The sequence below is a fragment of the Mycobacterium nebraskense genome (assembly GCF_002102255.1).
Classification (GTDB): domain Bacteria; phylum Actinomycetota; class Actinomycetes; order Mycobacteriales; family Mycobacteriaceae; genus Mycobacterium; species Mycobacterium nebraskense.
On sequence record NZ_LQPH01000164.1, the window covers coordinates 57,672 to 173,014 of the forward strand.

Below are 115,343 nucleotides of genomic sequence, written 5' to 3' on the forward strand. Positions count from 1 at the left end.
TGCCGCACCGCCTGCACCGCCGGCGCAGCCGTCCTAACTGATCGGCGGGCGCGATGTCCACTCTTGACGGGTTTGTGCGGGCTGCGGGTGCGGCGATGGGCATGGCTCGGGAGAGTTTCGGCACCGGTGGCGGGGTTGCGTTGGCGCCGCCGCCGGGGCTGGGTCCGTCGCCGGATGGCACTGGGGATGGCTCGGGTGCGGCCGCTGACGGGTTCTCTGGTGATTCGTCGCGGGTGACGAATCATGTTGGGGCGCTGGCTGATCACGACGCGGTCGGGCATTCGGGGTTGGCGGCGGCGGTCGCGTCGTCGACCGCTTCGCGCGGTCGGATGGACGCGGTGATCGCTGCGGCGATCGCCGATGTGCAGGCCAGCGGGGTCGCGGTCAACACCCCGGCGGGCCAGCAGGCGTTGGTGGCGGCGATCAAACGTCATCTTGAAGATACGAAGTCGACGCTGGATCAGGGCAGCGGAGATGCGGCCACGCATGCCGCCTCGGCGAACGTGACCGCGGCGGGATACCAGGGGATCGGCAACCCGCAGGGCGGGCCGGCCCCGATGATGCCGATGATGCCGCAAATGCCGTCATTGCCGATGGGTGGCGGCATGCCCCTGGGTGGGGCCATGCTGGCTCCGCTGAGCAGCCTGGGCAGCCTACTAGGCGGGGGAGGGCAGGGGTTCTCCCCTCAATCCGCGAGGCTGGCCGGTGCGACCGGCGCCAGCACGACAGGAGAGGCGAACGCGACACCCGCGGCGGCCATTTCGACTGATGAGGTGAATCTGAAGAAGGAAGGCTTTCCCGGTGGCCCGGATGCCTACCGCCAATATCTCGGGAAAACCTTTGACCTGATGGGTATTACGGACCCGGTTGCGCGGGCGAACTGGACGCGCGGGTTGATGACGGGCATCGGCCGTGAGTCAGGGTTTCGTCCAGACGCGGTCAATCTGAGTGACTCCAATGCCCGCGGGGCCAGGATGGTCGATGGTGCGCCGGCGGGGGCGTCGCGCGGCGGTATGCAGACGATTCCGGCGACGTTTGCGGCTAATCACCAGCCGGGGACCTCGCGCGCTATCTACGATCCGATCGCCAACCTGGCCGCCGGGATGAATTACCTGATGCGGCGCTATCACGTGGCGCGCGACGGGTCGAATCTGTCGGCGGTTGGGCAGTTCAATCCGCAGCACGCCCCGGGCGGCTACTGATGGAGGTGTGGCGGTGAGTCTTGACGGGTTTGTGCGGGCTGCGGGTGCGGCGATGGGCATGGCTCGGGAGAGTTTCGGCACCGGTGGCGGGGTTGCGTTGGCGCCGCCGCCGGGGCCGGGTCCGTCGCCGGATGGCACTGGGGATGGCTCGGGTGCGGCCGCTGACGGGTTCTCTGGTGATTCGTCGCGGGTGACGAATCATGTTGGGGCGCTGGCTGATCACGACGCGGCCGGGCATTCGGGGTTGGCGGCGGCGGTCGCGTCGTCGACCGCTTCGCGCGGTCGGATGGACGCGGTGATCGCTGCGGCGATCGCCGATGTGCAGGCCAGCGGGGTCGCGGTCAACACCCCGGCGGGCCAGCAGGCGTTGGTGGCGGCGATCAAACGTCATCTTGAAGAAACGAAGTCGACGCTGGATCAGGGCAGCGGAGATGCGGCCACGCATGCCGCCTCGGCGAACGTCACCGCGGCGGGATACCAGGGGATCGGCAACCCGCAGGGCGGGCCGGCCCCGATGATGCCGATGATGCCGCAAATGCCGTCATTGCCGATGGGTGGCGGCATGCCCCTGGGTGGGGCCATGCTGGCTCCGCTGAGCAGCCTGGGCAGCCTACTAGGCGGGGGCGGCGCGGGGCTGTCGCCTGGCAGCAGCACAGCGCAGGGGTTGGGCTTTGGCGACAGCGGCATCACCGGCAGCTTCGGCGGTGGGGAGCGCGGCGACCGGATCGTGAAGGCCGCGTTGTCGCAGCTGGGGGTTCCGTATGAGTGGGGTGCCGGTACCGTGCGCGGGCCAGGGCCCGGGATCGGGGTCGATGCGGGCAAGATCGGGTTCGATTGCTCAGGGTTGGTGCGGTATGCCTACTGGCAGGGCGGCATTGAGCTACCGCGCACGACCTACGATATGGCGAACTGGGGTGTGCGGGTTCCGCCGGGGCAAGCCAAGCCCGGCGACATTTTGCTGTGCAACTGGGGTAATGGGGCCTACCAGCATGTGCAGTTGGTGATGAATGATCACCAGACAATCGAGGCACCTGATCGGGGTTCGAGCGTGCGGATTGGTCATTGGCCCTCTGGGCGCTTCGAGATCAGACGAGCTGGTTAACAAGTAGTGAAGGGGTTTGGGAGATGCCGCGCGGCGGTTTGAATTATGCGTCACTAGAACAGGTTTCGGCGTGGCGGTTTCTTCGGCACCGGGTGTCGGTGGCGATCGGGCGCCGCAACGTGCGCTTGGTGCACGATCCGTCGAAGAACGCGGCGGCCTCGCTGCTGGTGGGGTTCGTGCTGGCGGTGGGGATCGTGGGGATCTGCGCGATCTTGGCGTGGATTAAACCGATCGGGCAGGTCGGTAAGTCCAAGATCGTAGAGGCCCGCGGCGGTGGCGGTTTGTATGTCGAGGTGGGTGGGGTGATGCATCCGGTGCTGAACAAGGCGTCGGCGCGGCTGATCACCGGCCAGGCCGCCGACGCACCGTTGGTGCCGATGAGTGAAATCCTCAAATCCCCGGTGGGTCCGACTGTCGGGATTTTGGGGGCACCGGACGATCTGTCGGTACGGACTCCCGGCGATACCGGGTGGGCGCTGTGCGACAAGCTGGGATCGCAAGGATCGCAGGTGATTCCGAAGGTGACCGTGATTGACGGATTGGCGACGCTGGGCGACTGGGCGCACACGATCACCTCACCGGAGGCGGCGCTGATGACGTACGGCGGGGCGACGTTTTTGGTGACTGACGGGCACCGCTCAGAGATCGATCTGGCCGATAAGCCGGTCACGTTGGCGCTGGGCTTGCCGGTGGGGGATCTGCACCCGTCGGCGATGTCGCGGGCGCTGTATGAGGCGCTGACGCCCACGGCGGCGCTGCGCGTGCCAGCGATCCCGGATGCGGGCGGTCCGGTCAGTTACAGCAGCCCAGGGCTGCCGGTGGTGTCGGGCAGTGTCATGCGGGTCTCTGATGTCACCGGCGATCCTCAGTTTTTCGTCGCGTTGCCAGCCGGGGTGCAGCGCATCCCGCAGACGGTGGCCACGATGATCATCAATGCCGGGGTCGTACCGGGCGCGCAGGTGATGTCGGCGAGATCAGCGGCGCTGACCGCGATGCCGCAGGCGGTCGGGTTCGACTTGTCGGTGTATCCCTCGGCGATGGTCAAGCTGCTCGACAAGGCTGCCGAGCCGGTCACGTGCGTGATGTGGCGTAAAACCAACGGCGAACCGCAGGCGCAGGTCAGCACGATATCGGGGCGGCGGCTACCGATTCCGGTGGGCGATGAGCGTCGTGTGGTGCCGTTCATCAGCGCCGGCGTCAACACCGCTGACGAGGTGTATGTCAGTCCCTCGTCAGCGAACTACGTTCAGGTCACTGGTGTGCAACCGGATTCGGTGCGCGGGGAGAGCCTGTGGTTTATCGGCAACAACGGCACACGTTTTGGTGTGCCCACCGTCGGGTCTAATGGTGATGATCAAAGTCGGGAGGCGTTGGGGTTCAAGGGCACGTCGCCCACTCCTGCGCCGTGGGCGGTCATTAAGTGGCTGCCTGCTGGACCGGTGCTGTCGAAGTCGGCGGCGATGGCCCAGCATGACAGCCTGGTGCCCGATCCCAAAGTCGCCGCGCTGCAACAAGTCAAGGGAGCGGGCCAATGAGTCAAGTGGGGTTCATCCGCAAGGAAGTGGGCTCGCCGTTTGTGCCCGAGGATGCCGTGGAAGTGCCCAATCCGGCCGAGATCACGCGCCCGGCGCCGGCCAAGCCGCCGACGTGGGTGTGGGTGCTGATCTTCGTGAGCATGGCCGTGGCGTTGATGGTGAGCCTGTATCTGTCGGGTGCGCGTCAGCTCTCGGGAGGCTCCTTCTTCATATTCCCGGTCATGCTGATGTCGATGATGATGATGCTGCGAAACCGTATGGGCAGCAACGGGAAAAAGGATCACGGCAGCGCCATCAACCAGGACCGCGCCGACTTTTTACGGGCGCTCGACGAGCAGCGGGTCAAGATTCATGCCGCCGGCCGCGCGCAGGCCGCCGAGATTTCCTACCATCATCCCGACCCGACGAATGGGTCACTGGCCACGCTGGTGGGCACGGGCAGGATGTGGGAGCGCACCCCGGATGCCCGCAACTTCGGGCACGCCCGGTTTGGCTTGGGTGTGACGCGGTTGAAGACGAAACTTCAACCGCCCACCAAAGTCCCGCCACCGGAGTTTCGGGAGACCGTGACCACGGTGGCTGCGCGTGATCTGCTGGTCGCGCAGAACGTGATCCACGACGTTCCCCGGCCGTTGCACCTGTTCGACCAGATGGGGTGGGCGTTTTTCGCCGACCCCGATGTGCGGCCGACGGTGCAGGGGCTGTTACGTGCGCTGGTGTGTCAGGTGTGCGTGTTCCATGGCCCTGACGACGTTAAGGTCGCGATCATCAGCGATGACCCGGCGGCGTGGGACTGGGCGAAATGGTTACCGCATACCGGTGACGAGGAGCTGGTCGACGCGTGCGGGCCGGTGCGGCTGATCTTTGCTGACGTGGCGGCGTTTATGGAGCATTTCGGGTCGTCGCTGTCGGGGCGGGGACCGTTTCAGCCCCGCCAGGAAGGCGGGGTGAAACCGGACAGTTGGTTGCTGGTGGTGGTGGACCTTCCTGGTGCGGATTGCACGCCGATCCTGAGCGAAGAGGGCCGCATGGGTGTGTCGGTGATCGAGGCAACCGGTAACGAGCTCAGCGTGCTCGCGAACCCGAAGAACGCATTTTTTGTTGCCGCCGATGAGGACAACACGATTAATCTGCTCAAAGCAGCTGGCCAGGAGGTGTAGCGATGGTTGCGGTGACGAAATCAATGCCGGCGGGTCTGCTGTTTGCCGCGGTCCCCGACGTTATGCCGATTTATGAGGCTGAGGCGTTGGCCAGGGCGCTGTCGGCGTTCACTCCGACCGATGAGGCTGAATCGGTGCTGGCTAAGGCCGCTGCGGAGGCGCGCGCCGGCCAGGACTTCACCGATACGATGGGGATCTACGATTTGCGTAGTTGGAATCCGGTACCGCGGTGGAATGATCTTGCCCCTACTGATCGGCTGCGGGCGCCCATCGGCAAGACACCCAACGGCCAATTGGTGTATCTGGACATCAAGGAGGCTGCCGAGAACGGCGCTGGCCCGCATGGCTCGATGACAGGAATCACCGGTTCGGGTAAGTCCGAGCACCTCAAGTCGTGGGTGCTGGCGTTGGCCGCAACGCATTCCCCGGAACAGTTGCGGATTCTGTTGGGCGACTTCAAGGGTCAGGCCGGGCTCGGCGTGCTGGAGCATTTGCCGCATTGCGTTGGCATCGTGTCGAACTTGGAGAATTCCCGCCACAAGCTGGAGCGGTTCAAGCTGGTGTTGCGTGGGGAGGTGAACCGACGCCAGGAAGTGTTGCACGCCACAGGTTTTAAGGATGTGCGTGATTATGAGCGGGCACGCACGGCCGGGCGTACTGATCTGGAGCCGATTGGCGCACTGCTGCTGGTTCTCGACGAGTTCTCCCAGATGCTGGAATTCGCCCCGGAAATGGCCAAGGTGATGGACCAGGTGGGCCTGGTAGGACGCTCGTTGTGGATTCACATCATCAACGCCAGCCAGCGCGCCGAGCAGGGCAAGATGTCCGGAATGATTGCCCAGCAGACGTACGCGATCGGCTTGAAGCTCAAGGACGCAGGCGAGTCTCGCGCGGCGATCGGCTCGACGCGGGCGTGGGAAGAACTCAAGAACGCCCCGCAAGGGTCGGCGTTTTTGGTGATCGACGGCGAGCACACCCGCTACCGCAGTTTTTATACCGGCGGCCAGTACATTCCTCCGAAAAGGAATGCCGCCGAACGGGATCGGGCTGAGGGGCATTATCTACCGGTGGCACGGTTCACCAGCGCGGTGGCAGCCCTTCCGGACACCATTGGCCACGACATCGAGCTCGAGGACGAGCTGATCGACGACACCCCCGAGGACGACGCGCCCACGGTGGCCGAGCTGATGGTGCAGCGGATGGCGGCTGCGGCCACGACGTTGCCACGTGGCCATCGGATGTGGCTACCCGCTTTGGACGAGACGTCGGCGCTGACGATCGACGTTGTCGTCAGCGAATTTTGGAACCGACCTTGGGATGAGTTCAGCGAGGACTCGGGCTTAGTCGCCGCCTACGGCCGTGAGGACGATCCGTACGCGCATTCACAAGACGTGGTTGCCCTGCGGCTAGCCGATAGCCACGGCGGTGTCGCCGGTGCACCGCAGACCGGGAAGTCCACCGCGCTGCGCACCTTGATCATGTCGTTAGCGATGGCCAATTCCCCCGAGCGTGTTCAGTTTTACGGAATCGATTGTGGCGGTTTGAAAATTCAGAGCGTGGCCGCCCTGCCGCACGTGTGCGGCATCGCCGGTGCTGGTGATGAGGAAAAGATCCAGCGGGTGGTATCGGAGGTGGAGCGGATTTTGCGTAACCGCCAGCGCGATTGGGCGCGCTGGGTTGATCCGGGCGCACGAGATGGGCATAGCGGGTTGGATCTGTTGAGCTTTCGGGCCAACAAGTTCGGTCCCAACAAGCGCCCGGTGCCCGAGGACGGGCATGGCGATGTGTTCCTGGTCGTGGACAACATGACCGCGATCAAGACTGAGATGCTGGACCTGCACGATCGCATCCACGCGTTGACGCAGGGGGCGTTGAACTTTGGGGTGCACGTGATCTTGGGTGCTGACACCTGGATGGAGCTCAAGGCCGAAGCGAAGCTCGCAGCCAAGGTGGAGCTACGCCTGGCTGAGTATTCAGACTCCAGGATGGACCGGGCGGCGGCCAAAAACGTGCCCGATCATCAAAAGGGTCGCGGCTTGGTGAAATCCGGCAACGAAATGCTGGTCGCGGTGCCGTATGTGGCTCAGTTTGCTGAGATGGACACCGAGGTCGCGGCCACTAATGCCACCGCCGAGCTGGTGGCGCACAAGTGGCTGGCGCGCGGGTTCGGTCGTGCTCCGCAGCTGCAGCAGTTGCCTGCCGACATCGCGTTCGCCGATCTTGACCCGCTGCCGGCGACTGCGCCGCGCCACGGCCTGCGCATCGGGATCGGGGAACGCGAAATGTCCACGGCGTGGCTGGATTTGGACCTCAATCCGCATGCGTACTGCGCGGGCACCAGCAAATCGGGGCGCACAGTGTTTTTGCGGACAGTATGCGCGGCGATCATGGAGACCTACACCCCGCAAGAAGCTCAGGTCATCATGTTCGACCCGGAGTTTTCGATCGGGGATGCGCTGAGCAAGGAGTACCGCACGGTGTGGGTAACCGAGCACCAGAAAATCCACCAGGCCGCCGAGCAGATCGCGCAGCGCCTCGAGGGGCGCCGTCCGCCAGACAATCTCGAACCCGAGGAGCTGCGTGACTGGAAACCGCAGCGGCCCAAATGGTTCATCATCGTTGATGACCTGACGCTGCTGAGCCCGGCGGGGGCAACAACAACCCTGCTGCAGCCGTTGGTGCCCGCCGCGGAGACGGCTCGCAATCTGGACCTGCACATCATTGCCGCGTCAGCATCCGATGACTGGTATGCCCGCGGCGGGGCCAACAAGTTGATTGCGGCGATGACCCGGGGCGGGGCGTCAGTGGTAGTCCTCGACGGGGACCCAAAGAACGTCATCATCGACAAAGTCCGGCCAGCCAGCCGCATCCCTGGACGCGCAGAACTGTATCTGCGTAAAGGCGGCGGGCAGCTCATTCAGATTGCGCAACCACCTGACTTGCGGGCCGCGACATTGTCTGTCAGCGGCAGCGGTGTCGAGCAGGGATAATTGGGGAGGACACAAAACTGCATGATCGGTGAACAAGGAGACGTTTACGTGTTCCATTATCTGCTTCGCTGTGTATAGACTAGCGGCGGGCAGTTCCAGCGGTTCGATCCACAGGGTGAGGAGTTAACGGAAATGGGTGATTTCATCTTCATGGAGCCCGAGGCGGTTGTCGGCGCGTCGGGCAGCGCGGCTGCGCTGGCCGGCGAGGTCGCCGCGCATGGCGGGCAGGCTGCTGCGTCGTCGGCGGTGGTGCCTCCGGGTCTAGAAGAGATCAGCGCCGCCAATGCCGCCAAGGTGATGCAGGTGGCCACGGAGGCTTCGACGGTGATCGAGGCGGGCGCGGCGTTTCACGCCGAGCACGGATTGGCAGTAGGCACATCGGCGGCCCTGACCACGTTGGCCGACGCGGTCAATTACGCGGCTATCGCCGACATCGTCTAAGCCGGGTGTTCGCGGGGGTTTAAGGGCAGGCAATGACAGCTCCAGGAGCGTGGGCGGCAGATCCACCAGAGATCAACAGTGCGGGCTTTTGGCTGGGTCCTGGCGGTGAATCGTTTATGGCGGCTGCCGAGAACCTGATCATGGTTGCCTCTGGGCTGATCGCCAATCTCGGTGGGCAGGAGGCGATTAACGCCGCGTTGGCGATGTCGTGGCCTGACCCCACGGGCGAGCTGGCGGTGCTGGCCAAGGTTCCGCTGATGCTGTGGCAGGCGGCCGCCGCCGCCCACATGTCGGCCTCGGGCAGCGCCATCCAGCAGGTGGCGATGGCGTTTGAGGCGCTTAAGGCGGCCACGCCGACGCCGGTCGAGATCGGCGAAAACCAGGTTGAGCACGGGGTGCTGCAAGCCAACAACTTTTTGGGCATGTTGACCCCTGCTATCACTGTGAATCGGGCCAACTACGGCCGGATGTGGGTAACGGCGGCGTCGAACAAGTACGAATACGCCGCGTCCTCGGCGCCGGTCCAGGCGATCCCGCCGATGCCCGAACCGCCGCCGGCCGGTACCCCCGGCGGTGCGACGCCGTCGATGTCACCTCCGCAGGAGAAATCGGCCCAGGATCTGCTTAGTGGCGGTGGTTCGGACGCGATGAGCATGTTCATGGGGCCGCTGTCGCAGGTCGGGGGGCTGGCTGGACAACTGGGCAGCGGTGGGCAGTTGACGTCGCTGCCGCAGCAGGCGTTCCAGCCGTTCATGTCGATGCTCAGCGGCGGGGGCTTGGGCAGCAGCCTGAACCCGTCGTCGGAGGCGATGTCGGCGGCCTCGGCCGCTGACTGGCTTTCTGCCACCCCGGCGGCAGGAGGGCCGGTGGCGGCCAACCTGGTCAGCAGCGGCGGGGGCGGCGGTGTGGGCGCCATGGGGGCGTTACGGGGGCCGGCGGGTTTTGCCGCCGCGCCGACGGTGAACGCGTCGGCGGCCAATCCCGAGGGCACGCTGTCGCGGGTCAACGAGGCCCGCGCGGCATCGGGGGCTCCGGTGAGCAGCGCGGGTATGGGCAGCAGCGGAGCCATGATGGGTCCGATGGGCCATGCCGGCGGCGAACACGGCAAGGAGCAGTCCAAACGCAAGACACCGTTGACGTCGTTGGCAGCGCTGTATCGGGCTCCGACGGCGGTTCCGGTGATTACCGGTAGTGGGGGTGCGGTCTTCCGACCGGGGGAGGGGGTTGACACACGCACGACCTGACAGCGGCGCTCACGCTTAGGCGGGACTCCCGCATACGTGATCTACCGACAACCAAACGTACACACTTACTCGAAAGGACATGCCCATGAGCGGCACACCCATTCACGGTGATCTGGAAGGTATCGGCCGCGACGCCGGTAGCTTGCAGGAGATCTCCGACCAGCAGGCAGCGATCATGCACTCCCTTGGCAGCACGCTGGAGGCTCTGGCCCCGGCGATGCGGGGCAGCGCAGGCCAGGCGATGCAAGTCGTGGGCGAGCAGCTGATCCATCAGGGCCAGCAGTTCTCCACCGCGTTTGCTGATCACTCGCAGAAGATGAGCAACAATGCTCACATCCTGTCCACGGCCGACTCGGACGGCGCTTCGCTGATCAGCGGCGTCGCCAACCTGATCTAGGCGACGGCGCCGCAGACCAGACCAGTCACATCCTCTGAAAGGACATTGCTATGTCAGTAATTCACTACGCGACCGCGGCGATCGCGGACGCATCGGCCCAGATCGGGCAGGCCGCGAGCCAGACCGAGCAGAATCATCAGCGGTCTTTGGCAACGGTGCAGGCCAACGCCGAGAACTTCGGCGGCCAAGGCTCCGAGGCGTTCCAGCACGTCATTGCAACGCTCAACCAGAAGTACGCGCAGAGCCAGGAGACGATCCAGCGCGCCGGGATGGTGCTGCAGCAGGCCAACGAGGGCATGACCCACGCCGACGGTCAGTCCGCCGGCCAGTACGGGGTCTAAGCGGGCCGACTGGCCGAAAGTCACGTTGCGGCCCGGCGACGAGCGGGATACGCCCCCTTGTGGGGCACTTCGGCTCAACGCCGGGCCGCTGCGTGAGGAGCGCCCGATTCCCAGAAGGCTCATCATGACGCGACCACCGTCGTTTCTTAAGCGCCCGCCGCCGAAAACCCCGGGTCCACGTCCGATCACCGCGATCGACACGACCTGTGAGGGTGTGTGGCTGATGCAGGCCCTGTGTGGGATTGAACAGTTGCCGTCGGCGCTGCTGCTGCGGCCCTATGTGTCGGCCAGCGGCCGCCCGACGGGGCATCCGGGGATCGCGATCCTGCAGGAGGCGGGCGCGATCATGGATGACGAGACGGTGCACCCGACAGTGGCCCGCTGGTTAGAGACCCTGTCGGCGCCAGACATTGCGTTGACCGTCGATGTGAAGCGGCCCGGTGTGGAGTTCATGCGGATGGTGATCGCGCGACGTGACGCTAGACATGCGGCGATCTCGCGTGGCGGTGCGGGCAGCGCCGACAACATCACCATCGAAGAGGTGGGGGCGGTTCCGTCGTTACGTGTGCTGTTCGAGCGGATCATGGTGCTGTGCGACCGTGGGCGTGGGCCGGTGGAACCGGCGTCGCTGTCGCCGATCACGGTGCCTACCGCTGACCTGGTCGACGGGTTTGCCCGCATTGTGGCCGGCGACCATACGCCGGCATCGGCGCTGTCGTCGCTGAACCTGACCGCCGAGCAGCGCCGCATTGTGACGTTGGCTGCCGATCAGCCACTGATGGAAGTTGCTTTCGCGCTGATGGTGCACGACAGGCGGGGTGATCATGTGGCGGTGGCGTCGGCGGCAGTGACCGACACCGTCGAGGGCCGCATCGTGACGGGTCCGATCCTGGGGGAGGACGGGACATGGTGGACTCAGATTGTGCCGGGGACCTCTGATGCGGGCGGTGCTGCGCTGCGTGCGCTGGTCGCGACGGTGGGCACGACATGGGAAAACCACTCCCGCTACAAATAAAGCAATTGATCTGTTTACGGGCTGCTTTTTTTGATGCGGATGTGTTATTTTGGGTGTTATTGAGATGGGGGTGTCAGGGGCGAGTCCTTGACACGACGCTTGGGAGAGCCAGTGACCAACAGCAATGACCGCCAGGACTTCTACGGGCAGCGGGTCGGCGACGAGGAGCCGCAGGAGTCGAGCGGCGAACCGGCCGGTGAGGCGCCCGCTGCGAGCACGCCGGCCTCCGAGCCCGCCCCCGGTGCGCTGGACCCTGACGGCCACACCCAAATCGTCGACCGCGACGACATACGGCGCAAGCTCGCCGCCGCGCGGCGCCTACAGGATGCTGCGCAGGGCGAGGCTATGTCGGCGCAAAGCCCGGCCGGGTTCGACAGTGCCGAGGGGGGCGCGGGGGCTGCGCCGCTGCCCGGGCGGACACCATCTGGGCCGCCGCGACCGCAGTACCCCGACGCGCCTGGTCCTGATGGGCTCTACGGCGGTCCGCCCCAAGCGATGTCGCGGCCGCCGGCTCGCCCGCCGGAACCGTCGGGTCCACCGAGCTACGGCGGCGGATGGCCGCCTGCAGGCGCGCCCGGGCGTCATGGCTCACACCGGCTCGAGGACGACCCTTACGCCTCGGTGGGGCCGATGCGCGCGCAAATCCACGAGAGCCAGGTGTCGGCACCGTATAAGCCGGTGCCCGAGACGGGCTGGCGCCACGGCCTGTACAAGGTCACCCGGATTAACCTGGGATTGTCGGCCAGCGAGACGCATTGGAACGATCTTCGTCGGCGGCTGAAAGTCAACCTGCGCGGCACATACGTGATCGCGGTGATGCAGTCCAAAGGCGGGGTGAACAAGACCACCACCGCCGCCCTGATCGGTGCCGCACTGGCTAAGTACCGGGATGAGAAGATCGTCGCGATCGACGCCAACCCGGCGCGCGGGAACCTGAGTCGGCGGGTGGACGAGCCATCGACCATGTCGTGGCGCGGACTCAACGCTGATCAAAACTTGCGCAGCTACTCTGATTACCGCGAATTCCTCGGGAAAGATTCGACGTCTGGCCTCGAGGTGTTGGGCAGCGACCTGGGCCGCCAACGCATGACCGGAATGGACCTGCGGAAGTCCTGGGCGATTCTGCAGCGCTATTACCCGATCGCCATTGTGGACTGCGGGAACGAACTCGATGACGACATCGCCCGCGCACTGCTGGAGGACATTCCCGTGGACGCGATCGTGGTGCCGTCGACGACGCGCCTCGACGGCGCTCTAGCGGCGGCTGACACGTTGAATTGGCTGATGGACAGGGGCTACCCGCATCTGGTGCACGAGGCCGTGGTAGTGGTCAGCAACATCAACAAGATCAATGCCAGCGCGGAGGTCAAGCAGTTGCACGCAGACTTTGAGCGCACGGTGCGATCGGTGCACGATGTGGGTTTCGATCCGCACCTCAGTGACGCTGTGGCCATCGAATACACCCGGCTGCAGCCTGAGACCTGGCTGCGCTACATCGAGGCGGCGGCCTCGCTGGCCGATGGGTTCGCCCGCGCCAACGACCGTAGTCCAAGGCCATCTGGTGGTGCACCGCATGACCCTCCGACCCAGCGCCAGCCGTGGGGGCGCCTCGGCGGCCATGAGGGGGGCCAGTGGCCCGACGCCGGCCTGAACGCCGGGCCGTGGGGTCAGCGGCAGTGAGCACGGTATCGGAGCGCACTGGAACACGCTCAGCGGCACATGTTCGGCTCCGGGAGCAAGTGAAGGTCGCGGTCCTGTTCGAGGGCCGCCAAACCGACCTGGTGCTGCCGGCCACCGAAGTCGTGGCCACGGTGATCACCCAAGTTCTCACCCATGTCAGCAAGGCAGGGGAGGAACCGCGCGGCCCCGACGATGACGGTCTTATCCGACCGGGCATGCTGGTGCTCAAGCGGGTCGGTGGGGCGGCGTTGAACCGTGGGCAATCGTTACGCGAGCAAGGCATCACCGACGGTGCTCTGTTGATGTTGGAGGTTGACGACGCCGAGGTGTCGTTCACCGAAGTGGTGGAGAACGCGTCGTCAGCGATCGCGCATGTGAATGCGCAACGCTTCAAGGCGGTCACCGAGCAGACAGCTGTCACGGTGGCCGCTGTGACCGCCGCGGCCGCGGCAGCATTGATGGCGGGGCTGTTGATGTGGGTGTGGCACCTCGACCACCTCGCCGGGATCAACTGGCCGCTGATCACGCCGATCACCTGCGGTGCGATGGCGGTGGTGCTGCTGTTCGGCGGTGTGGCCGCATGGTGGCGCCAGCACATGACGGTCATGGCCAGCGGACTGTGGGCCGGGGCGCTAATGGCCGTCGGCGTCGCCGGCTACACCGCCGTTCCCGGGCAGGTCGGCCCGTGGCATGTGGTCCTGGCGGCGTCGTTGACTGCCGCGGTGGCCGTAGCGCTGTGGGCGCTGGGCCCGGCGCCGGCAGCGGCGCTGGCCTGGCTGACCGCGGTCGGTATCGGCACCGGACTGATCGCGCTGGTTCACGCCCTCGGCGTCGCCATGCCCTATCTGTGGGTGGCGACCATGGTCGTCGCGCTGGTGCTGTTGAAGAAAGTCGAGCCACTGTCGGGGTTGCTGGCGCGGGTACCGATGCCCAGTTTCCCCACCATCACCGGCAAGCTGGTCTTCGACGACGCCGAAGACATCGCCGCCGAAGCGTTGGTGGCCGCAGAAACCGAAGGCACGCCCAGCGTCGATGAGCTGCGGCGCGCCGCGGCCGCGGCCAACGGCTACTTGCAGGCGCTCGTTGCGGCGGTGTCGCCGTTTTTCATCCTGGGCGCGGCCGGGGCGGTGACCCCTGGCCATGGTCGCTGGGTGTTGGCCACCGTATTCGTCCTGGGCATCGCCGCGATTCTGGTGCTCGGCGGGCGCGCGCTGACTGACCGAGCGGCCGCGGTGACCGTCGTGGGCACCGCACTGGCCATGAGTGCAGCGCTGGGCCTCAAATACGCTCTGTCGAGCCATGATCGGTCAATCAGCCTGATCGTGGCAGGCCTGATCGTGGCTTTGGGCCTGGCGGCGTTGGTGATCGCCGCGGTCGTTCCCCGACGCGTGTTCTCTGCGCCGTTCCGCAAAATCGTGGAGTGGACCGAATACGCGCTGCAGGTTGCGGTGTTCCCGGTGGCGCTGTGGCTGCTCAATGTGTACGTCCTGGCGCGGGCGGCACTGCAGTGACGCGCCGATGGGCGCGCCGAGGGCTCTCGGCGGTCAGCGTCAGCGTTTTGGTGATGCTGACCCCACTGGGTGCGGGCACGGCCGGGGCGATCTCACAGCCGGTGATCGATCCGGGGGCTGTCCCCAACCCCTTGCCGCTGGGTCCAGGAGAGCCGCTGCGCCAAGAGCATCAATGCACACCATCGGGGCTGCTACCAAATACCGACCTGGGCGCACCGAGCGCATCGCAAGCGTTCATGGATATTCCGGCGCTGTGGCGCTCAGCGGGCCGCGGGGCCGGCCAGAGCATCGTCATGGTGGACACCGGGGTCAACGTCTCGCCGCGGTTGCCGCACATCCACCCGGGCGGTGATTACGTGGTCGAGTCGGCGAATGGGTTGCAGGACTGCGACTCTCACGGGACACTTGTTGCTTCAGTCTTGGGGGCTCAGCCGTCGCAGACCGATGGGCTGGTCGGTGTCGTACCCGACGCAGACATTATTTCGATCAGGCAGTCGTCTGAGGCGTGGGTGCCGGCCAATCCGACATCGGCCGACGTCGAAACCGATCGCCGGGCCGGCACGGTTGCCTCGTTGGCCAAAGCGATTGTGTTGGGCGCCAACACCGGCGCCAAAGTGATGAACATTTCGATCGTGAGCTGCATCCCGGTTCTCAAGCCGGTTGACCAGACCACGCTGGGCGCGGCGGTCAGGTACGCAGCGGTAGACAAGGATGTCGTCATCGTGGCCGCAGGCGGCAACCTCGCCAACGCAGGGTGCGCGCAAAATCCCGACATCGACGCCACCAACGCCAAGGACCCCCGCAACTGGGGCGGTGTGGTCACCATCTCGACCCCGGCATGGTTTTCCCAGTACGTGTTGTCGGTCAGCGCCAGCGACGGTACTGGCCAACCCGCTGTCGATGAACAGCACCGCGAAATCTCTTTGTCTGGGCCGTGGATCGGTGTGGCCGCACCCGGGGTGTTCATCGAGGGCCTCGACGACAAAGGCGGGGTCATCAACGCCACGTTCGATGCGACCGCCGGGCAGCTGCGCGCCATCAACGGGACGTCGTTTGCAGCCCCATACGTTTCGGGTGTGGCGGCGCTGATCCGGGCGAAGTATCCGAAACTTACTGCGGCCCAGGTGATTCACCGGATCGAGGCGACCGCGCACTCGCCGGCGGCTTCACCGGTGGACGGCTCGGTGGTCGACAACCGGATGGGTTACGGCGCCATTGATGCGCTTGCCGCGCTCAACGATGACGTGCCGCTGGGCCCGGCCGTGCCCACGGAATATCTATCCCGGCCGCTGCACCCGCCGCCGCCTCCACCGCCACCGGATCACCGCCCCATGATCGTGGCGCTGGCCGGCACGGGTATCGCGGTAGCGCTGCTGGGCGCACTGTTCTTCATTTCCCGCATCACCCGCGAGCGGCGATCATGACGCATCGGGTGGCGTTGAGTGATCCGGCCACGGCGGTCGCTGAGGAGCCAGGCACGCCGGGGGATCGGTTAGCGCGATGGCAGCTGCGGTGGCCGCTGCGGCGGGCGATCATCGCCGAGGTGGCCGCAGTGGCGGTGGCGGTTCCGCTGGCTGGGCTGGCGCCGTGGTGGGCGCTGGCGCTGGTCGCGGTCGTGGTGATCCTGGCGGTGGGGGTGACCTATCGGTCAGCGACCGCGTTGAGCTGGTTGGGTCGGCTATGGCGGCTGCGGCGGGCCGCTGCCAGTGCCACGCGGCGCCGTGCACGCGCGACCCCGCCCGCTCTTTGTGAGGCAGAACTGCCTGGGGTGGGGCCATGCGGGCTGGCCTGGGACGGTCAATTCGCGATCACCATGATCGCGCTGCACGGCCGCCCATACGCGACGACCGTCCTGGTGTCAGAAGGTGCCGAATCGATCGACACTGTTCCGCTGAAGGCGTGCGGTGAGTTGCTTGAACAGTTCGGCGGGCTCGAACTGCACTCGATCGACGTGCTCAGCGACGGCACCCGCACGGCCCCTGATGGCCGGTTCACCCCTCGCTATGAGGAAATGGCCGCCGATCGGTCTGCTGTCGGGGTGCGCCGGACCTGGCTGGTGCTGCGGCTGCGGCCCACCGCATGCCTAGGCGCGATGCTGTATCGCAGCAGTGTCGGTGAGGCGATCGCTGCGGCCACCGAGCGGATTCGGCAGGCCACAGTGCGCGCCGGGTGCCGTGCTGTGGCCTGCAGCACCGAGCAGATCACGGCCGCAACGAGCGTGCTGTTGGGCGGCTATGAGCTCGACGCCTATCAGGAGCGGTGGACCGACCTACGCGTCGGCGACGACTACGTCACCCCCTACCGGGTGTCAGGGACCGACCTCAATACGCGCATGCTCAACGACGTGTGGACCATCCGGGCTAGTAAAGCCGTTGTGTTGGTGCGCATTACGCGTGACGACGAGACCGGCGAGCTGATGGCCGGTGCCTTGGTGCGGGTGCACACTAGCGCACCGCTGACCCACCCGCCGGTGTCGACGCTGCAGGGCGTTCCCGGGCAGGCTTTCGAAGCGCTGGCTGCCACGCTGCCGTTGGGGGACCGCTCGGTCAGTCTGGCGTTGTCGGCGCGCCCGCTGGGGCGCGCCCCGTTGGCTGTGCAGGTCGGCCCCACCGGGTTTTTGCACGGGATGGCCGAGGTGTCCGGGGTTCCTTTCCTGCTGTCGTGGACCGACCCGCTGAAATTCCTGCGGGTCGGTATCGCCGCGGACCTCGATGTCGTCGAGGCGCTGGTGTTGCGCGCGACCTCAGCGGGGGCGAGTGCCGAGATCCACACGGTCAGACCAGCACAGTGGCAACCAATCTGCGATGAAATCCGCATCAACATGGCGCGCAGACAAGAGCGCTCCAAGACGGCCACGTTGATCGTGGCCGACGGGCCTGAACCTCAGCAAGTGCTGCGGGAAAGCGGTGAACGAGGCCACGCCCTGGTCACGGTGATGCCCGCCGGCGAACCGTTGCCCGAGGATGTCGACATCCGTATCCGCCAAATCGGTCCCAATCGGATCACCGTCGAGACGCCGGCCCGGCCCCGGCCGGTGAATCTTGGAATCATGCGCCCGCGCAACGAGGCCCACACCCTCGCCCACCTACGCCACAGGAGTTAGCCCACATGAGTTCGCGTAGCACCGAAGCCCTGCGCGCGGGCATGAAAACCTTGCGTAGCAACCCTCGGCGCGCGCTGGAAGTGTTCAAGCTGGCCACTGATGACGACCCCGGTATGGCTGATGCCTGGCTAGGACGCATGGCTGCCGGGGACCGCTCAGCCGGTACGGTGGCTCGGCTGGCCGCGGCGCGGGATCGGCTCGGCTCAGACCTGCGGATCGCAGGCTCAGGCACGACCCTGGCCGACCTCGACGTCACGTTCGATGTCGAATACCTGCGGTGGCGCATCCAAGATTCCACCACCGCAGAGCTGGCCTATATCGCCGCGCTGCTGGCTGACCAGAAATTCGCCGAAGCCCACACCCGCCTGGCCGCGCTGGGGACTGACCCCAAAGTCCAATTCACGCGCGCAGTGCTGATGCAGATGACCGAACGCTGGCCCGATGTCCTAGCCGCCGTGGCCGGCCGCGAAGCCTGGTTCGCCGACACCATGCTCAGCCAGGCCAGCGCACTGCTGGAAGCCAAAGCCGCGGCACACCTGGGGATGTGGGAGCGAGCCTCAAACGCTGTGGAGACCGCCAGCGACTCGCCGTACGGGCCTGACCCCATCGCCCGTGATGCGCTATTCCTCAAGGCGCTCATTGCACGCGCCCAGGGCCAGGACGACACCGCACGCCAAGTCCTGGGGGACGTAGCGATGCGCTGGCCCGACTTCGAGCTGGCCCGAACAGCGTTGGCCGACAAAACATTTGGGATACGGGTCGTCGACCACGCCACCATCGACACCCGCGAGGACCCGTGGGACCCGGCTACCGGGCGCACCCCGGAACAACGCCAAGACGACCAGCACACCGACGACGCCCGCAAAGACTTGGCCGACGCCGAGCAGACCCTGAAAGCGATGATCGGCCTCGACGAAGTCAAGCAACAGGTCCGCTCGCTCAAGGCGTCCACGGCGGCGCGAATACTGCGTTCCCGCAAAGGATTTCCCACCCCGGCGGTAACCAATCATCTACTGATGATCGGGCCGCCTGGCGTCGGGAAGACAGAAGTGGCCCGAGTGGTAGCGAAAACTTTTTGCGGGCTGGGGATTCTACCCAAACGGGACGTTTTCGAAACCAGCAAGGAAATCCTGGCCGGCCAGTACGTCGGAAGCGTCGAAACCCAAACCCGCGAGTTCCTCGCCCAAGCTATCGGCGCGACAGTGTTTTTCGACGAATTCGGAGAACTGCTGCACGGCGGGTACGCCGGGGGCGACCCGATCGGGCAAGGCATCATCGGAGCCATCGTGCCGTGGATGGAAAACAACAGAGACAAGGCTGTTTTCATTGCTGCCGGCTACCCGGCCGCCTGCCGCAAGGTCATCGAATCCAACGGCGGCCTACAAGGCCGGTTCGCCACGACAATCGCATTCGAGTCCTACCCGCCCGACAAGCTCATCGAGATCGCCCACGCAATCGTCAAGCGCAGCAGCAACATCGTTGAGCCCGGCGCGTTCGAAAGCGTTCTGCTCGAACCGTTCACCAGGTTCTACAACGAAGTCACGCAATCACCGGACGGAGACACCGTCCGCACCATCGATGACCTCAACAATGGCCGGTATGTGCGCAACATCATCGAAAAGGCGCAAGCGGCACGCGATCTGCGGGTAATGGACGGCCACGGCCTTGACGACTTCGACCTTAGCGACCACACGTTCGGTGAATCGATACCCGCCAACGACCTACTGCTCCTGACCCGCGACGACGTGTGGAACGGGCTACAGGACGCCACGCCACCCAGATTCCGTAAACGGTTAAACACCCGTTAGTTTCAACCACGCTCGCGAAGTCGCGGACGGGCTAAAGCGGGCGAAAGCCCTTGCGCCAAGACCAGTTCTCGAAGCGGGTCACGCGATCACGAGTCGCACTACGGGCCGCTTGATCGAGGCCGCTGAAGCCATCGAAGATGCCTGGTCTTGCGACAACGATCCGCCGTATCTGACTTGTCACCTGCCGGACTCGTTCACGTGAAACGCCTTCACGGCGAGCGATCTGATCGAACGTGTAACCCTCTAGCCGCGCGAGCAGAACCCTATACGCTCGGGCGGCGGACCGAGGGTCCTTCAGCTCCTTGGCGAGCGCATCGGCGATGGCGAACAAGAGCCGGCCGGCGGCGATCGAGTCGGTGGCCCGCTCGAGGTCCGCATCGGAGCCTGCGTGTCCTTCTACGAACCGGCCCACCCAGTCGCACGGGATCTCCGCGGGTCTGCGATTCATCGTTTCGGTGGGCGCACGTCGAACAAGGTGAGTTGCACGGGCTTTCGCGGTGCGCGCGCGGTACGCGCTGTGCGGCGGGCCTCTGCGTGGGCGACCGCGTCGATGGCGGCTTGGGCGATTGTCGCGTACGTGGGGGAATGCTCGCTGTCGGCCACGGTGAGGGCGTCACGCAGCGAGGATGGAACCATGGGCCAGTGGACCTGACACATGAACGTCGAATCGGTGGTCTTGCAGCCCTTGGCTTGACAGCGCGTGGTAGTCATCGGTGAGCCTGTGTTTAGAGCCCGATGCTGTTGTCGTACAGGGCAACTGCGGGTAGGTCGCGTTGCGTGGAAAGGTAGTTCTGCAGCCAGGCCTGTGCATCGGCGTCGAGGGCGGATGCTTCGTCCTCGGTGTGGATGCTATCGGCGCCGCACGCACCTGCGCGGCCGTCTAAGGCGAGTCCTTCGTAAAGGAAGAACCGTGCGGCGACCACCTCGGGTGGGGTTGCTGCGGGGTCAAGGAGCGTGGTAGCTGCGCTGTCGATCGCAGCCATGGCGTACTGGGCGCGACGGGAGTCGTCGCCGCTGAGGGCGGCCTTTCGCGCGAAGGTGATGTCGTCTCGTGCCTCGTCGAGGGCTTCGCGGGCCGTGGGCTCGGTGCTCATTTCCACCTCCTGATGAAACAGTACGTGCACAGTATCATGTTTACTACTTGTTTTGGCTGCTTTGCTCTGTCAAGATGAAGTGATGAGCACGTTCTGCCTCCTCGTCCCGCCTAGTCTGGGCTCGATACGAAATATGACGGAGGGCCTATCCAAACGAGATGCGCTACAGCTCTTTCAATCGTTAATGGGGGGCACCGGGGCGAGCCAGTGTGCCAGGTCATGTCATGGCGCTGCCGTATCACGGCATCCGTCTATGAAGCAGGGACGTGAACAGGTCCTGGTGGCTGGTGGCGGCGCGAACGTCGCGCTGGCTCTTTCAGCGGAGCTGCAGTCATGACCGTGTGCGCCGGGCCTACCGCTCGTGGGGCGCGGGTGGTGCAGCACACAATCTTGACCCGGGACGGAGTTGCGCTGGCGGTCTATGACAGCGGTCCGGTGGATGCCGATCGCACAGTGCTGTTGTTGCACGGACTGTGCCAGGGCTCGCAAAGCTGGGATCTTGTCGTTGAATCGTTGGGGGATCGGTTGGGGCAGGCCACGCGAATAATCCGTTACGATCATCGCGGTCACGGGAATTCGGCCCACGCACCGATCCGGTCTTATCACACCGAGCAGCTCGCCGATGATCTCAGCGACGTCCTGACTGCGATGCGGGTGCGCGGCGAGTTGACTATCGCCGGTCATTCCCTTGGAGGTATGGCCGCGTTGACGTTTGGCGCCAGGCCTGCGCATCGCCAGCCCGTGCGCCCGCACGGCTTGATCCTGGTAGCCACCGCGGCAGGAGACCTCGGCCACTATGGGCTGGGCCGTCTGCTCAGGACTCCGGCGCCCGATATTTTGGCTGGCTTGGTCGCCCATACCCCCGCTGGAGCTGTCGAACGCGCGGCTCGCAGCGCGGCACGTCCGCTGTGCGAACTGGTCGGCCTTTGCCGGGGGTGCGCGCGTGTCGAGCGTGCCGTCCTGTGCGCGATGTGCAGCGCCGCACTGGCCTCGACGTCGCTGAGTACCGCGGCGGGATTTCTGCCCGGTCTGCGCGGCTATGACCAGCGCGCCAAACTGGGCAACATTGGTGCGCTGACCACGGTCATCAGCGGGGATGTCGACGTGCTGACCCCGCCGGCGCATGCGGTGCTGATGGCGGCCGGTATCGCCGGTGCCAGACATCGTCGAGTAGGCAATGCCGGGCACATGCTCCTGCACGAGGCGCCACGTGAGGTCGCCGACGAGATCGCCGGGGTCGTGGCGATGGGCTCGATCGTGCGTCGTGGCCAAGCTGAAACCGTCGGTGTCCGATCGTTGGCCGGGTAGCTGTGAGCGCTGAGGAGCTGCGCGGGCAGTTAGTTGACGCCCTCGCGACGGCCGCGGGGCCGATGACGACCACTGCGGCCCGCATCGCGGTTACCGAGCACCGTGGCCAACTTGGGCGCCGAGCGGTGGTCGCCGAGGAGGTTTACCGGGCATTGCTCACCCTGCAACGACGCGGGGTGGTGCGTAGAGTGCACGGTCAGCCGGGCCGCCTGGCGCACTGGGCATTGGCGCACAGCGACGAGCCGGCGGGTTGCCGATGAGCGCGTACTACCAGGGGCCCGTTGGGCACTCAACGCACTCGAAAACCGGTGGGAAAGCAGCATTTTTGGCCTGCCTATTGGCCGGAGAAGCCGCGACCTGTCTGGGACTGTTAGCGAGCTTCGATTATGTGGCGCAGGTGGAAAACCGCGTCATGACCTGGCCGGCGCATCACGGCGAATGTTGCTCGCACAACACGTCACTGCCGCCCCGATCCGACGCGAGGGTTATCGCGCGGCTCCCGGGCGTAGCTGCTGGCGCCGACGGTACCGAACTGGCTGGGCGTTGCACGGACTCGGCACGAGCGAATGCCTCTTCTTGCGAGCCGGTTTCGAGTGCTGGTAGTGCCCGCAACGACGAATTAGCCCAGAAGGAACCCCAGCGGTGAGTGCCTCGATCAGTGCTCCCAGCCACCGCAGCTGGCTTCACCAACTGCTCAGTGGCAGACCGCATCAAGAAGTGGCGACTGAGCGCGGCGGAATATACTTGCGGCGCTGGTTCTTAGTGCCCCATAACCGGTTTGTGAACATCTATCTGCACAAGTTCGTCGGTTCTGATGATCCACCGGCGCTGCATAACCATCCATGGTGGTTTGCCAGCGTGCTGCTGTCTGGAAAGTATTGCGAGGTGACAGAACGGGATTCGCGGTGGCGGCGAGCGGGCCGACTAGTCTTTCGGCCCGCCAGGCACCGGCATCGCGTCGAGCTGGCTCGCGACGACAGCGGCCGTGAACAACCCTGTCTGAGCGTGGTGGTCACCGGGCCACACCGGCAGGCCTGGGGTTTCTTTTGCCCGCGCCGTAACGGCGAATGGCAGTTCATCCCTTGGCGGAACTTCTCCGGCGGTGGGTGCGGCGAATCTGAACGCGACACGCCCGAGCGTAACTCGTACCCGACACGGTAGTTCTGATAGTCAAGGAGATTCGCTGGTGGGTAGCACGAGTGCTCCGTGTGTCGGGCAGCGAGCCGCGGTGGTTGTCGATCTCGACAACCACGCGGCAACTGCAGATCCGGCAGCGGGAACCGACTGCCGTTGCGGCACTCCCGCCGAGTTTGAGGCAACCGAGGGTCACCACGGCTACAGGGGGCCGGGATGTTGATCGGTGGGCTTGTCTGTTCGTTCGTCATTGGTTTGGGCTACGCGGCGTGGGAAGACACCGCGGCCGGGCGAAGGTATGGGCGGCACGTCAGGCTCGTTTTCAGCGTCGTGACGTTGGCTGGGGGGATCGTGATGGTCGCTGCGCTAGCCGTGATGGTGAGTTGCCTGGTGTTGGGATATGGGCGAGCCCCTTTGGCGGGCAGTGGGTTTGGACAAGAGGTTGCCAGGATGGCTGCCGACGGCGTGGCGGCGGCCGTGTCGCTGATGATGATCAGCTGCATCAGAAGATTCAGGCGTTACGTGCGTGCGACGAACGTGGGAGCCAACGTCGCAGGCCGGGTGAACAACTAACTGACGAGTTTTTGGGAGGACGTCGATGATCACAGAACCATACGTGCGCCCGCAGACACCGTATTGCGGTTTTATGCGGCGGTTCGTCAACGGCCGCGAAATGCTTTATGTGCCACGGACAGCGGCTCATTGCTTGATCAGCGCCCCGACCGAGTCGGGCAAGTCGCGTCGCCTGCTAGCTCCGGCGAGCACGTTATGGGGCGGGCCTGTTGTGCAGGTGTCGTCTAAGGACGACGTCATGCAGAACACGATGGAGCGGCGGTTCGGGCCGAAGGGGTTGATCGATTTCCGGCCGGTCGTCAGGCCGGTCTACCCGGACGGTGTCGAGGCGATGGCTTATGACCCGACCACGACGATCGATACACCGTTGCAGGCGTTGACGATTGCCGAGACCATCATGCAGATGGCGACGGTGGGTATGGGTTCTGGGGCTGACCAGGTTTCCGACGGTGGTGTGTGGGAGTCGCAGGCAGCGGGCCCGCTGGCGGCGTTTCTTTATGCAGCCTCCCCGCAGGGCAATCGTCAAGGGATGGAATGGGTTCTGAGGGCTGTCGACAACCTCGATACCACACCGGAGGGCGCCAGCCAGCCTGGTTGGCTGCAGGCAGCTGCTATCTGCAGCCGCTACGAAGTGCTGGCGATCGGCATGACCCGCATCTTGGGAATGGAGCCGCGGCAGCGGGACTCGGTCGCGATCACTATGCGTAAAGCGATTACCCCGTGGCTGCGCACGGCGTTGATGGCGGCCGGCACAACAGATCTGACGAAAGTGTTCGATCCGTCGTTTCTGGACCAGCCGAACGCCACATTGTTCGTGCTGGCGCCCGCCGATGGCACTGTGGCGGGTGCTGCGGTTACCCTGATTGACTCGTTGGTGCGGCGCTGGCGGGAGAAGACGTCGCAGCGAGAGCAGATGCATCGGTTGTTGCTGGCGATCGACGAGCTGCCCAACACCGCACCGCTTCCGGGTCTGCGGCGCATCGTGGGGGAGGGCCGTGGGCTGGGCATCAATCTGCTGGCCGTGGTACAAGACTCGTGCCAGAATGACACCGTCTATGGGCCGACGTATGCCCAGGAGCTGCGAGCAATCTTTCCCGCCAACATCATCATGTATGGCGCGCACGAGGAACTGTTGATGAATCGGACCGAGGACTGGTCCGGGCTGACCTTTCGCCGCACCGAAAGCTACGGGCAGGCCGACGGGCATAAAGGGCTTAACACTGATTTCGGGCCGTCGCTGAAGTGGCAGGAATTACTTCCCCCTGACGCTGAGCACGCCCGCCTGTTGATCCGCGGTGGCCTGGGCCATTGCGTGGAAATTCCCGATTGGACCCGTTTCAAGGCCCACTACGACCAGGCCTGCGCCGCGCTGCTGGCTCGCGCCGGCAAGACGTCACGTCACCCAGGCGCCGGGGCCGCGCCACCCGAAGGTGTTGCGGCGCAGGGATTGCGGTGGCTTACCCGGATGATCGGGCGGTAAGGGCTGTGGCGCCGCCGGCCGACCGGACAGCACGGCCCCGCCAAATCCGGCTGGGTGTCGCGGCACTGGCCCTGGCTACGGCCACCACACTTACTGGTTGTGGCGGGCTGCCGGCGGGGGCCGCACACGGCCGTGCCGGCAACACGATGCCCGCCGACGGGCAGTACAGCCTGATCCAGGAGCCCCAAGACACCTACGCCCCGATCACAGCGCTGATTGACAGCGCGGCGAAGTCCGTGCGGATGACGATGTATCTGCTGGCTGACCCGGCGATCGAGAAGGCGCTGATCGACGCTCATCGACAGCGGGGTGTGGCCACGACCGTAGTACTCGACCGCGCTTTCCACGGCCAGCGCGCCAATCAGGCCGCCTACGACGCGCTGCGGGCGGGCGGAGTCAACGTGGCCCGGGCTCCGGCGGGAACCATCGTGCACGAGAAGGCCTTGGTGATCGACGACAAGACCGCGGTGGTCAGCACCGGCAATCTCGATGCGCACTATTACGCCACCGCTCGGGATGCGGCTGTCGTCACCACCGTGCCTACACAGGTAGCCGCCATTGCCGCGACGATTGACGCAGACTATGCGCAGGCGGCCGCGGGGCAGTTGTCGCGAGCGGTCGACGCTGCTGGTCTCGTGTGGTCACCAGCGGCGCGGGCGGTGTTCGTGCGCGCTATCAGCGGTGCGCGCCGCTCTGTTGACATCACCACTGAGGAGTTCAAGGATCGGGCGGCCGCGGCGGCGGTTAGCCAGGCCGCGCGGCGTGGTGTCGCGTGCCGGATCGTCCTCAACGCTGATGCCGCAGCCACGGCGGCGGTCAGCGACGTCGAACACGCGGGCTGCGTCGTGCATACTTTTGCGACAAAGCCGGGCGGGTTGTACGTGCACGAGAAAGCCCTTGTCATCGATGGGTTTTCGGTGCTGATCGGCAGCCACAACCTGTCGACGATGAGCCTTACTGAGAACCGGGAGCTGTCGCTGCGAATCGATGCCGGCGACGCGCCGAACGTGGTCGCTGCGGTGCGGGCGCAGTTCGACGCGGATTTCGCCGCAGGATCGGCGCCGACGGGTGGCCCGTGACGGTGCGCAGAACGGGCAGAATGCTCAGATGTGCATCGTGGAGCTCAGTGTGGGCATCGGGGGCGCCGGCGCGACGGTGAGCCGGCGGTTGGGTGATGGCTGACCAGGGTGGACGCCGTCCGCGGCGCCTACGTCTGCGCCGTTATCAGCGGGCCGCGGTTGATGTCGTGGACGCACGCCAGGAACGGGCGCTGATTGTGGCGGCCTGCGGCACCGGCAAGACGTTGATGGCCGTGCACGCCGTGGCCAAGCTGCTCGATGGCCGGCCCGGCGCAGTGCTGGTGACGTTCCCGACGCTGGGGTTGCTCGAACAAACCTATCGGACTTGGCAACAGCAAGCCCGGTTTGACTTCGCCGCGCTGGGTGTGTGTTCAGCGCACCTGCGGGACACCGAAGACATCCACAGCGACGAACTGTCTATCGCGAGCACGACATCACCACAACGGGTGGCTGCGTGGCGGGCCGGGCTAACGGGTGTGGGTGTCGCGTTCTGCACCTACCAGTCGTTGGCGGTGATCGCCGCTGCCCACACCGAGCATGGTATGGAGCCGTGGTCGGTTGCGGTGTTCGATGAGGCGCATCGGACCGCGGGCCTGCAGGGGAAACCCTTTGCCGCGGCGCTGGATTCGCGGAAGATCCCGTCGCAGCATCGCCTGTTCTACACGGCAACCCCGAAGGTCCACAGCGGACCACGCACGCGGGCCGGCAAGCCGCGACGGCGCACGGTGGCGTCAATGGACGATGCCGACCTTTACGGCCCGCAGGTGTTCACCCTGCCGGCGCGCGACGCGATCGAGCAGGGCATCCTGTCGCCGTTCAAGGTCGCGGTGATTGCCGTGTCGGACAGTGCGGTCGCGGCCGCGCTCAAAGACTTGCGGCTCGTTAGCCTGGCCGCCGGCGACGACAGCGTGGCGCGCGCCGATCATGTGGCGGCTGCGATCGCTTTGACCCAGGCCGCGGCGGACTACCAATTGTCCAGTGTGCTGGCGTTTCACAACACGATCGCGGCCAGCGCAGAGTTTGCGACCACCTTCGCGCGCGTTCACACGCTACTGACCGCGCAAGGTTTGAACCCCGACGGGAGAGCGGCGGCGATCAGGCACATCGACGGCACCACCACGCTGCGCGATCGACTTGCCGCCACGCAAACACTGGCAGTGCCCGGCGTCGACCAGTGGAACGTCGTCACCAACGCGCGGTGTCTGACCGAAGGGATCAACATTCCCGCCCTGGATGCGGTTTTCTTCGCCGAACCCAGAGCGTCGGAGGTTGACGTGGCCCAGGCGGTCGGGCGCGCTATCCGCAAGAACCCTCACCACGATCGGCCTGCACTGATCGTGCTGGCGGTGACCGTCGATGATAGCCAGGACGCGGAAACGGTGATCGATGTCAGCGAATTTCGCCGCACGCGCCAGGTCCTCAAGGCGCTGCAAAGCCATGACCCCAGTTTGAGTCGAGACCTGGCTGCGGTCCGCGAACAGCTGGCCGACCCCGATCTTGGCGAGCAGGAGGACATCAAAAGCGACATCCTCGATATCCATGTGCCTACCACGCTTTCACGACGAATGATCAAGCAGTTTTTCCAGGCGTTTAGCATTCACACTGTCGATGCCTTGACGCGCCAGTGGGAGGAAAACTATTGCAGCCTAAAGCGATTCGCCAACCAGCACGGGCACTGTAACATAGCGAGGAAAGATCGCAGCGAAACCGGCAGCGCGCTGGGAACGTGGATTCAGCATCAGCGTGGCCTGTATGCGCGCGGTCGGCTGCTGGCCGAACGGATCGAACGACTCGAAGCGCTGCCGGGTTGGTCGTGGAACCTCACCGAGGCCCGTTGGGAACAGAATTTCGCTGCGCTGCAACAGTTCGCCGCCAAACACGGGCATCCCTTCCCGCCGTTCAGCTATCGCAGCGCTGAGGGGTTGCGGTTGGCGGCGTGGATCAGCAATCAGCGGCGGACTCTGCGCAAAGATCCGTTGTCGATGAAGCGCCGCGCACGGTTTGAAACTCTTCCGGGCTGGACGTGGACGCGCACAGATACCCGATGGGAAGACGCGTTCAATGAGCTCGCCGAACACATCGATCGCACCGGCGAGCTTTGTGTTCGGCCGCGTACCGCCTTAGCGAACTGGATGCAAAGGCAGCGGTCGCTGTATCACAGGGGCGATCTTGATGCCATGCGAGCGCGGCGCCTCGCGGCGCTGCCTGGCTGGACGTGGAATCCGCTCGACACCGGCTGGGACGACAACTTCGCCGCCCTGCGCGACTACGCGGCGCGCACGGGTCGGGCCCGACCTCCGCAGTCCTACACGACCGACTCCGGGTTTCAACTGGGACGTTGGGTGTCTGATCAGCGGCGCCGGCGGGGCAAGTTGACCGAGGAGCGGCGCAAGCAGCTCGATGCGTTGCCGGGGTGGACGTGGAACGCTAGCGAGGCGCAGTGGGAGGAGTTCATCACCGCGCTGCGGGCCTTCGCCGCCGAGCACGACCACGCCTACCCGCCGCGGGACCCGACACGTCCCGAACTGGTCAAGCTGAATCAATCCGTGGTCAGTGTGCGCAGGCCAGCCCGGCGTAACCGGCTCAGCGTTGAGCAACGCCGGCAGCTGGAGGAGTTACCGGGCTGGTCATGGGAATACCGCCAGAAATCGACGTGGGAGACCAGCTTCGCTGCACTGGTGGCGTATGCGGCACAACATGGGCACGCCACACCACCCAAGGACTACTGCACCCCTGACGGGATCGCTCTGGGGCTGTGGGTCCACGAAATGCGCCAACCTTCGCGGCGGCGCAAGCTCGGCGCCCGCCAGTCCGCACGCTTGGAAGCCTTACCCGGATGGACGTGGTAGCGCGCGCTTAGTGCAGTTGCGATGGTGAGGACCAGGCGGGTGAGGACACGGTGTGCTCGACGGCGTCTTTGATCCCGACGCCCACAGCGCCGATCATCCATGCGGTCCCGATCGCGCAGACCGCCGCGGTGGCGCGGACCAGGTGCAGTGACTGCAGCGACTGTGTGATCTGTGTCAGCGGGGTCATGTCGACCGGCGGGTGCGGGTCGTCGGTGTCGAACACCGGCGGCGCGGTCAAGTCGTCAGGGCCCATGGGGATGGTCAGGTCGACCGGCAGCGGCGCCGGAGTGAGGGGCCACCAGCTTGCCGAGCCGTCAATGGCTAACCAGCCGTTGAGGATTCCGTAGATGCTGGCCGCGGCGAAGGTGGCCGGGATTTGGGCCAGCACGTAGGGCGGCGCGATGGTGCCGATCAGGCTGTCATCTGGGCTGTAGAGCAGTGCGGTCAAGGTACCGATCCCGGCGGCGGCCGCGAACAGGGCCGGGATCGGGTAGGCCCGTAACCGGCCTGGAATGAACTGCACGAGGTACTCGTAAAGCAGCCGCCCGGCGAGCCAGCCGACGGGGGCAAGCAGCGCGCAGAGCCCGACGACGATGCGCTCCACGATGATGTCCACCGTCGACCCGTTACGCGCCCAATGCGGATGAATCACGTTGTCGTCGTAGGGATTTGGGCGCGCTGCGGCGGACATGCGGACCCGCTTGCGGATCTGGCGGTTGAGCAGCTCTGCGCGACGCTTCTGCATGTTCCAGATGCCGGCGTGCTCGGCGATCCATTCGCGGCGCAGTTCGTCGTACCGATCAGGCGTTATGTGACGCATCAGTGTTCACCTGTTGTTGTTTGTGCTTTCCTGTGCCATGATCAACACCCATAGAGGTGAGAGTAACTGCTGTTGACCGCATTGTCTCTAGGCAGTTGAGGAAGGGGTGACGACCATGGTCCCAGCGGGGCTATTCATCCTATATATGCTGTTCATATGCGGTTTAGTTGCGGTAATCGCTCATTGCGCGGGTCCCCGGACCGCACCGGGAAGGCGCGGCAGCCCGGCGGGCGCGCTGGGCGCGCTCCTTCAAGAGAGTAAGCAACACGGGAACACCTATATGGCGCCGCCAGCTGTTCACATGGTGCCGCCGGCAGCCGCGTGCTGGCCGGGGGTGTGGGTCGGGCCGGTCGCTGCACAGCCGGTGCTGGACCACGGCGGCCTTGACCAGTACCGGCTGGTACAGCGCCGCCGACCATCGAACATCTGCGCGCGTATCACCACCCACGGGGTGCTGCGATGAGCACCGAGGACGTGATCACCGATGAGCAGTGGGGCCAGGCCCTGAACAGCTATGGCCAGGACCAAGTGCCCATCGGCGACGACGACATCGGCGAGGTGGACGTCGCCGCGTTGATGTCTGAGGACGACGTCGCTGCCGAGCCGGTCGCTGACGCAGCCCCGGCTGGCCCTGATGACAAGGTCGCCGTCCCAGGGCGCTTCGACCACAAGATCCTGTGGGGGTTCGGCAGTCTGGTTGCGGGCGGCGTCGTCGCCGCTTTGGTCGGGGCGATCATGTTCTACTCCCACGATTCCCAGCCGGGGCCCCCACCAGTGGGGTCGCTGAGCGAACCGCAAGCGGTCGCCGCGGCCAGGCCATCTCCGACGGCGCCGGCGTCGGCTGGCCCAGGGGTGGATCGATCACTTCCCTACACCGCAGATGCGCAGGGTAGCTGCGCGGAGGGATCGACTCCGGCGCAGACGATGTCGGGCATGGATCCGCACAACGCGTTTGTGTGTGTCCGCGGCGGCGGTGACGGGCAGGTGATCTCGATCGACCTGGGCCGCACCTACGTGATCACCGCGATCTCCCTGACCCCGGGCTGGACCGGGCTCGACGCGAGCGGGGTGTCGCAATGGTCGCAGCACCGGGTTGTGACGATCGTTCAGTATTCGTTTCCCGACGACCCGAGCATTCCCATCGTCACGCAGAACACTCAGAACGTTCACGGTGACGCGGTGCAGCCGATCAAACGAGTTCTGGCCTCGCGTATTCGGATGCTGATCCGTTATACCTCACGCCCGCCAGCAGACCCGGCGACGACTCCGCGATCCCCAGCACCTGGTGTCTTGCCGGGCCTGTTCGGTGACCCCGGAACCCCGCCGCCGACGTCGACGGCGCCGCTGGAGGGGTCGGCCCGCGGCAGTGGCGACGGCTCGGACCCGGTAGACGCGACGTTCGCGATTAGTTCCTTGAAAATCATTGGGCACGAGGCGGTTTAACCATGTTCGGAGATACGTTTTTGCATACGGCTCAGCTTGTGACGGCCTCGATGTCGTGGGGCGTAATGGTCGCCGTGCTGGTGATCGCGGCCGCGGCAATCGCGCTGTGGGCGCGCACGGTGCTGACGGCACGGCCACGGCGGGCCCAACGGGTTGCGGCGGTCCTTCCGGTCACCTCCACCGGCGAAGCGTTCGACTTCGCGGACAGCATCCTGGCCGCCAGGACGTGCGATGTCCCCCGCTTAGTGGGCGTGCCCCCCGGTGTCGATCACGACATGCTGTGGCGCGAGGTGGCCCAGCGGCCTTTGACGGCGCTGGTCTACGCCGCCTCGCAGCAGCCTCGGCCGTTGGCGTGGCTTGAGGACACGGTGCGCCAACTGGGCGGCGACGATCACGACGGGGGCTGGCGGGCGGCCGTCGAGGCTGTCGCTGCGGTGGATTCCACGTTGTACGAGTGGGTCAAGAGCGCCTCGGCCATGGAGCGGCGCCAGCGCGGCAGTGTCGCGGTCGTGATGCGCGATGCAGTCGCTGAGTATGCGGCGGGGCAGCGATGAAGCTGAACAGGACGTGGCAGGGACGGGTGTCGTCGACGTCGTCGACCACGCGTCGGGTCGCAACCGTCGTGCTGATCGTGCTGGCGGCATTGAGTGGACTGCACACGTTGTGGCAGTTCCTGTTTGGCGAGCCAACCGATGTGGTGGAGCCGGCCCGGGTGGTGGTGAACAAGTCCGCTGTGGTGTCCGCGCTGGCCGAAGACTACGTGACCACGTGGTTGACCGCGACCAGTGCGACGGCGGGTGCGTTGACTCAGTTCGCGTCAGTGAACGTCTCCGATCTGCATCTGCCGTCGACGCCGGCGGTGGTGATCGGAGCCCCGACGGTTGTGGCGGTCACATTCGAGGGGAGCGCGGGCAAAGGCGCTGGCGCTGAGGTGTTTTCGGTGGTCGTCGGTGTCAACGAACGGCCCTATGAGTCGGCGACGCCGACGCGAGCTCTCTACCGGGTGCCGGTGTTGTGGTCGCGGTTCGGTGCGCGTGCAACGGGCCTACCGTTCCAGGTGCAAGGGCCCGGACCTGGCGCTGATCTCAAGCAGGCCTACCCCACCACGCTGGCGCCGGCTGATCCGGCATTTCAGGTGACCTCCGGGTTTCTGTCCGCCTACTTGACCGGGATTGGCGACGTCGCCCGGTATGTGACAACGGATTCCATGCTCACAGGTCTTGGTGCACCTTATTTGGCCCGCAGGGACGAGAATGGCAACCCGCTGCCCATCGTGACGGCGGTAACGGCGACCGCTCCGGTGGCCGCGCAGCCCGCCGACGGCCAAACCGTCCAGGTGCTGGCACAGGTCACCGCGCAAACCTCGCAGTACGCCAACGTGGCGATGAGCTATCCCTTGACGCTGCGGGGCGTCGGTGGGCATTGGTCGGTGGCGGGCATCAACCGCGCACCGGTCTTATCCACTGACGACGAACTGGTCCCGGTCGTGCCCACCACACCTCGGCCATCGAATTAACCACCCCAACAACATCACTAACGAACGGAGCGCACAACCATGATTGCCACCACACTTGCCGCCGGCGACCTGTTGACCGCCGTCCCCTCATTCTTTAACGACTTTCGCTTCCCGGGCGCCATCGCGTTGATCATTTCCGGGATTGGCGGCGCGATCTTCGGTATCCACAAGGGATTCGCGCACGCCGCCGGCAAGCTGATCGGCGCCATCGCGCTGGGCGCGCTGGCGCTGGGAGCGGTCGGGTTGACCGTGTCGTTCCACGAGACCGTCAACAAGCACGGCAACGGCATCATGTCCGGCGGATACGGCGGGTAAAGCGGCGAGGCTGCACAGCAGCACTTGCAGGGGGTCTATGACATGGCAGAACAGCGGGAGCAACTGACGGCGAAGTCGTTCGCCGACGTGCTCAATTTCCCGATTCGCTTGGGCTACCTGGATAATCACACCAGGATTTGGCTCGGTCCGTGGGGTGCCTGGGATGGCGCGGCGGCCATCATCGGCGCCGGCACCACTGGCTGGGCGATGTACCAGTGGTTCGATGCCGGATATGCGCGATGGATCTGCATGTATGGGGTGCTGGTCACCGCAGGGCTCACCTACCTGGCCCGCCAAATCCCCATCAGCAGGCCAACACCGCGCTACCGGCTGCTGTGGCTGTTGAACTGCTTCATCGGCACGCAGTCGCGTGCCGACATCGCGGGCAAGGGTGACCCGTGGAAGTCACCTCCCAAGGCCGTCATCGACAATCTGGTCTTCACCAAAGGCGGTGTCTACGCGGACTTCATTCTGGCTGAACAGGCGAGCGGCATGCAGCCTTTCGACCTAAGAAGGGTCAAGGCAGCAGAACACCGCCCGCTGGTGCGTCAACTTCCTTCCGGGGCCGTGTTCTGGGGAATGTCACCCAAAGTCGACCCGAATCGGTTGCTGCAGCGGATGCTGGCCGGCCGTGAAGACCAACCGCGGTGGCTGCGCGAAGTTCGCCAGTGGGCAGACTACGTCAACGAAAATCCGTTCTATGAGCCGGTGTTCGGCGTGCGTGTTCCCCTCGATGCCGGGCTGCAGGGACGCACCGCGGCCGGTGGTCTGGCCAAGTTGACCTCGACCATCATTGGCCGCGACCAGGATGCCCCCGATAGCCTTGAGGCGCTTCGCGACCTCGCGGCCCAGATCCAAGGGAAAATCCCGGCGCAATTCGTGCCGACACCGGCCACGCCCCAGCAGATTTTGTGGCTCTACGAACGGCACTGGACCCTCGGCGCACGAAACCGGCCCTTTCCGCACGGACGGGGAGGACCTCGGCGCCTGGGTCCTGATGATTTCGCGTCGATGATGCCCGTCGAGTTCGACGAGGGTGACCAGCAGACCCGCAAACAGCATCGCTGGTGGTGGCGGCGCTGGTGGCCGTCGTTCGCCCCGCTGCTGGTGCTGCGAGGCCCGGCCGGTGCGAGCTATCAAACGATGTTGGCGGTCGCCGAGTTACCCAGGGGCGGGCTGAGTTTCCCGGGCGCAGAGATCCTGCAATCGGCCTACGACGTCGACATCGACGCCGACGTTGACTGGTATCAGCACGTCGCAGCGGTGCCCCGGGAGCGGGAGCTGGCCGCGGTGGAACGCGCGCAACGCAATCTCGATGATCAGTCGTTTCAGACATCGGGAGCGCGTGACGCCGATCTCGTGCGACGCTATGCCTGCGGCGAGGAGTACGAGGAAGCGCTGAGCGCAAGCCAGCTCGAACGCGGCGTGCATTCCACAACGGTGCTGGCGGTGGGGGCCTCGACCGGCGCGGCCCTCACCGACGCTGTGCAACAACTCAAAACGCACTTCGCTGAAGAGTTAGGCACCGTGTTGTCGGCACGGTGCGGTGCGCAGTCGGCGCTGTGGCAAATCGGGGAGCCCGGCAGTGAAACCAATGCCCCGCGTAGTCAATTCAAGCAGCCCACCACCACCGAGCAGTGGGCACGCTACGCCCCGCTGGCGTCTTCACCGCTGGGACACGACACCGGTATCTTGTTCGCTGAAAACCTGGCGACGCGCCGGCGGCGGCCGGTGCTGCTGGACTTCGAGGGCTTCAAAGACCGCCGCGGCGCGCCGGGCATGCTGTGGCTGGGTGCCCCGGGAGGCGGAAAGTCTGAGTCGTGCAAAGGTGTAACGGATGCGCTGTTGAAGCGCGGTCACCAAGCCTCGATCATTGATCCCAGCGGGGAGTGGATTCGCGCCCTGGCGCATCACGGTGACCGCGTCTTAGTGATCAGTCCCTACACCAGTCGATGGTCGCTGGATGGCCTGAAAATCTTTCCACGAGAACAGGCCGTCGAGCACACCCTGGATCACCTGCTGCCGATGATGGGAATGGACGCGGTGTCCCCGCCTGCGCGCCAGTTGGGTCGCCTGCTGCGACGCGATGACGGCGTGGCTCACAGTCTCGGCGGCCTGGTGCGCTACTTCAAGAACCTTGATCGAAAGGCGTACGCCGAGTACGAGGAACTCGCAGACAGCTTGATCTATTTCTCCGAAAAAGACTATCTACGGGCGATGTTCGACGAGTCACTACCGGCGCCGCCGATCGGCGAGCGAGACGCAGTGATTTGGCATATGGCGGGCCAAGAGTTGCCGACCACCTCTGAGACTGACGAGCTGCACCTGTACAAGCGGCAGTCTCCGCGTGCCCGTGCGGGTTTGGCGATCTACGGCATGATCGCCTCGCTGACCCGGCTGTCCTACACCGGCGCAAACCGACGCCCTGGGGCGTTCGGCTTTCTGGTCACCGAGGAAGCCCGCGAATATTTCGCCTCGCCGGTTGGCCGCAAAGACGCCGAGCGGATGGGGCTGCAGGGCCGCAAAGAGCGCTACGGGCTGCTGGCTATTTCCCAGTACGTCGAGCATTTTGACGGTATCGGGATCCAGAACTTGCCGATGCGGGTCATCACGCCGTTCAAGCCTACTGAACGCGACTACGCCAAAGCGTCGTTCAAGCGCCTCGGCATCGACCCCGACGAATACCCCGAGGTTCTGCAGACCCAAATTCAGCCCGGCCGTGGATTGGCCTACCTGTTCGACGACTTGGGCCGAGTCGGGCTGGTGAACCTGCTGCAGCGGGTGCAGCCAGAACTCAGGGCCGCGTTCGACACCCGCGACATGGACGCACAGGGGCAGTGGGCGGCATGAGAGAACTTGTTGCCTGCTGGCTTTATACGCGGCCCCGGACACGGCGCTTGTGGTTCATCCTGCAGACGATTTGGGGTGCGTCGCTAACGGCGGTCGCGACTGCGCCGGTGGCCACCGCCGATACGTTGGGTGCGGCGTGGTCATTCACCGGGCTACATGACAGTGACGGCGTGCCGATCGGCCAGCATTTCGTGTCGCTGCCGCCGTTGATGGAGATGGTTGGCGCCAACGGCCCAGAATTCGGGGTCAGCCCGCAGTCGTGGGGGCCGGCGATCATGTCGTCGCTGGATACCTCCATCACCTATGCCCAACTGCATTTCCTATTGGCGTGGGAGACAGCGTTTCTGATCGGTGTGTGCGCGATCGGAATCTGGTTAATCAAGTTCGCGCTCGGCGTGTTGTGGCTGGCATGGCTGGGCGCGATCGCAGAGCCGCTTGTGGCGACCATGAAGGCGATGATCCAGCGGATGCACCTGCTGGAGGGCGGCATCTTGGTGTCCGTCGTTGTCGGGGGAATTGTCTGCTTGACAACAGGTTTCGGCTCGGGCGTCGGCATAATCCTGGGCGGCGTTGTCGCTCTGGTGCTGTTTTGGGTGTTTCTTCGCGACCCCGCTGGCGACCTTGTCAGCGACCACGGCATTTTGGGGATGGGCCGCTCGCTCGGATTTTCCCTGGCGCAAGGTGTTTACCACAATGGGCCGATCACGGGCGGCGGCACGAACGCGCAGTTAGACACGCTGACGTCGTGGATGGTCGACGTTTTGGTTCGAGACCTGGTGGAGCTGGTCAATTTCGGGCAACTGATCGATGACATCCCCGGCTGCAGCTCCGTCTACACTGGTGCACTGCTGCGCGGCACCGATGCGGCGCAGGCCATCAGGGGGTGCGCTCCGCAAGCCTATAACCATGCTCTGCATCTGGATGCCAGCACCGCGGGGCTGTTTTTCATCGGTAACTGCTGTGTGCTGGTCATTCTGTTCGCTCTGGACTACATGGGCGTGGAAGCGTTTCGGGTCGGGTTCAAAGCCTTCTGGAATGTGTTCATCGTGGTGCCGGCCGCCGCAGCGGCCGCATTCCCCGGCCCTGCACGGCAATTCGCGAAGAAAGCAGCCGTCCGGGTGCTGCTACACGGCGCCGAGATGATGGCCGCGACCGTCGGGCTGGGGATCTTGGTGTTGATCCTGGCCGGGGTCACACGCGGCACACTGCCCGGAACGATCGGCATGACGGCGCCGCTGGCCAAAGTTCTGGTAATGATGCTGCTGGCCGTCGTCGGTGCGCTGGCCTTCCGCTTTGCTCTCCTACGCGCCTTCGGCGACCACGGCATCCCGGGCCCGGTGCGGGTACTGCGAGGCGGCTATCGCCTCGCGCGCGGGACGGCCCGCACGGCCTATGACATCGACTCCGGTGCGCGGGCGATTCATAGGGCTGGCAGCCGCCTCAAAGACCTCAAGAAGCGGCGGACCAACCAAGCCCAAGGACAAGGCCAAGGCGAACACGGTGGACCCGGGCTCAAACCCCCGGGCCGCAAGGGACATCCACCGACCACCGGACCCGGACGCACCGGCGGCGGTCCGCACGCAGGCAGCGCACCAGGGCCGACCCCATCACGCCCGGGCGGTGGCGGCCCGGGAAGCGGCGGGCAGCCAAGCAAACCCTCGTCACCCGCGCCCGTCCCCAAGACGCCAGCACCGGCGGCCAGTGGCGCAGGCCGTGCTGCGGCGGCTAGTGGCGCAGGCCGGGCTGCGGCGGCTAGTGGCGCAGGCCGGGCTGCGGCGGCTAGTGGCGCAGGCCGGGCTGCGGCGGCACGCACCGCCGCCGAGGTGGCCGCGCCAGAGGTCGCGCTGCCTGCGGCGGCCGCGGCGTCGCTGGCGCACCACGCCGCCGGCGCGAGGCGCCACCACCGCGACACCTCGAACGGACATGCCCCTGGGCGCTCGGGGTCGGCTGCGGCAACGCCGCCCACACAGCAAGCCCCTCCACAGGGGAACGGCGGCAGCGAGCGGGCACAAAAACCTAGCGATTCGACGCCACCAGCGCCCGGTGAGCAGCCGCCGCGGCGCATCACGCCCAGCCCCTAACGACACACGATCTCGCGATGCCACCGACAGGGAGGACCACCATGACGATGACCGACACCCAGGCGCACCCCGCGCCCTGGGCGCACACCGTCACCGATCTGGCCCCTCAGCCCCGCATGCAGCGCGCAGGCGCGCCACCGCCGCGCGGGGCGGTATCGGTCAGCGCCGGAACCCTATTCGCCAACCCGTTCCACACACCGGCCATGAGTGAGGACCAACGCGTCGGCGCGATGATCAAGTACGCGGTCACCCTCGCCGGCCAACCGGACAAGCTCGCCCAGATCAGCGCGATCGGCGGCCGGGACCTGGCCTGCACGTGCGCGCTGGGCGACCCCGGATGCCATCGAGACGTGCTGCTTGACCTGGCCAACCCTCCGCGAAACCCGTATGCGGCTCAAGGACGCGCCATGGGCCTGACTTTGCGCCGCCCGTGGGCGTCGCTTCTACTCGTTCCAGAAACGCTGAGCGGCAAAACGATTGAGAACAGGACGTGGTCCACCGACTACAGGGGCCCGGTGCTGATCTACGGCGGCACCCGTATCGACAACGCGGGCATCACCGCCGCCGAACGGGTCGGACTGGACGCGCGTTGGCATACCAATCAGCAAGGCTGGCTGGGGGCCGCCGCGCTGGTGGACGTCCACCGCGCACGCGGATGCTGCCGCCCATGGGGCCAGCCACGAGGCCGCGACGACGTCGCTGTCTATCACTGGGTGTTCGCACACCCGCATCGCCTTGCCGACCGCACCTGGGGCCGCGGCTTCGTCGGTATCCGGCCCACGCCTTGGTCGGTACTGGTTCGGCGTAGCCTACTCACCGCGCGATCTGCGCAGACTCGTTGCAGCACAAGGCCGAGCTGGTGACGACGATGTCTGTGTATTACCACGACGACCAGGTGACGCTGCACCACGGTACGGCGCTAGATATCGCCGCCCAGATGGAGACCGGCGCGGCCAACTGCATCGTCACGAGCCCGCCATACTACGCACTACGCGACTACGGCGTTGCGCCGACGGACTGGCCCGAGGCGACCTTTACGCCTATGAGCGGCGTGCCTGAGGTGACCGTTCCTGCGATGCAGTGCTGCCTGGGTCTGGAGCCCAATGTGCTCGCATACGTAGCGCATCTGCGACTGGTGTTCTGCGAGCTGCGCCGGGCGCTGGCCGACGATGGCACGCTGTGGCTCAACCTCGGGGACAGCTATGCCGGATCGTGGGGAAACCAGGGCCACGATCCCAAACACGCTGATCTACACACCCAATACCGTGGTGCGCAGGCCTTACCAAAGTCGAGGCGCACCGGCTCGGTCAAGATCGGTGGACCGCCCGCGAAGAATCTATTCGGTATTCCCTGGCGGGTTGCGTTCGCGCTGCAAGACGATGGCTGGCTGCTTCGCAACGCGATCGTCTGGCACAAGCCCAACGCGATGCCAGAATCAGTGCGCGACAGGCTATCTGGCCGCTACGAGACCGTGTTCTTGTTCGCTAAACGTCCGAAGTATTGGTTCGACCTCGACCCGATCCGGGAGCCGGCAACCACGACCCGCAAAAGCGCGCTGACGTGGGACCGGGACTTCGACGCGATCCCTGGCCGGCGGCCGCAGCACCGCCCCGGTCGGACATGGCACGGTCTGCACGCCCCGCAGCCACACATGGATGCGGGCGGTGAGCGCCACAGCAGCCAACATCTGGGTGGACGCAATCCCGGCGATGTGTGGACGCTGCCCACACAGCCCTACCCGGGCGCGCATTTCGCGGTCTTTCCGCCCGCGTTGGCGCAACGGTGCATCCTGGCCGGTTGCAAACCGGGCGGCACAGTGCTGGACCCGTTCAACGGCAGCGGCACCACGGGACTGGCGGCGCAACGCACCGGCCGCCGCTACATCGGCATCGATCTCAACTGCGACTACCTGGACCTCACGCTGAAAAGCCGCCTCAGACAGGCAGCTCTCGGCTTCGAGGAACCGGCTTGACGCATCGGTTAAGGGAACAGGAGCGATGGCCATGACGATACCGAGCACGTTCGACGTCGCCGGCAGCGTTGTTGACGATGTGCACGCCCCGGCGGCCCAGCAGCTGCTGAGTCGAGCGAAAGCTGCGCGGCTGCGGCCGCTGTGCTTGTGCCAGCCGCCGGGGGTGCAGATGTATATCGCCGCGGCCGGACACGACCTTATTGTCAAACGGATGCCCGGCACGGCGGCCGCGCATGATCATCGGTGTCGCTCCTGGCTGCCGCCGGGCGAGCTGTCCGGTTACGGAGCCGTGGCTGAGCGGTCTATCGTCGACAACCCTGCCGATGGCACAACGGCTCTGCGGCTGGGGTTTTCACTGTCGAAGGCCGGAAATCGGGCTGCGCCTGAACCTTCCGATTCCTCGTCACACAGCGTTGAAGCTGATGGCAACAAGCTGTCGCTGCGTGCTGTGCTGCACTACCTGTGGGATGAGGCGGAACTGACTACTTGGCATCCGGGTTTCGCTGGACATCGCCCGTGGGGGGTCGTCTACCAGCGTCTGCGCGCAGCCGTGGACGGCAAACTTGTCCGCAAGAACCCCCTGTCCATGTCTTTATTTGTGCCCGAACCGTTTTCGGCCGACCGCAAAACCGAAATCGAGCAGCACCGGATTAAGGCATGGGCACCGGCGCGACGTCAGCCGGGAAAGCCCACCAAATTACTGATCGGGGTGGGCGAGATCAAGGCAATCGAGCCGGCCAGTCATGGATTCAAAATGCAAGTCCGCCATCAGCCTGGGCACCCCTGGTTCCTCGATCAAGACCTGCACCGAAGGCTCACCAAGCGGTTCGCCACCGAACTCGAGCTGTGGCAGATGGCCGCCGCCGGCGACGTGCGGCTGGTAGCGATCTGCACCTTCTCGGTGTCGGCGGCCGGATACGCCAACGTCGAACAACTGTCGCTGATGACAACCGACCGAAACTGGCTACCGTTCAGCGGCGACGCCGACCGCACCCTGCTGATGACCGCGATCGACGAGGAACGCTCGTTTCGGAAAGTGTTGTCGTACAACGGCAGCGCCACCGCGCTGGCCTCGCTGGTTTTCACCGACACCACGCCGGCGATAGCCGCTTTCATCGACCGTCCTGCCGGGTGTGAAGCCGATGGCGATGCGTCGCTCGCCGGGCTGCCGGTGTGGAACTGGCGTACCGACGAGGACATGCCGGATCTGCCGTCACCAATGTCCTAAGACACCATCGCGCGGCCAAAAAACCGTCAACAACAAAAGGAGATTCTCAATGACTGCGCTTTTTGACCCCGACGTCGACATCCGCGATCGGGAAGACCGTGAGGCCGAGGACCGCGAGGCGTTGCGGAGAGAGGCCCGGCAACAAGCTCGACGTCGCGCGCGCCAGCGGCGCGACAAGCTTGCCAGCAGGGTTGATGTGCTCGACGAGCTTCGTGTCGGACAGGCCGAACGTTTGGCCAAAGCCCCAACAATCGCCGATGTGGCAGCGTTTTTCGGCATCAGCACAGGTTCGCTGGTGACCATCCTGCGCTGGCACCGCGACGAATTCCTCGAGGACGGCTGGGTGGCGGCGAATCGATCCGGAGATGACTTGTGGACTGATCAGGCCGTCGTGCGGGCGGCGCTGCTGCTCGACGGGGTGAAGTCGGCGGTCGCGGCAGAAATCAGGTATCTGCTCGACGTTGAGGGGCTGCCTGTCGCGTTCAGTAGCCGCGGTTACCGGATCAAGCAGTGCGAGAGTGTGTTTGAGCGGGCGATGGCGGTCGTCGGTGACGTGCACGGCGAATCCTCGCCGGTTGCCGTCTGGCGCGAACTGCAGCACATGCCGCGCTACGAGCTGCAGGCGCTGGCGGTCGCACTAGCGGCGTTGGTGCCCGACGACATCCCCGGGCTAGGGGAGTACCTCCGCGAGCTCGCAGGCGCTAGCGACAGCATCGCAGCAGGTCTCGCGCTGCTCATCCCTCAACGGTCGCCGCTTTTTACGCGCCGCCGCGCCGCGGGCCGCGACCGCCCTTGCGCGCAGCCAGGCGGCGTTGAGGTGTATGCGCAGCGATGACGGCAGCAGACACCAGGCCAACTGACGAAGGGGACCGCGGCGGGCACTCTCACCCGCCGCTCGCCAACCCAGCCGGGCACCGCAGCTAACTCTCGTACCCCATTTTGTACGGATTCGGGAAAGGACATCATCGGCCATGGCAGACAGCATCCGAGTGCACCCCTGGGCAGTGCTGCTCATCCGCGTCGCCGCTGTGATGATGGCCATCTTCGTCGGGGCGGCCAGCTTCAGGCTGAGTTTCACCGCTCTCGCCGACGTGGCCACCCGGGGCCACGTGCCCGAGGGGCAAGCCTGGCTATGGCCATGCACCGTTGATGGAGCCACACTGCTGGCCACATTAGGTGTGGTGGTGTGCATGCACGATCGCCGTGAACGACGCTTCTTTTGGGCCGTCTTGCTGGGCGGCTTACTGGTCAGCATCGTCGGCAATGATCTGCACGCAATCTTGCCGCCCCGACAAGAGCTGCCCTGGACGCTGCGGGCGGTGGTCGGGGCTGTCGCGCCGGTCGCCGTGGTGGTGTCGATCCACGGACTGACGATCCTGTTGCGGGTGCGCCGCATCAAGACCGAGCAGAAAGCCCAAGAGCCGCGGGCGGCGACGAATCCGGGTCCGTCGGCGCCCGCGCCGAACACCGCGCACAGCGCCCTGCAAGGACAACACAGCTCGACGCTTGCCGCGGCCCCTGCGCCGGCCCGCGACCGCATCCCTTCGGGATCGTCGTTGCAATACGACGACCTCACCGACAAGGTTATGCAGCTCATCACACTCAAAGACGTTGATGCCGATCAGGTTTCGTCGGTTCTGAAGATGAGCTACGAGATGAACCTACCGAACCGAGACATCGGGCGCCGCCTGGACATACACCACCACACAGTCGGCAAGATTGTCGACGCGAGCGCGCAAGTCCTGCGCGAAGAACCACTCGCACAGGTCTCATAACACAACAGGCGGCCGGCACCGGCGACCATCGCAACTAGCATGAACGTGGTCTATGGCGAGCCAGACGCGAGCCACAGAGCCGAAAGGGGGTAACCGATGCCCATTCATGTCGACGCCGAGGGGCTGAGCGCTGCAGGGGGCCAGTTGTCGGGGACGGCGCAGGCCCACGCGCCGGCAGCCGCCGAACCTCCGGGTGCAGACATGACGTCGCTATCCGCGGTGAGCCAACTCAACGCCGCATCGACCGCCTTGGCAGCGCTGCTGTCCCATGGCTCAGCGGTACGGGAAGTCGGCGCGTTGGCAGTGTCGAACACGGCCACGTTTCTGACCGCTCAGGATGACCTCAACGCCGCGGGCATCGCCAACGGGGCAGATCCGGGCATGGCCACAGGGCTCATACCACTGCCGGATATTCCCTCACCGGACGTGCCGGCGATTCCGCCAATGCCGGCCGCGCTGGCGCCGCTGCCTGGCGAAGCCCACGCCCAAGCGTTGTACGGGGGGCCAGGATCGTCGAGCTTGCACGTGTTCGCCAACCATTGGCAGCAGGCGGCGTCTGAACTTCGCCAGGGGGCTGACACGACCACACAGGCCGGCCATGCGATCGACGTAAGCTGGCATGACGGTAAGCAGCGCGCCGGGGCAAATACCCGCCTGCACGGTGAATGGTTATCCCAAATGGGTGATCACGCCGAGATGCTGGCCAGCCAGGCGCGCAGCGTGGCCACCAGTTTCGAGACCGCTAAGCACAGCACACCGAGCCCGCAGGAGTTTGCGCAGGCCCGCCAGGAGCTGCAGAGCGCGTTGGAGCGGTTTTCGTCCAGTAGGGGCGCCAATGCCGCTGAGGTACAGCAGAAGTCACAGGAGCTGGCCTACAAGCAGACCCAGGCGACGTCGGCGGCGACCACCTACCACTCTGCGGTCAGCAGCAGCGGTCTGTCGTCGTTGGCCGAGTCGATGAAACTTGCGCCGCCGATCGCTGGCGGGGCGGCGACTGACTCGTCCGACGTCAAGGCCGTCGACTGGAAGCCTGGCGATAAGCTGCACTTCCCGATCATCCGCGGACCCAATGGAATGGGACCCGCGCAGCCGGGATACGGGCCTGGCTGGGTCGAACTTGGCCCCGGCTCAGGCAATTTCGTGCGCGAAGATGAGTTACCCGGTTTGAAGATCCAGGAGCCAGGGGCATTAGGCCCGGCCGCGGTCGCCGACAGCCACGGAAACATGGTTCCCTATATCGAACTGGGCAAAGGCAGCGGCGCGTGGGTGCCGGCGAGCGACCTTCCGCATGCGCAGTTCAAACCCCCCGGAGCACTCGGCCCGTACGGGTACGAGCAATATCTGCCCGGAACCGGCATTTGGCTGCCAAGGACCGATATCGTCCCGGATCCAGCTGACCCAGCACCTCCGAGCGGAGCCACGCTGCCCGCCTGATGCGCAAGGGCAGCCAGCCGCCCGGGTCGAATGCGCTGGTCACACCACTGGGCGCGGAATCCCGAAGCACAGGTCGTCGCGGATCGACAGGTGCGGATCGCTGGATGCAGGCACCCCCGGGTCCTTGGGGCCCAGGATCATCGGCAGTGGCGGGGGCGGCGGCTCGACGGGGACGTTCGGAGGAATCATGCTGACGGGTTCTTGAGCTGGCTGATGGTGCTCGCTCTCAAAGCGTTGCGTGAAGTCCCTCTCCCAGCGGATGCGGTCAATCGCAGTCAGCGCGCGCTGCCGTGCAGCGGCCATCTCCGCCGAGCTGTTGTAACAGTGCGGACCGGGGCGCAATAACTGATCGAGATTATCGTCGGCCGTGGCTGGGCCTTGGTCGGGCCACAATGTCCAGGCCGCGCCGACGATCAGGGCCACTACGGTCGCGATCACTGCGCTACACGCGACCGCCTCCCAGACCACCGAGCGTTTCGCCTTCGCAACTGCCGCCTTGAGATCCTCGAGTTGGGTTGCGAGTTCCTCGATAGTCGGTGGGTCGTGCGGACCCTCGGGATCTTGGGCATCCACGTCGTCGATGTCGTCCATGTCATCGATGATCGCCGATAGGACTGACACTTTCGCCTCAACCAGACAAGGCCAGCACCGGGGGCTCTGTCATCAGCGTGTCGGGCCCCCGCCACCCGGGTGCCCAGAAACAGACATGATGCCTGACGCAACCGGCGCAACGCCGCCGTCGATCAGGCCGGCGTCCCGGGCGGGCGGGTGCGCGCACGTTGATAGGCGGCCCGGTACTGCTCGACGGAGATATCCAGGACCCGCGCCAAAGTGGCTGCGTTGGTGTCAGTGAGGCCCTGGTCGCCTCGTTCGATCCCGCGCAGCGTATTGGTGGCAATGCCGGCCAACGCCGCCAACTGAGGCTGGGTCAGCCCGCGGATCACACGCCAGTCTCCGGGGTAACGCTCCTCAGGCTCAATCGTCACGACGTCGGCGATCGGGGCGTCCAGTAGTGCCATCACCCGCACCAGCAAATCGACCTGCGGAGTCCGTGTCCCTGCCTCCCACGCGTGAACCGTCGAGTGCGCCACGTCGGCCAATCGCGCCACCTCAGACACGGTCAGCCCGCGGCGCAGACGCAAAGCGACGAACTCGGTGGGGTTAAAGCCGCGTAGAACACGCCTGCTCATCGCGCCGCGCGCTGGGCTGCTTGGACCATGAGACGACATTGGCTGAACACTTCCCAAATTGTTAATCCCGCTCGAATTAACGCGTCGTTATAACGTAGAGTATTCGTTAGGGCGATCCTGCGCCGACTCCCGCCCGCCCGGGACATTCCGGGGTATCACCGACCACCGCGGCGCGGAGCTGATCACGCTAGTTGCTTTGGCATGGAAGGGAATTCAAATGTCGTTTGTAAGCGTAGTCCCCGACGAGCTGTCTTCGGCCGCGGCAGATATCGCCACGATCGGCTCGACCATCGGTGACGCGAGGACTGCGGCGGCCGGCCCCACAACAGCGGTGTTGGCGGCCGGCGGCGATGAGGTGTCAACGGCCATCGCGGGACTGTTCAACGACGTCGGTAACGAATTTCAGGCCCTCACCGACCAGGCGGCGGCGTTTCACCACCAGTTTGTCCAAACCCTCACCGGCGGCGGCTCAGCCTACGGCGCTGTCGAAGCCGCGAACGTCTCGCCGTTACAGACCATCGAGAACCTCGTCAACACCGCGCCGGCAGCCGCGCTACAAACAGCCGAAAATCTCATTAACACTCCTGCGCTGCAGCCGATCGAGAACGTCATCAACACCCCCACTGAGATGCTGTTGGGACGGCCTCTGGTCGGCAACGGCGCCAACGGCACGCCCGCTAGGCCCAACGGGCAGCCAGGAGGACTCCTCATTGGCAACGGCGGCAACGGCTACAACGGCGCAGGTGGCAACGGAGGCTCAGCAGGTTTACTCGGCAACGGCGGCAACGCCGGTAGCGGTGCCCCCGGGGCTGCAGCCGCATCGATAATCGGCAACGGCACCAACGGCGGTCCAGGAGGCACGGGCGGCGCCGGCGGCCTGCTGATCGGCGACGGCGGTGCCGGGGGCACCGGAGGGACCGGTGGAGCTGCCGGGTCACTCGCCGGTAGCCCAGGAGGCGGAGGGCCCGGTGGCCTCGGTGGCGCGGCGGGCCTGCTGGGCCTGCCCGGCCCTGGCGGAGGCACTGGACCTTCAGGCAACCCAAGCATCGCCGGCACGATCCAAGGCGACGTGCAAGGCGCCCTCGGCGATATCGGCGGCGTCTTTGTCCGCGGCGTCGGCGGGATCGTTCACGAGTTCGTCGGTGGCGTCCAACACGCGGTCGTCGGCGTCGTTTCAGGCGCCGAACACCAGCTTCTCAACGACTTCGGGCTGGGATTCCTCGATCCCGGGACCGGCGGGATTGGGCTGTTCAACGCCGGCAACAACGACTTCGGGTTCTTCAACTTCGGCAGCAACGACACCGGCATCCTGAACTTCGGGCCCAACCAAAGCGGCGTCTTCAATATCGGCAGCGGCAACGCCGGCGACTTCAATATTGGCTTCCACAACAACGGCACCGCCAACTTCGGATTCAATAACGCCGGCAGCCTCAACCTGGGCGTGGACAACACCGGCAGCTACAACCTGGGCCTGTCCAACATCGGCAGCCTGGAGCTCGGCTGGGCCAACACCGGCAACCTCGGCCTCGGCTGGGCGAACACCGGCGCCAACGACCTCGGCATCAAACTCAACGGAGACGACGAGATCGGCATCAGCCGTCTCAATCTGAATCTCGCCAACCTCTGAGTGACTTCGATCGTAAATCTGAACGTCGTTTGATCGTGAAATTGGGCGTCGACGCCGCGACCGCGGCGGCACACGTCAACGACCTCCCGAGGGGGCCTCGTAGTGGTGTAGCTTTACGCGGCGAATTTTGCGCACCGAACCTATACCACAGCCGCGTGACTATCGCCGTGCCCGCTTCACTGGCACCCGCCGCACCCGACGGCCCTGCCAATTGTCGCGAACGGCAAGGCCCTTGCAGCGACACGGGTAGCGGTTAGCGTCGGCGAGCGATGTATTGGGTATTGCTGAATAAGGCGACCATGATGGTTGGATCGTTCACCGCGCGTCGCAGGAAGCCATAGTGAGCATCGATTTGGTCTGCGGGAGCACCGATTTCGTTCAGATATGCTGGCGCGCACTGGTCGAATCCCAAGGCGTGAACGAGTTTGGCTTCCGCAGAGGCTGCAACCGGCTGGTAGCGGTCGCAGCGCTCAATGGTAAAGCCGGTTCGATCGAGAAATCCTTCGATGCGCTCGGCGACGTCGTAGGCCGCCCCACGCGCTCTACCCAGTGCATACCACCAGGGACGCCACACGTCGCTGTCAGGACTCTCGGGGAGGAAACGCAAACTACCGACGTCGGCGATCTCCCATAGCAGTGCGCCGCCCTCGGTGAGCATGTTGGCCATCGCGAGCAGGGCGCGACGAACATCACTCACGTGCATGAGCAGAAATCTGCTGTAGACCCAGTCGACGCGCACGCCGGCGAGCGGATCGTTCTCAACGGCGGCTTCGACAAAGGTCACGTTGCGACGATGGGCCAGCGCTGCGCGGGCGATTCGCAGTTGATCTGGCGACGCGTCCACGGCGTACACGGTGCCGGTATCGCCGACGCGGGCAGCGATCCTGTCGGTGACCGCGCCATGGCCACACCCCAGGTCCGCGACCGAGTCACCGGCTGCGACGCCGGCTGCTTCGAGAAACGCTGCGGAGTTTGGATCATAAAATCGCCCGAGGAGTTTGAGCCGTCCGGCGTCGGCGTCGCCGACCTGCATGCTGTAGCCACCCTCGGCCGACGTAGCAAAGTCCTCCACAGCCCACCAGCGTAATGCCCTGATGGCGCGCAGCAGTTCGTGCAGACGGGGTGCGTCCTCGCTGTGTGTGTAGGCGTCGAGCCAGTTGGCGAGTTGGGCGACAAGCTCAGGAGCCATGGGCGAAACCTGGTGCGCCATGGCTTGCAACACGGTGTCGATCGCGGTGTAGGAGTCCCCTGAACCGAGCGTGGCATAAAGCTGGGCGCGGGCGCGGTCGCTGAGCGAAGCGCTTATCGCATTAGCCAATTCCCACGCCAGCTCAGCTTCAGCCCAGTTGTCCACTTCCTCATCTTCGTTGGCCTGAGCGGTTTGTGCTGGGCGCTGATTGTGTGGGCACTCCATGAGTTTCGTTATCAGCGGCGGGCTGACGCGTGGCCCGGATCTGCTCGGCAAGGATGTCGGCGTGGCCTGCGTGGCGGGCAACCTCGGCGATCATGCCCAGGTAAATGAATCGCAAGCTCACCGTGCCGACGAGGTGGTGTTCGACGGTGTCGTCTAGATGGCGGGTCACTGCCAGTTCGTTTGACCGTTGACACGCCGCCTCGTATTCGGCGATCACGCCGGCGAGGGTTTCGTCGTCGGCAACGTGGAAACTGCCGTCGCCACCGGTGGCGGGCCCATCGCATGCCTCGATGCTCATGCCTGCCAGCGTTCGTTGAAACCAGATGCGCTCGGCTGTAGCGCAGTGCTTGATCAGTGAGATGGGCGTGGTCAATGAGGGAACCTGTTTCTCGCGGGCTTCGGTGTCGGAGAGGTCTTCGACGGCGCGAACAAGTTCACTGCGGTTCAAATCGAGAGTGTTTTCCAGCAATTGTCGTTCACTGCCGGTGAACGGACGACCAGGATTGAGTGCAGCGGTCATTGTGAACTCCTTTGTTTCCGTGGTGTTTTCACCCGTCCGATTGTTGGGTTTGTAGGTTCCTGCGCCGGGCAGGCACGGGTACTCACCGGTCGATTTGGGTGCAGTGCATCATCGAGTCGACGAGCGCGAACCAGCGAGCAGCGCTGGTGCAATGAAGGTGCGGGTTCTGCGTGGCCGGTCCCGCGGTGCAGACGCATCGCCGTGACTTGCCGTTAGCCCAGTATGCCCGACGCCCGACCTCGGTACCCTAAGAAGCCGTGCAGGCGCTCCGTAGCAACGACACCCGCTGGCTCTTGGCGGGATACGTCGGTGTTGGGGGCTTCTTTGTCCAGGAGGTGCTCCTTCGCCGGCCCGGTCCAGCCTCCAGCCTGGCCGCGTCGCGCGACGATGAGGGCACCACACGGACACTCCTGACATCTTCCGGTCTCGCGTATGGTTTGCCCCTGGCGCTGGGCCGACTCCGTCTGCCGATGATGCCGCCGGCAGCGGCCGCCATCGGGCTGATCATGCAAGCCAGCGGACTGGCGTTGCGGGTGTGGTCCATGCGCACACTTGGCGCCTTCTACACCCGGACCCTGCGCACGGCGCAGAACCAACACGTCGTCGACACCGGCCCGTATCGGATGATTCGTCACCCCGGGTACACCGGTGCCCTGTTGGTGTGGATCGGCTTAGCGCTTGCCTCGCGCAGTGTGCCCGCGACCGTCGTGGTCGCTGCACTGATGGGACGGGCCTATCAACGACGCATAGCCGCCGAAGAACACCTACTACAACGAGCCCTGCCCGAATACGGCGAGTACAGCCGCCGAACCAAGAAACTCATCCCGCTCACCTGGTAAAGACTGCCGTGATGTCGGCGGCGCGTAGAACCAACAGCGTCGACCGGATAACGTGGCCGCTTATAGCTCTTGGCCTGCAGTGTTTTCGCGGTCTTGTCCAGTGTCGGTGATGCGGTCCCAGATTTGGGTGTGTACACGGTGTGCGCTGGTGTGTTGTTGGCGTAGTTGGCGACGGCGTTGCAGGGCGGCGACGATGTCGGTGTCTCGTAGGGCGGGGTCGCAGCGTTCGGCTTGATCGAGGATGGCGTCTCGATCGGGCTGGGCGGCGCGGCGTGCTGGGGTCGCCGAATCGGTTGTCAGGGTTAGCGACCAGGGCAGGTCGTGGTGAAGCAGTTTGAGCATGGGCGCTGAGGGTGCTGGTGGCCATCCGTGGTCGTCACCATCGACGAGGATGAGCCGGGCGCCGCTGTCGGCGGCGTGTTCGGCGAGATCGGCGAGGACTTCGGGTTCGGCGTGGCTGGCGCGGTCGACCACGATGGTGGTTTGGTTGTCGAGTTCGTCGGCCTGCGTGGCGATGCGGCGGTGCAGCGTGTCGATGCTGGGGACGGTGTCGGCGAGGTCGCGACCGGCGATGCGGGCGGCGCGCTCGGGGTCCGGGCTGCACCACAGGATCCGGCGGTCGGCGATGCGGGCGGCAGTGTGCAGGACATGCAGGGCGTCGAGTGCTTCGTCGCCGGCGGCGTGCACAGCGGTTACGGTGAAGCCGCTGCGGGCGACCGCGTCAAGCCTGTGAGCGGTGTGATCTGACAGAGTGGCGGCGGCCTCGGCAGGGATGCGGAATCCGCGTTCGATGCGGTAGTCGCCGCAGGCTGTGAGCATGTCGATTTCGGTGCGCAGCGCATCGAGGTGTTGGTGGATGTGTTCGGCGTTGCGGGTTTCAGCTTGCGCGAACGCTTTGGCGGTCGCTGTTTCGGCGCACTCGAGTGCAGCGGCGAGCCGGGCGCACTCGGCGCGCGCGGCCTTGAGCGCGGCCAGGTCTGCGTCCTCGGCGCGTAGACGGGCCGCCTCCACGTCGTCTGCGGTGACGATGTGCTCGGCGCCCCCGGCCGCCTCAGCGCGGAGGCGCATGGCTTCGGTGAGCTCGGCATGGAATTGTTCGGCCGGAGTGCGCCTGGGCAGTTGCATGAGGGCGAATTTGACGGCGGCGCGGGCGAAGTCGATGTCGATCTCGTCGGCGGCGGGATCAGCGCGTAGCTGGGCCAAGCGGTCGCGTTCGTGTTGTAGGTAGACCTCTGCGGCGTCGTAGTGCTGCTCGGCGTCTGCCCAGCGGGCCATCACGTCTTGGACGGCCAGCATGTATGGGCGGTCGCGGTCAGCGCGTGCGCGCAGCTCGAGAAGCGAGGCGTCGGCGGCGCGCATGGCCGGACCTTGGCCGGCGATGACCAGCGTCTGTTGGCGTTGCAGGTCGCGGCGGGCGGCGTGGTATTGGCCGCGCAGGGCGGTCACGTCGGCGACCACGTCGGCGACGGGTCGGGCCAGGGGGCGCGCGGTGAGCATGTCTTCGAACGCCAGCGGCTCGTCGGCGTCGCCGTAGGTGGCGTGGTCGAGTGGGTCGGGCGGTAGTTCGTCGTAGAGGTCGGGGGTGATGAGGTTGCCGCCGTAACCGAGGCCGAGTTTTTCCAGCAGCGCATCGTCGGAGATGGTGCGTGGGCGTGCATCATTTTCGAGCGGAGCTTGCTGAGGGTCGAGGTGGGCGAGTTCTTCGTGTTCTTCGGCGCTTAACGGTGCTTCGTCAGGGATGGGGATGTCGATGTGGTCGTAGGGGTGTTCACCGGTGAACAGGTCGATGGAGTAGGTGAGCAGTTGGGCGTATTCGTGGGGTTGGATCGGGACGGGGTTGTCGTGGTCGACGTCGCGGAGGTGGTCGTAGGCGACGTGCAGCAGGTCCAGGGGGGTCCAGCGGGTGGGGTCGGCGTTGTCGATCGCGGCGACCAGGCGCGCGAAGGCGGGGTCAGCGGTGATGGTTTCGGCCATCGCGGTGCCGAACACGGTGGCCAGGTCGGACAGCCACGCGGGCCGCAGGTAGGGGGTGTTGGCTTCCAGGACCGCGGGCTGGAGACGGCCGGCGAGGCGCCACCACAGGGCGGCGCCTGGCATTTGGTCGGGCAGTGGGCCGTCGTCGGCGGCGTCGTTGAGTAGTTGGGTGAGGTCGATGTCGGTGCGGGCGACGTTGGCCAGGTGCGTGGCCAGCTGCGGCCAGTAGGGGTCGCGGCGCACCCGCGGGTCAATAGCGTCGACGAGGGTGTCGAATTGTGCGGTGAGCGGTGTGGTGCGCCCGATCGCGGCGGTCACGGCGTCGTGAAGGACGGTTTGGATGCGCCGGTCTCGCACAGCGTATTGGTCGGGCCCGGTGAGCCGGGTGTCGGCGTCGTCGACGTCGTGGGCGGCGCGGAAGACCGCGATTTCAGCGCGCAGCTTGGGGTTGGCCGACAGCAGGGGCCGCGCCCAGGCGGGCGCGGTGGTGGCGTCCCAGTCGGAGGCGGTGTCGCGGATCGAGGCGGCGAGCTCGGTGACCAGGTTGTGCCGGGCGTGCAGGTATGCCGCCTGGTCGGGGTCATCGAGCAGGCCCGTGGGCAGGTCGGGTAGCCAGCGCAGCGGGCCGCTACCGGCCGAGTGGGCGCCGCTGCTGTCGAGGCGCCAGTCCAAGACGGCGGCCGGGTCGTGGGCGGTATCGAGTTCGCGACGGGCGACCGCGTCCTGTAGGCGCGCGATCGGGTCATCGCCGCAGACGGCGATCGTGGCCAGATGCATCCGCAGGGTGGGCCAGGCCGGCATGCGGGTCAGGCCGGTGTAGACCTGGTCGGCGGCGGCGTCAATGGCGGCCATCTTGGCCGGGCCGAGGGTGTTTTCGGCCAGTGCGCCGACCGAATGGGTGTACATGCGGGCGGCCTGGCCGAGGCGGGTGAATGGGTCGGCCGCGACGCGGGCCGCCGTGGTGGCCGAGACCTGGGCGCCGTCGTGGGCGAGCACCTTGGTCAGGACCTCGATGGCGGTGTCGGGGTGGGTGGCGCGGGGGGTCAGGATGTTGTGGGCGTCGGTCTCGGCGGTTTCGATGTAGATGTGGTTCTCATCGGTCGCGCGGCTCATGGCGACGTAGAGCTGTTGGCGGGTGAGCTGCTCGGAACCGATGACGTGGCAGGTGCCGGTGCGGGTGCGTGATCCGATGGTCATGCCTTGTGCGGCGTCGATTGTGGAGGCGTAGCCCAACGTGGTGTAGGCGTTGACGTACCAGGCGGGCAGGGTGACTTTCTGGCCGGTGTCGAGCCGTGAAACCGCCAGCGCCCCATTGGGTTTGACCGCGTCGATGCGCCAGCGCTCTCCGTTGCGGACGTAGTCGCCGCCACGGCCCAGGCGCAGCGTCCGCTTGTTTTTTCGGGTAGCGACGATGTCACCAGCAGATGCTTGCAGGCCGTCGGCGAGGGTCGTTTCGCGTAGCTGCGTGGCAGTGCGCGCGGCGTTGACAGGATCGGCGGCTAGCGCTTCGAGACGGTCAAGGCGAGCACGTTCGTTGAGCTTGGTGACGATGGTGTTGAGCGGTGCCAGCATCGTGGAGTCGTGTCCGGCTGCGATGTCTGCGGCCCAGCGGGTGTAAGCGTCGTCAATGATCGTCTCGCCTGAGCCGACGTGGATGCGGCCGGCGTCGGCGTAGAACGCCAGCCCGGACGGGTCACCTTCGCGCAGCGCCAGGCCCGCTTGGGCTTCAGCACGGGACTTGAACCGCACCACTTCGGTCAGGTTGAGCGCGCCGTAGGTCTGCTCGATGTCGCGCAGGATGCCGCCTGCTGAGATGGACGCCAATTGGCGGTCGTCGGCGATCATCTTGACGCTGGCGCCCCTGGCCTCGGCGGTGGTGATCACCTCATCGAGTTGCAGCGTTCCTGCTTTTCCGGCCTCATCGACGATGATCAGCGTGTTTTCGTCGATCGCGTCGAACCACTTACGGGCAGGATCGTCGGTGGCGTCGGGGCGATGCAGCAGCCAAATGAACTTGTCGATGGTGTCAGTCGAGGTGTTGATGTCGTTGCGCAACACCTGCGCGGCGTTGGCGCTGGGGGACAGGCCCAACACAGTGCCCCCGGATTCCTCCCACGCCCGCGAGAGCACCGACATCGCCGTGGTTTTACCCGTTCCGGCCGGGGCCAACGCCAGCTGAACGCGCGCCCCCGAGGTCGCCATTTCACGGACCATGGTTTCTTGGCCAGCGTTCAATGTGCGTCCGCGCTCGGCTTTTTCGGCCAGCAGCGCCATCTCGACCACGTCGTGTTCCACGCGCCGACCGTCGGTGCGCCCGGCGGCAGCAAGAACACGTTTTTCCGCCGACAAAATCGCTTGACTGGTGAACAGGGCGGTGCCGTGCGTGCTGTAGACGCTGGCGCCATCACGGCGGCGCAGCACGTTCGGTTCGGCGAGGTCGGAGTCGCTGATGCGGGCGTGTGCAACGCTGTTCGGCTCGGCCAGCGCGGCGGCGGTCACGGCCTCAACCAGGCTGTGATCACCGGCCCACCCGGCGGCGCGCACGACCCGCAACGCTTCGGCGTAGACGTGGTTTTGCTGCCAACTCGACCGCGATTCCGACACGGTCTCGATGACGAACGCGGCTTGCTGGGCGATCCAGTCGTCGGTGATCTCAGCGACGTCGCGTCGCCGCGGCATCCGAACCTGGGCGAGCATGCCCGACAGGGCTTGTTGGCTGCCCAGAGTCTCAATGGCTTGGCTGCGCCACTGCTGGCGCTGCTCGGCCAGGGAGCGTGGCTCGTGTTTGGCGGTGCGGGTGTCCAGGGTCGCGCGTTGATGCAGGGCAATGGCTTCAATGGTGGTGGGTTCGCGGCCGTGGTCGACTTGAAACTTCTTGGCCAATTCGGTGTAGCGGGCTTTGATCATGACCCGCCGCGAGGAGAAAGCCTCGTTCAATTCGGTCGGGACACCCACGATTTCGCGGACCGGGCGCTTGCCGCGTTCAGAGGGAGGCTGTTCGGCGAAGTGCAGTCCGACTTGTTCGATCGACAGCGCTTCGATGCGGGAGTTGTAGAACTCGGAGGCCGACACGGTGCCCTTGAACAGAGGACGGCCATCGAGGGCCAGCCAGCGGTAAATGCCGTCGTGCCCGCGGGCCCGGACTTTGGTGGACACCGCGAGATGGGTGTGAAGGTCGGGGTCTCCGGCGCGGCTGTCGCGGTGAGTGAAGGCGGTCGCGATGACTCCCTCGACGTCGACTTGGGCCACGCCTTGGGCGCCCATGCGGGTGAATGCCATGTTGTTTTCGATGTAGTCCAGCGTGTCGGCGACGGCCTGATCGTGAATATCTTCAAGGGTTTTCGCCAGGTCTCGGGGGGCAAGCGCCCATAACACCGAGAAGCTTTTCACCGGGCTGAACGTGAAGTCGTATCCGGCGGTGGAGGTGGTCTGATCGCGCGACTGGGTGGCGATGAAGCCGGTCAATTCGCGGTCATCAAGTGGCGGGCGGTCGTAGGTTTCGGCGAACAGGTCACGGGCAATCGCGGTCCGCATCTGCGCGCGCAGGTTTTCCTCGATCGGGGCGTTCCACGCCAGGCTGTTGGACAGGTTGTGGTCGCGGTAGGCGACGGCCAGGCGGCGCTGCAACTCGGTAGAGGCGTCGTTGATAACGAACGGACGGCCCAGGCTCACAGCTGCTTTCGCAGCGGCCTTGGGAGCTCCCATCGTCTTGATCAGGTGCTCGGCGATGGCACCGGCGTTAGGGTGCAGTCCAAGTCCGAAGAGGGCCTTCATTTGGTCCTCGTTGACTACCGAGCCGGCCTCTATACGCCACATCTGGTCTTCGACGGCCGTGGCCCAGGTTCGCGCCGGTGGATCGGCCAAACCGGGCAGTCCGCGACCCACCCAGCGCCCCGCTGATTCCCCCTTCTCGGAGTAGTAGTCGCTCAACGATTTACGGCCGCGTTCGGTGGCGTCGTGCGCGGCGGTTTGGCGGATCAGGTACAGGTACCCATCACCCGCTGTGAGCTTGTGAATGCCCATCATGATCGCGCCACAGGTCTACGCTAAGGCGGTGTCCTTACACCTTCGGCGAATCTCGTTTCGGGCTACCACCCAAGCGGCCGTTACCGTTTCGTGACCTAAGTGCAAGAGGTGTGTGGTGCGTGAGGGGGGTCGAAACAGGGGGTGCAGGTCAACAGTGGTGTGTGTGGTGAGGAAACGGAGCTGAGAGGGACACGAGAGACGAGGGGGAGAAGTGAGCAGGAGAATGACAGGAAAAGGGGGATCAGCAAACAGGGGTGAAATGGGTTGGACGACAAGGTGATGCAGGCGGCAGCCGGGGCGCGGCGCTGCGGGGGTGATGTGCGGCCGACGAGATTTCGGAGAAGCGTCAGGGCGTGGCCTTACGATGGTCGGCATGGAGAAGACGACGAGCCGCAAGCTGGCGCGTAAGCGGCTGTTGGAGGCACAGCAGGAGGCGGCGTCGGCGCGTGAAGCGCGCGAGCGCGCCAATCTGAGTGATCTCACCGAGTTCACCGTGCGCCTGGCAGAGGTCGACGCGGTCGACGAATGGTTGGCCGGCCGCGTCGAGAAGCTGAAGGCGGAAGCCGCAGGGAAGCGCCAGGCGCACCGTCGCGCCGCCGGGAAGGCGTTGCACGCCATGCGGTTACGTGGTGAGACTATGGCCAGTATCAGTGCACTGACGGGTCTTAGTGTGAGTCGGTTACGCGAGTTGATGAAGTCCTCTGCCGAGGACAGTGCTGGCGCGGCGGGGGAGCCGGAACGTCCGGCGGCTCAGGTCGTTCCGTTGCCCAACCGCGTGCCATCCGACGTCGGTGACAGCACCGCGCCCGAAGGGGCCGTGGTCGCCCAATAGCGCTGGCCGCAGACGAGGTTGGGCGACGGCCGTGAGTCAGGATTGGGCGCGCCCAACAGCAAGCGGCTCGACGCGAATGTCCGTCACCGAGGTGTGGGTGGCGATGAAAGCGGCTGCTGCACAGGGCGCCTGGCGGCGTCACGGACACGGAGATGCCGGCGACTGATCGGTGGGTGCTAGCCGAGAGCGTCGTAGTGGGCGGCGGCACGCTGGCCGAGCACCCACGCTGTAAGGGTAGGGTCGTCGGGATTGGCGGACAGCTCAAGGTACCCGTGTAACCAACCATCGACGATGTACTCGCGCCGAATCCAGGTGTCGAAGTCGGCCGGGTCGATGCGCTGCAGCGTCGCGACCGCCCGATCGAGCTGGGCGCGGTCAACGCCGTTGGACTCAGCGTTGACGTAGTGGCCGGCGGTGGCGTCTCCGAGTGATCGCGCGGTAAGCAACTGCCGGGCGAGCTCGAATGTGTAGGGCCGGTTGAAAGTCATGGCAGCACCTTTCGCGCGTCGGGGAGTAACGCGTTGGCTTGTTCACACAGCGTGGTGAGGTAGGTCCAGGCGGCTGCTCGCGGGTCGTCGGCCAGCTCTGGGTAGGTCAGGTCGATCCATCCGGCGGTCAGGCCTGGAAGGTCAGGGTGGCCACGTGGGCGCACGATGAGCACATAGCCTGGGCCGGGGTCATCGTCGGCGGCGATCACCTGTAGCTCAAGCCGCTGATCGCCCACGATCGGACCCAGGGCGGCGGCTTCCTCGACGAGCTCGCCGAGGGCTGTGGCAGGCCGCGCGAAGCGCCCGGGTGCGGGAATGTCATGTTCGAGCGTATCGGCGCGCAGGCTGATCCAGTCGTCGAACGCGGCGGCATCGACACGGAACGGGATCAGCGCGGCGGGGCCCATCACAGTGCCGCCCGCGGCGCCGGTTCGATGGTGGCTGTGGCGGTGACACCGTGATGGGCAAGGCTGACCAGATCGTAACTCTCGTGGGCGGCGGTGATCTGGTTGAGTTGCAGGTCGGTATCGGTGGCGGTCACATAGACGGCGAGCGCGGCCCGGGCCGTCGTCCGATCGGGGTGGTCGGTGACGAGCACGGGCAGGGTCCTGGTCGGGGCGATGGTCAAGGTGTGCATGGCATGTTTCCTTCCGTGTATGAGGTCAGGCGATGTCGGCTAGCTCGAGCAGGGACAGCTGTGGGTGCTGGGCGCCGCGGGCCTCGGCGATGATGTCGGCCATGGACAGGTCGGCGCGAAACCTGTGACCGGTTGCTGCCTCGACAGCGGCGTACTGGTCGGCCAGCTTTGGGTTGAGACGTGCCGAGCACACGAGGTCGGCACGGGAGGCCAGGACGCAGAATCGGCACGAGAGCCGGCTCATGCCGGCGGCGTATGCGGGGTGGGGGCGGGTGCCGGCTATGGCGATGCGATCCCACACGTCGGTAACGGTGAACTGGTGAATGGGATACCAGTCGTCAACGTGGCGGCGCCCGTTGGATGCTGACGGGTTGTGCGCGTAGGCAACTCGTCGTGCACGCGCCCGGCTCTCTTCGGCCCGTAGGCCCATGATGTTGAGTACTCGCACGGGCCGGCCGCTGACCCGGCCGCTGTCGCGCAGCTCGGCCACGAGCTTGGTCATGACGGTGCGAATGGGTCCGCGTTTGTGGTCGCTGGTGCACCACCGGCGGGCCGCGTCGGGCCACATTCCGCGCGCGGCGACGCGCGCAAGGATTGTTTCGGTGTGGCCGTCGTCGGCGGTGCGGCTGGTCAGTTCGAATCGCAGACCGTAGTGGGCGGCATGCTCAGCGGCCAGGTCGGGCACGCCGTCCCATTCGGCGTCGCCGAGGTCGGCGTGGACGGTTACGACCCGATCGAGCACCGCGGCGGCCCGGGCCTGGGCGACGACGACGTCGAGGCTGGCTTGAGAGTCCTTGCCGGCGCTGATGTTGACCAGCAGGATGTCGTAGGCGGCGAGCTGGGGTGCGGGGCCGTCGCTGACCGTCGCGTGGGCGCTGGCGTCGGGATCTGCGGGGCGCAGTTCGGCGGCGCAGTTGAAGTCCAGGGGCAGGGTGGTCATCATGTTCACCGGCGGGTCTGCGCGGTGGTGGGCGGGTCGATGACCAGGGTGGCAACTCGCGTCGTGGTCGGCGGGCTGGTCCAGATTCCGTAGACGCCCGGTGCTTCCTCGACGACGCGGTCTGCGGGCTGGGTTGCGTGAATGTATGCCTGCGCGGCCTGCAGCGCGTCGGCGAAGTCGGTGTGATCGAACGATTCCCACATCGGCAGCGCGTCAGGTTCGTCTGGGTCGGTAATGGTGGCCGAGTAGCACATTGCGGGAAGTCTTTCGGGCTCGCTCAGGCCGGCTTTCAGGCCGCAATTTCGAGGGGCTGGTAGTTGGTTGCCGGTTGCGGGTGGTGGTGTAGAGCCGCCAGGCGATGATGTCGACGTCGATGCGGCCATGCATGCGGCGGATCGCTTCGTCGCGGTCGCGGCCGCGCAGGTGCATCCGCATGCCATCGACGGCGACCTGGGTGATGGCCAGCTCGTCGATCTGGGAGGCGCTGGCTGCGCTCATGCCGACACCGCTACCGCGGTTGCATCTGGCGTGATTACCGCCCGGTTGATCAGGCCTTTGATGCGGTCGGGGCGAAAGCCCGACCAGTGGTCGTCACCGGCCACCACCACGGGGGCCTGCAGGTAGCCGAGGGCGATCACGTAGTCACGCGCCTCGGAGTCCACGGTGATGTCGACCTTCTCGTAGGCGATGCCCTGCTTGTCCAGCGCCTTGTACGTGGCGTTGCACTGCACGCAAGCGGGCTTGGTGTAGACGGTAACGGTGCCGCTCATAATGTCCTCCGAATTAGGCATCAGCAAATCTATTTGATGCATCTAATATACCTCATTTATGCAGGCCATGCACCATTTAATGGAATATTCTTAGAATCTTTTAAGCAAGTCGGCTAACATTGGTTATGTTGTAATTGGCGACCGATTCGTAACGGCTGAATGGGCATTAACGGATGGGCCTTTCTCCTTTTCCAGGCTATTTCGGAAAAGTTGGTAATGGAAGCTGCAGCGATAATATGAAGGCCAGGCGCTATGACGGGTTGTCAAATAGGGCGAGCTGTTGGCTGGGCCGTACTGCAAAAAGCCGCCTACGCCAGGCCAGGGCGTAGTCCAGGCAGTTCGCGCAGGAACTATGGGTGTGTCCGGTCAGCGGCGGTTCGCGTCGCGCCTGGTATGACCACGCAAGGCTGTCGCACGTCATTATTTTGCGACCGTAGATCTTCAGTCCGGCTGCTTTTACTCCGAACGCGTGGAGCGGCATTTCTGGGTAGCGATACAAGATTGTAGAAATTACGGCGTCGATTTGATGGCTGGCCTGTCTGCGGCATACGGAGCCTACTCCGACGATGGGATATTGAGTTAAGTTAATGCCGCGTGATTCGTACACATCGAGACAGCGGAGATAATCGTCTGGCAACCATCCTTGGATAACGGGCATGTAAGGGTTGTCGTAGGGTTTGCCGTCCCAGAGTTCCTGGAGTTCGACGAAGTTGTCGACGGTGCGGCGTTGGTGTTCGCCCACGGTCAGGCCGGTCTTGGCGAGCATGTCCGGCTCGCACATGAGATCAAGCGGTGCAGCCCAAGAGAGCTTGCCGATCTCGTCGTCGTATCGACGGACGGCGCGGTGGTACTGGCGGACGGTGGTGCGCCACTGGCCGTAGAGCGACAGCTCGGAGAAAGCGCCAGAGTCCAGCGCCCATTCGGCGGCCGCGCGGGGGAGGGACTTGCGGCCGGCCAGGCGGCGGTGGGAGATGAACAGGGGCACGCCCGCTGTGGCGAGCCAGTGCGGTTGGTGCGAGCCCAGGTAGAACGTGTTGACCATTGGGGGGTTCCGTCTAGTAGTGGTCGAGGCCGACGTGGACGGTGTGGGTGGCGTCGTCGCCGAGGTGGTGGTGCTGCGCCGGGGGTGGGGGAGGCTGGGTCACCCCACCCCCGGGGGAGCTGACTTCAGGCGGCGGCCTGGCCGTGCAGTGCGGCCCGAAGCCGCGCGCCGATCCATTCACCGACTGCGGGGGAGACGGCGTTGCCGAATCCGTCGGTTTGGTTGCGGGCGCTTCCCCATACGGTGAAAGTGCCTTTGTGGTCGACGAAGTCGACGTCGAAGCCGCAGCCGCGGCCGATTTCGTGCGCGGCCATCATGCGGAAGTAGCAGTCCTCGAGTTGCAGGTCGGCGAGCATTGCCTGCCAGTGGGCGCTGAGGACGGCTGTGGTGTCGCGGGAGGTCAGCGTGCCCAGGGGGTCGGTCATTGGGTGTGGTGCGGTCTCGACGCCTTGGCTGCCGTTCTGCTTGTACCAGCCGGAAAACAGCACACCTTGGGTGATGGCCGAGCCGACGACGGTGCCGAGGGGATCACTGGCCGGGTGCGCGCGGTATTGGGCTTCGTCGATCGAGCCGTTGTTTTTGATCACGCCTGCGGCGGTGAGCACTCCGGGGATCTGGTCGGAGGTAACGGTGGGCATCGCCTCGGCGTGGTTGGTGGGAACGGTGTTGCGGCGGAAGGGGACAACCCCGCTGGACACGATTCCGAGCGTCTCGGAGCCGCCCTGGGTGGGTAGCGGTTCGTCGCTGGCGCGCGGGCCGCCCTGGTAGTTGGTGACGGCCAACAGCAGGGCCTTTTCGTGGGTGCTGGTGACGGTGTCCATCGGCAGGCTGATGTGCTTGCCGTCGCCGTTGTGTCGGTGTGCGGCCAGGGTCTGTCCGGTTATGGCGACTGGCGGGGCGATCAGGCCGGTGGCGTTGGTGGCAGTTTGAGCCCAGAGCGGTTGGCTCAGGTCGCGGCTGCGGCAGGTTGATCCGGGCCGCTCGTAGGTATTGCCGGCGGCCGCGATCAGGGCACCCGTCGACAAGATCGCGGTCTCTTGCTGGCTGGTCTGGGTGGCCAGCGGCTGCCACGGGTGACGCTCGCTGCCGTGGACGGCCTTGGCGGGCATCAAGATAGCGGGGAAGTCGGCGAAGCGTTGGCGGCACCGCTCGGCGCGGGCCATGGTTGCCGGGGCCAGCGGCTTGGCGCGGTCACCGATGCGCGTGCCCAGGTTGGTCAGGTCCATGGCCGCCAGCGACGGCGTCATGCGAGGGAGGACGACGCCTCGGCACGATGGGCAGCGGTAGTCGTACTGCTTGCCGTAGCGCACCGAACCGGTGGGAGGTACCCCGGTTCGCCACGTCCATACCGCGGCGACGACCTGGTCGCAACGCGCGCACCACGTCGCCGGGCGGTGGTCGAGATCAGGGGTGGGGATCCGGCGGTCCCAAAAGGCGATATACAGCCGGTCGCGGCTCTGAGGTACTCCGAAGAACATGGAGTTCAGGTAGAGGACGCGGTGTTTGTAGCCGAGGTTGTCGAATTGCTTGAGCCACCACCGGTAGGTGGAGCCGTCGCCGACCTTGCGCTTGCCGGGAATGGCTGGTCCCCAGGAGGTCAGTTCGGTGGTGCATTCGATGAGGATGACTCGGGGGTGGTGTTGGGCGGCGTAGTGCAGGACGCAGTTGGCGGTGGCGCGGTCGCGTTCGGATCGGCTAACACTTGCCTCGAAGTCGGGGTCGTCGAGGTCGAATAGCGACAGACCCTGCTCGTAGGCCTTCTTGGTGTTGGCTTGCGAGTGGTTGACGCAGGAAATTCCGGCGGCTAGCAGGTCTGCGGCAGGCAGGTCGCGCGCGGAGTGGTAATCCGCCGATTCGGGGTCGACCAGGTCGGCGATCCAGTGTTCGGCATCAGGGTGGTTGGCCTCGTGAACTTCGATCTTGTAGCGGTTGTGGTTGGCGGCCATGATCGTGGTGAACCCGGCGCGTTCGATGCCTTGGGTGAGGCCGCCGAAACCGCTGAACAAATCGACGGCGATCAGGTCGTCGTGAGCGAACCTGCGTTGCCGTGTTGCGGGTCGGTGCTCGGCTGTGGCGCTGGACGTCGAATGCATTGCGGTAACCCCTTTTTCCGTACCTGGACCCATCCCAGGGTGTTATCTATAGTCTACACCATGAAGTAGACTATAGTCTACATATTGGCGGGGTTTGACCTGGCATATTTGGTGGGCGACCAGGCCGTTTGCGCAGGCCGGATTCCTTTGCGGGGCAACGCATTGGGCTACCGGGAAGTTGGTGGGCACTTGCGGGCGGGCGGGCAGCCGAACCGTAGGAGGTCGGTGACCCGAAGCTGGACGTAGACCTGCTCGACGGGTCCCAGGCGGGCCAGGCCCAGCGAGTCATGTATCCGGCCGGCCACGGTCGGCGGCAATTCTTGGAAGGTGCTGACACGGGCAAGCTTCCCGGTGGCCACCAGCTCGGCGAGGTAATGATGGGCCTGGCACGCCAGCTGGTCGATGGTCAGCCAGAATTCGAGCGGATACCCGGTGACGTCGGGTAGGGCCTCGTGGCTGACGTCGGTGACCGCGACGTAGGTTGCGTGGTCGTTGACGTAGCGAACGCGGGCCACCGCGGCGCCGTCGCCGGGTGCGGCGCCACCGAATGGTGAGACGGTGGCCACGTAGGTCGATGTCATAGCTAGCTCCTGATCTGGTAGGCGGTTTCGTTGGTCGCGGACAGGCTCGGCTTAGCCGGGCGCGAAGAGTTCGAGCTGCACGGCGGTGGGGTCGCCGATGCGCAGGGCGCGGAGCAGGACGTCGTCGAGCTGGTCGCCGATGTGGCGGGCGCGGGCCCGGTGTGCGTCGGCCTCGTCGTGGCTGGGGTGATAGCGGGTGCACGGGCCGCTGTGCGCGTTGGGGGCAGTGGTGGACCAAGGGCAGTAGCACCAGTCGTATGCCCGTGCATTCTCGGCCTGGTCCAGGTCTCTGACGGCGATGAGTTCGGCGCGGATGTCAGCGGGCAAGCCACGGGCATAGGCGTTGATCTGCGCCTTGGAGATGACGACGCGGGCCTCGCCGTGCCCGGGAGAGGTGATCTTGCCGCTGCGGGTGCTCCAGCCGGTCATCCACGCGGGGCCGCCGTGAGGGTGGGTGTGCCCCCACGCTCCGGACATGGACTGCATCAGGTGGTCAGTTCCGGCGGGTCCGATGAGGCAGTCGCGAATTGCCCAGCCGCCCATGAAATACAGCAGCCAACGCTGGTCGGTCGTGAGGTCAGTCATCGACAGGGCCATCGGTGTCGGGGTCGCCGTCCCATAGCGTGCTGTCGTTGAGATTGACTCGCAGGGGACCTGCTCCTGGGTTGGTGTCAACCTGGATGACCGGGACGCCATCGACTTCTGACACGAAGGCGCTGACCAAAACCTCGGCGCCGCCGGGAATCTTGACGACCATTGCGTCCTCGTCGCGAGTGATCTGCATGTACGTATCTCTTCCTTGTCGTTTACGGGCTGGACGTGAAAGTCGGTGGGGTAGGCGCGGTTCGGCCGCCAGCAGGCCGCTTAGCGCCAGCTTGCGGATTCGGTTACCGAACGAACGTCGGAGGACTCCCGGGCCACCACCGCTTCGGTAATGACACCGGCGTTGCCGACCTCGTAGCCGAACGCCTGGGCCAGATCGTGGTCATCGAGTGCGGCGTATTCGTTACGGATGGCCGCGTCGATGCCGGTTTTGGTTTGGGCCAGCAGGTTCAAGGCTTCTTCGCGTGTAAAAGCTGAGTGGCGCACCTCAGTGATTTCGCGGTCAACGTAGATCATGGGGCCTACTCCTTCGTGCGAGACTCGAACCGTGGATGTTGCTTATAGTCTACATCCGCTGTAGACTATAAGCAACATCAATCGAGGGGTTGAGTAACCGAAATGCCCATCACTGCAACGCAGTACAGTCCGAAGCGGCTGGCCGGACTCGATAGCCATGCGGCCGAACCATCGGTGGTGCTGTCGTTCGGCCTGGGCCTGGACAGCACGTCGCTGCTGATCCGATGGCTCACCGATACCTCGTCACGCGACTTCGCCCTTGAGGACCTGGTGCTTGTCACCGCGATGACCGGGCACGAGAGCGCGGCGACGGTCGATGCGATGAATCGGCTTGTCCTACCCCGCTTGCGCCAGCACGCGATCCGCTACATCCAGACGGCCCGCTCGCAACGCAGGACCAGCCGCGCCGGAGACGGCATCGTGATCCGCGACGACTCACGCACTCCGCAGCAGCTCCACGCCGGGGGCCAGTACACCCTCGGCGATGAAATGCTCTCGGCGGCAACGATCCCGCAGCGCGGCGGATCTAGAATTTGCAGTGTCCACTCCAAGGGCGATGCACTCGATCCCGTCATTGCACGCATTACGAAGGGCCGCCCCTATCGCCATGCACTCGGCTTCGAAGCCAATGAAGCCGCCCGGGCCGCCAAAGACCAGTTGCACGACACCGAATTGCGTCGTGGCTGGTATCCGCTTATAGACTGGCGGTGGACCAGATCGCATTGCCGCCGCTACTTGCTCGACGTTCTCGGTGAGAGCGTACCCAAGAGCTGTTGTGGCTTTTGTCCGTTCGCGATGAGCACAGCCGCGGGCCGGGCCCAGGTGGTCGAGCGCTACCGTCGAGAGCCACAACTTGGTGCCGACGCGATGTTCCTCGAGCATCTCGCCCGCAGCATCAACCCGGCACAGACCCTCATCGAGGGCAGCAGTGTCGCCGACCTGGTGACCGAGTCCGGCCTGTCAGAAGTCAGGGACCTGTTCGAGGCAGAACTGCACAACCGCGCCTGGTCGATCTACGAAGTGCGGCGCGTGACACGCCCGGGCAAGGACGGCCGGCGCGACATCGTTGCTCGATCCCTGCGCATTGTCGCAACGGGTAGTCGGGCGGCGATGACCGATCAGCTGGCCTCACAGCCCGGCCGCTCGGTGCGCGGCCAGGACGGGATCGTTCGCCACGTCTTACGGGATCGCCGCCGCGACGGAATCGATCACCTCTTTGTGGCCGCTCCAGCGGGAGCGCAGGCCAAGCAGCGCACCGGCTTCGAACAGTGGTGGCAAGAAGCCACAGCCGACAGCCTGTTTTAAACCGCCCGGGAGCGGGAGCCCGGCGCGTAGACTATGTGCAACAACGGAATGGGGCGGCGGAGATGGTCGAGACAATGCAGATTAATGACGAGGCCATTCAAGCTCGGGTCGGCATGCGGATCAAGGCCCGCCGCGAGAAGTTGGGGCTGTCGCAAAACGACCTCGGCGAGCTCAGCGGAACTCACCGGACCTACGTCAACCAGCTCGAGAACGGTCGCAAAAACGTTACGGTCGGCACCCTGGCGCGGATAGCGAGCGCTCTTCGCACAACTCCCTCAGCGTTAACCCAAGGCATACTTGACGGCGGCCACGAGGCTTCTGACTGACGACCGCCGCGTTGCCGGTTTCTCTAGGGTTGAACGGCGCAGGTGTCGTGATCGGTTCGCTCTCAATCGAATTCGCGGTTATCCGGCTCGGTCTCTTCGTACGGTTCGACGACGGAGAGGTCGGTCGTGATCAGCTGCGGGTCTAGCAAGAGCGGGACTGTCAGGCGCGACTTTCCGTTACTGCTGGTGGCCGGCATGAGGACCGCGGCCAGCCAGCCGCCGTCGCTTCGCCGGATCCACGCGATCTGGCGCGCGAGCATGTGGGCTTCGACGCGCAGGCCGAGAGATCTCACCCAGAGCGGCAGTTCGTCGGCGCGGACGTGCGCGGTGCTGGGCAGGGCCTCGGCGGCGTGGACCGCGACCGGGCGGTTGGTGCGAAAGAGGGTTGGGTAGGCCGGGTCCGATACCCAGCGTTCGAACATGCTTTCGCATATTACGCCTCTGTCGCGGCTAGGTCCGCCGCGTTGACTCGTCAGAAATGCGCGCGAAAGGGTGGGTCGTTGCCTCACCGGAAATGCGCGCGTACGCCCAGTGGATGGGGTTGACGTTGGCAGAGCGCAGAGCAATCACCGAGACGGTCGCGATCCGCTACCAGCAGGCGAGCAAGCGCGCTAAGAGTCGGATTCTCGATGAGTTGTGCGCCAATACCGGGTGGCATCGCAGCCATGCCCGCAAGGCCCTCAAGGCCGCACTGGTGCCCACGGTGGTGATCGCGCGCAAGCCACGGCCGGTGACGTACGGCGATGATGTCATCGCTGCGTTGATCCGCTGCTGGGTGGTGCTCGACAGGCCGGCGGGCAAACGGCTTGCACCCATGCTCATAGAGCTGGTGGCCGTACTGCGCTACTTCGGGGAGCTGATCATCGATGACGCCACCGCGGAGTTGTTGGTGTCGATGTCGGCGGCCACCATCGATCGCCGTCTGGCCCCAGAACGGGCCAAATACCAGCTTCGGGGGCGTGTTGGGACGAAGCCGGGATCGCTGCTCAAAAGCCAGATCCCGGTGCGCACCTGGGCCGAGTGGGACGACGCTCGACCCGGGTTCGTCGAGATCGATCTGGTCTGGCACGACGGCGGCACCCGCGGTGGGGGTCATGCCTTCACCTTGACGGTCACCGACGTCGCCACCGGCTGGACCGAGAACCGCTCGGTGCCCGACAAGAGCGCCAAATGCGTGCTGGCAGCACTCAACGGCATCGCCCGCAAGATGCCCTTCCCGATCGTGGGCGTGGACTGCGACAACGGATCGGAATTCATCAACGACCACCTGCTCGACTGGTGCCAAGGCCGCCAGATCACCTTCACCCGGGCGCGGCCGGGCAACAAAAACGACGGCTGTCACGTCGAGCAAAAGAACTGGACGGTGGTGCGCACCGTGGTCGGCTACCACCGTTACGACAGCCCCGCAGAACTGTTGCTACTCAACGAGATCTGGCAGCTGCAGTCCAAGCTGACCAACTACTTCTACCCCCAGCAGAAGCTGATATCCAAAACCCGTCACGGCGCCAAGGTGGCCAAAAAGCACGACACCGCCGCCACCCCATTTCACCGCGCAATCGATCACCCCACCATGACCGTGGAACGCATCGTGGCGTTGACTCGCGACTACTCGCTGATCAATCCCGCCGCCACCCAACGCCAAGTTCACGCCCTGACCACCCAGCTGCTGACCCTGGCCACCAGCAAAGCCGGACCCGGCGCCCAAGCTCAAGTCAACAAGCGCGCACGTTTACGTGAGGCAACGAATCCGCCTTCGCGCGCATCTTGACGTGAGGCAACAGGCCGCATCCAAGCCCTGGGGCCGAGGACCGCAGACTGAGACTGATGCCCTACCCTTTGTGGGTTCAACCCACAAAGGGTAGGATAGTGATATGAGCGAGATGATCCGTACCGACAGCCGCGGCCGCGTCACCCTGGTGGGTCACCCGGACTCGACGTACTTGCTACGCGAAGAACCCGACGGCGTGCTGGTGCTGGAACCGGCCGTAGTCATGTCGGCGGCACAGGCGAGCTACCTCGCGCTCCCGACTGCCGACCGCACGCGCATCGAGGACTTCCTCGACGACCCGGCCACCGCCGTGAAACGCACCTATACGCGGCGCCGGTAGCCGTGCCCATCGAGTACGCACCTGAGGCCGCCGCGCAGCTCGACGCGCTGGAGCAATCTGCCGACGACCAGACTTGGGACGCGATCTGCGATGTGCTCGAACTGATCGACCAGCACCCGGACAGCGCGCAGGCCAGGCGGGAAGAAATTACCGGATCAAACGGCAAGAGAATGTGGAAGGTGCCCGTGCGGTCCCCATCCGTCGACAGTCTCGCCGTCCTATGGACGCGCGGCTCCGCTGGCGACTATGTGGTGTTCGTCGGCGTTATGCCGATCGCAAGGTAGCGGCGCAAGCAGCCAACCAACCGCACAAGACTTCTCGGCACGGCCCAGCTGTCCGTTCTCACCGAACCTGGGGCAAGATTCTCATCGAATCGGGGCGTGTGGGCTTCGGTGGCCGCCGGCCAGGCCGTACCCGAGCGAATATATACCGCGATGCGTCGTGTATATACTGGGCTTGTGGGAAAGCATCTGATCGACATTGACGAGAAGGCATTGGAGATGGCTCGCGCGGAACTGGGAACTTCTACGATCAAAGAGACGGTAAACGCGGCTCTGCGCCGGGCGACGTCGCACCGACTACAGCATGTGTCCGCCGCGCTGGACGCATTGGCCGCCGCACCGTCCGAAGATCGCGCTGAGGCATGGCGCTGACGTTTCTCATCGACACCAGTGTGATCAAACGACTCGGCCAGCCCAGTGTGCGGCAAGCGGTGGAACCGCTCGCGGCTTCGGGCGAGGTCGCGAGGGCCCGTATCACCGATCTCGAGGTCGGCTATTCGGCGAGGAATGCGGCCGAGTGGGACCGCCTTATCGCGGCATTGGACGCATTCGAGCCGGTTGAATCGACCGAATCGCATCATCGTCGCGCACTTCAGGTGCAACGGCTCCTCGCTGAGCGAAGCCAGCGGGGCCGCAAGATCCCTGACCTACTGATCGCCGCCGCCGGCGAAGAACACGGACTGACCGTCTTGCACTACGACTCCGACTTCGACCTGATTTCCGCAGTGACCGGCCAGCGGTGCCAATGGGTGGTGCCATGTGGGACTGCCGATTAGAGCGCCCTGGCCCAGCTGAGGTACCGAGAGGATTGACTGGCTCGGTCGCGGATGTCGCGTTGCCCCACCGAGTCCGGAAGCACGCGTGCCCCAGATTCGCTGAGAATCTTGCCCCAGGTTCAGTGAGAACGGACACCAGCGCCGAGGTAACTGACGCTGAAATTCGCGCTCACGGTTCACGTCATTACGTCACCGTGACGAATCGGATGCGTGTCGCCCCACGCGAAATGTCAGCCGGAACAATGATTTCCGATCATTTCATGCATAACGGTGATTATGCATGAATTATAGGCCGGGCTCCTTCCCAATACCGGATCGCGAGACGAAAAGCCAACCACGGGCGGCATGCGGAACGCCGGCTGCACCCGCACCCACGGCGGACACCGGTGACCCTCAGGAACGCCGGTCGAAGCTGCCTCTTGGTGGCCGGCGCGAAACACGGCGGGACGCTGACGATTTCGGCAACGCTGGCCGTTGCGCCGGCACATGGTCGATACGTCACTGTGACGCTTCAATCGCCAATCACGCTGGGCGCGAGCATCTTCCGCAACGTTTCATGGTTTTCATAGATAATCTACATTATTCATGAAGAACTGCCGCATATTTCATCAGATGAAACAATCGCGTATCTGACGGCCCGGCCGGTTGGACGAATCTTTTCACATGAACGCTGGCTTTGAACTGGGGATTTGGTATCGCTGCGACCGTGGCTGCGGTGGTTGTCGTGGTGGTTCTGCCGCAGCAGCAGAACGAATCGCTTCCGGAGTGCTGTACGGACCTGCACCGATGTGGTATTGATTCAGTAGGTGATTCAATGATTCATCGAATGAGACCACCGGGGGGTCGTGTTGGGCGTCGACAAGAGTGGCCGCGTCTACGTCGTGGGCGCGGTTCCGCTGCTGCATCCCGAGGTGCAGACGGTGCAGGAGATGCTGGAGGGCTGGCGTAACCAGCAGCTGTGTCGGAATCTGGCACACGACACGATCGAGGATCGGATCCGCCTGGTTGAGCGGTTCCTGGCGTACACCAATGAGTTTCCGTGGACGTGGACGCCGGCCATGGTTGAGGAGTTCTTCAGTGACCTGCGCTCGGTGAAAAGGCGTAGGCAGTCGACGATCCGCGGTTACCAGAACGCGCTGCGGCTGTTTTGTTCTTATGTCAGCGATCCCGATTACGGCTGGGATCGGGTGTGCGAGCAGCGGTTCGGCACCCACCCCGCCCAGGTGTTTTTCGAATGGAACACCGCCGTGCACGTCCAAGACAACGAGCAGGCTCCGACCAAGCGGGCGTTCACCAAGCGCGAGCTGCAGGATTTCTTCGATCATGCCGACGACCGGGTGGCGCTGATCGCCGCGTCCGCCCGTAAGGGCTGGCTGCCGGCGTACCGCGATTCGGTGATGTTCAAGCTGGCCTACTCCTATGGCCTTCGGTTCAACGAGCTACGCCACCTGCAGACGGTGGACTTCGCCCGCAATCCGCACGCCCGAGAGTTCGGCCGCTACGGGCTGGTCCACGTGCGCTACGGCAAGGCCAAGAAGGGTTCGCCGCACAAAAGGCGCAGTGTGCTGACAGTCTTCGATTGGACACCCGAGGTCATCGGCGACTGGTTGGCCTATGGGCAGCCCAATATGGACGACGGTATTGACCTGTTTCCCAGCGAGCGCGGCGCGCTGGTCTCCGAAGATACGCTGCTGCGGCGGTTTCGGCGTTACTGCACCGACCTCGAGCTGTCGGCCGGACTGGATTTGCACTCGTTGCGCCGCTCCTATGCCACCCATCTCATTGAGGATGGCTGGGACCCGATGTTCGTTCAGCTTCTCTCGAGCCCGCACAGGGGTGTCCACGACGTGCAACACGCACGTGGCGTTGGCGGCGATCTTCGTGGCGGAGGTGGTTATCTGCAGCGGTCCATCACGCAGATTCCACGGAGGTTTGATGCTTGTGCAACGGGTACTGATGCCCACTTCGTCGCTTGAATCCTGGACGGTCCTCGGCGACGGAGGCGGCTCGGTGGAGCCAATCGAGCGCTACCTGGCCTATCTGACCGACATCGAGCGGTCCCCGAACACGGTCAAGGCCTATGCGCACGACCTGAAGGACTGGTTCGTCTTCCTCGACGCTCGCAGCCTGAACTGGCGCGAGGTCCGATTGGAGGATCTCGGGGAGTTCGTGTCCTGGCTGCGGCTGCCGCCGGCTGGCCGGGCTGGCGCAGTGGTGCTGTTGCCCTCGGCTGAGCATCACTGCTCTGCGGGAACCGTCAACCGGAAGCTGGCGGCGATCAGCGGCCTCTACACGTTTCACGCCCGGCACGGAGTCGACCTCGGCGACTTGGTCACTGAACTGCACCCAGGTCGGCGCCGGCGCTCGGGATGGAAGCCGTTCCTCTACCACCTGAGCAGCGGCCAGCCGGAGCGGCGGCGCACGATCAAGCTCCGGACCCCGCGTCAGCATCCGACCATTCTGACCGCCGGTCAGGTGCAGGCGATCCTAGATGCCTGCATCCACCTGCGGGATCGCTTGTTGTGGGCGTTGTTGTGGGACACAGGGATTCGGATTGGTGAAGCGCTAGGTCTGCGTCACGAGGACGTGGCCGCTGCCGAGGGTGAGTTGACGGTCGCGCCGCGATCCAACGACAACAGGGCGCGCGCCAAGTCGGCGACACCGCGCACCATCCCGATCAGCCCGCAGCTCATCCGCCTCTACGCCGACTACCTGCACGACGAATACGGCGATCTGGACTCCGACTACGTGTTCGTCAACCTCTGGGGCGAACCGTTCGGGCACCCGTGGGGCTATCCCGCGGTCTACGACCTGGTGTTGCGGCTGCGCCGGAGCACCGGCATCGACTTCGATCCCCACTGGTATCGGCACACCTACGCCACGCGTTTGCTCCGCCAGAACACCCCGATCGAGGTCGTCAGCACGCTGCTGGGACACTCCTCGATCGCGACCACGATGGACATTTACGGGCATCTGTCCGTCGAGGACGCCCGCCGGGCTCTGGAGGCGGCCGGCTTCCTGACCGGGCAGGAGGTGCAGTGGTGACCGCGGCAGTCCCGCCGCTACCGTCGGCTGCGGCTCCGGGCTTGCTGCGCAAGCTGGTGGCCGCGGTTCGACCGGAGTTCCGGGTGGACATCCTCGTTCCCGAGCGTGGTGCGCTGGTGTTCGACACCGCGCCGTGCCGGGTGCCGGGCTGCGTGCGCCAACCGCGCACCCGCGGGCTCTGCAAAGGCCACTACGTCGGTTGGCAGCAAGAAGGCCGCCCGGACATCGACGTGTTCGCCACGACTGCAGCACCGGAAGGGCTCGGGCGCAAAGAGCTCACGGTCTGCGCCGTCCAGGGCTGCCGGTACGGAGGTGCTCGCCGGGGTTTATGCCCACGCCACCAAGGGTTTTGGGAACGGTCCGGCATCGCCGACCGAGACGTATGGCTGGCTGCCGTTGCTCCGGTGGATGATCCCGATCATCCCGTCTGCGCGTTGTCCTATTGCACGCTATGGACGCAGGGACGGTCGCCGTTCTGCGTCAATCATCGGTCCCGATGGGCAGCGGTGGGATGTCCCGACATCGACGAGTTCATCGTGCTCTGCGAGTCCTATGGCGACGACCGGTTCGACTTCCGACCGTTCGGTGATCGCCGACAGCTCAAATTGGAGATGCAGTACGCGCTGCAGTGCCGGCACGATGAACGCCAGGTCAAGACTCCCGCTGCCGTCGCGCGTCCTGTCATCGCACTCACGGCCGCCAGTGGGGTGGCCTCGCTGCTGGACTGGCCGATGGCACGTTGGATCGAGTTCTTCGACGCCAACCACGCTGCGCAACACGGCCAGAACGGACAGCTGGCGTTTCTGCGTTACGCCTATCGCTGTCTGGAGGACCTGCACTGCGGCAGCGGGTGGGAGGCCGAGTTCCCGCGCGACGTGTGGGAGCTGCACCGGCTCGGCGTCGAGGGCCGCAAGCGGCTGCGCTTCGACGGCATTGCGCAACCGTGGCTGCGGGATCTGGCCAAGCGGTTCGCCCGCTGGCGGTTAAGCATCGGACGCAGCCCCAACCAGACCTACATCGACGTCCAGGCGGTGACGCGTTTGGCCGGCTTCTTGGCGTCCCCGCCGGTCGACATCACCAGCCTGGCCGGCATCAACCGCGCGGTATTGGAGCGCTACCTGGCCGACCTGTCCACCGACCCCCGGGCACTGCACTCCCGCAGCCGCGACATCAGCTCGCTCGGTGCGTTCCTCGACGCGATCCGCCGCCACGAGTGGGACCACGACCTGCCCGCGAGTGCCGCGTTCTATCCCGACGACTTCCCCAAACCCGCGAAACGCCTGCCCCGCGGGCTGGCCGAGCACATCATGGCCCAGGTCGAACAGCCCGCGAACCTCGACGGATGGAACAACCCCGAGAGTCGGCTGCTCACGATCATCCTGATGCGCTGCGGACTGCGCGTCGGTGACGCCACCAAGATCGCCTTCGACTGCGTCATCCGTGGCGGCGACGGAGCTCCCTATCTGCGCTACACCAACGGCAAGATGAAACGCGAAGCTCTCGTCCCGATCGACGAGGAAGTCGAGCAGGCCATCGCCGAGCAACAACAGCGGATCCTGCGCCGCTGGACCAACGGCAGCCCCTGGCTGTTCGCCGCTCCGAAGATGAACCCAGACGGCCGCCGGCCGCTGACTACGCCCTCCTACCGCGGCCAGCTACGGGACTGGCTGGCGCGCTGCGAGATCCGCGACGAGCACGGCCGTCCAGTGCATCTGACTCCGCACCAATGGCGGCACACCTTTGGAACACGGTTGATCAACCGGGACGTGCCGCAAGAAGTCGTACGGGTGTTACTCGATCACTCCAGCGGTGAGATGACAGCTCACTACGCCCGCCTTCACGACACCACCGTCCGCCGGCACTGGGAGTCCGCCCGCAAGGTCGATGCCAGGGGCCAAACCGTTGCGATCGACCCCGACGGCCCACTGGCCGAAGCGAACTGGGCCAAGCAACGGCTCGGGCGCGTGACCCAAGCATTGCCCAACGGCTTCTGCGGGCTGCCAGTTCAAAAGACCTGCCCGCATGCCAATGCTTGTCTGACATGTCCGATGTTCGTGACTACGCCCGAGTTCCTGCCGCAACACCACGAACACCGTCAGCAAGTCCTGCAGATCATCTCCGCTGCCGAGGCGCGCGGTCAGTTACGCCTCGTCGAGATGAACCAACAAGTCCTGGGAAACCTCGACACCATCATCACCACACTCGAAACCGACTCCGGTTCAGAGGAATTGGATTCTGCTGATGCGGGCTGACAACACCCGGCACCTCATCGTCGCCGCCCGACAACGCCACGAACTCACCCGAGCCAAGGCGATCCAGGCATTGAGGACCCTCGACGCCGAAGGGCGCCCGGTCACCTTCGAGGCCGTGGCTCAAGCAGCGGCGGTGTCTCGGTCCTGGCTCTACGCGCAATCCGACGTCCGAGCTGAGATCGAACGGCTTCGCGCTGCCCACCGTCGAGCACCCGCGACACCGGTCCCCGCGCGGCAACGAACCTCGGACGCCTCACTGCTACGCAGGCTCGAAGCCGCCAACCAGCGCAACCGGAAATTGGCCGAGGAGAACCGCACGCTCCGAGACCAACTCGCCCGAGCACTCGGCCAGCAGCGCACCGCATCCGAAACCACGTCAACCCGCACCCCCCGGAAACGTCTCAGCTCGATAACGATCGGTCCCTGCTTAAAGGCCTCCCCCATGACCCCACCTCAAACGTCGACGACAACGTCCACAACGAAACACCGCAGGTCAAAGCCCCGAATAGGCCAGCGGCTCAAGATAATGCAAGACCAAATGGGCCACGAACACGCCAGCACCACCGCGCTTTACACCTGCGTCTCTAGCGATTTCCGCACTCGCGCCCTGCGCCGCGCGCTCGACGCCACCATCGCCGACGCTCTTTCGTTGGGCGAGGAGTCCTCATGAAGCGACAAGTCGACTATGCCTGGCGGCTCGCCGAAATCATGGCCGCGCACGGCATGCACAACACTACCGACCTGATTCCCCGCCTTGCCGAACGCGGAATCCAGCTGTCTCGACCGCAAGTGTATCGAGTCGTTCACCAACGGCCAGAACGGGTTTCACTGCAAATGATAGCCGCCTTGTGCGACATCTTCGGCTGCGGAGTCGAGGACCTGGTCACCGTCACCGCCACCGATGTTCGCCGCAAGAAAACCGCCTCAGCCAGAGCCGCGGCCTCTGCTCCCAACGTCGTGGATCTCAACAAATCCGTGCGCCCGCGCCGGGCCCGGGTGATCCGCGATGACCAATAACCGTAGCGGCCATGGTCGCGGACGCGGACGACCTCACGTCAAGGGAGAAATCGCGTGTACACGCTGCGGCCGCATGTCGGTCCAGAACCGCACCCCCTCCTGGCCCTGCGAGCAACTGTGCAACAGCTGCTTTTACACCGCGATGCGCACCCACGGCGTCTGCCCCCGTTGCGGACACGATGGCCTGCTGCCTGGACGCGCCAACCGTACCGATCCCAAGCCGGTATGTCTGACATGCGCGAGCATCCCCGAGGACTACCGATGTCGCACCTGCGCCACCGAAGGCCAGATCTACCGTGGCGGTCGATGTGCGCGCTGCGCCCTGCGTGATGACCTGACGGCCCTGATCGTGGACGGGGCCGTAGATCCGGCCACGATGAGCACGATCGTAGAAATCCTCTGTGGGGTCGAGCGACCCGAGAGCATCCTCACCTGGAAACGCTCTCCCAAAGTGCGGTCACTGCTGTCGAGCCTTTCGAGCGGCGAAATTCCCCTTAGCCACGACGGCCTCGACGCCGTCAGTCAAGGCACCCAAGAGGTTTCGCATCTGCGCAGCCTGTTCGAGCACCATGGTCTACTCCCCCACCGCGATGAATATCTAGCACGTTTCGAAAGCTGGCTTACCGCCAAACTCGACACCATCGCCGAGCCGGCCATCCGAGCTCCCGTTGAACAGTTCGCCACCTGGCATCATCTGCGCCGGCTGCGCGGCAACTCCACACCAGGGCACGCCTCTGAAAGATCGATGCTATCGGCCAAGCAGCAAGTGACCGAGACGATCAAATTCCTCACCTGGCTGCACGACACCCACCATCGCACCGCAGCTGACTGCCTTCAGCAGGACCTCGACGAATGGCTCGTCAGCGGACCCACCACACGCCACAAAACCCGCGCGTTCTTCGCCTGGGCCAAGAAAAGCAACATCAACACCACTGTGCGATTCGTAAACCAACAGCCCAAGCACGTTCCTATGCTCACCCAGGAGCAACGGTTGACCTGGATCAAGGCGCTCCTCAGCGGCAACCCGGGATCCCTTCACTATCGAGTCGCCGGCCTTCTGCTCCTGCTCTACGCACAACCACTGGTCAGAATCACCGCACTGCCAGCCACCGCGGTCGCGGTCACCACCAACGACGTGCGCATATCCCTCGGGAACGAACCCGTGCCGGTGCCGGAACCCTTCGCAGGCATCCTTGTCGAGCTAGTACGCCGCAGACCCAACCTCCGAACGGCTGGCGGTGGGATCGCCAACCCGTGGCTATTCCCAGCGCAACGACCCGGGAAGCACCTGGACGCAATCACTTTGCAGCATGACCTCACCCGCGCGGGAATCAGTGTTCTCGCTGCACGCAACTCGGCGCTGCGCACGCTTGTCGCTGAGATGCCCCCTCCTATCGTGGCCAAGCTTTTGGGCTTCAGCGACAACTGCACCCAGCGGCACGCCCAACTGGCGGCTCAACCCTGGTCGCGGTACGTCACCTAGCTAACGGCCGAGCGTCGGTAGCTCACGATGTCGGAAACTTGGCGTCAACACGTCGATTTCGACCAAATACGACGGAAACGAATATGCAGCCTCACCGGTAAACCACGCTGCATTCTTTATTCTGTTGTGTGGCACAGTGTTTTACTTTCACCAGACGCCGACCATTGGTCTTATGTGTTCTAATCTGGTTGTCTCCTAGACGGTTTCGTGTTCATGCGGTTGCGCATCTCCCTGGTTCTCATTCATCATATGAATCATTTGAGCGGGGAAGCATGGGGTTGTGCCTGGCCATCGCCGATTGTGGCCTTGAGCCGCTCCCCCGGCGGGGGAACGGCGGCCATCATGGCGCGCAGCCTGCCTACCTGGTTTTGTCGCCAACCGGTAGCGTATATCCCGTGCAGCGTGTGCTCGATATCGACGTTGATTTCTTTGTTGAGCCGACTGTGTATGACCCCGACGGTGATGATGATCGCCCCGACCCCGCCGAGCACACTGTGTGGTCGGCCGCTGAGGCGCTGGGATTTCTACGGGAGCGCTGCGGTCTCGTGGGTCGAGGGCCTGGGTTTCTCACAGAAACCCACGATCAACTATTCGGGTCGTGGCGCAATGCGATTGCTGCTGGCATTCTCAAGCCGCCGTTTCATGTGACACATGTCGATGGGCATGCCGATCTCGGGCTCGGCTACCAGGGCCATGAATACTTGATGACCAACCTCCTATTCCAGGCGCGGGCGGCGCGCGCTTACCCAAGCCCATCGCCGGGCGAGCAAGGACTCACCCAGGGAACCTGGCTCCTCTACGCGATCGCCTGCCGCTGGCTAAACGACCTGACCTACGTGCATTTGGACAACGAGAACGGCGGCGCTGAAGCATTCTCGTTCATCCTTAATACCTTGAAGCCGGGCGGCGATGCGATTCAACTCAGGGCAATGACGCCAGAAGCCCTGTCGCACTGGGCACTCAGTGGTTACGCAGATGACTGCGAGTTCGCCCACATCGAGCCTGAAGTCCCCTACGAGGTCTGCCTGTGGAGCAAATGGCAGGCCGAACAGCCTTACGATTTCGTCTGTCTGACCCGATCTCCGCAGTACGCACCGCTCACCGCCGATCCCTTGTACGAATTGATCGCCGAAACGTTCATCGACCCGATCGCATAGTCGTCATCCGGGTTGTTCCGGCGCCGAAACCTGTGCTGCCGCCATGCCGTCTGGACGGGCGCTCTCCCCCACCGACTCGCTGAGGGATCAAGATTCCTGTCCGGAGGAATACGGCCGAATCGAATATGGCGGGTTGCCAGTAAATGTCGTTCTGCCTAAGCCGATCTCACTCCGCTTTGGATGACGGTAGGTACCGGATGAGTGTTTCATCACCGGTGTCGGTTGCGCCCCGAAAAAGGTACTGTCCGAGTGCCGTCCACAAGCGGCGTTCCTCGTCGGGCGTTTGCGGAGAGGCGACGCCTAGTGCATTGAGCAGATCTCGCCGATGTAGGTCGTAGACCGAGCGGACGAGGTCTCCGAACGCGATCGCAGCGCTGACCGCTGAGCGGTATGTCAGGAACGACAGCAGGGCAGCTCCGAGAGCGCTCGGAATCCAGACCGCACCACTGAGCTGGCCGTTCATGCCCATTGCGGCCGCGATGACCGCGGTTACCGCTGACAGCGTCGCGACCACGACGAACTGGTCGATCGCCCTGCGGCCGTCGTCGACGATGGTGCGGACCGCATCGGGCAGCAGGAGGTATTGGCGTGGCCAGAACAAGACACTGTCGAGTCCGTATCGTTCTCGGCTGTAGTTCTCAGCAGCCAGCAATGCATTTCCCAGGCGTGTGGGCAGGAAATCATTTGTGCTGGAAGGGAACTCGCGGAGAATCCGGGTGGAGTCGGAGGTGTCGTCGTCGTCGAGCCGACCATAACGGCGCTGTTCCACCCAAATGCCGGGTTTGCGCAGCCAGTGGGGCCGCCAGTAGCCCTCCCACCACCCTACGAGCCTGTCCACCTGCGTGCCGATGAGGACGGCGAACAGCAGCACCGCTGCCGCTGCTGACGCGACGATGAGCCACCGCTCCGGATTTGGCACGGTCCGTGCGAGCTCGCGTACGGCTGCCCAACTACCAGCGGTCACGACCAGGGCGCCCACTGCTGTGATGAAGCCGAGGCTTGGGAGCAGCAGACCGACGAGGAACCGTTTGTCCAGGAGGTCGGCGGTTTTGCCGAAGATGGTGCTGAGCATCGTTACCAGACAAACAAGTGGTCGCTGAGTTGGCGGGGGTTGCCGCAGGGCGGCATCTGCGGTGGCCGCTTCGCGAAATGCTGTGTCCACCCGCATAATTCGTCAGTCTCGTGGTACTGGCAGTATCGGACGATCTTGGGCAGTGTGATGGGGCCCGGCAGGGCGACGCCGCGACTGGCATAGCGTATGCGGAACAATTGGTTCTTCAGCTCAGCGGGGGTGGACACGCCGGCCACGCGACCAGAGTCGACGACCACGATTACCGTCGGCTCAGGGTCAGGTTCTTCGGCTAGTTCATCGGCCACATCCAACACGGCGCTGAAGGTTGAGCGTGCGTCGACGACAATAAATCCGCGCACCCGGCGGGCCAGGTCTTTCAGCGGTGTGAGCGGCGCGGCACGAGAAATCGTGCCAGGTGGGAACGCTGCTGTGGGATCACCGGAATTGTTGATCACGACCACCCAGTGGTCTGGCGCCACCACTGTCCCGGCCTGGGTTTCCTGTCTAACGGACAAGGCAGGATAGAGGCGCGCCTGTGCCAGCTGTCGGTCTGCGCTGACCATCGGATCTCCCGCCGCTCGATATTTGAGTGATGGCTGCCGCTCTTGAGACCGCGGGCGTGATCCGGCAGCACCAGTGGGTGCTACCGGATCACGCGGCCCGCGGGACCTTCTAGACCTGCTGCTGGATGGTGCCGCCCGGATTGCGTTTGGCGGTCGCATTCGTGACAAACTTCCCGGTCGACGCCGAACGGTTGACCGTCCGGTTGTTACCGGTGCCCCGACCGACGCGCTCGGTGGTGGTCTTACCCGGCCACCGCGCAACTGTCGCCTTGCTGACGAACCGGCCGGTGCCGGCGCTTCGATTCACTGAACGGGCCATGAACGTGGCCACTCCTTTCTGGCAGTGCCCGAGACCAGGGAGGACGATCCTCGTGGATCATCTGGGGCTCCGTTACGCTGTTCGACAGCCACCGAGGTGTGGTGCCGGGACGCGGTTCTCGGGCGAGGGCGGGGCCGCCGTGTCAGCGGTCTCGCCTTCGTCGTCTGCATTGACGACATCTCGTTGTAGGGAGACCCGCTCAGCTTCCCCGCAACTTTTCTGGTGGAGGATTTCGCGCCGCACGGATCTCGGCGGACCGCCGTTTGATCGCGGCGGCGCGCGTTGTGCTGACCGTTCTTCTGGCCGCGACACTGCTCTTGGTGCCTAGCGAGGACTTGGCTACTTGGGACTTGATGTCGCTCATGCCGACCCCGTTCCTTCGATCTTGTGCCGAATCTGTTTCTTGGCGTAGGCGATCATGCTCTCCACCGCTTTCTCTGTTCTGCCCATTCGAGCGGCGATCTCGCGCAGAGTGTATCCGCGGGATTGCATGGTCAGCGCGAGTCGCGCGTCTTGCCGGGTGACACGCTCGAGGGCCTGTTCTGCGGCAAGTGTGCGCAGCACGTCGGATTCGACGTCGGTGAGGGCCGCCTGCTCCACGGCGCGGACATCGGTGTCCTCCCCGAGGAGGTCGCGGCCTTGTTCGGTGAGCCAGCGATTCATCACTGCCACGAATCGAATCAAACACTGGCCGACGAAGAATGTCCGCAAGGACGCCCCGCGTACGGGGTCCCACCTGCCGGGCAGCAGGACACGGTCCCGGAAGTAGAACAGCGCTTCGGCCACGGTCTCGTCGGCGATCTCATCGACGTCACCGACGCCGAGATCGACCTCTTCGAGATTCGGGATGTGCCGGAGCTTCTTCTCGCGGCAGCGCGCCTCGATGACGCCACGGGTCAACCATCCGGCGATGATGGCGTGACCGTAGCGGGCCAAGACCGTCTCGACGTAGTCGTAGTCCTGACCGGCGAACCCCTGGCGGCGCAGGCCGGCATAGAGTGCCGTGTCTGCGGCGAGCCGGTCGACCTGCTCAGCAAGGGACAGGTGCTCCGACTGGAGCCATTCCTCGATGGCGGACCCAGGCGCCCCGACCTCAACCGCAGGCAACTCCGCGGGACCATCCCCGGTGCTGACCACGGCCATCCTCCGATCGCTAGTGTGAGCTCGACCTGTTGTAGGGCCAACTGCCCGCGCGCCCCGCAGCGCACTCGACCCATACGCGTGGTGCCCTTATGCGGTAAATATGCATCATCATAGATAGAAATTTACCAGGCGCGTCACTTCAATACTCAGCATCTCTTAACTATACTGGAAAGTGTGACGGCATCGGTGGGAAAGTATTACCAGTCTGCAGATGGTCTTGAACGAGCTGTAGTAGATCTGGTGCGGGTGGGAGCTCGTGGCCATGGCCCGGGTGTGCGCCAGCTGGCCTCGCGCCTCATGCGCACCGTCCCACCTGGCGTCGATGACGAAGAAGCGTTCCGCACGGCGATCCACGAGGCGCTGGCCGCGGTGGGGCAAGGCACCGAACTGCGCTTCACCGATGCAACAGTGCCCACTGAGGCCGACAGCGCGCACCGGCTGGCCGAGGTGGACCACCTGCCCAATGGCGATGGCTTAGTGCTCGACGAGAAGGTGATGGACCAATTGCAGGAGGTGGTCGCCGAACGGCGATTCCGCGATTTGCTGCATCGAGCGTCGCTGAGCTTGACCCGCACCGTTCTGCTGAGCGGTCAACCCGGTGTGGGGAAAACGATGGCCGCTCGCTGGCTTGCGCAAGCTCTCGGGTGGCCGTTGGTAACCCTGGATCTATCGTCGGTGGTCTCCAGTTACCTGGGGACCTCAGGACGCAACATCAAGGCCGTCTTGGACTATGCGAAGTCCGGCCCGTGTGTGCTGTTTCTCGATGAGTTCGACGCGATCGCTAAACGCCGCGATGACGACACCGACATCGGCGAGCTGAAACGAATCGTCAATGTCATCCTCGTCGAACTGGATCGGTGGCCAGACAGCAGCTTGCTGGTCGCCGCCACCAACCATCCTCAGCTGCTCGATCACGCAGTAGGGCGACGATTCGACCGCGCGATCGAACTGCTCCTTCCCGGAATCCATGAACGGCGACTTCTCTTGCACGGCCTTGCTGTCGGCGTCGACGACATCGATGGCCGCGTGGTCGATCTCGTTGCCGAATTGACTGAGGGAACCAGTGGTTCGGATCTGACCCGACTATGGGAGCTGTGTCGGCGCCGAGCGATTCTGCGCGCCGCATCAACGACGGACATGCTCATTGAGGAGCTGGCTCGTCGAACCGGGGATTCAGGTCCCGGACGTGACACCTTGTTCGCGGCGTTGAGTACCCGCCTTAACCTGTCCAATCGTCAGATCGCGGCCGTGGCAGGAGTGAGTCACCCGACGGTTGCCACGGCCATCAAACGTGCCCGGGCGCGTGGATGACCACACCACAGGCCACATCGCAGCGACCTCTTCTCGTCAACGGGGAGGCCTTGAGACTCGAAGGAGTCGAGGCGCCCAGTGCGGCTGGCGGGCCGAAATTCGAGCCGCGCACCGCCGACGACGCACGAGAGTTGCTTCTCCCCCAGATCAATGTGGTGGCGGCATCCGCTCGCGCTTTACCTTCCCAGCTACGCGCCCCTGATCGACTGTATGTGGAAGCCAAACTCCTCCCGAACTATTTGGCCGCCAGTTATTTTCCCGCTGCCCTACTCGCGCAGATCGGGGCTACACCGGTGGGTTCGCGCGCCGACACCGGACTCTACGTGACCGCGAGTAAGCAGCAGGAGGCGCAGACTCGCCGGCTTATATTCACCGTCTCCGACGACGGCCTAGCTGCGCTGCAGTCGCTCGTACAGACGCGAGGCGGGAATCGTACGGAACAGCAGGCATTTTCCGAGATCCGCAAGCTCGACGAAATTACCGTTCCCCGACCCGAGCAGGTGCTGCGCAGGCTGCCGACTCGGCCCGAACATACCACTGAGCAATCCGTCTGGGAGGCGGTGCTTCACCCGGCGACCGCACGATCGGGGGAGGCCGTCGCGCTCGACGACGAGACTCTGGGCCGGTGGGTGTCTTTGGTGCAGCGACAGGGCGGCCAGGTCCATGAAGCATTCATTCGTCGGGTTGGCGGTCTCACCTTCGTGCCCATCAGCGCGGCCGCCGCCGACGTCGATGAATTGGCTCGCTTTAACCCGCTGCGCGTGTTGCGTCCGATGCCAGCGATCCGGCCCCGGCCCCGGTTCGGGCTGCGCGCGGTGGAGCGGGTCACTCCCCCGTCGACCGCGCAGCCCGCATCCACCGTCGCGACGGTGGCAGTCTTCGATGGGGGCGTCGATGGCGGCCAATCAGCGTTATTCCCCATTGGCACACCGGATCTGACACCTGAACCACCGGACGCAGACGACTTATCCCATGGTACCGGAGTGACCGCAGCGGTGCTCTACGGCCTGCTGGAACCCGGTCAGCAGGCGCCGCAGCCACCGCTGCCCATCGAGAGCTACCGTGTCACTCCATCACCGAATCCTCATGACCTGGAAGGCTATTGGGTTCTAGACCGAATCGTGGAGACGGTCCGGCAGAACGGACACCGGATCGTGAACCTGAGCCTGGGGCCAGAACGCGCCGTCGAAGATGACATGGAACCTGATCGCTGGACCAGTGAACTCGATCAGCTGTCTTGGGACAACGACGTATTGTTTGTCGTCGCGGCTGGCAACGACGGAGATCAGGATCAGGCGACCGGCCTGCACCGGGTGCAAATCCCCGCCGACATGGCCAACGGGCTTGCCGTTGGTGCATGTGACGCTCCGAGCCCCCACCGGCCCTGGGCGCGCGCCCCCTACTCGTCGATGGGACCCGGCCGTCGCGGCAACCGCGTCCAACCTCTGGGAGTGCAGTTCGGCGGCGCGGACAACCGCATGTTCAACCTCCTCACCGCCGCCGGCGACTTTCTCGAAGCCTCCGGCACAAGTTTCGCCGCACCGGTCACCACCCACGCTCTGGCCGATCTCACCACCAGGCTGCCCAGGGTCAACAGCAGTGTATTGCGAGTCTTCGCCACCCACTTTGCAGAACGCCCACGCCGGCACGTCAAGCTCCGCGACGAGGTCGGATACGGGCGCCAGCCACTCACCTATGAGGGGCTCCTGGACTGCGATCCCAACGAAGTACACGTTCTGTTCGTCGACGAGATCATCCGCGGCGACCTACTCGCCTATCGTTTACCCGTCCCGGACACCATCGCCGACGACCTCAAGGTTCAACTCTCACTCGCCTACGCGTCGCCGGTCGATCCCACCCAGCCCACCGAATACACCAGTGCCTCACTGGAAATGCTGCTTCGACCTCACCACCGCATGCACAGCTTCCGTTCTCCTGCCGACGTCGACGCTAAACCGATCGTCGCTGATATCGGGAGTGTGTCGGCAGGAGAACTGCTCGCTGCCGGCTGGGAAGCCAGCCAAGAACCCATCACTAAGCAACTCGGCGCCAAACCGAGGTCGGGTGAAGCCCAGCTCCGCGATAGCGGGAAGTGGGAAACCATCCGCCACCACCGGTTCACACTCAAGAACGATGAAACCGCAGCACCACGACTTGAAATCACCTACGTCGCACGTCGCGCGGGCGCACTGGACAACGCGCCCACCAAAGTTCCTTTCGCTCTGCTGATGTCGATAACTGACACCAGCAAATCCGACACGTTCTACGACACTGTCCGTCAACAATTCAGTGCGCTGCGCCCACCACAGCGCACCCGAGTACGACTTCGCGGCCAAGCATCAAACCCCGTCTGGTACTAGCACTCAAACACCGGTGGCGCGGAGAACTGAATCCCCTGGTTCTGTCGGACCCTGATTGATCTTGTGGTGCAACATCATTCAACTACTGGCCCACAGTCTTAGCTGCCGCACCGCTCCTTTTGGTGCGAGTGGTTGAACCAAATCATGTTGAGCCGGGCTTAGTAACCTCCATGCCGAGTCCGGAAAGAGGAGCCGAGGGGCACGACGCAATCCTCGATGTACATGGACGCCTGGACGCGATCGGGCTTGGACTAGGTGGATTGCAGGCATGCTGAAGCGGACATGACCTCCAACCGCGGACTGACGTCGATGAGGACAATACGACGGAATCGAATATGCGGCTTTACCGGTACTGATCTGCATATTGCAACAGTTGAATCAACTCCCTCTGTTGGGCTGACGGCTGGTACGTTTTCTCCGCGAGATTCTGCTGAGCAGCGGGCGACGACGACGTCGCCGCAGGGCATTTGTAGGTGACTGACCTGCGATGCCTTGGATCAAGTGACAATCCTCTTGGATGCAGTTTGTCGTTTGATCTGGGGTAAATAGGCTTTGATGGCTTGGCTGGCTGCCGTGACCTTAGTCCCCGCGGCTGCCGTCGGGCGTTTTGTGTTGCCCCATGAGAGGTCGGATTTGCCCGGCGCGCACGCCGTTGGCGATCACGACAACTTCGGCAAGTTCATGGACCAACACGACGGTAGCCAGGCCGAGGGTTCCAAACACTGCTAGCGGCATCAGCACTGTGATGATGGACAGGGACAGCCCGACGTTTTGCAGCATGATCTGGCGGGAGCGCCGGGCGTGGTCGAATGCTTGGGGCAGGTGACGCAGGTCTTGGCCCATCAGGGCGACGTCGGCGGCTTCGATCGCAACGTCGGTTCCCATGGCGCCCATGGCGATTCCCACGTCGGCGGCGGCTAGGGCAGGTGCATCGTTGACGCCGTCGCCGACCATCGCGGTGGGTCGCTGAGTACGTAGCTGTGCGATCAGGCGAGCCTTGTCTTCGGGGCGCAGTTCGGCATAGAGGTGCTGGATTCCGGCTTGGGCGGCCAGTGCCGCCGCGGTGGCGTGGTTGTCGCCGGTGAGCATCGCGACCTGGTAGCCGCGCGCGCAAAGTCGGGCGGTGACCTCGGTGGCTTCTGGACGTAGTTCGTCGCGGACGGCGATGGCACCGAGTAGTTGTCCGCCGCGTTCGACGAGAACCGCTGTGGTGCCGGCGTGTTGCATGTGTGTCACGTGATCGGCGAGGTCGGCGGCATCAATCCAGCCGGGCCGTCCCAGTCGGCTGGCTTGCCCGTTGAGGTGCCCGGTCAGCCCGGCCCCGGGAACGGCGTGCACGTCACTCGCGGCGGACACCGGCGCCTGGGTGGCGGCCAGGACGGCCGCGGCGAGCGGGTGTTCACTGCGGGTCTCAAGCGCGGCTGCCACCGCCAGCACCTCCTCGCGGGTGGCGCCATTGGTGGTGGCGACATCGATGACGACGGGTCGGTTGGCGGTCAACGTTCCGGTTTTGTCCAGGGCGACCGTGCCGATGGTGCCCAGGGCTTCTAGCGCGGCGCCGCCCTTGATGAGGACGCCGAGTTGGGACGCGGCGCCGATGCTAGCCACGACGGTGACGGGTACTGCGATGGCGAGCGCGCATGGGGAGGCTGCGACCAGCACGACCAGTGCGCGTTCGATCCAGATCGCCGGGTTACCGAACACGCCGCCGGCCCCAGCGATCAGCGCTCCGGTGATGATGATGCTGGGTACCAGCGGTCGGGCGATGCGATCGGCCAGGCGCTGGCTGGCGCCTTTGCGGGCTTGTTCGGCCTCCACGATGTGCACGATTCGCGCCAGCGAGTTGTCCTCGATGGTCGCGGTGACCTCGACCTGCAGCACTCCGGACCCGTTGATCGACCCGGCGAACACCTCGTCACCGAGTCCGGCTTCGACCGGTACCGATTCGCCGGTGATCGCCGAGATGTCTAGGGCGGTGTGCCCGGCACGGATGATGCCGTCGGTGGCCAGGCGTTCCCCGGCTTTGACAATCATCTGATCGCCGATACGCAGTTCGGCTGTGGTGACTGCGGTTTCGACACTGTCGCGCAACACGGTGGCTTGATCGGGTACCAGTGCCAGCAGGGCACGCAAGCCGCGCCGGGTGCGCGCCACCGCGTATTCCTCCAGGCCCTCGCTGATGGAGAACAAAAACGCCAGCATGGCGGCGTCGCCGACCTGACCGAGTCCGGTAGCGCCGAGCACGGCGATGGTCATCAAAGTGCCGACGCCGACGCGGCCTTCGGTCAGTCGCTTGACGGTCGAGGGCACAAACGTCGAAGCGCCCACCGCTAGCGCCACGACTTTCAATCCCAGTGCCACCGGCGCGAATGGAGTCAGCCACGCCGTCATCAGTGAGGCGCTCAGCATCACCCCAGAAAACGCGGCGCGGCGCAGCGTGACGACGCCCCAAAGCCGCTCCGACGCAGACTGATTTGCGGTGTCGTGATCACAGCAGCCATCGCTTCTGTCCCGCGGTCGTTGCAGACCCATGGCAGCTGGCTCACCTGATCGCGTCCGCTCACTCCAGTCGAGGATTCTCTGCAGTGGGCCGGGATTGCGCCCATCACCCGAGTGCGGCAAACGCGTGGGCACCGACTCCGCAGGGATGCGGTGAGCGGCGGTGATCGCGGACAAGATGGCAGCGGTGTCGGAGCGCTCGGGCGAAAACCAGACCACCACCGATGCCGTGCGGGGATATGCCTGCACGGCATCCACACCGGCCACCTTGGCGACCGTGTCCTCGATCGCGACAGCCCGCACCGCGTCGAACTGAAACCAGTCGGCGCGCACACGTATCCGTCCCGCACCCGCGGACGCGACGACCAGCGGTGGCACGGTGTTGGTGGAAGCCTTAGCAGTCAGCACCATCAGCCTTCCTCGTGGATACGGCCATCCCTGGCTTCGTCACAGGCGGCCGAGGACTCACCCCGCCATGGCGAAACGGCGGGTCAGTCAACAGCAGTCGTCATCGTGGGCTTTGGCGCCAGCCGGTGGAGGGGCATCGTCACCGATCCGTTCGCGGGCCTCGGCGACCACGTCGGCGACTTTCAGCCGGGCCGACTCCGCGGCCATCTCGGCGCGCCGGGCTCCGCGCAGGCTCCACTCGGTTGCGGTCACCGCGGCCCGATGCGCCGGAGCGGTTCCCACCGCCTTGCGCAGTATCTCGTAGGCGCTCACCCCGACCAGCCCGGTAAATACCGTCCCGGTCGATTTAGCCACGAGTCCATGTGAAAGCACTGCTAACCCTTTCTGTTCTGCGATCTCACTACGATTGAGCGACTGCGATTTTCGAGGGCACCGGATCGCTTCCGGTCATCGACCAATGGGTATCTCGACCACCCCCGAGGTGGCGTGTTCGTCGGCGCAGGGCTGGTCGGTATCCACCGCGAGAACGACCTGGACCAACTCGCCCAGGGCGCGGGCGAGGTGATCGTCGGCCAGCGCATAGCGAACCTGCCGGCCCTCATAGGTGGCGATGACCAGCCCACAGCCCCGCAAACACGACAGATGATTGGACACATTCGACCGCGTCAAACCCAGGCGTGCCGCCAGCTGCCCTGGATAACAGACCCCGTCTAGCAGCGCCACCAGAATCCGGCACCGCGTCGGATCCGCCAGCGCCCGGCCCAGCCGGGCCAACGCCGATTCGCGCCTCTCACACGTCAGCATAAGCCGAACAGTACAGTGGCTACTGATACGACAGCAAGAGCTGAATTGTGTTTGGGTGAACGGACTCGGGCCGCGTGCCCAGCAGCGGTGGATCCGCGTGGCATCCCTAACCGCGAAGCGCGCGGTGTCGTTGTGGCGGTGATGCAGTCGTGCGTGGCGCTGCGCAACGGCATTCCCCGCGGACGTGGCCTTTGAAGTCCCCACTGGTGGGCAAGTAGAGATCCCCTGTGGTGACCAGATGAGGGCCCCTCCCCCGTGTTCGTGTGTCGATCAGAAATTGCGACCCCGGTGGTGACGGTGAAGGGCGCCAACCGCTCATCGTCACCACCGGGGGACGCTTATTGAAGTCTGCGAGGCACCGCATGGATGTCGGCTCCGGTTGAATGCTGCGCAGTTTCTTCCGGAATCACCTGCTCAGTTTTCGACCGGAACCGACACATGGACATCCTTTCTGCCAATCAACAAATCGGGTTCGACTGCCTGTCCTGTCTAGAATGGGTTCCTGCACAACAGAATCTGTTTGCCTCCCACCAGCGGCGATGAGCACGGGGCGTTCCTGCGGTGGCCCTCACGCACTACCAGACAGCAGACGTGCCAGAATGCGCCTGTCGATGTCCGGTACCTGGCTGCAGATGAAACCATGACACCCGCAATTAGGGCATGGCGCTCATGAATACCTACGCAAACGCGGGTTGTCGAGCGCTTTATGGGCCAAGTCGGCAACCTCGTGTGCGCAGCCCCAGGAGAGGATGACGCCCGCGCCACCGTGGCCGTAGTTGTGCACAATCTGGGTGCCGGGTTCGGTCTCGAGCCGCACACCACCGGGGCGGAATGGTCGCAGTCCCACCCGCACCGGGTCGAGGTCATCGAGTTGGGCGCCCCGCAATTTGGGCAGGAACTCGGTGCAACGGTCAAGCATGCCGCGCAGCGGCGGATGGTTGGCCAGGTTGAGCTCGGTGTCGTAGTGTCCCGGTTCGACCAGTCCTCCCAGGAAGTGACGGTCGATTCCGCGCGGCACGATGAAGATCCCGTCCTTGGTATCAGTGTCAGTATTGGCTGCTACCACGTGGGCGGCGGTCACGCGTGAGGCGGAAGTGCCATCATCGACTATTCGCAGCAGAGCGCTCCGATGTGCTTCGATGGTCGGGTCATCAGCCAACTCACGGGCACCAAGGCCAGTACAGTTGACGATCACATCGGCACCGTAGTCGGCGCGTAGCCGCTGCTCGTGTTCGATGAGCGGCCCGTGGATGCGGAGTTGGACGGCCGTGACGCCGGCTAATTGGGCTTTATGGGTCAGCCAGTCCAGATACCAGTCGGGGTCGATGGTGAGCGTCAAATACGAGTAGGCGTCTACCAAACCGGCATCCGGGTTGACACCATACGAGTCGATTAAGGCAGGGTCGCGCACAAATCCGCTCACAAACTGTTGAATCGCAACCATTTTGGCGTGCTCGGCCGGATCGTCCTCGATCCGGGAGGAAAAGTAGAACACCGCCGGCCGCGCCGTTATCCGGGTGCCCGGGTCAGCAGCTAAGTGGGCGAAGCGGACATAGGAGCGCATCGCCCAGGCGGTGGCGCGGGCCGCCGCGGTCTGATTGTGGGAGCAATCGCCAAGCGGCGGCGGCCATTCCCACAGCACACCCGCCACCGCGGCGACCGGGTCGATGCCGAAACGGTCGGCGACCACCACAACCCGCCAGTCGCGGCGCGCCAGCACCAGCGCGGTGGTCCATCCATTAACTCCGGCCCCAATAACCAGGGCCCTCGGCTGGCTCAGCGAACGCATAACCGCTTCGGGGCGATAGGTACGGGCAGACATCACACGTGAGGCTCCTTTTCGGAATCGAACGCCGCGCGATGGATGACGGCCAGCCGTGGCGTCAAGCACATGGCGTGGCGCTGAGCTTTGAGGCCGGTTGGGCATCGCTTCGCTGGCGCGTGTGGCGAACTGCGTTGTGACACAATCAAAGACCCGCTACTGGAGGCCGACGGCATCACGGAATCGGTGGCAGGCGAACTGAATAGGTTTCCAACGTGGTCATCGCTGATCGCGGTGCCGAACGGTGGCGTGCTGTTGGGTTATATCGCGTGCTCCGAGTCTCGACTCGGGTTCGGCGGCGTGATACGGCATGAAATTCTCCTGATGACAGAAGCTGTGATCGAGGCACCACACTTTGAGAGGTCGCTTCGGCGATCTCAGTCGCGCCGATGATGTGTGTCCGCGCCGGTAGACGCATGGGTCAGCTGGATCGACGCTCTTATTCGAAGGTCACTCACTGTGCCGGCGGTTAGGCCCGGACTGCGGGACAATAGGTAACCGTCAACCAGGTATGTGGGCTACCAGCAAATGCACAGCCTCGCGAAATTCGACGTTGACTACTCAGCGTCGCGCGACACAGAGCCGCGTCAAGACGACTTGACCGGTGCCGGGCGCGGAGGACCCACGAGGGGGGCCCCGCCTAGTTTGCCGTACGGCACCGATCCAGGAGCCAAGGAACGCCGCCGCCAGCGTCCCGAGCGCCAGAAAGCCAGGCGCCCAGGGCGATAGAACCGCGCCCGTCGACAGCTCAAAACACCACGGTGATAACCTGTGCTCGCCGTGCGTGTGATCGGCATTAACCGCACTACTGACGGGAGTGACGACCGCATGGGCCGCATCAGGTGCGCCATTTAAGTGCCACGCATCTTCGTCGACACCGCAACCAACCAGCCAGACCAAGGCCGCGGTGACGATAATCAATCGCACCAGCGGCTGTCGATTTAGATCGCTGCGCACAGTGCCGTCCAATGTAGCAGCCGATCGAGCCCCGGTGAACATACGCGGTGGGTGTACGAGCAGGCGCTAATGGCCACCGCCGTGGAAATGTCAGTGTGATTCGGTCCGTTCTTCCATTGCCTTTCTATGCGAGTTGGTGCAGCGGACCCGATCGCCATCGTGTACGTCGCTATGCTCGTCGACATGTCGTCCATCAATCGTGACGTGGATGTCGACCCTCCACCGGATGCGGTGCAGGTCGAACAGTGGGAGGGACCGGCGGGAAACCGTTTCCGCTTTTTCAAGGGCACCCACCGCGGATCACGGGTTTCCCTCGTTATCATGGGATTTCAGCTCGCCGATGGGCGCGTGGAGAAGCGAGTGGTTCATCTCGATGGAAGTCACGTGGACCTGACCGTGCCGGATATCGATGCATTGATCATCAACCTCGCTGCTGCCCGGGAAGAGATTCTCCGCTTAGAATCTGCTTAGCTGGCGTCAAGACGGCTCGCTGTCAACCTGGTCGCGACTAGACAACGAACATGCGGCACGCGGGCAAAACCCTGCCGCGAGAAGCGCCAGCGCGTACAGCTTGGAGCCTGTCTTTTTTTGGGTCATAGCAGCGGGGCGACGAAGTGGGAGGCAGCCGACGGTCTGAGGACGGCGGTGATGGTTGTCAAGCGACCCGGACAAGGCAAGAGGTAATAAGTTCATCGGTCGGCACAATGCCCGAAAGCCAGGTGCTAGCCAAGGTACGCGGAATTGTCGGGGTCATCCGCGCGCTTCACCAGGGACAGCACCAGGATGGTCTGCGATTGCCCTTTGGCCAGTCGGGCGCACACGATATGAGCCATCGTTATCGACGTATTGGCGTCGGTGACGGAGTCCACGACGCGTGATTGAAGGCGAAAGTTCGATCGGCCGTGTGCAGCCGCCACTTGCGTGGGATCGCTACGCCGGCCTGCAGTCGCCTCGGGTTGCTGGTTGCATGGGACTCGCATTTGGAGTACACCCGGTCGGGTGGACGTCATCGCGCCCGATAAATGCCAGCGCGATCACCTCGAGCAACGTCTGTTCGGAAAGAGTATTGCGCTGCATATGGGCTAGCGGACATCGATTTTCGTTATCCGCTGGTTGAGGCGGCGATCCGCTCGACCGAACCGCGCCGGCGCATCCGCGCCTTGTCTTCGGGTGGCAATTCATCGCGGACTGCTATGGCGGCCTGGATAACTCCGACACGTTGCCGAAGTACGAGCGTCAAGGCGGGCGACGTCGTCAGTCAAACGGACTGGTGCGATCCAGCCGGACTTACCCGTTGTCTCACCGAGCCACCCAGTCGCACGAGCCAGTGCGTGGCTGCGACCAGTGACCACGTCCTCGCCGGAACGGATGCCGACCGCGGTGGCAGTCAGGATGGCATGCTCTGCGGTCGGCGCAGTGACAGTGCCGCCGCTGGGGGGGATCGAAGGCCCGGTGCGCGCCGGATCAGGGCGACTGCGAGCGGGTTACAAAAAGGACACCAACGTTGCAGCATCGGACCTCGGCGTTGGAGAGGCTGCTACATTTGACGGCATTGTGCGCACCAACCTACTTCGACGGCCATTGCTGGGATGGGCCATTGCCATCGCAGCGGCAGTTTGGCTGCTGGGCGGCACCGCTACGCACGCGTGGCATGCGGCTATCACGGTTGATTCGGCCCATGGGTGGGCCAGCGCGGCTAGTGGTCCATTGGCCGTTAATGCAGATCACACGCATTGCGGTACGGGGTTGTCGCCGTGGTGTCCCGAGTCGGCGGCAGTGGCCGACCTATCCCGCTCGGCGAGTCCACTTCTTATCCTGGGGGTTCTCGGGGCGGTAGCGACCAGCAGTGTTTCGCGCTTCGGCTTGGACCGCGCCCAGCAGACCTTGCGGGGTCCGCCGCGCGGGCCCGCCATACCCATCACCGGTCACGACCTGTTGACACGGTTGTGCCTCGCACGGCGCTGATGTATCGGCGTCAGATCGTTCGACGCTGAACCTCTCCGGTGCCGTGCCCGTTCAGCGGTTGCGCGGTATCGCCGGAATCGGTCGCCGACGTGCAAACACGTTGAGTCCCGCTCGAATTGGACTGCGTCGAGTCATCTGACATGCGCCCTTACTGCGCAGCTGTGTAATCGGCCGCGCTGAAATCACTGAAGCGACCCGGCCAGGGGTGTAGCGCTTCGCTGAAAAGCCTATCTCGTTCAGGAGAACTCAATGACTTATCACGCCGTCGAACCCGCATCGTCAACCGCAGCTCGCCTTATGAATACGGCCCCCCTACGGGGTTCATATTCGAACCACCGAGCAGCTTCACGTGTGCGGGTGGTTCTCGGTGCTGCCAGCATCCCCGCACAAGTGATCGCCACTGCTAGAACTGCAGACCGCTGAAGCTTGCCGGGGACTGTGACATGGATTTTGGAGCGTTAGCACCGGAGATCAATTCCGCCAAACTGTATCTGGGTCCGGGTACGGGAACGATGTTGGTCGCGGCCGGCGCGTGGGACGTGCTTGCCGACGCACTGCATTCGGCAGCTGCCTCTGTCGGGGCGGTGATTTCTGGGCTGGCTGATGATTGCTGGCGTGGTCCGGCGTCGGCGTCGATGGAGGACGCGACCGCGCCCTACCTCACATGGTTGATCAGCACTGCGGCTCAGGCGGAACACACGGCGACCCGGGCCCGCACGGCAGCGATTGCCTACGAAACGGCACTGGCAACGACCGTTTCACCGCAGGTGATTGCCGCCAACCGCCGCCGCTTGACCTCGCTGCTGAGAACAAACGTCCTGGGTCAGAACGCACCGGATATCGCAGTCACCGAGGCTCATTATGGCCAGATGTGGGCGCAGAATGCCGATGCGATGTACCGGTATGCGCGCAGCTCGGCCCTCGCCGCGCAGCTCGAGGCGTTCGTTGCTCCTCGGGTCGGATTACCGGCCGCCGCGAGGCAAGGCTGCGCCGACGGCGAGTCGTCATCGATGACCATGTCAGCCATGGTTGGCGCCGATTCGCGTGTGCTCTGCGCCGTGCCTGGCGTGCTGGAGCAGCTCGCATCGCCAGCCGGCTCGTCGGCGGCGAGCCCGGATTCCGCGACGGTGAGCTTTGCTACGGATCAAACGGATTCCTCAGGACCGGGCGCGGCCTGCACGGCGTTGTCATCACTGGTCTCGCGAGTGATGACGGCGCTAGCCGGAAGTGCGGCGTTGGAGGGCTCGCAGACTAAGGGCCGACCGGTGTCGGTGCGGGCATGGTTCGCTGGCTCCCATGCGGGCGGGAGGCACCGACTGAGCCGGCGCGGCGATCGTGGCGAGATAACCACCACGAACGCCGGGGCAGCGGCCATTGCGGGGAAGTTGTCGGTACCGCAGACGTGGCATTCCACCGCGATGCCAGGGCGCGCTGAGACCGGTTGTGGAGCAACGAAATTCATCCTCCCCAGCGAGGTACCCGCCGTGACCGGGCGCTGGAGCTAGCCATGGCCAATCATCCGCAAACCGCGATCCCGAACCCCGTCATGTCGTGGGTTGCCCATTTGCGACGAAAACCGGATACCGCAGCCGGTTTTCAGGCGTTGGACGGTCGTAAAAACCTCAGGTGGTGCACTGGCATCAGCTGCGTAAGACCTGCCCCGAAGGCGTCGGCAACCCCAAGGATCCGCATTCTGGCGCCACCCAACGCGCTCAGCGTGCGCATCGGGCGGGCGTTATGACACAGAGTGAATCGGCACGGGGGCCCATGACTACGGAACCGAGCGGTTGCGCCACAACGACTATCGTCGCGGCGGCCACGACACGTTTTCGCGACGCACAGTGGCACCGGGCCGCCCGGTCGGCGCGATGGCTAGCGTTGGTCAGCTTGGTGCTTGTAGTCGTCGATGGGGGGGTCGCGCTGTGGCAGGGCGTGTCAGTAGGTTCTATCGCACTGAGCGCGTGGGCGCTGGGCAGCGCGCCTGAGGCGATGGCCAGCCTCATCGTGATCTGGCGGTTCAGCGGCTGGCGCACCCTATCCGACACGGCCGAACTGCGCGCCCAACGCGGCGTGGCGGTGTCGTTTTGGCTCAGCGCCCCCTACATCACCGCAGAATCCGTGCATCACCTGCTGCGGGAGCACGTAGCACACGCCTCGGTAATCGGTCTCGTGGTGGCCGTAGCCGCAGTGGTGCAGATGCCGCTGCTGGGACGCGCGCAGCACAAACTCGGCGCGGCGTTGGGATCTGCCGCCACGATCGGCAAAGGCATGCAAAATTACTTGTGCGCCGCGCAGGCGGCCGGGGTTTTGCTGGGTTTGGCAGCCACCTTCCTATGGCGCGGCGGGTGGTGGTTAGATCCCGCCGTCGGGCTGGGTATCGCCGGGATCGCGGTTTGGCAAGGTGCCCGGTCGTGGCGCGGTGAGGCGTGCGGATGCTGAGACACAACGCGGGTGAACACTGCCGGAACACTCGACCGCACTCTTGCTCATATCAGGATGTACGCATACGTTACGGTCATGAGTCGGGTAATGGGGGCATGACGATGAGCGGAGGCCACAGCCACACACACGGCAACACCTCGGCAGATTCCGACCGGCGGTGGCTCGCTGGCGCGTTCGCGGTCATCGCGACGTTCATGCTGGGCGAAGTGGCGGTAGGTGTCGTGGCGGGCTCATTGGCGTTGCTCTCCGACGCGGCGCACATGCTCACCGATGCCGCCTCGATCGCGCTGGCGCTGTGGGCCATTAGGTTGGCTGCGCGTCCGGCGGCGGGGAGGATGACCTACGGGTGGCGGCGGGTGGAGATCTTGTCTGCGCAGGCCAACGGCGTCACCTTGCTTGTGCTGGCGGGCTGGCTGGGCTATGAGGCGATCAAGCGACTGGTTCACCCGCCCCAGGTCACCGGCACGCTGGTGCTGGTCACCGCGCTGGTTGGTGTGGTTGTCAACGTGGCTGCGACGTGGATGATCAGCCGGGCAAACCGGTCCAGCCTCAACGTGGAAGGCGCATTTCAGCACATCCTCAACGATCTATTTGCCTTTATCGCGACTGCTGTGGCCGGGGTGGTGATTGTGTTCACCGGGTTCGGGCGGGCGGACGCGATCGCCACGTTGGTCGTGGTGGCGCTGATGATCCGGGCTGGCGTCGGTTTAGTGCGCGCGGCGAGCCTCGTTTTCCTCGAGGCCGCGCCCAGCGGGATTGAACCAGACGTCATCGGTCAGGCGATGGCCGACCATGACTCGGTCGTTGAAGTCCACGACCTGCACGTCTGGGAAATCACCTCGGGCACACCTGCTCTGTCAGCACACGTGATTGTCGCTGCGGACCACGACTGCCACGCCACCCGAAATGACCTGGCGCAGTTGCTGGCTCACGAACATGGCATCTCCCACACCACACTGCAGCTCGACCACGAAATATCCGAGATCGGCGATCGTGGCATGGGAGCAGCGTGCGCCCCTTGCGACGACCCGCACGGCCCAACCCACCGCGCTGTCGGCACATAACGCACGACCAGACGGCACAACGCAGCCGGAACCCTTACCAGCGCGCAGATCGGCCGACGCGAAGCTGCCGGAACAGCGGTTGTGCGCCACTCGCAAAGCCACGGTGAAGCGCCGATGCCGCTGGATTGGCCTTGCAGAGCATCCAGAAGCACCCGCGCAACTGCGGACGCATCGACTTGCAGCAACAACAAAATGGGGAGGACGGTCATTTCAATGGACGATAACGAGATCGAAGACAAGAATCGCCGCCGCCAGTGCCGGAGCTGTGCGAGCCAAACCATTTCGCGATCACGGCTTACGGTGACCGTGCACCACTGCGCGGACTGCGGCGAGCTGCGGACCCTGGACTGGGCTGAACCTGACCCGCTGATCGACCCGGACCCTGGACGGGACCAGCATGCGACGCAAGCGCCTGCACGTGGTGCCACCATCACCTCTGAAACCCGGTTGTCCTGGGTGCTGGCGGCGCTGGCGGGATTGATCGGAGCGGCGGCATTTACCCACTCGGCCGGTTATTTCGTCACGTTCATGACGGGCAACAGCGAGCGTGCCGTCTTGGGGTTCTTTCGCGATGAGCAATGGCTGTCCATCGCCGCGGCTCTGGTATTGGCGTCGTTCGTCGCGGGCGTGGTGGCAGCTTCGCTGTGTCGACGACATTTCTGGCTGGACCATCCCCACGGCCCCACCGTGCTCACCGCGCTGTCGCTTCTGGTGGCTGCCGGCGTGGATATCGCCATCGACGGATGGTCGACCAGCCAGGTCTCGTTCGTGCCCGTGCTGTTCGTCGCCTTTGGCATCGGTGCCTTAAACACCTCCTTCGTCAAGAGCGGAGAGGTATCGATACCACTGAGCTACGTCACCGGCACGCTGGTCAAGATGGGCCAGGGTATCGAACGTCACATCAGCGGGGGCGCCGCGACGGAGTGGCTCGGATACTTCCTGCTGTGGTCGGCCTTTGTCACCGGCGCTGTCATCGGCGGCTGCATCAGCTTGGTCGTCAGCGGGTCCCAGATGCTGGCGATCGCAGCACTTGTGTGCACAATCACCAGCGGTTACACCCATTTCCACACCGACCGTCGCGCCCTGCGCGAATAGACCACCGCGAGGTGCATGCGCCGACCTAGCCCGAAGTTACTGCTGATTACCCACACAAAAACCCGTGTTGACCTTGGGCTTTACGTTGTACGGAGCCGAGCTGTTCTGGCTACATCGCCAAAATGATCATCGGAGCGGGCGGACCTGCGGAAAACGGTTGGCATCGAAAGACATACCAGATCACCGAAGGTAGCCAGAATTTCTGGCTACTCCGAAACCGCCTTATCCTGCATCTACGCAGTTCAGAAGACCTTTTCGAGCGACACGCGGAAGTAACTTCGGCCTAGCAGACGCCGGTCCACCGTAACGGTGGCCGAGCCACCGGATTCGCCGCAGAACGGACCTCAAAACAGCCGTGTCGCCGATCGCCCAGCGCACGTCGCGGATTCACTCGCACGCACCAAGCGCCGAAGCACACAGGATATTCATAAACACGTAGCAATATATTGATGCTACAATAGGTGGGTATTAGCAGAACCAATGTGCTCGATACGAGCCGGCAACGAGGAGGGCGACGATGCTTCCGCACGCGCTATTGGGTAAGGCCGCTGCGGCGGTGGTCACCGGACTGGTGGGTGTGAGCGCCTACGAGGTTTTACGTAAGGTCGCTGGCGCGGCGCCGATCCGGCGGACGACGGTTGCGGCGGCGGAGTTGAGCCTACGCGGAACGCGCCGCGCTGAGGTGGCCGCGGAATCGGCCAGGCTGAAAATCGCCGACGTGGTCGCAGAGGCGCGCGAACGCATCGGCGAAGAGGCCGCCCCACCGGCGGCCACCGCGAACCACGACCACGACCACTGATCGCTCGCCATGACTGTTGTCGAGGACACCGCCGCAGAGATCCTTTCCGATGCGGCCGGGCGGATGCGCCTGTATGTGCCGTGGGTCCGTTCGGATTCGCGCCGCGCCGTCGCGGTCGAAGACGCAGTCGACAAACAGACCGGTGTGCGGGCGGTGCACGCCTATCCGCACACCGGGTCGGTCGTGGTGTGGTATTCCCCGCGGCGTTGCGATCGCTCGGCGATCGTGGCGGCCATCTCCTCCGCTAAGCACGTGGCGGCCGACCTGATCGCCGCGCGCACGCCACGCTCGGCCGACGTGCGCAACACCGAGGTACTGCGTCTTGCGATCGGCGGGCTGGCCTTGGCCCTGCTAGGGATCCGGCGCTATGCATTCAGGCGGCCGCCACTGCTGGGCACCAACGGCCAGCTCGTGGCCACCGGAGCAACGATATTCATGGGCTATCCGTTCTTCCGCGGGGCGCTGCGTTCACTTCGCTCCGGTCGCGCCGGCACCGACACGCTAGTGACGGTGGCGACGGTGGCCAGCATGGTGCTACGCGAGAACGTGGTCGCGCTCACCGTGTTGTGGCTGCTTAATATCGGTGAATACCTGCAGGATCTGACCCTGCGACGCACCCGGCGCGCCATCGCTGACCTGCTGCGCGGCAGCGCCGACACCGCCTGGATCCGGACTGCCGACGGCAGCGAGGTGCAGGTCCCCATCGATACCCTGCAAGTCGGGGACGAGATCGTGATCCACGATCACGTGGCGATCCCGGTTGACGGTGAGGTCCTCGATGGGGAGGGGGTGGTCGACCAGTCGGCGATCACTGGGGAAACCCTGCCCGTGAGCATGGTCGTCGGCTCGCATGTGCACGCCGGATCGGTGGTGGTGCGTGGGCGCCTCGTCGTGCGCGCCAGCGCTGTTGGCGCTGAAACCACGATCGGGCGCATCATTTCCCGCGTCGAAGAGGCCCAACACGATCGGGCCCCCATACAAACGGTGGGTGAGAACTTCTCGCGCCGGTTTGTTCCGATTTCGTTCATCGTGTCCGCGGCGACCCTGGTATTTACCGGGGATATCCGGCGCGCCATGACGATGTTGTTGATCGCATGTCCGTGCGCGGTGGGCTTGTCGACTCCCACGGCAATCAGCGCCGCCATCGGCAACGGGGCTCGCCGGGGCATCTTGATCAAGGGCGGATCGCACCTTGAGAAAGCCGGCCAGGTGAACGCCCTCGTGTTCGACAAGACCGGAACCCTGACCGTTGGACGGCCTGTTGTCACGAATATCGTTGCTTTCCATAAGGACTGGCAGCCCGAAGAGGTTCTCGCCTATGCGGCCAGCTCGGAAATCCACTCTCGGCATCCGCTGGCCGAAGCGGTGATCCGATCGACCACCGAGCGCCACATCACCATTCCGCCGCATGAGCAATGCGAGGTGTTGGTTGGGCTGGGGATGCGAACCTGGGCTGATGGGCGGGTTCTGCTTTTGGGTAGCCCCTCGCTGTTGCGCGCAGAAAAAGTGCGGGTCTCGAAAAAGGCGACCGAGTGGGTCACCAAGCTGCGCCGCCAAGCCGAGACTCCCCTGCTATTGGCCGTCGATGGCACACTTGTCGGCCTGATCAGCCTGCGCGACGAAATTCGGCTCGAGGCCGCCGAGGTGCTAACGAAACTGCGTAGCAAAGGAATTCGCCGCATCGTAATGCTCACCGGTGATCATCCCGACACCGCCGAGGTCGTCGCCCGCGAGCTCGGAATTGACGAGTGGCGTGCCGAGGTGCTGCCCGAAGACAAACTCCAGGCGGTACGCCAACTTCAAGACGAAGGCTACGTCGTCGGGATGATCGGCGACGGCGTCAACGACGCCCCAGCACTAGCCACTGCCGACATCGGCATCGCGATGGGTCTGGCCGGTACCGACGTCGCGGTGGAAACCGCCGACATCGCACTGGCCAATGACAACCTGCACCGTGTACTCGACGTACCCGATCTGGGAGCACGAGCCGTCACCGTCATCCGCCAGAACTACGGCATGTCCATCGCGGTCAACGCTGTTGGCCTGCTGATGGGCGCCGGAGGTGCACTCTCACCGGTACTGGCCGCAATTTTGCACAATGCGTCCTCAGTGGCGGTGGTCACCAACAGCTCACGACTCATCCGTTACCGCCTCATCAACGGCCAGTCGCCGACTACAAACGGGCGCGTGCCGACACCACGTGAAGTGAGTCCCAACAAGAATGATTCGCCGCTTCCCACCAATGCCTGACGGCGACTGTCACTGATCGGGCCGCGGAACAGCACCGAGTCTTTGGTTAATTTCGGTATGAGTCGGGAAGGCTCATGAACCACCGACGCCAATTCGGTGCGCCAACCGCGGACGTCAAGGCCTCTAATGGTCCGGCCAAGCCGCACGGTTGCGTGATTGGCGCCGTCGCAGCAGTCATTGTGACCGGACCCGTTCGGTTGCTCGAAGCAGACGGGAGTCATCGAACAAGTGTCCGGCGTTGGCGTAGCAGGCAGGTCAGCGGCTTTTCGGTGTCCGCTGCGAGGGCGAGCCGTGGCATCTCAGATCGAAGGAAAAAGAGAGGTGCCCGTCTCGAAATCGAACGCCGGTCTGATGGCCTGCTGAGCCGGATGTCGGTGTGGACGAGCCGACCCGGTAAGACTCAGCCGGCTCGAGCTGATTGCGTCCGTCGATCGCTTCCTGAGTGGCGTGAACCAATAGGTCCCCGACCGCACTGGCCGGGCCCCTGGGCGTGGGGGTGGTGAGACCGCCGATGATGGCAAGCAGGTTTTTCCTCGGACGCTGCGGTTCGTTTCGGTGAGGCGCTGTTGACCGTTGCGGTCAGCCTGGTCGATCAGCGACCGAGTGTGGTCGAGTTGGCGGTGATGCTGCGGTAGGAACTCGGCGGTAGTTGACGAAGACTGGGGTAGGTCAGACACGAGTTAGCGTATGGGCAGCTCTGCGGCAGCGGCAAGATGCAGTATCCGCTGGGGAGGGGTCATTTCACGCGAGCCAAGTTGTTTTCATTCGGACGTAGCGCCCACGGTTGGGCTAGCAGGTCTCGGTTGACCGCTAGTGACCGCGCGGCACTAGCGCCATAGTAATGGGGATGTGTCGGTGCTGGAGTTGGTCGTGCATCAGCCCGAATTCCGCAAACGCGAATTCAGCACTTTGCCCACCATCGGGCGCGGTCTTGGTACCAAAACTTCGGGATCAATTACGCGACATGGCCAAAAGGGCTTGGCCTCGCGGGATATATCACGATTTCCGCGGCGATTCCTCACGAGGGCTTGGCGTTGAGGGCATGCGACTCGAAGCTGACCCACACGGCGCCGGCACTCAACGTTGCCGCCTTGACTCGAGCCGCCGTCGCCGGCGTCGCCATCCCGCCCGACTCGGGCCCCCCGCACTCGGCGCACGAAGGCCGGTTGCCATTCGTAGGTTTGCATACATGGTTGGTTAACCTCGTGGCCAATGAGTGCCGTTAGCCTCACATTGTATTGGTTGCTACAGCCGGTCGAGGAGGACAATGGACGGCAACCGCGGTTCAACGGAGGCAACGGAATCGGGGCTGCTGTCTGCGGGGTGGGTCGCGCAGATGCAGGTCGTGCAGCGCCTTGCGTGGCGATCGATCAGTGCACCGGCTGCGGCGTCATACTTCCCGGTCGGGGGGAACTTGAGCAGCTCATCGAGGCCCAGGGCAAGTTTTTGCGCCGCCGTGCCGCAACCGTCGGGCTCTTCCGCTCCGCAGGACTCGGCTCGGCTGAGGTACCTCGAGCGGTCCTGTCAGGGAGGCTTTTGGGGCGGGTCGCTCGGTGAGGGCAATGGTGTGGATTACTCGGGAGGTTATCGTGGCGGGCACCACTAACCACCAAGCCAAGCCGGGGCCCGCGGCCGATGTCGGCGGCGGCGCACACCACCATGGCCATGATCACGGGCATGAGATGTCCGCGGACGCAGACCGCAGGTGGCTGGCAATCGCGCTGGGCCTGATAGTGGGGTTCATGGCGACCGAGGTGATCGTCGGGCTGGTCGCCAATTCGCTGGCGTTGATCTCCGATGCGGGCCATATGTTTACCGACGCAGCCTCGATCGCGTTGGCGCTGACGGCGATTCGGCTGGCTCGCCGTCCGGCGCAGGGTCGCTACACTTACGGGTTTCAGCGGGTCGAGATCCTTTGCGCGCAGGCCAACGGGATTTCCCTGCTGCTGCTGGCGGTGTGGTTCCTGTACGAAGGGGTGCGCCGACTAGTCGCCCCGCCGCAGGTTGCCGGGCCGCTGGTGTTAATTACTGCGGTGATTGGGATTATCGTGAACATCGCCGCCACGTGGGCGATCAGCCGCGCCAACCGCAGCAGCTTGAACGTTGAGGGAGCTTTTCAGCACATCCTCAATGACTTGTATGCCTTCATCGCAACCGCCATCGCCGGTGCGGTGGTGTGGCTGACCGGTTTCACCGGCGCCGACGCAATCGCCGCACTGGTGGTTGCAGGGTTGATGGTCCGTGCTGGATGGGGCTTGGTCGGCAAGTCGGGGCAGGTCTTTTTGGAGGCGGCCCCCGTGCATCTGGACCCAGCCCAGATTGGCGCACGGTTGGTGGCAATACCGCAGGTAGTCGAGGTTCACGACCTGCATGTGTGGCAGATCAGCTCGGGTCAGCCGCCGCTATCGGCGCATGTTCTCGTCGCCGACGACGCCGACTGTCACGTGGTCCGCGCGTGCATCGAAACGCTGCTACACCACGAGTTCGGGCTTGAGCACACCACTTTGCAAGTCGACCACGCTTCGGATGTCCGCGCCAGCGGCGAGCACTGCGCTGCGTCACACGGGCCGGTGCACCGTCGGTGATGCCGGGAACCGGCGTGGCCAAACCGAGCCCGTCGCCGGGCTCTCGCCTCCGGGCTTCGGCGTCGCCTGGGCGCGGGCATGGTGGTGGTCACATCCTGGTTCCGAGACTGTGTAGGGGACAGCCATATTGCGCTTTAGGAGGTGGGTGTCGGGCCGGCAGCGCGGCACGCTCGAACCATCTCGACTTTGTGAAAGGCACATGGTCACCGCGACGGTTGCGATCCGTGATGGCCATGGCAGCCATCGCCATAGCGAGCGCAATGTGGGTGCTCGTCATCGGCGGGCATTCTCAACCGCGGCCCGAATCATCTGTATCTGATTCGCCGCCCATGATGGTCATATCGGCGGGTAATGCATTCACGATCAGCGCCGACCATCCACGTTTTGTTGACGGCGACTCATCGGGCAAACATCCTGAGGCGCTCGCTGCCGCAGTGTTGCCGAATTCGTCGTCGACCGCCTTGGCTGCGCTGGGCGTCGTGGTGGCAGTGGTCGCAGTCACGGCGTGGCTCGCTCAACAACTGGTGCGGTCCGGGCGCGGCCCCCCCTGTGGGTTCGCTATCGCACTTGCCGGCCGAGATCTGTTGACCAGGTTCTGTCTGGCTCGTCGCTGAGTGGTCAGCGTCAGGCCGTCGTGCATCGCACCACGGCCGGCGATCGCTGCCCATGTCAATGGCCGCGGGCTAGGTCGCGGCTGCACCGCAGAAAGCGACGATCCTGTGAACAACAACTTTGTCCTGTCCAACAACACCCGCACGCATGATCTGTCCGTCGACAGCCGCGAACCACACGTGGTGTGCCGCCCTTGCTCGGGGACCCACCACCAGCCCGACGGGTTGGTGGGCAACACCCCGGTGCTGCGGATCTCCGCACCGCTGACGAGGGCCGGGCGCGGATTTTGGGCCAAGTTGGAGGGTTTCAACCCCGGCGGCAGCATGAAAGACCGGCCCGCGGTGCACATGGTGCAGCGGGCGCGCGCTCGCGGCGAACTGCGCCCGGGAGCCCGCATCGTGGAATCCACCAGTGGATCGCTCGGGTTAGGGCTAACCCTGGCCGGCATGGTGTATCGGCACCCGGTCACCGTGGTCACCGACCCGGGCATGGAACCCATCGTGCAAAACATGCTGCGCGCCTACGGCGCCGAGGTCGATCTGGTCACCGAGGCGCACCGGACTGGGGGCTGGCAGCAAGCCCGCAAAGACCGTATCGCGCAGCTGCTGGCCGCTGATCCTGATGCGTGGTGCCCCAATCAGTACAACAACCCCGACAACGTCGACGCCTACCGGCCGCTGGCCCTGGAGCTGGTCAACCAGCTCGGGCGTATCGACGTGCTGGTGTGCTCGGTGGGCACCGGCGGCCACTCGGCCGGGGTGGCACGGGTACTGCGCCAGGCCAATCCCGACCTGCAGGTGATCGGGGTGGACACCATCGGCTCGACCATTTTCGGTCAACCCGCGACGAGCCGACTGATGCGCGGGCTGGGCTCGAGCATCTACCCCCGCAACGTCGACTATCCGGTGTTTAGCGAGGTGCATTGGGTGGCCCCGGCCGAAGCCGTCTGGGCGGCCCGTGCCCTGGCGGCCACCCACCACGCCAGCGGCGGCTGGAGTGTGGGTGCGGTTGCCCTGGTCGCGGGCTGGGTCGCGCGCACCATGTCGGCGGATACCACCGTCGCCGCGGTCTTTCCCGATGGCCCGCAACGCTATTTCGACACCATCTATAACGACGACTATTGCCGCTACCATCGCCTGCTCGATCACCTTCCTTCCGACGAGCCGGCCACGATTGAGGACCCGACCCACCAGGTGGTGCAGTCCTGGACGCGGTGCACCACCGTCGTCGACCCGGCCGGGGTGCTGCGCTAATGGCGTTGCTTGCGCAATTCCGCGGCTTCGACCGGCCCGCCCGGATGCTGATGATCAACCAGTTCGGCATCAACGTGGGTTTCTACATGTTGATGCCGTACCTGGCGGCCTACCTCGCCGGCCCGCTCGGGCTGGCGGGGTGGGCCATCGGACTGGTCCTGGGGGTGCGCAACTTCTCCCAGCAGGGCATGTTCGTCGTGGGCGGCACCCTGGCCGACCGGATTGGCTACAAGCCGTTGATCGTGGCAGGCTGCCTGCTTCGCACCGGCGGATTCGCCTTACTGGTTGTGGCGCACTCGTTACCGGCCGTGTTGATCGCCTCAGCGGCCACGGGGTTCGCCGGCGCGTTGTTCAACCCGGCCGTGCGCGCCTATCTGGCCGCCGATTCTGGTGGTCGCCGCGTCGAAGCGTTCGCGGTGTTCAACATCTTCTATCAGGCTGGAATTCTGCTGGGCCCGCTGATCGGAGTCATGCTGGTGGCCATCGACTTCCGCGTCACCGCAGCAGGCGCGGCCGCTGTCTTCGCGGCGTTGACCGTGGCGCAGTTACTGGCGCTGCCGCAGCATAGCCCCGATCCGGCACCGCAGACCACATCGGTCCTCGGTGACTGGCGAGTGGTCATCGCCAACCGATCGTTTTTGCTGTTCGCCGCGGCGATGATCGGGTCCTACGTGTTGTCTTTCCAGGTCTACCTCGCCCTTCCGCTGCAGGCGTCGATCCTTTCGAAGCGCTACCAATCACTGTTAGTGGCAGGGGTTTTCGTCGTTTCGGGTCTGGCCGCGGTCGCCGGACAGCTGCGCATTACTGGCTGGTTGGCCGCCCGCGGGGGGGCGGCGCGCAGCCTGGCCGTCGGCGTGGCGATCCTGGCGGCCTCGTTTTTGCCGCTGGCGGTCATCCCCGACAGTTCCCGGTTCGGGATCGTTGCGGGGGCCGCCGCGCTGCTGCTCTCGGCGGCCATGCTCGCCGTGGGCTCGGCCGCGGTCTTCCCGTTCGAGATGGACACCGTCGTGGCGCTGGCCGGGGGCCGGCTCGTGGCCACCCACTACGGGTTTTACAACACCATCGTCGGGGTGGGGATCCTTGCCGGCAACCTGGGTACCGGCTGGCTCCTGGGTGCAGCGCGACAGCTCGGCGTCGGCCAACTCGTATGGGCAGGATTGATTCTCGTTGGCCTCATCGCCGCTCTGGCTCTGCACCAACTCGACCACGGTCACCATCTGGATACTCAATGCGCGACGCAAATCCAGCATGGCCAACCAGCGAAACCGCGGCCATGAAACAGGCGCCCCACCGGGTCCAACTCGAACATTGGCTCCCCCGATGCCCCTCGCTGACGATGGCGTCGAACCCATGGTGGTTGGCGTGTACCTCGCCAGTTCTGATACCCAGAGCGGGTCGGTGACCCCGATGCCATCAATCCCGCCGCTGATCGCCAACGCGGTCGAGTTGACCCGCGCGTCTGCGGGTGCCCTGATAGGCGTCATCGCATGCGCGTTAGCGTTCAACGCGTCGATGACCATCCCGCACGCGGCTCTTCCAAACCACGCCAACACGCGGTTACCTCATGCCGGTAACAGGTACCGACGCGCGGATTCCCGACGCGTCCAGCCGCTTCATACACCGTCTCGTCTGAACGGCGGACTACCGCTTCGGTGCTACCATCGGAGCATTGTGGGGTTAAACCGCGATGCACCCCTACCGCCACGGTCAAGAACCGTAGTAGCCGTGGCAGTTGTCGCCATGGCGCTCACCGTGTGGGTGCTGGCCATGCTGTCCCACTTCGGGTCGTTGCAACCCGAATCCGCTGCGCCGCGCCCCTCTCCGCCCTCGCTGACAGCGCTGGGCGATGGGTTCACGGCCAGCATCGCTGCCCCACAGCTTACCGATGACTCATTAACCGCGTGCCACTACGCGTTCTCGAACGCCGTGCTGCCAAAATCGTCATCCACCACTTTAACCACACTAGGCGTCGTGGTGGCCGTGGTCGCCGTCGCGGGTTGGCTGGCGCCGCGTGTGGTGGCGGCTGGGCGGGGTCCGCCGTGTGGGGCCGCCGCTTTCCTCACCGGTCAGGATCTCTTGACGCGGTTGTGCCTTATTCGTCGCTGATCGGTCAGCGTCAGGCCCGTTTCGCTATGCCACGACGGCCGGTGATCGCTGCACCACGTTGACCGCCGCGCACTGTGTCGCGGCTCGGATGTAGAAACGACGAGTCATGACCCAGCCCTACGCTGCTCACCGACACCGGTAAGAGCCACTTCGTGTGACGTCTAACCCGGATAGGTATCGCCGGTCGCACACATAGTCGGCGGCGCCTCGCTGTAGAACCCAAGCAGCGTCCGGTTTTCGCCGAGTTGGCCGAATCGGGAAGCGCCCCAGATGAACTCATCCCTAGACCTTCAAAACCCTCGGAACGGAAAGCCCATGTCCTTCGTTACCACCATGCCCGACATCCTGGCGTCGGCGACCAGCAACTTAGCAGGCATCGGTTCGGCGATCAGCGCCGCAGACGCGGCAGCGGCCACCCCGACCATTGCGGTGATTGCCGCCGCGACCGACGAGGTATCGGCACAGACAGCGATACAGTTCGCCGCGCACGCCAGCCTGCTTTCGCCGGTGAGCACCCAACCCGCCGCGATTCACGACCAGTTCGTGGGCGCGATGGGCGCCAGTGCCGGCTCGTATGCGGCCACCAAGGCCGCCAACGCGACCGCAGCCAGCTAAGGAGTAGCAATGGATTTCGGGGCACTGCCGCCGGAGATCAACTCCGCCAGAATGTATTTCGGTCCCGGTGCGGGACCGCTGCTAGCGGCCGCGGCAAGCTGGGACGGGCTGGCCGCCGAGGTGCGGTGCGCGGCAACGTCTTACACCTCGGTGCTCTCAAGTCTAGCCGGCGGACCGTGGCTGGGACCAGCGTGCGCGGCAATGGTGACCGCGGCCGCACCCTATGTGGCGTGGCTAAACAGCACCGCCGCGCACGCAGAGCAGACAGCTGCGCAGTCCAGAGCCGCGGCCGGCGCCTATGAAGCGGCATTCGCGATGACGGTGCCACCGCCGGTGATCGCGGCCAACCGGGCCTTGTTGATGTCGTTGATCGCAACAAACATCCTAGGTCAGAACACCCCGGCGATCGCGGCCACCGAAGCACACTACGGCGAGATGTGGGCCCAGGATGGCGCCGCGATGTATGGCTACGCCGCCTCGTCGGCGGCGGCGGCGTCATTGACCCCGTTCACCCCGCCGCAGCCGTCCACCAACCCGGCCGGAGTAGCTGCGCAGGGCACCGCCATCGCCCAAACCGCCGGCACCTCAGCCGCGACGAACACACAAGCGGTCCTCTCACAAGTGATTTCGGCGGTACCCGGGGCACTGCAGCAGCTTGCCTCGCCGATGTCGCCTCCCTCGTCCACATCGTCTTTGCCGTCGCTGAGCTCGGCACTGAACTCGGTGAATCCCGCCCTGTCCAGTACAAGTCAGGTCGCGTGGATATCGGCTGGGCTGATGTCGAACGCGAGCAAGATGCAGGAGCTGATGCCGGCCGTCAGCTCCGCCACCACGGCATCGGGATCGGGTCTGGCGGGCAGCCTCGCTTCAGACCTGGCAGGCGGGCTCGGTTCGGGAACGCTGGGATCAGCAGGTCTGAACGCGTCAGCTGCCGGCGGCAGTGGTGCGGCTGTGTCTGCCGGTCTGGGCCGGGCCACGTCGATCGGGGCATTGTCAATACCGCAGAGTTGGGCCGCGGCCACCCCGACGATCAGCCCCGCGGCCACAGTGCTGTCAGGCACCGGCCTAGGCGCTGTCCCCGACGCCGCCGGCGGCCCGGGAGGAATGTTGGGCGGGGTGCCATTGGGCGCGGGTGGGGCCGGGCGCGGCGGGGCAACCGGTCTGGTGCCCGACGCCCGCTTCCTGCAACGCCCGCCCATGCTGCCGAGCTGGCCAACCGTCTGATAACCGAAGACATCACACGAAGCCAACAGTCAAACCGCGAGGGGCAGAGGAGGTGGAAACGCCTGGTGCCTGTTTTGGAGCTGGCCGGTTGCAGCCGGTGAGGCAGTTGACCGAGGAACTTGCTGATCAAGTTTCGTTGCGTGGACGTAACCGTCCCTGTGATACGCCATTGCCAGGCGAGGACGCGCGCACCACGCAGCTCCGGGCCAGCGGCCGCCCATAGGCACCAACCGCATGTGTCAACTGCGGGATAAGGACGGTCACACCACCCCACGATTTCATTAGGCAGGTCGGGGTGGACCGCTTTTCTCGATAACAGGGCCAGCGCCGGCAATGATGTTTAGGTGCGACCGAGTTCGATGGCTTTGACCACCAGCAGGATTGCGCTGACGACGAGATACCCGCGCAGTGCCACCATGCCCAGCTTTGTGCCCGCCGACCACCGGACCGGTGCGAGCAGCGTCAGAGGCGGCATTCGCCATGTGCTCCGGTCGGCACTGGCTGGTGCGCGTGAGATCGGTTCGGGCTCACCCGATTGCGGTTCTCGGCGGGCAAGCAACCGCAGAACCGAGATCGCGGCTATAGCGAGCAAGACAAGCCCGGTAGCAAGGTGGCCGGTGAAATCGACGATGTCGAGGCGGGGAAGCAGCGTGCTGGCCATCAGTATCCCCGACAGCAGCAGCAGGACACCGACGATGAGGCCGGCCACCGCGTTGAGCCACGGTCGATTCACCCACGGTCCCAAGACTTCTCGATCATTGCACAGCAGCAGTAAAAAGACCGTGGCGCTGGGCAGCAACAGCCCGGCCAGGGCTTGCACGGCGGTGGTGATCAAACCCAGCGGTGCGCCGGGGATCAACACGATCACCGCCGCGAGCATCACCATGGCGGTGTAGGAGAAGTAGAATTGTTTGGCGTCGGAAAAGCCGCGGTGCAGCGAGTGTTTGAGACCCAACACGTCGCCGAATGCATAGCTGGTAGCCAGCGTTACCGCGGCCGCGCCGAGGATGGATGCATCGAGCAACACGATCGCGAACAACGAGCCCAGGGTTTTATCGTAATCGCCGAGCAGACGGGCGACAGTACCGGCGTCGACGAACCCGCCGCGGCTATTGGTAGCGCGCGCCGCCCAGTCGCCGGTGATGATTAGTGCTGCCGCTCCGATCACCACCACGAAGGCACCCAGCGTGGTGTCGCTGCGTTCGTAGCCGATGAAGCGCGGCGTGATGCGCTTATCGACGACGTTGGACTGCTGGAAGAACAGCTGCCATGGGGCGACCGTGGTGCCGACGATGGCGATGATCAGCAGCACCCCGTCCGAGGTGACTCCGCCCGACACCGCGGGGACGATGAGCGACGTGGCCGCGCGTCCCCAATCCGGATGTGACATCAACAACATGGGGATCTGCAGCAAGGTGATGATGACGAACACGAACATGGCGCGTTCCCAGCGTCGGAAGCTGCCGGTGGCCATGATCGCGATGAGCGTGATCGCAGCGGTCGGCACGACCGCGTACTTGGAGACGCCGAAGTAGTTGGCCGCCAACGTGATTCCGATGAATTCGGTGACCAGTGTGAGGAAGTTCAGCAGGAACAGATCCCCCACCGAGAACCAGCCCCAGCCGCGGCCGAAGCGTTCGTTAATCAGCCGGGCATGGCCTACTCCGGTGACCGCTCCGAGTCGGACCACCATCTCCTGGTTGACGATCAGCACCGGAATCAACAGCAGCAGCACCCACAGCAGGCTGTAACCGTGGTTCTGTCCTGCCTGCACGTAGGTCGCCACACCGCCGGCGTCGTTGTCGCCGACCATGACGATCAAGCCGGGGCCGATGATCACCAGCAAGGTCGCCAGGCGGGCCTTCAGGGTGCGCGGACGCTCCGTTTCGCTGATCCTGATCCGTCCCAGCGCACCTTCGATGTCGCCCAGGTGCGCGCTGTCGAGCACTGCGACGCCACGCAGCGCCGTTGCCTGCGACACCTTGTCGACCGAAGCGCTGCCCTTGGTGCTCACGGCTGATCACCGCCGCCGCCGCTGGTCCATGCCGAGTCGTCGGTGGCGGCGACGCCGCTGATCTCGCGCATCGGGTGGGGGGCGGGTTCTCGTCGACGCCAGTCTTCAGGGATGATGGCCTCGAGCACATCATCGACGGTGACGACGCCTAAAACCCGATCTTGGTCGTCCACGACGGGAATGGTGTACAGGTTGTAGTCGGCCATAAGCAGCGCGACGTCGGTCAGATCGGCATCTGCGCTCACCAGGACCGGGTCGCAATCCATCAGCGCCGCAACAGAGTCCGCCACATCAGCCTGCAACAGCGTTATCACCGACACCACGCCGGCCAGCTGCCCGCGTTCGTTGAGGACGTGCATCTTGAGCAGCGCCTCGGGCTGCAAGCCTCGAGCACCACCGATGATGGCAAGCGCCTCACCCGCTGTCGCCTCCGCTCGACACGAAACGATGTCGACGTTCATCAGGCCACCGGCGCTGTCGGGATTGAACCCCATCAGCGTGATCACCTTGGTGCGCTGCGGTGCGGGCATCAGGTCCAGAACTGCACGGCGCCGAGACTGACGCAGATCGACGATCGCGTCGGCGGCGTCGTCGGCGCGCATCCGCCCAAGCAGGGCAGCGACGTCGGGGTCGGACATGTCGTCAAGCAGCCGACTGGCCTTATCGGGGTCAAGCTCCTCGAAAACGTCGGCTTCCAGTTCCGGGTCGCTACGCACCTGGCCGAGGATCTCCCCGCCCTCAACCGTGTCAGCGACTTCGAGCATGTCAGCGATCTGCGCGGGCTTGAGCATCCGCACCCGGCCGGACACCAAGCGCACCGCCAGCGACCCCACGTCACCGATCAACGGTTCGAACGCCTTCCAGTCGCGAGCGGGATGGCCGCCAGACGTCTTCAGCAATCCGAAAAACCGCGGCGGACGGCGGGTGTCCAGATGCGCCAGCACCCAGCCGTCTGCACGGTGTTCGAGTTCAACATCATAGGCGCGCAACAATTCGCCCGCGGCAACATCAATCAACCGATGCCCGAGCACGTCGCGCTGCAACAGCACCTCACCCTCGCGACGTTCGAACCGCCGCAGGTCAACCTCGTTGGTCCTCAGCGTTATCCGGGCCGGTCCATAACGCTGAACCGATCCGCTCCCGACAAACACCCGCCGACCACCGACTCCAACCACGATCCCGGTCACCAGCGGGTAGGTATCTGCTCCTCGCAGCCGGACAATGATGTCCTCAACCCGGCCCACCACCTCGCCCGACCGCGTCTCAACCGGTGCCCGCAACAACTCAGACAGATGAATCGACGCCGACCCGACACCGGCAGCATCGCGCTCGCTCGGTGAGTTGCACATCGCAGTCCCTCCCTCAACACACCAGGGTGTGCCGACTTAGTCCGACCACACCGAAAACCAGACACAGCTGCACCGCGATGAGCGGCGTGGGCTATCCCTCAAAAATGAATCAAATATTAATACATAGCAATGTCTGCATGCAAATAGGTGGCAGAGGATTTTGAGCCGGCTCGTCTTGGCTGAGGACATCCCGACGGTAGTGACTTCGTGCTCCAACAGGGGGACAGGCGGGTCGGTGGCCTGGCGAACCGCGGATTATGTCGGTGGTCGTACCGGCCGGCCCGTCGCGGCGATAGCCGTCGCATCGTTGCCTCGAGTCGTAACGCGGTCGGGTGTCTTAGGTTGACCCGCAAGTGCTTTGATGCGTCCGGTGCACATGCGATGACGATCACCTCGGTGAGCTTGTGCACGAGCACCACCGCGGCCAAGCCGAGGGTTCCTGAAGCAACGCCCGCGGCATCAGCACGGTGATGATGGTCAGGGTTAGTCCGACGTTTTGCAACATGATCTGCCGGGAGCGGCGGGCGTGGTGTAGTGCAGTGCATGGGGCAGGTGACGCAGGTCTGGGCCCATCAGGGCGACATCGCGTTTTCGCTGGCGACATCGGTTCCCATGGCGCCCATCGCGATCCCCAGGTCCGGCCAGCGCCAACGCGTGGACTCAAGTTGCGGCGGCGAGCACGTCGTGACACTGCTCGCGATCGGGACTGGCTTGCGACGGACGGCCCCCAGCCCAGCATCCAGCCGCGGTCGGAGTTCATCGATGATGCGGCTAGACATCTCGTAGACGGCGGCCCGGATGTGTGCTCGGAGATCGCTTGTGAGAGGTGAGCACGCCGCTTGTGAGACGTGCGCGAGTCTCGTCAATCAACCACACGCCGGCAAGACGTTCCCGTCAGCGCGCCGCCGCAAGTGCGGGCGGCCACGCGACAACCAACTTCGCGTCCATACGCGTCGACCCTTACCGCACCGGGCGATTCCGCTGGAAAACTCTAGGGGCTGCCCACCAACGAGGTAGCCTCGCCGACTTCTCGACGTCAGGACAACCCCACTCGGGGAAGGAAGCGTCCGACCGTTGCAGTGTATTCGCGGTAATGCTGACCGTGCACGGCGCGAAGGTAGGGCTCTTCCACAACCCGGACCTGCACCTCAATCGCTGCGACCAGCAGCGCGAAGCCGGCGACCGCGAGCGGATTCGGAGTCATGAACACGATGCCCAAGGCAAAAATGAGCATCGCAGTGAAGATCGGGTTGCGCACGACTGCGAACACACCCTGATGCACCAATGTCGTTGTCTCGCTGGGATCGACCCCGATCCGCCAGGACTCGCCCATATCGTTCTGCGCGTAGACCGTCGCGCCGCTGCCGGTCACCGCGAGCACGACGCCCGCTGTCTGTATCCAACTCGCGTTCAACACATCGAGCGGGGCAAGCACGCCGGCCAATTGAAGCAGCGGCGCCGTGACACCGGTGACGATAGCCGCGACGAACCCTGTGCCGGCGATCCATTCCAGCGATCCAGATCCGCGGCTGATACCGCGGAAGCCGGCCGATCCGGTCGTGCGCCACTGCCGCCAACTACGCCACCCAAATCCGAGCGCCGCGAACACCAGATAGAGCACAACCGCAGCGACAGCCATCACCGATTCCTTACCCCGAATATGAGTAGCAGATCAAAACATTGGGATCTATGTATGCGAAAGCCGAGTTGTCGCCGGATGGCGTCTCGGGTGAGGTCGCCACCCGAGCCGACATATCCTTCCGCTGTGGCTCATGGGCCCCGGCTTGTTCGGCAACGAACCCAAACCCAGCAACATTCACATATGCGCATTCTTGCATTTTACGCTAGGCTGGTGAACGATTGCAGTTCTAGTTGAGGAGGGCCACGTGAAAGACGAGCGCGGATCGACCGAGGCGAGGGAGTCGACGCTGTTGTGTCCTCGGTGTGTGTCGCAGATGTTGCCGGTGCAGCGGTTTGGGGTGACGATCGATCAGTGCACCGGCTGCGGCGGCATTTTCCTCGACCGGGGAGAACTTGAGCAGCTTTCCGAGGCCGAGGGCAAGTTTTACGCCGCCCAACAGCAACCCCAGCAACCGCCGCCGGGGGTGTACCCTGCCCAGCAGTACCCGCCGCAACCGGGGTACATCGAAGGTCCCCGCCCGAGAGGCTTTCTGGGTGGGTTGTTCGGCGAAGGCTATTACGGTGGTCGCCACGGAGGATATCGTGGCGGGCACCACTAACCCCGGGCTTGGTGCCGGTGCCGCACCGACAGCCCGGGCGACCGATGGTTGGTCATGATCACGGGCATGGGGCGTTGTGACGAATTCCCCACCTGGCCACACACCTATAATCACCGCGGCCACACCGCAATCGGGGGCCGCCCACCCACC

At 64.7% G+C, this 115,343-nt stretch carries 105 protein-coding genes and 3 pseudogenes (1 of these 108 only partly in view); 71 read left to right on the top strand and 37 right to left on the bottom strand.

Annotation, left to right across the window (positions count from 1 at the left end; genetic code table 11):
• The 16 genes from AWC17_RS25155 to AWC17_RS25230 form a co-directional block, all read left to right on the top strand.
• Positions 1–37, top strand: the 3' portion of a protein-coding gene (locus tag AWC17_RS25155) for a DUF4226 domain-containing protein (RefSeq protein WP_167385639.1). 1,172 nt of this gene lie to the left of the window's left edge; only the last 37 of its 1,209 coding nucleotides appear in the window; its start codon lies beyond the left edge, outside the window; it ends in the stop codon at positions 35–37.
• 16 nt (positions 38–53) lie between these two features.
• The gene (locus tag AWC17_RS33680) at positions 54–1,202 is read left to right on the top strand and encodes a transglycosylase SLT domain-containing protein (protein ID WP_244193522.1); all 1,149 of its coding nucleotides are present in this window, start codon (positions 54–56) and stop codon (positions 1,200–1,202) included.
• 13 nt (positions 1,203–1,215) lie between these two features.
• Positions 1,216–2,304: a C40 family peptidase gene (locus AWC17_RS25165; protein WP_141224778.1), complete on the top strand. Its 1,089-nt coding sequence runs from the start codon at positions 1,216–1,218 to the stop codon at positions 2,302–2,304.
• Positions 2,305–2,327: 23 nt separating this feature from the next.
• Positions 2,328–3,839 (top strand): type VII secretion protein EccB, encoded by a 1,512-nt coding sequence (gene eccB, locus AWC17_RS25170; RefSeq protein WP_085165251.1) that lies wholly within the window; start codon positions 2,328–2,330, stop codon positions 3,837–3,839.
• The gene (locus AWC17_RS25175; RefSeq protein WP_085165253.1) at positions 3,836–4,999 is read left to right on the top strand and encodes a cell division protein FtsK; all 1,164 of its coding nucleotides are present in this window, start codon (positions 3,836–3,838) and stop codon (positions 4,997–4,999) included. The genes eccB and AWC17_RS25175 overlap by 4 nt, the downstream gene beginning before the upstream one ends.
• Positions 5,000–5,001: 2 nt before the next feature.
• The gene (gene eccCb, locus AWC17_RS25180; RefSeq protein ID WP_085165255.1) at positions 5,002–7,989 is read left to right on the top strand and encodes a type VII secretion protein EccCb; all 2,988 of its coding nucleotides are present in this window, start codon (positions 5,002–5,004) and stop codon (positions 7,987–7,989) included.
• A 132-nt stretch (positions 7,990–8,121) separates the two neighbouring features.
• Positions 8,122–8,430 carry a PE domain-containing protein gene (locus AWC17_RS25185; protein ID WP_085165257.1) on the top strand — a complete coding sequence of 103 codons (309 nt, stop codon included), beginning with the start codon at positions 8,122–8,124 and terminating at the stop codon, positions 8,428–8,430.
• A 32-nt stretch (positions 8,431–8,462) separates the two neighbouring features.
• Positions 8,463–9,674: a PPE domain-containing protein gene (locus tag AWC17_RS25190; RefSeq protein WP_085165259.1), complete on the top strand. Its 1,212-nt coding sequence runs from the start codon at positions 8,463–8,465 to the stop codon at positions 9,672–9,674.
• 85 nt (positions 9,675–9,759) lie between these two features.
• On the top strand, positions 9,760–10,071 hold the full coding sequence (locus tag AWC17_RS25195) for a hypothetical protein (protein ID WP_141224779.1): 312 nt from the start codon (positions 9,760–9,762) through the stop codon (positions 10,069–10,071).
• 50 nt (positions 10,072–10,121) lie between these two features.
• Complete coding sequence (locus AWC17_RS25200) at positions 10,122–10,412, top strand: WXG100 family type VII secretion target (RefSeq protein WP_085165262.1); 291 nt, start codon at positions 10,122–10,124, stop codon at positions 10,410–10,412.
• Between the two features lie 124 nt (positions 10,413–10,536).
• Positions 10,537–11,427, top strand: coding sequence for an ESX secretion-associated protein EspG (locus AWC17_RS25205; RefSeq protein WP_085165265.1), 891 nt, complete (start codon positions 10,537–10,539; stop codon positions 11,425–11,427).
• 111 nt (positions 11,428–11,538) lie between these two features.
• A complete protein-coding gene (locus AWC17_RS25210) occupies positions 11,539–13,107 on the top strand; it encodes a MinD/ParA family ATP-binding protein (protein ID WP_244193523.1) in 1,569 nt (522 codons plus the stop codon).
• Positions 13,108–13,166: 59 nt separating this feature from the next.
• The gene (gene eccD / locus AWC17_RS25215; RefSeq protein ID WP_167385640.1) at positions 13,167–14,618 is read left to right on the top strand and encodes a type VII secretion integral membrane protein EccD; all 1,452 of its coding nucleotides are present in this window, start codon (positions 13,167–13,169) and stop codon (positions 14,616–14,618) included.
• Between the two features lie 53 nt (positions 14,619–14,671).
• Positions 14,672–16,042, top strand: a complete 1,371-nt coding sequence (gene mycP / locus AWC17_RS25220; protein WP_085165269.1) for a type VII secretion-associated serine protease mycosin — start codon at positions 14,672–14,674, stop codon at positions 16,040–16,042.
• Complete coding sequence (eccE, locus tag AWC17_RS25225; RefSeq protein ID WP_085165271.1) at positions 16,039–17,721, top strand: type VII secretion protein EccE; 1,683 nt, start codon at positions 16,039–16,041, stop codon at positions 17,719–17,721. The genes mycP and eccE overlap by 4 nt, the downstream gene beginning before the upstream one ends.
• 5 nt (positions 17,722–17,726) lie before the next feature.
• The gene (locus AWC17_RS25230) at positions 17,727–19,529 is read left to right on the top strand and encodes an AAA family ATPase (protein ID WP_085165273.1); all 1,803 of its coding nucleotides are present in this window, start codon (positions 17,727–17,729) and stop codon (positions 19,527–19,529) included.
• 31 nt (positions 19,530–19,560) lie between these two features.
• Here the strand turns inward: AWC17_RS25230 and AWC17_RS25235 are convergent, their stop codons facing one another.
• From AWC17_RS25235 to AWC17_RS25245, 3 genes are read right to left on the bottom strand one after another with little or no spacing between them, the layout of a single operon-like run.
• Positions 19,561–19,941 carry a sigma factor-like helix-turn-helix DNA-binding protein gene (locus tag AWC17_RS25235; RefSeq protein ID WP_244193524.1) on the bottom strand — a complete coding sequence of 127 codons (381 nt, stop codon included), beginning with the start codon at positions 19,939–19,941 and terminating at the stop codon, positions 19,561–19,563.
• A gap of 32 nt (positions 19,942–19,973) precedes the next feature.
• The gene (locus AWC17_RS25240) at positions 19,974–20,240 is read right to left on the bottom strand and encodes a hypothetical protein (RefSeq protein WP_085165276.1); all 267 of its coding nucleotides are present in this window, start codon (positions 20,238–20,240) and stop codon (positions 19,974–19,976) included.
• 14 nt (positions 20,241–20,254) lie between these two features.
• Positions 20,255–20,623, bottom strand: a complete 369-nt coding sequence (locus AWC17_RS25245; RefSeq protein WP_085165279.1) for a hypothetical protein — start codon at positions 20,621–20,623, stop codon at positions 20,255–20,257.
• A gap of 333 nt (positions 20,624–20,956) precedes the next feature.
• Here AWC17_RS25245 and AWC17_RS25250 point away from each other — a divergent pair, with 333 nt between their 5' ends.
• From AWC17_RS25250 to AWC17_RS25280, 7 genes are all read left to right on the top strand, one after another.
• Positions 20,957–21,931: an alpha/beta fold hydrolase gene (locus AWC17_RS25250; RefSeq protein ID WP_085165281.1), complete on the top strand. Its 975-nt coding sequence runs from the start codon at positions 20,957–20,959 to the stop codon at positions 21,929–21,931.
• A gap of 2 nt (positions 21,932–21,933) precedes the next feature.
• Complete coding sequence (locus AWC17_RS25255) at positions 21,934–22,191, top strand: hypothetical protein (RefSeq protein ID WP_085165282.1); 258 nt, start codon at positions 21,934–21,936, stop codon at positions 22,189–22,191.
• A 382-nt stretch (positions 22,192–22,573) separates the two neighbouring features.
• Complete coding sequence (locus AWC17_RS25260; RefSeq protein WP_085165284.1) at positions 22,574–23,092, top strand: hypothetical protein; 519 nt, start codon at positions 22,574–22,576, stop codon at positions 23,090–23,092.
• A 423-nt stretch (positions 23,093–23,515) separates the two neighbouring features.
• On the top strand, positions 23,516–23,638 hold the full coding sequence (locus AWC17_RS33920) for a hypothetical protein (protein ID WP_264055829.1): 123 nt from the start codon (positions 23,516–23,518) through the stop codon (positions 23,636–23,638).
• 73 nt (positions 23,639–23,711) lie between these two features.
• Positions 23,712–25,118 (top strand): type IV secretory system conjugative DNA transfer family protein, encoded by a 1,407-nt coding sequence (locus tag AWC17_RS25270; protein ID WP_244193531.1) that lies wholly within the window; start codon positions 23,712–23,714, stop codon positions 25,116–25,118.
• Complete coding sequence (locus AWC17_RS25275; RefSeq protein ID WP_141224780.1) at positions 25,091–26,197, top strand: phospholipase D-like domain-containing protein; 1,107 nt, start codon at positions 25,091–25,093, stop codon at positions 26,195–26,197. The genes AWC17_RS25270 and AWC17_RS25275 overlap by 28 nt, the downstream gene beginning before the upstream one ends.
• A 95-nt stretch (positions 26,198–26,292) precedes the next feature.
• Positions 26,293–29,046 (top strand): DEAD/DEAH box helicase, encoded by a 2,754-nt coding sequence (locus AWC17_RS25280; protein WP_167385641.1) that lies wholly within the window; start codon positions 26,293–26,295, stop codon positions 29,044–29,046.
• 7 nt (positions 29,047–29,053) lie between these two features.
• Here AWC17_RS25280 and AWC17_RS25285 read toward each other — a convergent pair whose 3' ends face one another.
• A complete protein-coding gene (locus AWC17_RS25285; RefSeq protein WP_085165292.1) occupies positions 29,054–29,866 on the bottom strand; it encodes a hypothetical protein in 813 nt (270 codons plus the stop codon).
• Between the two features lie 459 nt (positions 29,867–30,325).
• Here AWC17_RS25285 and AWC17_RS25290 point away from each other — a divergent pair, with 459 nt between their 5' ends.
• The 12 genes from AWC17_RS25290 to AWC17_RS25345 all read left to right on the top strand — a co-directional run bounded on the left by AWC17_RS25290 (position 30,326) and on the right by AWC17_RS25345 (position 44,480).
• Positions 30,326–31,309: a hypothetical protein gene (locus tag AWC17_RS25290; protein WP_085165294.1), complete on the top strand. Its 984-nt coding sequence runs from the start codon at positions 30,326–30,328 to the stop codon at positions 31,307–31,309.
• A gap of 38 nt (positions 31,310–31,347) precedes the next feature.
• Complete coding sequence (locus AWC17_RS25295; RefSeq protein ID WP_141224781.1) at positions 31,348–31,863, top strand: hypothetical protein; 516 nt, start codon at positions 31,348–31,350, stop codon at positions 31,861–31,863.
• Positions 31,860–32,825, top strand: a complete 966-nt coding sequence (locus tag AWC17_RS25300) for a conjugal transfer protein (RefSeq protein WP_085165297.1) — start codon at positions 31,860–31,862, stop codon at positions 32,823–32,825. The genes AWC17_RS25295 and AWC17_RS25300 overlap by 4 nt, the downstream gene beginning before the upstream one ends.
• A gap of 39 nt (positions 32,826–32,864) precedes the next feature.
• Entirely contained in the window at positions 32,865–33,140 is a 276-nt protein-coding gene (locus tag AWC17_RS25305) for a hypothetical protein (protein ID WP_085165299.1), read from the top strand.
• 42 nt (positions 33,141–33,182) lie between these two features.
• The gene (locus AWC17_RS25310; RefSeq protein ID WP_085165301.1) at positions 33,183–35,990 is read left to right on the top strand and encodes an ATP-binding protein; all 2,808 of its coding nucleotides are present in this window, start codon (positions 33,183–33,185) and stop codon (positions 35,988–35,990) included.
• 107 nt (positions 35,991–36,097) lie between these two features.
• Positions 36,098–38,071 (top strand): hypothetical protein, encoded by a 1,974-nt coding sequence (locus tag AWC17_RS25315; RefSeq protein ID WP_141224782.1) that lies wholly within the window; start codon positions 36,098–36,100, stop codon positions 38,069–38,071.
• Between the two features lie 41 nt (positions 38,072–38,112).
• Positions 38,113–38,934 (top strand): DUF4326 domain-containing protein, encoded by an 822-nt coding sequence (locus AWC17_RS25320; protein WP_167385642.1) that lies wholly within the window; start codon positions 38,113–38,115, stop codon positions 38,932–38,934.
• 5 nt (positions 38,935–38,939) lie between these two features.
• On the top strand, positions 38,940–40,043 hold the full coding sequence (locus AWC17_RS25325; protein WP_085165412.1) for a DNA-methyltransferase: 1,104 nt from the start codon (positions 38,940–38,942) through the stop codon (positions 40,041–40,043).
• Between the two features lie 31 nt (positions 40,044–40,074).
• Positions 40,075–41,271 carry a DUF1173 family protein gene (locus tag AWC17_RS25330; protein WP_244193525.1) on the top strand — a complete coding sequence of 399 codons (1,197 nt, stop codon included), beginning with the start codon at positions 40,075–40,077 and terminating at the stop codon, positions 41,269–41,271.
• A gap of 49 nt (positions 41,272–41,320) precedes the next feature.
• On the top strand, positions 41,321–42,106 hold the full coding sequence (locus AWC17_RS25335) for a hypothetical protein (protein ID WP_085165309.1): 786 nt from the start codon (positions 41,321–41,323) through the stop codon (positions 42,104–42,106).
• A gap of 136 nt (positions 42,107–42,242) precedes the next feature.
• Complete coding sequence (locus AWC17_RS25340; RefSeq protein ID WP_085165312.1) at positions 42,243–43,046, top strand: DUF2637 domain-containing protein; 804 nt, start codon at positions 42,243–42,245, stop codon at positions 43,044–43,046.
• Positions 43,047–43,142: 96 nt separating this feature from the next.
• Entirely contained in the window at positions 43,143–44,480 is a 1,338-nt protein-coding gene (locus AWC17_RS25345; protein WP_085165314.1) for a PPE domain-containing protein, read from the top strand.
• Positions 44,481–44,519: 39 nt separating this feature from the next.
• On the opposite strand, the gene AWC17_RS25350 is transcribed toward AWC17_RS25345, so the two are convergent.
• Together AWC17_RS25350 and AWC17_RS25355 are read right to left on the bottom strand one after the other, a co-directional pair.
• Positions 44,520–45,101 (bottom strand): hypothetical protein, encoded by a 582-nt coding sequence (locus AWC17_RS25350; protein ID WP_141224783.1) that lies wholly within the window; start codon positions 45,099–45,101, stop codon positions 44,520–44,522.
• Positions 45,102–45,223: 122 nt separating this feature from the next.
• On the bottom strand, positions 45,224–45,670 hold the full coding sequence (locus tag AWC17_RS25355) for a helix-turn-helix transcriptional regulator (RefSeq protein WP_085165317.1): 447 nt from the start codon (positions 45,668–45,670) through the stop codon (positions 45,224–45,226).
• 217 nt (positions 45,671–45,887) lie between these two features.
• On the opposite strand from AWC17_RS25355, the gene AWC17_RS25360 reads away from it, so the two are divergent.
• Entirely contained in the window at positions 45,888–47,297 is a 1,410-nt protein-coding gene (locus tag AWC17_RS25360) for a PE domain-containing protein (RefSeq protein WP_085165319.1), read from the top strand.
• Between the two features lie 253 nt (positions 47,298–47,550).
• On the opposite strand, the gene AWC17_RS25365 is transcribed toward AWC17_RS25360, so the two are convergent.
• The gene (locus tag AWC17_RS25365; protein WP_167385643.1) at positions 47,551–48,651 is read right to left on the bottom strand and encodes a class I SAM-dependent methyltransferase; all 1,101 of its coding nucleotides are present in this window, start codon (positions 48,649–48,651) and stop codon (positions 47,551–47,553) included.
• A gap of 4 nt (positions 48,652–48,655) precedes the next feature.
• The gene (locus AWC17_RS25370) at positions 48,656–49,231 is read right to left on the bottom strand and encodes a DinB family protein (protein ID WP_085165323.1); all 576 of its coding nucleotides are present in this window, start codon (positions 49,229–49,231) and stop codon (positions 48,656–48,658) included.
• Positions 49,232–49,488: 257 nt separating this feature from the next.
• On the opposite strand from AWC17_RS25370, the gene AWC17_RS33145 reads away from it, so the two are divergent.
• The gene (locus AWC17_RS33145) at positions 49,489–50,070 is read left to right on the top strand and encodes a methyltransferase family protein (protein WP_208618387.1); all 582 of its coding nucleotides are present in this window, start codon (positions 49,489–49,491) and stop codon (positions 50,068–50,070) included.
• Between the two features lie 60 nt (positions 50,071–50,130).
• Here AWC17_RS33145 and mobF read toward each other — a convergent pair whose 3' ends face one another.
• Positions 50,131–56,070: a MobF family relaxase gene (gene mobF, locus AWC17_RS25380; RefSeq protein ID WP_244193526.1), complete on the bottom strand. Its 5,940-nt coding sequence runs from the start codon at positions 56,068–56,070 to the stop codon at positions 50,131–50,133.
• Between the two features lie 373 nt (positions 56,071–56,443).
• Between mobF and AWC17_RS25385 the strand changes: the two genes are divergently transcribed.
• Positions 56,444–56,902, top strand: a complete 459-nt coding sequence (locus AWC17_RS25385; RefSeq protein ID WP_085165326.1) for a hypothetical protein — start codon at positions 56,444–56,446, stop codon at positions 56,900–56,902.
• 176 nt (positions 56,903–57,078) lie between these two features.
• On the opposite strand, the gene AWC17_RS25390 is transcribed toward AWC17_RS25385, so the two are convergent.
• The 13 genes from AWC17_RS25390 to AWC17_RS25450 all read right to left on the bottom strand — a co-directional run bounded on the left by AWC17_RS25390 (position 57,079) and on the right by AWC17_RS25450 (position 64,572).
• The gene (locus AWC17_RS25390) at positions 57,079–57,390 is read right to left on the bottom strand and encodes a hypothetical protein (protein WP_244193527.1); all 312 of its coding nucleotides are present in this window, start codon (positions 57,388–57,390) and stop codon (positions 57,079–57,081) included.
• A complete protein-coding gene (locus AWC17_RS25395; RefSeq protein ID WP_208618388.1) occupies positions 57,387–57,800 on the bottom strand; it encodes a hypothetical protein in 414 nt (137 codons plus the stop codon). Before AWC17_RS25395 ends, AWC17_RS25390 begins: the two co-directional genes overlap by 4 nt.
• Positions 57,797–58,027, bottom strand: coding sequence for a hypothetical protein (locus AWC17_RS25400; RefSeq protein ID WP_085165330.1), 231 nt, complete (start codon positions 58,025–58,027; stop codon positions 57,797–57,799). Before AWC17_RS25400 ends, AWC17_RS25395 begins: the two co-directional genes overlap by 4 nt.
• A gap of 25 nt (positions 58,028–58,052) precedes the next feature.
• Complete coding sequence (locus AWC17_RS25405; RefSeq protein WP_085165417.1) at positions 58,053–58,967, bottom strand: phosphoadenosine phosphosulfate reductase domain-containing protein; 915 nt, start codon at positions 58,965–58,967, stop codon at positions 58,053–58,055.
• A gap of 5 nt (positions 58,968–58,972) precedes the next feature.
• Positions 58,973–59,221 carry a hypothetical protein gene (locus AWC17_RS25410; RefSeq protein ID WP_141224784.1) on the bottom strand — a complete coding sequence of 83 codons (249 nt, stop codon included), beginning with the start codon at positions 59,219–59,221 and terminating at the stop codon, positions 58,973–58,975.
• Entirely contained in the window at positions 59,181–59,465 is a 285-nt protein-coding gene (locus tag AWC17_RS25415) for a hypothetical protein (protein ID WP_085165334.1), read from the bottom strand. Before AWC17_RS25415 ends, AWC17_RS25410 begins: the two co-directional genes overlap by 41 nt.
• On the bottom strand, positions 59,462–59,737 hold the full coding sequence (locus AWC17_RS25420) for a redoxin NrdH (protein ID WP_085165336.1): 276 nt from the start codon (positions 59,735–59,737) through the stop codon (positions 59,462–59,464). Before AWC17_RS25420 ends, AWC17_RS25415 begins: the two co-directional genes overlap by 4 nt.
• 250 nt (positions 59,738–59,987) lie before the next feature.
• The gene (locus AWC17_RS25425) at positions 59,988–60,779 is read right to left on the bottom strand and encodes a deazapurine DNA modification protein DpdA family protein (protein ID WP_085165338.1); all 792 of its coding nucleotides are present in this window, start codon (positions 60,777–60,779) and stop codon (positions 59,988–59,990) included.
• 125 nt (positions 60,780–60,904) lie between these two features.
• Positions 60,905–62,872, bottom strand: coding sequence for a DNA cytosine methyltransferase (locus AWC17_RS25430; RefSeq protein WP_085165340.1), 1,968 nt, complete (start codon positions 62,870–62,872; stop codon positions 60,905–60,907).
• A gap of 167 nt (positions 62,873–63,039) precedes the next feature.
• Positions 63,040–63,453, bottom strand: coding sequence for a hypothetical protein (locus AWC17_RS25435; protein ID WP_085165341.1), 414 nt, complete (start codon positions 63,451–63,453; stop codon positions 63,040–63,042).
• A gap of 51 nt (positions 63,454–63,504) precedes the next feature.
• Positions 63,505–64,038 carry a hypothetical protein gene (locus AWC17_RS25440; RefSeq protein WP_085165419.1) on the bottom strand — a complete coding sequence of 178 codons (534 nt, stop codon included), beginning with the start codon at positions 64,036–64,038 and terminating at the stop codon, positions 63,505–63,507.
• Positions 64,031–64,237, bottom strand: a complete 207-nt coding sequence (locus tag AWC17_RS25445) for a hypothetical protein (RefSeq protein ID WP_085165343.1) — start codon at positions 64,235–64,237, stop codon at positions 64,031–64,033. The genes AWC17_RS25440 and AWC17_RS25445 overlap by 8 nt, the downstream gene beginning before the upstream one ends.
• A gap of 80 nt (positions 64,238–64,317) precedes the next feature.
• Positions 64,318–64,572, bottom strand: a complete 255-nt coding sequence (locus tag AWC17_RS25450; RefSeq protein ID WP_085165345.1) for a hypothetical protein — start codon at positions 64,570–64,572, stop codon at positions 64,318–64,320.
• A 174-nt stretch (positions 64,573–64,746) separates the two neighbouring features.
• On the opposite strand from AWC17_RS25450, the gene AWC17_RS25455 reads away from it, so the two are divergent.
• On the top strand, positions 64,747–65,877 hold the full coding sequence (locus AWC17_RS25455; protein ID WP_167385644.1) for a hypothetical protein: 1,131 nt from the start codon (positions 64,747–64,749) through the stop codon (positions 65,875–65,877).
• Positions 65,878–65,939: 62 nt separating this feature from the next.
• The gene (locus tag AWC17_RS25460; protein WP_244193528.1) at positions 65,940–66,203 is read left to right on the top strand and encodes a helix-turn-helix domain-containing protein; all 264 of its coding nucleotides are present in this window, start codon (positions 65,940–65,942) and stop codon (positions 66,201–66,203) included.
• A 62-nt stretch (positions 66,204–66,265) separates the two neighbouring features.
• Here the strand turns inward: AWC17_RS25460 and AWC17_RS25465 are convergent, their stop codons facing one another.
• The gene (locus AWC17_RS25465; protein ID WP_208618389.1) at positions 66,266–66,625 is read right to left on the bottom strand and encodes a hypothetical protein; all 360 of its coding nucleotides are present in this window, start codon (positions 66,623–66,625) and stop codon (positions 66,266–66,268) included.
• Positions 66,626–66,717: 92 nt separating this feature from the next.
• Between AWC17_RS25465 and AWC17_RS25470 the strand changes: the two genes are divergently transcribed.
• The 13 genes and pseudogenes from AWC17_RS25470 (at position 66,718) to AWC17_RS25525 (ending at position 78,322) form a co-directional block, all read left to right on the top strand.
• Complete coding sequence (locus AWC17_RS25470) at positions 66,718–67,971, top strand: integrase catalytic domain-containing protein (protein WP_083180044.1); 1,254 nt, start codon at positions 66,718–66,720, stop codon at positions 67,969–67,971.
• A 103-nt stretch (positions 67,972–68,074) separates the two neighbouring features.
• Positions 68,075–68,311 (top strand): hypothetical protein, encoded by a 237-nt coding sequence (locus tag AWC17_RS25475; RefSeq protein ID WP_085165346.1) that lies wholly within the window; start codon positions 68,075–68,077, stop codon positions 68,309–68,311.
• A 2-nt stretch (positions 68,312–68,313) separates the two neighbouring features.
• Complete coding sequence (locus AWC17_RS25480) at positions 68,314–68,595, top strand: hypothetical protein (RefSeq protein WP_085165348.1); 282 nt, start codon at positions 68,314–68,316, stop codon at positions 68,593–68,595.
• 174 nt (positions 68,596–68,769) lie between these two features.
• Positions 68,770–68,964 (top strand): hypothetical protein, encoded by a 195-nt coding sequence (locus AWC17_RS25485; protein ID WP_085165350.1) that lies wholly within the window; start codon positions 68,770–68,772, stop codon positions 68,962–68,964.
• Positions 68,955–69,368 carry a PIN domain nuclease gene (locus tag AWC17_RS25490; RefSeq protein WP_085165352.1) on the top strand — a complete coding sequence of 138 codons (414 nt, stop codon included), beginning with the start codon at positions 68,955–68,957 and terminating at the stop codon, positions 69,366–69,368. The genes AWC17_RS25485 and AWC17_RS25490 overlap by 10 nt, the downstream gene beginning before the upstream one ends.
• An 848-nt stretch (positions 69,369–70,216) precedes the next feature.
• The gene (locus tag AWC17_RS25495) at positions 70,217–71,344 is read left to right on the top strand and encodes a tyrosine-type recombinase/integrase (RefSeq protein WP_141224793.1); all 1,128 of its coding nucleotides are present in this window, start codon (positions 70,217–70,219) and stop codon (positions 71,342–71,344) included.
• Entirely contained in the window at positions 71,304–72,413 is a 1,110-nt protein-coding gene (locus AWC17_RS25500) for a tyrosine-type recombinase/integrase (RefSeq protein ID WP_007172192.1), read from the top strand. Before AWC17_RS25495 ends, AWC17_RS25500 begins: the two co-directional genes overlap by 41 nt.
• A complete protein-coding gene (locus AWC17_RS25505) occupies positions 72,410–74,665 on the top strand; it encodes a tyrosine-type recombinase/integrase (RefSeq protein WP_007172193.1) in 2,256 nt (751 codons plus the stop codon). Before AWC17_RS25500 ends, AWC17_RS25505 begins: the two co-directional genes overlap by 4 nt.
• Positions 74,655–74,990 (top strand): annotated as a pseudogene (locus tag AWC17_RS32275) (DUF6262 family protein); the annotation flags it as partial. The gene AWC17_RS25505 and the pseudogene AWC17_RS32275, both read left to right, overlap by 11 nt.
• A 195-nt stretch (positions 74,991–75,185) precedes the next feature.
• Positions 75,186–75,335: pseudogene (locus tag AWC17_RS32280) on the top strand (tyrosine-type recombinase/integrase); the annotation flags it as partial.
• A complete protein-coding gene (locus AWC17_RS25515; RefSeq protein ID WP_077101727.1) occupies positions 75,332–75,682 on the top strand; it encodes a helix-turn-helix domain-containing protein in 351 nt (116 codons plus the stop codon). The pseudogene AWC17_RS32280 and the gene AWC17_RS25515, both read left to right, overlap by 4 nt.
• A gap of 73 nt (positions 75,683–75,755) precedes the next feature.
• The gene (locus AWC17_RS25520; protein WP_085165356.1) at positions 75,756–77,165 is read left to right on the top strand and encodes a recombinase XerD; all 1,410 of its coding nucleotides are present in this window, start codon (positions 75,756–75,758) and stop codon (positions 77,163–77,165) included.
• Between the two features lie 395 nt (positions 77,166–77,560).
• Positions 77,561–78,322, top strand: a complete 762-nt coding sequence (locus tag AWC17_RS25525; protein ID WP_167385645.1) for a UPF0489 family protein — start codon at positions 77,561–77,563, stop codon at positions 78,320–78,322.
• Positions 78,323–78,488: 166 nt separating this feature from the next.
• Here the strand turns inward: AWC17_RS25525 and AWC17_RS25530 are convergent, their stop codons facing one another.
• The 4 genes from AWC17_RS25530 to AWC17_RS25545 all read right to left on the bottom strand — a co-directional run bounded on the left by AWC17_RS25530 (position 78,489) and on the right by AWC17_RS25545 (position 81,419).
• Positions 78,489–79,394 (bottom strand): hypothetical protein, encoded by a 906-nt coding sequence (locus AWC17_RS25530; protein ID WP_085165360.1) that lies wholly within the window; start codon positions 79,392–79,394, stop codon positions 78,489–78,491.
• A 2-nt stretch (positions 79,395–79,396) separates the two neighbouring features.
• A complete protein-coding gene (locus AWC17_RS25535) occupies positions 79,397–79,957 on the bottom strand; it encodes a hypothetical protein (RefSeq protein ID WP_085165362.1) in 561 nt (186 codons plus the stop codon).
• 109 nt (positions 79,958–80,066) lie between these two features.
• Positions 80,067–80,276 (bottom strand): ABC transporter ATP-binding protein, encoded by a 210-nt coding sequence (locus AWC17_RS25540; protein ID WP_077104588.1) that lies wholly within the window; start codon positions 80,274–80,276, stop codon positions 80,067–80,069.
• Between the two features lie 360 nt (positions 80,277–80,636).
• A complete protein-coding gene (locus AWC17_RS25545; RefSeq protein WP_077101719.1) occupies positions 80,637–81,419 on the bottom strand; it encodes a sigma-70 RNA polymerase sigma factor region 4 domain-containing protein in 783 nt (260 codons plus the stop codon).
• Positions 81,420–81,593: 174 nt separating this feature from the next.
• On the opposite strand from AWC17_RS25545, the gene AWC17_RS25550 reads away from it, so the two are divergent.
• Positions 81,594–82,730 (top strand): AAA family ATPase, encoded by a 1,137-nt coding sequence (locus AWC17_RS25550; RefSeq protein ID WP_141224785.1) that lies wholly within the window; start codon positions 81,594–81,596, stop codon positions 82,728–82,730.
• Positions 82,731–82,780: 50 nt separating this feature from the next.
• Positions 82,781–85,090, top strand: a complete 2,310-nt coding sequence (locus AWC17_RS25555; protein ID WP_167385647.1) for a S8 family peptidase — start codon at positions 82,781–82,783, stop codon at positions 85,088–85,090.
• A 579-nt stretch (positions 85,091–85,669) separates the two neighbouring features.
• On the opposite strand, the gene AWC17_RS25560 is transcribed toward AWC17_RS25555, so the two are convergent.
• The 5 genes from AWC17_RS25560 to lpqS (AWC17_RS34305) all read right to left on the bottom strand — a co-directional run bounded on the left by AWC17_RS25560 (position 85,670) and on the right by lpqS (AWC17_RS34305) (position 91,622).
• Positions 85,670–88,000 carry a heavy metal translocating P-type ATPase gene (locus AWC17_RS25560; protein ID WP_085165366.1) on the bottom strand — a complete coding sequence of 777 codons (2,331 nt, stop codon included), beginning with the start codon at positions 87,998–88,000 and terminating at the stop codon, positions 85,670–85,672.
• Between the two features lie 84 nt (positions 88,001–88,084).
• On the bottom strand, positions 88,085–88,369 hold the full coding sequence (locus AWC17_RS25565) for a DUF1490 family protein (RefSeq protein WP_085165368.1): 285 nt from the start codon (positions 88,367–88,369) through the stop codon (positions 88,085–88,087).
• Positions 88,370–88,444: 75 nt separating this feature from the next.
• Positions 88,445–88,801, bottom strand: coding sequence for a Cd(II)/Pb(II)-sensing metalloregulatory transcriptional regulator CmtR (gene cmtR / locus AWC17_RS25570; RefSeq protein WP_085165370.1), 357 nt, complete (start codon positions 88,799–88,801; stop codon positions 88,445–88,447).
• A gap of 667 nt (positions 88,802–89,468) precedes the next feature.
• Positions 89,469–90,623, bottom strand: coding sequence for an FAD-dependent oxidoreductase (locus AWC17_RS25575; RefSeq protein WP_244193529.1), 1,155 nt, complete (start codon positions 90,621–90,623; stop codon positions 89,469–89,471).
• 561 nt (positions 90,624–91,184) lie between these two features.
• On the bottom strand, positions 91,185–91,622 hold the full coding sequence (gene lpqS / locus AWC17_RS34305; RefSeq protein WP_482805293.1) for a putative copper homeostasis (lipo)protein LpqS: 438 nt from the start codon (positions 91,620–91,622) through the stop codon (positions 91,185–91,187).
• A gap of 141 nt (positions 91,623–91,763) precedes the next feature.
• On the opposite strand from lpqS (AWC17_RS34305), the gene AWC17_RS25580 reads away from it, so the two are divergent.
• Positions 91,764–92,051, top strand: coding sequence for a hypothetical protein (locus AWC17_RS25580; RefSeq protein WP_141224786.1), 288 nt, complete (start codon positions 91,764–91,766; stop codon positions 92,049–92,051).
• A gap of 251 nt (positions 92,052–92,302) precedes the next feature.
• Here the strand turns inward: AWC17_RS25580 and AWC17_RS32905 are convergent, their stop codons facing one another.
• The gene (locus AWC17_RS32905; RefSeq protein WP_167385648.1) at positions 92,303–92,449 is read right to left on the bottom strand and encodes a hypothetical protein; all 147 of its coding nucleotides are present in this window, start codon (positions 92,447–92,449) and stop codon (positions 92,303–92,305) included.
• Between the two features lie 523 nt (positions 92,450–92,972).
• On the opposite strand from AWC17_RS32905, the gene lpqS (AWC17_RS34310) reads away from it, so the two are divergent.
• The 14 genes from lpqS (AWC17_RS34310) (at position 92,973) to AWC17_RS25650 (ending at position 109,590) form a co-directional block, all read left to right on the top strand.
• Entirely contained in the window at positions 92,973–93,545 is a 573-nt protein-coding gene (lpqS, locus tag AWC17_RS34310; RefSeq protein ID WP_482805294.1) for a putative copper homeostasis (lipo)protein LpqS, read from the top strand.
• A gap of 443 nt (positions 93,546–93,988) precedes the next feature.
• A complete protein-coding gene (locus AWC17_RS25585; RefSeq protein ID WP_085165376.1) occupies positions 93,989–95,050 on the top strand; it encodes a PPE family protein in 1,062 nt (353 codons plus the stop codon).
• A gap of 262 nt (positions 95,051–95,312) precedes the next feature.
• On the top strand, positions 95,313–95,984 hold the full coding sequence (locus AWC17_RS25590) for a cation efflux transmembrane domain-containing protein (protein WP_085165378.1): 672 nt from the start codon (positions 95,313–95,315) through the stop codon (positions 95,982–95,984).
• Between the two features lie 104 nt (positions 95,985–96,088).
• The gene (locus tag AWC17_RS25595) at positions 96,089–97,051 is read left to right on the top strand and encodes a cation diffusion facilitator family transporter (RefSeq protein WP_085165427.1); all 963 of its coding nucleotides are present in this window, start codon (positions 96,089–96,091) and stop codon (positions 97,049–97,051) included.
• Between the two features lie 429 nt (positions 97,052–97,480).
• Positions 97,481–98,146: a YoaK family protein gene (locus AWC17_RS25600; protein ID WP_244193533.1), complete on the top strand. Its 666-nt coding sequence runs from the start codon at positions 97,481–97,483 to the stop codon at positions 98,144–98,146.
• Positions 98,147–98,663: 517 nt separating this feature from the next.
• A complete protein-coding gene (locus AWC17_RS25605; protein ID WP_085165381.1) occupies positions 98,664–98,945 on the top strand; it encodes a DUF1490 family protein in 282 nt (93 codons plus the stop codon).
• Between the two features lie 9 nt (positions 98,946–98,954).
• On the top strand, positions 98,955–101,195 hold the full coding sequence (gene ctpC, locus AWC17_RS25610) for a manganese-exporting P-type ATPase CtpC (protein ID WP_244193530.1): 2,241 nt from the start codon (positions 98,955–98,957) through the stop codon (positions 101,193–101,195).
• Positions 101,196–102,877: 1,682 nt separating this feature from the next.
• Positions 102,878–103,780 carry a cation diffusion facilitator family transporter gene (locus AWC17_RS25620; RefSeq protein WP_085165429.1) on the top strand — a complete coding sequence of 301 codons (903 nt, stop codon included), beginning with the start codon at positions 102,878–102,880 and terminating at the stop codon, positions 103,778–103,780.
• Positions 103,781–104,040: 260 nt separating this feature from the next.
• Positions 104,041–104,394: a putative copper homeostasis (lipo)protein LpqS gene (lpqS, locus tag AWC17_RS34315; RefSeq protein WP_482805295.1), complete on the top strand. Its 354-nt coding sequence runs from the start codon at positions 104,041–104,043 to the stop codon at positions 104,392–104,394.
• Positions 104,395–104,571: 177 nt separating this feature from the next.
• Complete coding sequence (locus AWC17_RS25630; protein WP_244193534.1) at positions 104,572–105,645, top strand: PLP-dependent cysteine synthase family protein; 1,074 nt, start codon at positions 104,572–104,574, stop codon at positions 105,643–105,645.
• Positions 105,645–106,922: an MFS transporter gene (locus AWC17_RS25635; protein WP_085165383.1), complete on the top strand. Its 1,278-nt coding sequence runs from the start codon at positions 105,645–105,647 to the stop codon at positions 106,920–106,922. Before AWC17_RS25630 ends, AWC17_RS25635 begins: the two co-directional genes overlap by 1 nt.
• A gap of 448 nt (positions 106,923–107,370) precedes the next feature.
• Complete coding sequence (lpqS, locus tag AWC17_RS25640; protein WP_141224787.1) at positions 107,371–107,751, top strand: putative copper homeostasis (lipo)protein LpqS; 381 nt, start codon at positions 107,371–107,373, stop codon at positions 107,749–107,751.
• 315 nt (positions 107,752–108,066) lie between these two features.
• Entirely contained in the window at positions 108,067–108,366 is a 300-nt protein-coding gene (locus tag AWC17_RS25645) for a PE family protein (RefSeq protein ID WP_085165385.1), read from the top strand.
• Between the two features lie 9 nt (positions 108,367–108,375).
• Positions 108,376–109,590 (top strand): PPE family protein, encoded by a 1,215-nt coding sequence (locus AWC17_RS25650; protein WP_085165386.1) that lies wholly within the window; start codon positions 108,376–108,378, stop codon positions 109,588–109,590.
• A 340-nt stretch (positions 109,591–109,930) separates the two neighbouring features.
• Here the strand turns inward: AWC17_RS25650 and AWC17_RS25655 are convergent, their stop codons facing one another.
• The 4 genes and pseudogenes from AWC17_RS25655 to AWC17_RS25670 all read right to left on the bottom strand — a co-directional run bounded on the left by AWC17_RS25655 (position 109,931) and on the right by AWC17_RS25670 (position 114,592).
• Positions 109,931–111,571 (bottom strand): NRAMP family divalent metal transporter, encoded by a 1,641-nt coding sequence (locus tag AWC17_RS25655; protein ID WP_244193535.1) that lies wholly within the window; start codon positions 111,569–111,571, stop codon positions 109,931–109,933.
• A gap of 29 nt (positions 111,572–111,600) precedes the next feature.
• Complete coding sequence (locus AWC17_RS25660) at positions 111,601–112,953, bottom strand: magnesium transporter MgtE N-terminal domain-containing protein (protein WP_085165388.1); 1,353 nt, start codon at positions 112,951–112,953, stop codon at positions 111,601–111,603.
• Between the two features lie 255 nt (positions 112,954–113,208).
• Positions 113,209–113,591 (bottom strand): annotated as a pseudogene (locus AWC17_RS33685) (cadmium-transporting ATPase); the annotation flags it as partial.
• 398 nt (positions 113,592–113,989) lie between these two features.
• Complete coding sequence (locus AWC17_RS25670) at positions 113,990–114,592, bottom strand: methyltransferase family protein (protein WP_085165389.1); 603 nt, start codon at positions 114,590–114,592, stop codon at positions 113,990–113,992.
• 247 nt (positions 114,593–114,839) lie between these two features.
• Between AWC17_RS25670 and AWC17_RS25675 the strand changes: the two genes are divergently transcribed.
• Entirely contained in the window at positions 114,840–115,193 is a 354-nt protein-coding gene (locus AWC17_RS25675) for a TFIIB-type zinc ribbon-containing protein (RefSeq protein ID WP_141224788.1), read from the top strand.
• Positions 115,194–115,343 lie beyond the last annotated feature (150 nt).

Coding starts and splice junctions, on each gene's coding strand:
- AWC17_RS25230 (WP_085165273.1), top strand. CDS start 17,727: ATGAGTTCGCGTAGCACCGAAGCCCTGCGCGCGGGCATGAAAACCTTG.
- AWC17_RS25500 (WP_007172192.1), top strand. CDS start 71,304: ATGCTTGTGCAACGGGTACTGATGCCCACTTCGTCGCTTGAATCCTGG.
- AWC17_RS25200 (WP_085165262.1), top strand. CDS start 10,122: ATGTCAGTAATTCACTACGCGACCGCGGCGATCGCGGACGCATCGGCC.
- AWC17_RS25515 (WP_077101727.1), top strand. CDS start 75,332: ATGAAGCGACAAGTCGACTATGCCTGGCGGCTCGCCGAAATCATGGCC.
- eccB (WP_085165251.1), top strand. CDS start 2,328: ATGCCGCGCGGCGGTTTGAATTATGCGTCACTAGAACAGGTTTCGGCG.
- AWC17_RS25535 (WP_085165362.1), bottom strand. CDS start 79,957: ATGGTCAGCGCAGACCGACAGCTGGCACAGGCGCGCCTCTATCCTGCC.
- AWC17_RS25595 (WP_085165427.1), top strand. CDS start 96,089: ATGAGCGGAGGCCACAGCCACACACACGGCAACACCTCGGCAGATTCC.
- AWC17_RS25205 (WP_085165265.1), top strand. CDS start 10,537: ATGACGCGACCACCGTCGTTTCTTAAGCGCCCGCCGCCGAAAACCCCG.
- AWC17_RS25650 (WP_085165386.1), top strand. CDS start 108,376: ATGGATTTCGGGGCACTGCCGCCGGAGATCAACTCCGCCAGAATGTAT.
- lpqS (WP_482805294.1), top strand. CDS start 92,973: ATGGCATGCTCTGCGGTCGGCGCAGTGACAGTGCCGCCGCTGGGGGGG.
- AWC17_RS25345 (WP_085165314.1), top strand. CDS start 43,143: ATGCCCATTCATGTCGACGCCGAGGGGCTGAGCGCTGCAGGGGGCCAG.
- ctpC (WP_244193530.1), top strand. CDS start 98,955: ATGACTGTTGTCGAGGACACCGCCGCAGAGATCCTTTCCGATGCGGCC.
- AWC17_RS25445 (WP_085165343.1), bottom strand. CDS start 64,237: ATGCAGATCACTCGCGACGAGGACGCAATGGTCGTCAAGATTCCCGGC.
- AWC17_RS25310 (WP_085165301.1), top strand. CDS start 33,183: ATGGCAGAACAGCGGGAGCAACTGACGGCGAAGTCGTTCGCCGACGTG.
- AWC17_RS25430 (WP_085165340.1), bottom strand. CDS start 62,872: ATGCATTCGACGTCCAGCGCCACAGCCGAGCACCGACCCGCAACACGG.
- AWC17_RS25185 (WP_085165257.1), top strand. CDS start 8,122: ATGGGTGATTTCATCTTCATGGAGCCCGAGGCGGTTGTCGGCGCGTCG.
- AWC17_RS25195 (WP_141224779.1), top strand. CDS start 9,760: ATGAGCGGCACACCCATTCACGGTGATCTGGAAGGTATCGGCCGCGAC.
- AWC17_RS25405 (WP_085165417.1), bottom strand. CDS start 58,967: ATGACCACCCTGCCCCTGGACTTCAACTGCGCCGCCGAACTGCGCCCC.
- AWC17_RS25560 (WP_085165366.1), bottom strand. CDS start 88,000: ATGGTGCTGACTGCTAAGGCTTCCACCAACACCGTGCCACCGCTGGTC.
- AWC17_RS25440 (WP_085165419.1), bottom strand. CDS start 64,038: ATGACTGACCTCACGACCGACCAGCGTTGGCTGCTGTATTTCATGGGC.
- mobF (WP_244193526.1), bottom strand. CDS start 56,070: ATGATGGGCATTCACAAGCTCACAGCGGGTGATGGGTACCTGTACCTG.
- AWC17_RS25460 (WP_244193528.1), top strand. CDS start 65,940: ATGGTCGAGACAATGCAGATTAATGACGAGGCCATTCAAGCTCGGGTC.
- AWC17_RS25415 (WP_085165334.1), bottom strand. CDS start 59,465: ATGAGCGCAGCCAGCGCCTCCCAGATCGACGAGCTGGCCATCACCCAG.
- mycP (WP_085165269.1), top strand. CDS start 14,672: ATGCTGACCCCACTGGGTGCGGGCACGGCCGGGGCGATCTCACAGCCG.
- AWC17_RS25320 (WP_167385642.1), top strand. CDS start 38,113: ATGACGATGACCGACACCCAGGCGCACCCCGCGCCCTGGGCGCACACC.
- AWC17_RS25175 (WP_085165253.1), top strand. CDS start 3,836: ATGAGTCAAGTGGGGTTCATCCGCAAGGAAGTGGGCTCGCCGTTTGTG.
- AWC17_RS33920 (WP_264055829.1), top strand. CDS start 23,516: ATGGCTGCCGACGGCGTGGCGGCGGCCGTGTCGCTGATGATGATCAGC.
- AWC17_RS25490 (WP_085165352.1), top strand. CDS start 68,955: ATGGCGCTGACGTTTCTCATCGACACCAGTGTGATCAAACGACTCGGC.
- AWC17_RS25635 (WP_085165383.1), top strand. CDS start 105,645: ATGGCGTTGCTTGCGCAATTCCGCGGCTTCGACCGGCCCGCCCGGATG.
- AWC17_RS25325 (WP_085165412.1), top strand. CDS start 38,940: ATGTCTGTGTATTACCACGACGACCAGGTGACGCTGCACCACGGTACG.
- AWC17_RS25575 (WP_244193529.1), bottom strand. CDS start 90,623: ATGTCTGCCCGTACCTATCGCCCCGAAGCGGTTATGCGTTCGCTGAGC.
- AWC17_RS25590 (WP_085165378.1), top strand. CDS start 95,313: ATGACTACGGAACCGAGCGGTTGCGCCACAACGACTATCGTCGCGGCG.
- AWC17_RS25435 (WP_085165341.1), bottom strand. CDS start 63,453: ATGACATCGACCTACGTGGCCACCGTCTCACCATTCGGTGGCGCCGCA.
- AWC17_RS25285 (WP_085165292.1), bottom strand. CDS start 29,866: ATGCGTCACATAACGCCTGATCGGTACGACGAACTGCGCCGCGAATGG.
- AWC17_RS25620 (WP_085165429.1), top strand. CDS start 102,878: ATGTCCGCGGACGCAGACCGCAGGTGGCTGGCAATCGCGCTGGGCCTG.
- AWC17_RS25300 (WP_085165297.1), top strand. CDS start 31,860: ATGAAGCTGAACAGGACGTGGCAGGGACGGGTGTCGTCGACGTCGTCG.
- AWC17_RS25470 (WP_083180044.1), top strand. CDS start 66,718: ATGCGCGCGTACGCCCAGTGGATGGGGTTGACGTTGGCAGAGCGCAGA.
- AWC17_RS25290 (WP_085165294.1), top strand. CDS start 30,326: ATGAGCACCGAGGACGTGATCACCGATGAGCAGTGGGGCCAGGCCCTG.
- AWC17_RS25385 (WP_085165326.1), top strand. CDS start 56,444: ATGGAGAAGACGACGAGCCGCAAGCTGGCGCGTAAGCGGCTGTTGGAG.
- eccE (WP_085165271.1), top strand. CDS start 16,039: ATGACGCATCGGGTGGCGTTGAGTGATCCGGCCACGGCGGTCGCTGAG.
- AWC17_RS25420 (WP_085165336.1), bottom strand. CDS start 59,737: ATGAGCGGCACCGTTACCGTCTACACCAAGCCCGCTTGCGTGCAGTGC.
- AWC17_RS25190 (WP_085165259.1), top strand. CDS start 8,463: ATGACAGCTCCAGGAGCGTGGGCGGCAGATCCACCAGAGATCAACAGT.
- AWC17_RS25250 (WP_085165281.1), top strand. CDS start 20,957: ATGACCGTGTGCGCCGGGCCTACCGCTCGTGGGGCGCGGGTGGTGCAG.
- AWC17_RS25465 (WP_208618389.1), bottom strand. CDS start 66,625: ATGTTCGAACGCTGGGTATCGGACCCGGCCTACCCAACCCTCTTTCGC.
- AWC17_RS25475 (WP_085165346.1), top strand. CDS start 68,075: ATGAGCGAGATGATCCGTACCGACAGCCGCGGCCGCGTCACCCTGGTG.
- AWC17_RS25305 (WP_085165299.1), top strand. CDS start 32,865: ATGATTGCCACCACACTTGCCGCCGGCGACCTGTTGACCGCCGTCCCC.
- AWC17_RS25270 (WP_244193531.1), top strand. CDS start 23,712: ATGCGGCGGTTCGTCAACGGCCGCGAAATGCTTTATGTGCCACGGACA.
- AWC17_RS25530 (WP_085165360.1), bottom strand. CDS start 79,394: ATGCTCAGCACCATCTTCGGCAAAACCGCCGACCTCCTGGACAAACGG.
- AWC17_RS25670 (WP_085165389.1), bottom strand. CDS start 114,592: ATGGCTGTCGCTGCGGTTGTGCTCTATCTGGTGTTCGCGGCGCTCGGA.
- AWC17_RS25330 (WP_244193525.1), top strand. CDS start 40,075: ATGACGATACCGAGCACGTTCGACGTCGCCGGCAGCGTTGTTGACGAT.
- cmtR (WP_085165370.1), bottom strand. CDS start 88,801: ATGCTGACGTGTGAGAGGCGCGAATCGGCGTTGGCCCGGCTGGGCCGG.
- AWC17_RS25245 (WP_085165279.1), bottom strand. CDS start 20,623: ATGAGCACCGAGCCCACGGCCCGCGAAGCCCTCGACGAGGCACGAGAC.
- AWC17_RS25335 (WP_085165309.1), top strand. CDS start 41,321: ATGACTGCGCTTTTTGACCCCGACGTCGACATCCGCGATCGGGAAGAC.
- AWC17_RS25520 (WP_085165356.1), top strand. CDS start 75,756: ATGTCGGTCCAGAACCGCACCCCCTCCTGGCCCTGCGAGCAACTGTGC.
- AWC17_RS25390 (WP_244193527.1), bottom strand. CDS start 57,390: ATGACTTTCAACCGGCCCTACACATTCGAGCTCGCCCGGCAGTTGCTT.
- AWC17_RS33680 (WP_244193522.1), top strand. CDS start 54: ATGTCCACTCTTGACGGGTTTGTGCGGGCTGCGGGTGCGGCGATGGGC.
- AWC17_RS25410 (WP_141224784.1), bottom strand. CDS start 59,221: ATGTGCTACTCGGCCACCATTACCGACCCAGACGAACCTGACGCGCTG.
- AWC17_RS25450 (WP_085165345.1), bottom strand. CDS start 64,572: ATGATCTACGTTGACCGCGAAATCACTGAGGTGCGCCACTCAGCTTTT.
- AWC17_RS25360 (WP_085165319.1), top strand. CDS start 45,888: ATGTCGTTTGTAAGCGTAGTCCCCGACGAGCTGTCTTCGGCCGCGGCA.
- AWC17_RS25660 (WP_085165388.1), bottom strand. CDS start 112,953: ATGTGCAACTCACCGAGCGAGCGCGATGCTGCCGGTGTCGGGTCGGCG.
- AWC17_RS25355 (WP_085165317.1), bottom strand. CDS start 45,670: ATGAGCAGGCGTGTTCTACGCGGCTTTAACCCCACCGAGTTCGTCGCT.
- lpqS (WP_482805293.1), bottom strand. CDS start 91,622: ATGTTCACCGGGGCTCGATCGGCTGCTACATTGGACGGCACTGTGCGC.
- AWC17_RS25540 (WP_077104588.1), bottom strand. CDS start 80,276: ATGGCCCGTTCAGTGAATCGAAGCGCCGGCACCGGCCGGTTCGTCAGC.
- AWC17_RS25240 (WP_085165276.1), bottom strand. CDS start 20,240: ATGACTACCACGCGCTGTCAAGCCAAGGGCTGCAAGACCACCGATTCG.
- AWC17_RS25580 (WP_141224786.1), top strand. CDS start 91,764: ATGTCGTCCATCAATCGTGACGTGGATGTCGACCCTCCACCGGATGCG.
- AWC17_RS25585 (WP_085165376.1), top strand. CDS start 93,989: ATGGATTTTGGAGCGTTAGCACCGGAGATCAATTCCGCCAAACTGTAT.
- eccCb (WP_085165255.1), top strand. CDS start 5,002: ATGGTTGCGGTGACGAAATCAATGCCGGCGGGTCTGCTGTTTGCCGCG.
- lpqS (WP_482805295.1), top strand. CDS start 104,041: ATGTGGGTGCTCGTCATCGGCGGGCATTCTCAACCGCGGCCCGAATCA.
- AWC17_RS25370 (WP_085165323.1), bottom strand. CDS start 49,231: ATGACCGCTGCACTCAATCCTGGTCGTCCGTTCACCGGCAGTGAACGA.
- AWC17_RS25280 (WP_167385641.1), top strand. CDS start 26,293: ATGGCTGACCAGGGTGGACGCCGTCCGCGGCGCCTACGTCTGCGCCGT.
- AWC17_RS25425 (WP_085165338.1), bottom strand. CDS start 60,779: ATGGTCAACACGTTCTACCTGGGCTCGCACCAACCGCACTGGCTCGCC.
- AWC17_RS25340 (WP_085165312.1), top strand. CDS start 42,243: ATGGCAGACAGCATCCGAGTGCACCCCTGGGCAGTGCTGCTCATCCGC.
- AWC17_RS25645 (WP_085165385.1), top strand. CDS start 108,067: ATGTCCTTCGTTACCACCATGCCCGACATCCTGGCGTCGGCGACCAGC.
- AWC17_RS25545 (WP_077101719.1), bottom strand. CDS start 81,419: ATGGCCGTGGTCAGCACCGGGGATGGTCCCGCGGAGTTGCCTGCGGTT.
- AWC17_RS25605 (WP_085165381.1), top strand. CDS start 98,664: ATGCTTCCGCACGCGCTATTGGGTAAGGCCGCTGCGGCGGTGGTCACC.
- AWC17_RS25400 (WP_085165330.1), bottom strand. CDS start 58,027: ATGCACACCTTGACCATCGCCCCGACCAGGACCCTGCCCGTGCTCGTC.